This is a genomic window from Saprospiraceae bacterium, assembly GCA_026129545.1.
Classification (GTDB): domain Bacteria; phylum Bacteroidota; class Bacteroidia; order Chitinophagales; family Saprospiraceae; genus M3007.
In genome coordinates this window covers 2,207,127-2,322,469 of record JAHCHX010000001.1, presented here as the reverse complement: position 1 = coordinate 2,322,469, position 115,343 = coordinate 2,207,127, and the positions used below count along the sequence as shown (strand labels likewise).

The following is a 115,343-nucleotide window of genomic DNA, read 5'->3' as shown; positions in this document are numbered from 1 at the left end:
CGCCAGAGACCTACGAGGAGATGGTGGAAGCGGCGGGCGATGCGCCCGATGTGCCGCTTCCTGGCCGCTTCACTCAACCTACGCCTCGAGCTGGCTTGCTCACGGCTGGCGAATGGAACGACCTGCACAATTGGAACCGCCATTGGCTGGATTTGCTCGCCGACGGGGAAATAGAGCCATATCAGGCGATGTACGGCTTTTACCCCAAACATCGCTACACCGCGTTGTTGCTCAATGAGCAGGATTTTCCGATAGCCGATGCTGCCGTTGTTCTGAAAGATTCGCGTGGGGCAACCATTTGGGAGAGCCGCACCGACAACACGGGCAAGGCCGAGTTGTGGGCTGGTTTGTTTGACAAAAAAGAAATGCTCAACCTCGTCATGGAGGCGTGGGTGCAGGGCGAGAAACACGAGTTCGCGCAGCTCAAAACTGCCAGCGAGGGCATCAATTTTTTCAAGATAAAAGCCGAGTGCCGTGCTCCGAAAAACGTGGACATCGTGTGGGCGGTGGACGCGACGGGGAGCATGGGCGATGAAATTGAGTATTTGAAAACGGAGTTGCTGGATGTGATTGAGCGGGCGAAAAATCGGAACCCCGGCCTTGTCTTCCGCATGGGTACGGTGTTTTATCGCGACAAAGGCGACGAGTACATCACCAAGAGCAGCGCCCTCGCTTCCGATATTTCCAAGACGGTGGAGTTTATCAAAAAGCAAAGCGCCGACGGCGGGGGCGACTACCCGGAGGCGGTGCATAGTGCGCTCGAAGAGGTGGTTTTCGCTCAAAAATGGAGTGCCGATGCTATTGCCCGGATATGTTTTTTGGTGCTGGATGCCAGTCCCCACCAGTTGCCCGAAGTGAAGGAGAGCCTCCAAAAAAGCATCCGCGAGGCGGCGAGGCTTGGCATCCGCGTTGTGCCGGTGGTGGCTAGCGGGAGCCAAAAAGACACGGAGTTTTTGATGAAATTTTTCGGTCTTGCCACCAACGGCACTTATGTTTTTCTGACCGACCATTCGGGCATTGGCGGCAAACACTTGGAGCCTACTTCCGAAGAATACAAGGTGGAGCCATTCAACGAACTGCTTGTGCGTCTCATCGCCGAGTACACCACTATCAAGACCTGTGAAGGCAAATCGGAGATTCTTTTTGCCGACAATGGGCAGCAGCAAGGGCAGTGGTGGCAAGCCTTTTATTATCCCAATCCCGTCAGCACTCAATTCACCCTCGAGCTGCCTTTTGAGGTGCAGTCGGTCACGATTTTCAACTCCGAGGGGAAATCCGTTCGGAAGTTGGAGCAGCTGCGTGTTGGTCGCAACACGGTCGTCGTCAGTGATTTGTCAGCGGGATACTATACTATCCGCATTATGAAAGATGGCCGGGCGCAAACGGGGAAGTTGATGGTGGTGCGGGTGTGAGGCATTACTTCATCACCAGCCCGCCGTAGTTGAGTTTTGCCTTGACGAGTCCTTTGGCGTTGGCATCGCCGTAGGAGCCTTCCATTTTTTCAAGGTTGCCCGATTTGCTGTGGTGGCGGATGTTGGCGCCTGCGGGTGTTTTGATGTCGGTGTAGCGTCCTTCCAAGTCGAAGCGATAGGAGGTGCCGCGTTCGGTGAAGAGTTGTACGTCGGTGTATTTGCCCACCACGTTGATGTTCGAGACGTTTTTGCCGATATTTTCGATTTTGAGGCTTCCGTAGCTCAGGTCGGCATCAGCGGTTTCGCCCACGTTGGTGAAGCGGATGTCGGTGTATTGCGCGGTGAGGTATGCGGCCCGGGCGCTGCGCACGCGCAGGTTGGCGTATTTTGTCTGCAAGCGCAGTTCGTCCACTTCTCCCAGATTGAAATCATCGTATTTGGAGGTAAGGCGGAGGGTGCTGACGCGGTCGCCTTTCAGTTCGGAGTATTTGGTGTCGAGTTGCACCTCGCGGGCTTCGGTGATGGTTATTTGGCTGTAGCTAATCTGGCCATACAAGTTGTTGACGCGAGCGATGTAGCCTTTGCCGTAGCCGAGATTGAGGTCAGCATCGTTGTTCACGGCTTCGGTGCGAAGGTCGCCATACTTGATTTCGGCGATGAGCTTGCCATTGAGCGTGGCGACGTAAGAGTTGCCGTAACGGTTTTTGAGGTCGAGTTGGTTGCCAATGGGCATATAGACTTCGTAGTTGATTTTGAAGTCGTTGCAGTCGTTTGTCCAGTTGATTCCGCTTTTTTGCTCCAGCATGGTCTCGGCTTTCACATAGCCTGAGGCATTGGCAAAGTTGACTTTGATGCGGTCGAAAATTTTGTCGGCATCGCGTTGGCTTCCTGCGTTCACGACGATGGTGATGTCAATTTTGACGGTGTTGTTTTGCCACGTTTTCACATTGACCTTGCCGTACTTGTTGTAAAGGGCGGTCATGCCGTCGGTGGTGGTGTTGAACTCGCGGTTGATGGTGCGCGTGAATTCGAGCGTGGGTTTTTCATTGGCTTGCGCCACGCAGGTGCCAGCCACCCAGAAGGACAGCGCGAACAGGATGCGCAGGGTGGGCATGGTGACGGTATCAGATATTCTTGACTTCATTGTTTGAATCGCTGTTTAAAGTTTTCGTTTTGGTGGATTTTTCCAGCCGTTCGAGCACGCGCTCGAGGATGGCCGCTTTGGCCCGATAGTTTTCAATCATTGCCCGCACCACTTGCTCGCGGTTGCCCTCCGGCACGGTGGCGAGTTCGAGCTGCAATTCGGCCATGATGTTGTCCAATTGTTCCAAGTCTTGTTCTACTTCGGCGGACTGGCTGCCTGCAAATTTGGCTAATTGACGCTGTTTGCCTTCAATGTCGCGTTGAAAATACTGCTCTAACTCGGCGTATTCGTTTGAGACTTGGCTCATGGCCATGACGGGCGGCTCGCTCGAACGCGCATACCACACGCCCAAGCTCAGCCCTGTCACCAACAACGCTAAAGCTGCTGCTGCGCGAAGCAGGGAGCGATGCCAACCGACACGGATGATGCGTGCCTTGCCTGGCGTTTGTTTTTCGATATTGGCCCACACGCTCAGGTCTGGCACTGCTTGGTCGAATGTGTCGCGGTTTTCGCGGATAAAGTATTCGAGCGGGTCGGGCGCTTGGTTTTCGGTTTCGTTCAGATAAGACTCAAGGCTTGTCCACACCCGTTTGTCAGGCTCGGCGGTGTCGAATGCTGCACGGTTGAGGAGCAGAGCCGTTTCCAAAGCATCGGCCTCTTGGAGGCGAGCGAGACTTTGTTCCACTTTTGTCCAAACGTGCTGCTCTGGCGTGGCCGCGTCAAAGTCGGGGCGGCGCGAATGGATGAAGTGTTCTATCGAATCTGGTCTGTTCATTTTTTATGAAGGTTTTTGGCTTGGCGAATAATTTGGTCTCAGGAGCGCACCCTAGGGGTTGTTGCTGTCAATGTTTCGCGCAATTTGGCTTTTGCGCGGCTATACTGCGATTTGGAAGTCGCTTCCGTGATGCCAAGCACTTGGGCGATTTCCTCATGGTCGTAGCCCTCAAGGGCGTAGAGGCTGAACACGACGCGATAACCGTCGGGCAAATCGCTGATGGCCTGGTTGATGCGCTCCACGGAGTAGGGCGGCTCGGGTTCTGGCGCTTGTTCGTCGGCGCGGTCATTGTGCTGCGTCAGCTCCGTCAGGGCTAAGCGGCGGCTTTTAAGGAAGTTGATGCATTTGTTGACCGTGATGCGCTTTATCCAAGCGCCTACGCTGCTTTCGTGTCGGAAGGTGTCCAGTTTGCTAAAGACTTCCACAAAAATACTTTGCAGTAGGTCTTCGGCATCGTGAGCGTTTTGCACCATGCGCAGTGCGGTGTTGTACATGGCTTTTGAATACAAGCGATACAACTCGAACTGGGCATCACGGCGTCCTTCTTTGCAGCGTTCTATCAGGTCGCGGTGCGTTTGTGTGGCGTCCATTTCGCTATTTGATTGTAGTGACATCTTTTTGCCGGGAGGGTTGCACGGAGGCTTAGGAATTTATACCTTGATTCGTTAGGATTTGTCAGATTGACGTGCTCGCTCTTCTTGATTTTGAACAGATTGCGGTTGTAGCCATGCCCAAAATTTGACGACGCGAAGTATAGTGTTCCATTTGGCGAATGCTTCATAATCCTCCGTGAGGATTTAATGCCCACAAAGACAAAACTTCCTCGTTTTTTTGCCTCAAAATTTCGACCCATGCTAATACGCTCACGACTACTCCCCGCTTTGCCTACTGTCAAATGGTTGATAGTAGGCCTGTTTTCGACTTTTTTCTTCGCCCCTTTCTCGGTTTTTTCCCAAGTTGACGACCTCAAAGGCATCATGCGCGAGTTGCGCGCGCTGGACGGCACCTGGTTTATGCCTACCGACAGGGGCGACCGACTCGAGTATTGGCAAATTGAGGACGACAGCACGTTTGTCGGTCGCGGCATGCGCATCAAACCTGAAAACGGCGACACGGTGCTGCTCGAAACCATGCGCATCGAACGGCGCGACACGACCATCAGTTACATCGTCAACGTGCGCGGCCAAAATCAAAATCGCCCCATCGTTTTCAAACTTACGCAAGCTGACTACGATGGCTATTTGTTTGAAAATCCCGCACACGACGACCCCCAGAAAATCCGCTACTTGTTGCTTGGCAACCGTGAGCTGCAAGTCTTCACCGAAGGCAAGCGCAACAACCGAACGGTGACACAAGAATATGTGTTTGAGCGCGAATTCACGCCCGGCTCCGTTGAATTTCGGGTGCGGGGCGGCATCAACGCCAATACCTTGCGCGGTTCGGGCACTTTGATACCCTTGTCAGGCGCTACCGAGCCGAAGTTTGGCTGGCGGCCGGGCTGGGAATTGGGCACTCAAGCTGTCTTCAACGGACGCGGCGGATTTGTGTCCATCAACTGCGAGATAGGCTTGGCTGGCAGATATTCTTCCGCAAACTCGGCCTTCGACATTTTCGACGATTCGCTGATTGTCTATCGGCGCGACGGCACTTACAGTACCCTATGGCTCACGCTCGCCGTCGCTCCCGAAATCACCTTCAAGCGCGACGGGCGTTTGTCTCTGTTGGTCGGGCCTTACTATGGTATCCTGCTCACCAGCCGGCTCAACGGGGTGGTGGAGCCGCAGGGTGAAAATCAGCTGTTCGAGTCGAACAACGATTTCAAGAAAAACGACCTCGGCGTGCTCGCGGGTTTGCAATACAAGCTTAATTTCGGCAAAAAAGACATCGGGGGCAAAATCGGCATTCGTGCCAATCTCGGCCTGTCGGACCTCGACAATCTCTATGTGCGCACCACCAAAGGCACTCAGCAAACCAATGGACGGGTTTCGCTTATGGGCGTGGCTGTTTATTACAGCGTCAATTTGTTGCAACTTTGAGTTTTTGGGGATTTGTTGAGGCATCGAGGAGGAGATGATGGATGGGGAGAGTGTTCAGAAAACTGTGTCATCTTAATGGAGACGATAAGAAAACATAGAGGCACGAAGGGCACAGGGTTTTGGTTTTCAATAACTTACATTCCTTTAAGCGCGGCGTGTATTGCGTAAAAAGAAAACATCCGGTATGATTTGACACACTTTTCCGAGCACTCTCCCCATCTCGATGCCTCAACACCTCAACCTCTCAACAACTTCTCTTATGCCCAAGCAAAAATTCTACGTCGTCTGGGAAGGCCACACGCCCGGCATTTACACCACTTGGGAAGCGGCCAAGCGGCAAGTGGAAGGCTATGCCCAAGCCAAATACAAGAGTTTTGAGAGCCGAGCCGCGGCCGAAAAAGCATTGAAAGAAAGCTATTGGGCCTACGTCAAAAAATCGGATAGCAAGCCGCCAAGTGCTGAGAAGGTGCCGCGTTCGGCCATTGTCAAGGAGAGCGTGGCTGTGGATGCGGCTTGCAGTGGCAACCCCGGCGACATGGAGTATCAGGGGGTTTACACTGCCGACGGAAAGCGGCTTTTTCATGTAGGCCCTTTGGAGGATGGCACCAACAATGTAGGTGAGTTCCTCGCCCTCGTGCATGCGCTTGCTATGCTGAAACAACAAGGCAAACCCTCAATGCCGATTTATTCGGACTCCAAAATCGCGCAAGGCTGGGTGAAAAAAGGCAAGTGCAACACCAAGCTGGAGCGCACCGGGCGCAACGATACGCTCTTCGAACTCATCGAGCGGGCCGAACGCTGGCTGGCTGCCAACAATATCACCAACCCAATCCTGAAGTGGGAGACCGAGTCGTGGGGGGAAATTCCCGCTGATTTTGGCCGAAAATAAAAAAACCGACCTGACGCTGTTGCGTCGGTCGGTTGGCATAGCCTTAGACTCCCTTTCATCCCTTTTTATTTGTCAGCAACGAAGCTGCTTGTTTCTCCGAGCAGTGTGGAAGGGTGCAGCCCAATCAGGTTGTGGCTTTGATTTTCTATGGCGCCTCTGTTGGCCAGCACTTCCTTCGCGTTCATGCCTGTTGCTTGAAGGTTCAGTTTGCCTGTTGGCAGTATGAACAGCTTGGCACCACTCTCTACGCGCAGCGTGTGTATTTTCACCTCTTCATCAATCACCGGGTAAGAAGCCGTGGTGGTGGAGGTGTTGGGGATTACTACATCGTGAAACTCGTTGGGAACCCGTTGGAGCGACCAGTTGGCGGCCACGTTCCAGTCAATGGGGCGACCGGGCTTGCCGCCCACCCACACGTTTTTGATTTGGGCTTGAGTTCCTTGTATGGAAAAAATAAGTGCGAAAGCGACGGTGATGACTGCAAGAGTATTTTTCATGACGTTCGATTTTTGATTTTAAAATTTTTGGAAGGTTAGTCGTAGCGTTTTTCACGATTATCAACAGATGCTGATTTACAGGCTTCTGGCGAGGCTTTTTTTACCTGCTCTGAACTCGATGCGTACCGTTTTCCCACAAGCCACGGGTTTGCCGTCAAGGGTGGCTGGCTGCCACGGCGGCATGGCTTGCACAAGTCGGAGGGCCTCTTCGTCGCAGCCGTGTCCCAGACCATGACGGACTTTGGCTTGGCCAATCGTTCCGTCGGCGTTCACGGTGAAAGTGACCACTACTACCCCTTCGATGTGGCGCATGGCGGCGGCTTCCGGGTAGCGCAAGTGTTGGCTGAAATACTGGGAAAGCAGAGCAAAAGTGTCGGCGAATTGAGCATCCCGCACTTCCGGGCCTTCATAGTGGCGCTTTTGGGCATTGAGTTGGTTGAGGAGGGATATGGCGAAAAACAAGACAAGCGTTCTCATGACAGTAGGTTGATTTCTCATTTGTGATGACACAAACTTACCCTCGACCGTGCTCGACGTGCCAACGAACTGAAGCGAGCGAGCCAGTCGGCGCAGTGAAATGGGAAAAAAGGCGGGTGAAGGCAATGTGGCAAGGGGCGTCAAGGCGCATTTGCCGCAATTGGTGACGGATGGTGGATGGTTGGCACAATCGAATCCACAACTATTTGTCACTTCAAATGATTTGAGCGCTCCCCTCTTCACTACCTTTCGGGCATGGAAACCCATCACATCATATTATGTGTGGACGACGAAGAGGACAACCTTTTGGTTTTCAGGAGTTTTTTCAGAAAATACTACACCGTGCTGACCGCCCAAAGCGGCGAGGAAGCTTTGGAATTGCTCAAAAAACAGCCGGTTGACCTCATCGTAAGCGACCAACGGATGCCACGCATGACGGGCGTGGAACTCTTCGAGCGCATTCGCGACGAACACCCCGACGTGGTGCGCATCATCCTGACGGGCTACAGCGACATCCAAGCGGTGATAGATGCCATCAACAAGGGCAAAGTGTATCATTTTGCGACCAAGCCTTGGGACACCGACGAGCTGAAAAACATCCTCGACCGAGCCTTGGAAGCTTACACCCTCCGACAACTCAACCGCCGTTTGGTGGAGGAAAACATGGAACTGTCGCTCCGCACCGAGCGCCAAGAAAAGGCCAACATACTTTCCCAATTCGAGCTGCTCAAGAGCCAAATAAACCCTCATTTTTTGTTCAACAGCATGAACATCCTCGCGGCGCTCATCCCGCAAGACCCCGCGAAGGCAGTAGAGTTCACCCATCGCTTCTCGAAGGTCTATCGCAAATTGTTGGAGTTGCGCGAGCAGCCATTGGTGTCGTTGAGCCAAGAATTGGACTTTGCCGACTCCTACGTCTATTTGCAAAAAATGCGTTTTGCCGACAGTTTGAACGTGGAAATCGAAGTGCCTGCCGCCGCGTGGCGACACTGCTTGCCCCCGTTCACCCTCCAAATTTTATTGGAAAATGCGGTGAAACACAACATGGCATCGGCGGAGCATCCGTTGCGCATCCGTGTTGGCCTCACCCCCGATGGCAAGCTGGAAGTGTCGAACAACCTCCAACTGCGCGGCTCCCCGGCAGAATCCACGCACCTCGGCCTGCAAATCCTGAAAACGCGCTATCAGCTCATCACCCCCGAACCCGTCGAATTTGAAAAGACCGAACAAGCGTACGTCGTGCGGGTGCCGCTCATCGAGGAGGCTTAGCGTTGAGATGAAGCGCCTCACAAACGACAATGGAGATGAACTATTAAGACCACTGTCCGATGAGCAACATCCAACTTTTGGCTACCCCACAACTGCGCAATCTCCTGTTAACAGCCCAACCAACTGCTATGCGAGTCATCATTGTAGAAGACGAAAAACACGCGCGAGACAACTTGGAAAAACTGCTGCGCGAACTTGACCCTCACATCGAGATTCAGGCCAAACTCGATTCGGTGCGTGGCACGGTGGCGTGGCTGCAAGCCAACGAGACCGACCTGATTTTCCTCGATATTCACCTTGCCGACGATTTGAGCTTCAAAATTTTTGAGCAGACGGAAGTGAAGGCCCCCGTCATTTTCACCACTGCCTACGACCAATACGCATTGCGGGCCTTCAAGGTGAACAGCCTCGATTACTTGCTCAAACCCATTGACAAAGAGGAACTTGCTCAAAGCCTCGAAAAGTACCGCGCCACTCGTCAGCCCCAACCCGCTTTCGACGTGCATCAGTTGTTGCAGGCGCTCCAGCAGCCCCAGCGTTCTTACCAACAGCGTTTTTTGGTGTCGCGCCGCGAGAAAATCCTCAGCGTGAAAGCCGATGATGTTGCCTATTTTGAGGGCGAAGACCGCTACGTTTATCTGGTGAAAAAGGATGGCGCTCGCTTCATCGTGGAGTACAAATTGGCCGACCTCGAAGACTTGCTCGACCCGACGCATTTTTTTCGGCTCAACCGCAGCTACATCGCCCACTTCGACGCGATTGACAAAATCACGGTGCTTTCCAAAAGCCGCGTCAAAGTGGATTTGAAGCCCCAAGCCCCGCGAGAAGTGATTGTCAGCACCGAGACCGCGAGAGATTTTAAGTCGTGGCTGAATCAGTGAAGCAGAGGCAAACCCCCATGCACATTTTTGCCCACCATCTTGGTTTGCCAAAAAAAACTACTTTTGCCGCGCTTCCCGAATCGCCCATTCCGGCATTCTAAGCCGCAACGACATGACCGAACATCTCACGCCTGCACTCGTATTGTTCGTGCTTTTCCTCTACTTCGCCATGCTGATAGGGGTGGCTTGGCTGACGGGACGCAATGTGGGCAACGAGGGCTTTTTTCTTGCCAATCGGAAAGTGCCGTGGTATGTGGTGGCTTATGCGATGATAGGCACGAGCATCAGCGGGGTCACGTTCATATCCATTCCCGGCAAGGTGGGTGGCTCCGGGCTTAACATGGCTTTCTCTTACATGCAGGTCGTGTTGGGCTACTTGGCGGGCTACCTTTTCATCGCCACCGTGCTGATGCCGCTTTATTATCGCCTGCAACTCACCTCCATCTACGGTTACCTCGGTCAGCGATTCGGATTTTGGTCGCACAAGACAGGTTCGGCATTTTTTCTGTTGTCGCGCACCTTAGGCTCTGCGGCGCGTATGTTTTTGGCAGCCAGCGTGTTGCAGATGTTCGTGTTTGCGCCGCTGGGCGTTCCTTTCGTCCTGACAGTGACCCTGATGCTGGCCTTGATTTATGGATACACGTTCAAGGGCGGGTTGAAGACCATCATCTGGACGGACACCATCATGACCACTTTTTTTCTGGCCGCCTTGGTGTTCACGGTCATCACGGTCGGCAAAGCGTTGGATTTTCGATTTGGCGACATCATCCCGGCGGTGATGAGCAGCAAATACGGACAGGTTTTCTTCTTCGACAATTTCCTTTCCGACCCCAACCATTTTGTCAAACAATTCCTGAGCGGGGCACTTATCGCTGTGGCCATGACGGGTCTTGACCAAGACCTGATGCAAAAAAACTTGGCCTGCAAAAACATCCGCGAAGCGCAGAAGAATATGTTTGTCTTCTGCATTTACCTGCTCATCATCAATTTTCTCTTCCTCACGCTCGGTGCCCTGCTCTACCTCTACACCAGCACACTGGGGCTGGAGGTGCCGCCCCGAACCGACCACCTATACCCCAAAATCGCTTTCGACCACTTGGGTTTGGGGGCAGGCATTTTCTTTATTCTCGGCCTCATCGCCAGCACTTATGCCAGCTCGGATTCGGCACTCACAGCCCTCACCACTAGCTTCTGCGTCGACTTTTTGAATTTTGAACAAAACGCGCCAACGCCGCCCCACGAATACGCCGACGAATCCGAACATTTGGCCTATCAAAAAGCGGTGCAGCGCCAACGTCGTCAGCGCACATTGGTGCATCTTGGTTTTTCCATCCTGTTCATCATCATCATATTGGCGCTCAATGCTTGGAGCAGCGACGCGGTCATCAACCTGATTTTCAAAATAGCAGGCTACACCTACGGGCCGCTGCTTGGGTTGTTCATGTTTGGCCTGTTCACCAATCTGAAAATCCGCGACCGTTGGGTGATACTGATATGCGTGCTGGCCCCCGTGCTCACTTGGGTGGTGGAGGTGTCGTGCAAACGATGGCTCGACGTGGGCTTCCTTACCATTCTCATCAACGGACTTATCACCTTCTTCGGCCTGTGGGTGATTTCTTACCGTGAAAATGATTAGTTTTGCGACTAATCCGTTGATTCCCGCGATTTTACATGAAACAAAACAAGGTGGTCAAAATAGCAGCCCGATGGTTGGGGATTCCGTTGCTGTGCTTTTTGGTGGCGGTGTTGCTGCTGCTTTTCAGCCCACCCGTCCAGCAAAAAGCCGCTCATTGGGCGGCCCAATGGCTGCAAAAACGCTTGCAAAACACCGTTCGCATTGCTCGCTTTGAACTTGACTTCCCGCGTCGCGTCGTGTTGGGGAACGTGTTCGTCACGGATGCCGCAGGCGACACCTTGCTAAATGTGGGTTCGTTGGTCGTGGAAACCAACTTTTGGAAACTATTCCGCGACACCCTGCCGATATACGGCCTCGCGCTGCACGATGCGCACTTGCGACTTGCGCAAGCAGATGCCCGTTGGAATTACCAGTTCATCCTCGATGCCTTCGACGACGGCCAACCACCCTCCGGCCACCCTCCCAGCCTCTTCGTCGCCGCCCGGCGAGCGCCCGTCCTGCTGCAAAACGTGCGTTTTGAATGGGAAGACACCGCCAGCCATAGCCATTTCCGCTTTCAAGCCGATTCGCTGCACGGCACCCTGCAACAGGTGCGAATGGACACCCTTCAAATTGATTTTTCAAACATCACCGACAACAATGGCCGCATCGTGTGGCGCACGGACGAGGCACCGCCGCCCGAGCCGGGCACTTTTCGCCCCGACCATATTGATTTGCGCAACACCCGCTTGCAAGTGGGCCAGCTTCGGGTAAAGGCAGATAGTATCCTTGCATCTGTCGCGGCGATTCAGGCCAGCGACGCGGGTGGCCTGCAAATGTCGGTATCCACCGATGTCACTTTGGTGGGCGACCGACTGGCGCTAAAAAAGATGCGCCTGCAAGCCAACGAGAGTTGGCTCGCGGGTGGGATTTCGCTCCAAACGCGCGATGCCTTGCACTACCGATTCGAGCCATTGGAGGGGCAACTGCGGAGCGCCGACGTGACTTATTTTACCGACTACCCTTATTTTAAAAAACACCCCGACGAGGTTTTTGATTTTGTGGTGGAAGGCAGCGGCTCGCTCGATGATTTGCGACTTCAAAAACTCGACCTCCAAACAAAACACGGCACTACGGCACTTTCGCTTAGCGGCCACATACACCACCTGCGCCAAGCGACCCGACTTGGCGGCGACCTGACGGTGAGCCGATTCCGCACCAACGTCCGCACGGTTCAAACATTCGTGCCCGCCGGGACGCTGCCGGAAGGAATGGCTGCCGACGACGTGATTCAGATGCAGGGCCGCTTCCGCGGCGACATGCGCCAGTTGGAACTGAGCCTCACGCCGCTCTACCAGCCGACAGGTCAGGAGCGCAAGCGCCCCATGAAGGCGGATATCAGCGCGACCATTGCCAACGCCGGGCAGCCACGCCTCATTCAGTTCGACACACGGCTACATTCCTTGGATGCCCCGGGCGATTTGGTGGAAAAAATGCTGCCGCCGGGCACCCTGCCGCCGTCGTTCGAATTGCCCGAAATGACACATCTTTCGGGTAGCGCCAAAGGCGATATGCGTCGGGTGGACGGCCAGTTGAACCTGCGGACAGGAGAAAATGGGAGCGCCGCACGACTCGATTTTTCGCTGGCGGATTGGCAAGGCGCGAGCGCCCGTTACCAAGTGGAACTCGTAGAGGCCACACTTGACAGCACTTTGCTCGCGCCATTTTTCCGCGACACCGCACTGAGCCAATATCTCCATCTGCCACCACAGATACAGGCAAAAGGCACCTTGACTGGCGGTCGCGGTGGTTTGGGCAGCGAAATATCCTTGAACATCCCCAAGGGCGGCCGCGTAGAATTGGCCTATCGGGATAGCGTCGGTAATATGGACGTGACGCTGCGTTCCGAACAACTGCTCCCCGCCGCGTTGGTGCATCCGGCACTGCTCGCCGACTGGGGCTTCGACACCACCCAACGCCTCGATGTCAGCGCCAGCATCACAAGCGACTCCCTGCGCAACATTGGCTTGGAAGCACGACTTCAACAACTCGAATGGTCGGGTTGGCACTGGGGCAGCGTTCGGTTGGAAGGCAAAAAAATGGCGGCCAACGGCAACTTTCAAGACTTGCGCGTGGAGACTTGCTTTGAACAACGGGCGCTCCAATCGCCTGTCCCGTTTTTGAGCAGCGGCCATCTCCGCGCTCATCTCGACCATCTCTTTCTGCCCTTTTTGGACACACTCGACCAGCATCGCCCCTTGCTGGCGCGTGGAGGGCTTTTGCTGGATTCCTTGAAATGCTGGCGCGACACGGTGCAGGTTTTTCCAAGCCAACTGACCGCTCAAATTGGTTTTTCCGAAAGAGAAAATATTTTTGAGATAAACAGCGATTGGCTTGAAGGCAGCTTGGCTGGGCGCTTTGACAATCGCAAGCTGCCGGAGCTGCTGGTCTCGTGGCTCGACAAACATTTGCAGGGCGACTCTTCCTCCTTTTCCCGCGCTCATCAAGATTCGCTCGCATGGCAGATTGCCATGCGACAACCCGGCTTGTTTGCGAATGGCCTCATACCCGGCCTGACGGCGCTCGACACGGTGCGCCTGAGCGGCTTCTACCAACCCGGCCTGATGGGCGCCCGGCTGCAATGCGACCAAATCGCTTGGCAAGGGCATCGGGTGCGGCAGCTGGAGGGAATGGCTTCGTTGGACGAGTCGGCGGGAACAGTGATAATCCGCAGCCCTGCCTTCAAGATGAGTTACAAATCCGCTTTTGAAGGCTTGGATTTTGGGGCGCGTCTGGAAAAGGGCATAGTGACCACTCACCTTCAAGTGCTTGATTCGCTTGGGCGGCAGCGGGTTGCGTTGGGGGCCGCTCTGACGCAAGATAGCATCTGGTATGCGCGCCTTGAACCCGTGCAGACCATACAATATCAGCAATGGGCTGTGTCGGCAGGCAATCGCATCAACTTCCCGACCGCAACGGCTCCGCTGGCGGTACACGATTTCGAGATGCGCCTCGACTCTCAGATGCTGCGCCTCGAAGGCGATTTGGAAAACCGTCTTCGTGCCGAGTTTCAGTCCCTCGACCTGTCCTTGTTGCCCACCCTGCTTCAGCTCGACTCGGTCACGATGGGGGGGCTGTTGGAAGGAGTGGTGCGCATTGACTCGCTGCAATCCGACGACCCCACCATCCGAGCACGTCTGGGAATCGGCGGGTTGAAATACAACGAGGCCGATGTCGGCAATTTGAGTTTCGGTATTTTGCAAACAGGGCGAGATGCTTTCAAAGTGACAGCCTCCGTGCAAGGAGCCAACGAGGTGGAGTTGAGCGGCGATTTTGGCACGAAAACTCATCTCAATTTGAATGTATTCGTCAAAAAGCTTCGCTTGGAGACCGCCATGCCTTTTGTGAAAACGTATTTCCACGAATGTTCGGGCGAACTTGCCGGCCAAATGGAGGTGGGCGGCATTTTGGAAAAACCCGATGTCAGCGGGATTTTCCAACTGAACGACGCCGCGATTCGGCCCACCGTGAACAATGTGCGCTATCGGCTCAATGGGCAGACGTTGCGCATCGCGCACAATGCCATCGTGCTTGATAGTTTGCAAATGACCGACGAGCGCAACCGCCGCGCATGGCTAAACGGGCGAGTTGACCTCAACAACATGGACAGCGTGGAGCTCGATTTGCAATTCGCCATGCAGGAATTTTTGGTGCTAAAAACAATAGAGACCAGTGACGTGCCCTACTTCGGCACACTCATGACGGATGCCACAGGCACGGTGAAAGGCAAGGCATCGCTGCCAGTCGTCATGGTGAACGTGAAACCATCGGGCGACTCGGAGCTTTGGTATCGCTACGACGACGGGCAGCGAACGCTCAACGAAAGCGTCGGCATTGTTGTGTTTGTCAATCCCAACGAGCCGGCGACACCAGTGGAAGAAGTGGCAGCAAAGACGACGTTCCCATTCAGGCTTGAGATGAATTTGGAATTGAAAGACAACAACAACCTGAAACTAAAAGTGATTCTGAACCAAATGACCCGCGATGTGCTGGAAGCCAAGGGGCGGGGCAATCTTCACCTCGACGTGTTTCCGCATGGCGACATCGAGTTGAATGGTCGCGTGGAAATCGTGAGCGGCACCGCCGAATACTCTTACAACAACTTTTTCAAACGCACTTTCATGCTCGCCAAAGGAGGCAGCCTGATGTGGACAAAAGACCCCTACAATCCAGTAATGGACCTCGCGGCACATTATGTGGTGAAGACCTCCCCGCTGCCATTGCTTGCTGGCCAATCGAATCAACCCAATATCGGTGTGCAAACATTCTGGCTCACCGCGAGTATGCGCGGCTACATGGACGATGCCGAGTTGAAATTCGAACTGGCCTACCCCATTGACGCGGAACAGGGTACCGACTACAAAAACACAGGCAATCCCGACATCATTCAGGCGGTCAATCAGATAAACGAAAATCCGGCGGCCATTTCCCAGCAAGTGTTCAGTCTCATCGTTTTCAAGTCGCTCAGCGGCTCAGGTCTCGACCAAGCACGTGTGGTGGATTGGCAGGCGGGTCTGAACAACATGATTTCACAGCAACTCAACGCGCTTGCCAGCGACATCTCGTGGGTGGATATTGATTTCAAACTGAACGATGCTTCCGCGTCGGGGCAGGCCGACTTGGATTTCAGGGTGAAAAAATCGTTTTTCAACGACCGGGTCACCTTCCGAGCCAGCGGGGAGACGAGCTTCGACTACGCTGGCTCCAACGGCAACAGTAGCGGCGTGGGCAGCCAATTCGACAATATCTTGGTGGAATACAAAATCAATCGCAGTGGCACGCTCAAAGCCACGGCCTTTTCGGAACAGGCTTTCAACGGCCTTTTCCAACGCCGCATCAACCAGACGGGCGCGGGGTTGATTTTTGAAAAAGAATATCTGCGCCTGTCCGACATTTTCAACCGCTCCCCAAAAGCCGCTTCCGCACCCAAGCCCGCTCAATGAGAAACATCGTCCTTTTCGTCGTCCCGCTCCTATTGGCTTCCTGCATGGGCACGCGCCGCTTGCCCGAAGGCCAATTGCTCTATCGCGGGGCAAAAGTGGAGCTGAAAAAAGCGGACAAGGCATGGCCGACCGATGCCTTGAAAACTGCCGCACAATCGGTGGTGGCATTGCCAGTGCCCAACAAGGCGGTGTTGGGCATCTCGTTCGGGTTGTGGGTCAACACTCGGTTCAAACCGCAAACTTGGATGCACAAAAAGTTTGCAACAACGCCCGTTTTGTTCACCCCCGACATGGTGGAAACAACAGAAAAACTACTCGACAATCGGGCGCTCAATCACGGCTATTTCGATGCGGAGGTGACGCACATCGTGAAAATAAAAAGAAAAAAGCGCCAAGCAAAAGTCCGATACACGCTTCACCTGCCCGCACCGCCACACCGACTCCGCCACATCGAATACCAACTGCCAATCAATGACGAGTTTGGCCGCCGCGTGGCCAATTTGCTGCCCAGCGCCACCCTCAAACCCGGCCACGTTTACAATCTGGATGCCCTGCGGACGGAGCGCGAGCGCCTCGCCCAGCATCTTCGCAATGAAGGTTACTATGAGTTTCAAGCCGACTATTTCTTTTTTGAGGCGGATACGCTCATCGGCGAGCGGAACATTGACTTGAATTTGCGCGTGAAATCTTCCGCACCCACCAATGCTTTTGCCCGATACATGGTGGACACCATCGCAGTGTTCCCCAATATGCAGGGCATCAACGACACCACTACCCAAAAGCCGCCGCACGGCGAGGGCGATTGCGTGGCTTTTCGAGGCAGACCGGGTGGGCTGCCGCCCGATATGTTGCGAAAAACGTTGGCTTTCAACTGTGGCGATTACTATTCCGGGGCCGCGCACGAAACCACCTTGGCCTATCTTTTTCACCTCAGCTCCTTCAAATTCATCAATCTGCGCTTCGAGCCAAAGCCGGACTCCACGCTGGCCGCATCCCTCCAACTCATCCCGCACAAACGCCACAAGGTGAAGCTCAACGGGGCCGCCGTGTACTCTCCCCAGTTGTATTGGGGCGGGGTGTTCGGATTGGTGTACGACAATCGAAACACCTTTGGCGGCGCGGAAACGCTGCGATTGGAGGCCTCCGCGCAGCCCTTGCGCATTTCCGACAAGAGAAACGCGGGTTCCGATATCAACCTCCTGACATTGGATGCGAAGACCACGCTGACGATTCCGCGATTGCGCCCGCCAACGTTCAGGCCAGATGGCAGCATCCGTGCGCCATTGTTGCAAAACCGCTATGCGCTGGAGTATCAGCTGTCACGTTATGTGCTGCTGCAAGCGTCTGATTTTGGCAAATTTGGCGCGGCGCTGCACGAGTTCGACTTCGACGGGGGCTGGGTCATCAAAAACAGCAGCCGCCCCACGCTCACGCAAGAAATCAACCCGCTGAGCGCCGGTGGGCGCTTCACCGCCATTTTCCCAAAAACGTTTCGCACTATCTTTGAGGCAACAGTGAAGGGCGATTCGACCAGTAGCGTGAATTTGACCTACGCGCCACAGATTTATTTTGCGCCCAACTATGCCTTCGTTCACGACAATCGTTTCCTTACCAGCTTGCGTCGGCAAACATATTGGCGCGTGAAAACAACGCTGCGCGGGGGGCTTTTTTTCGATTCGCCGCTGGCCCCCGAATCACAGACCTCGCCGTTCAATCTGGTGACTTTTATTGAAAACGATATTCGCCAATTTTTCAATCTCGACAAGCGCACCACCCTTGCGGGAAGGTTCGTGTTCAACGCGGCGCTTCCGCTCACCGATGCCTCCGTGTCGTCTTTTTCCATCAACGACCTTTATATCATCGGTGGGGCCAATAGCCTACGGGCCTTTCCGCCCCGCACCATCGGCCCCGGCAGCTTGCCGCCGGAGGCTGGCGCGAGCGGCATTGCCATCATCTCCAATCATGTGGGCAATTTTTTGATGGAAATGTCTTGGGAGTACCGTCGGCGCTTCACTCCTCATTGGGAGTGGGCTGCCTTCTTGGATGCGGGCAACATCTGGACCTTTGCCCCGTTGCCCAACCAACCGGGCGCGGAGTTCAAACTCAATCGTTTTTACAAGGAATTGGCCGTGGGGACGGGGCTTGGGCTGCGCTACGGCATCAGCTTTTTGGTCATTCGTCTCGATGTGGCCACGCCTGTCGTGAAACCCTGGCTCACGGTGGGCGAGCGGTGGAGATTAGGGAAGTTTGCCCCCCACTCTCGTGCTTGGCGCAGGGAAAATTTGGTGCTCAATTTTTCGGTGGGGTACCCGTTCTGATGCGTTTCTGCCCCAATCTCTTATCCTCCTTTTGCGGAAAGACCCGACAAAAGCCCTCCCAACAGTTTTACCGCGTTTTCCACCACTGCCGCGCTTTCCACCGGAATCTTGAGGTAGGTCTGGCCGGTTTGCTCGTCTTTGGCGACGATGGACTGCACCAGTTCCTGTGTTTTTTCAGGGCTGCTTAGTGTTTGTGCCAAACCCGCAAAAAAAGAAACGCCCGTCTGCACCAGCTCCTGCGGGGAAGCAGGGGCGGGGGTTCCCATTGATGGGCGGGTGCCGGAGGGTGAGGATGGCTGTCTATGGGCGGTTTTTTCTTCTGCGCTGGTTCGGGTGGGCGATTGGGGGGCTGGTGTGGCGGGATGCTCTGTTGTGCCATGTTTGGAAGAGGTGCTTGGCTCGGTGGGCACGTCGTCGTCGCCCATAAAAGTTTCGGCAGGCTCGATGCGGTTTTTGGGTTGCTCGCTTTGAGGGGCAGAGGCAGAGGGCGGTGCTTCAAAGTCCTCGCTTTCAGCCATTTCCACAGCCGATTCGTCGGGGGTATGGGGCTGCTGCCAGCCTTCTCCTGTCAGAGATTCCACATTGTCCATGAACTTTTTGAATTTCGTCTCGGACATAAAGATGGTGTCGTCGCCGTCCGGGTCGAGCACTCCCTGCGCCATTCCTGCCTTGAATTCGAGCACGCCAAGCATTCGGTGTTCGATGCTTTCGGTGGCGACCATGTTGATGACGGTGACGTTGCTTTTTTGCCCCATGCGGTGGATGCGGGCGATGCGTTGTTCGAGCACGGCGGGGTTCCAAGGGATGTCGAGGTTGATGACCATGGAGGCGGATTGCAGGTTTAGCCCTACGCCGCCTGCATCGGTGGAAAGAAACACGCGGCAATCGGGGTCGTCGCGGAAGCGGTCGAGCAACGGGGCGCGGTCGGCGCTGGGGATGCCCCCGTGCAGGTTGGCGTAGCCTACGCCACGGCTGTCCAGCTCTTGCGCCACGAGTCGGGTCATGCGTTCCCATTGGCTGAAAATCACTATTTTTTGCTCTGGGTCGGCGAGTGCCTCTTCAAAAATGCAAAGCAGTTCGTCAATCTTGGTGTCGAATCGGGTTTGTTGGTCGAGGATGTAGGTGCTGTCGCACACCATGCGCATTTGGGACAGGGAAAGGATAAGTTGCAGTCGGTCTTTTTCGCTCAGGAAGTGCATCCGGCGCCATTTGGCCACCAGTCGCGCCACATTATCGGCTAGCTCGCGGTGGATTTCTTTTTGTTGCTGCGTCATGGGCACGAATAGCGTCTTGTCCATGCGTTTGGGGAGCTGCTTCAGCACTTCTTTCTTTTGGCGGCGAATGAGGCAATCCGAGAGGGCCGTGCCGATTTCTTTTAGGTTTTTGTAGCCGAGCACTTGCCCATTCTCGCCCACGATTTGGTAGCGGTCGAGAAAACGGTAGAGGGGTGGGAGTTTGTGTTGGTCAACGAATTGCGTGACGGCGTAGAGCTCTTCCAGTTTGTTTTCCAATGGGGTGCCTGTCAGGACGAAACAGTAAGGGGTTTGCACTTTTTTGAGTTGCATCGAGACTTTGGTGCGAAAGTTTTTGATGCGCTGCGCTTCGTCAATGATGAGCAGGTCGGCATCCATTTGGCGCAGATATTCGGCATCATTGGCGACGGTGTTGTAGCTGACGATTTGAAAAAAGGAATCGTCGGTCTCGTATTGTTGGATGCGTTTGGTTTGGGTGCCTTCCACCACGTTGACCGTGGCGCCGCTGAATTTTTCGACCTCTGTTTTCCATTGATACTTCAAAGAGGTCGGACACACCACGATGGCTTTTTGAATGCCCATTTCGCGGCGCAGCATTTCGGCGGCACCGATGGCTTGAATGGTTTTGCCAAGTCCCATTTCGTCGGCAATGAGGCATCGGCCCGCGTTGGCCGCGAAATGCACCCCCACTTTTTGATAGGGGAAAAGATTGACTTTCAAAAGATTGTCGAAGTATGGGGCACTGGCTCCGCCGGGTAGTTTTTTGCTTAAAAGCGCCCTTCGGCGAATGTTTTCACGGCGTTCGGCAATCAGTTGGTAGGCATCGGGGTAGCATTTGAACGGGGGGTGGATTTTGCGGGCTTTTTCGATGAATTTTTCAAAATAGGCAAACCCGTCGGGCAAAATGAACCCATCGCCGTCGAACCATTTGGAGGCCAACTGCAACATTTGTTCTGTGTGTTCCGTGCCTACATACAAGCGAATGCGTGGCTCGTGGCGGTAGTCCACATAAACCGCCGAGACGGGCGATTGGTATCCTTCTTTGAAAGCCTTCTTGGCTCCCCGCTGTTTGCCAATCTTATGCAGCACCGCGCTGATGTGCTTGCAAAGTCCCAAGCGATTGGTCTTGAAATCTTGGCAGGTGCAGAAATTGCCGACCGAGGTGAGCGTGTTCTCTGGCAGAAGACCTTTTGAAGGGATGTTTGTGCAAATCACGACGCGATAACTGTTGCGTGTGGTGGGGTTCCAAACACTGAACTCTGAAAAAATGGGGTGGTCGCCCATGTTGGTGATTTCAAAGGGATTGTCTTCTCCGAACTGTTTCCGCAGTTTTAGCTGCCACAAGTCAAGAGAGATATCGCCCGGGCGGCGGTGGTAGGATACTTTTACTGCTTTTTTGGGTTTGGCTTTTTTGGATGATTTTTTTGCCGCTGCTGCTTTTGCCATGATTTGTTGCCGATGGTATTGTTTTCGGGATGAGGCAAAAGTAGTGCAGCCGACTGTAGTGATTGGTGAGCGGAACGGAGAAAATTGCGGGATGTGCGGTAGCCTGCCTGCTGCTCAGCTTTTGACTTCTGCCGCCAATTTGTCCAAATCCCGAATCAGGAGGCGCGAGCGGTTGAAAGTCAGGAGCCTTTTGTAGCGCAGGTCGTTGAGCGTGGTTGTCACGGTTTGGCGGCTGGTGGCCGTCAGGTTGGCTATTTCTTGATGCGTGATGAAGTTGCGTACCACCCATTCGTAGCCCACGCGCTGCCCCTTTGTTTGGGCTAAATGCACCAGATACTCCACGATGCGGCTCCGGCTATCGCGGAACACGAGCGACTCCAGCCGCCGCTCCATTTCCAGCTGCCGTGTGCCAAACATCTTCATAAAGAACAAGTTGAGGTCAGAACGCTCGCGCATGAGGCCGCGCAGCTCGTCCAAGGTGACCACGCAAGCAGAGGTGTTTTCGAGGGCAGTGGCGATGTCGTGGCGATAGTTTTCACCGAGCAGCGCCAGCTCGCCGAATACCTCCCCCTTGCCGAGTATGGCTTTGGTGATTTCCTTGCCTTCCTCGTTCATCACGGAAATTTTGATGCGGCCTTCGTTTATGAAAAAAATGCGGTCCGAGCAATCGCTGGGCACATATACCTGCTCGCCCTTTTTGAAGGTGCGGTAGGTGTGCTGCGACATCAGGGCCTCGTTGCCGAGCTTGGTGGGACAAAGCAAGTGGGTGACATCAATGTTCTCTAAGTGCCAAAGTGCCTGAAGTGTTTGCATATTCGAGTAAGTCGAACGGAGAACACGCCGCGAGGGATGTGGTTGAGTGCTCATGATGTTTTTTGAGAGCAAAAGTCGCGGGGTGCTCGGAGCAGAAATGTTACCTGACGGACTTTTGGGAAAGAATTTGGTTCAACCCCTCATTTGCATTATTCCTCCAATTTCAAATCAAACCTGCGCAGCAAGTCCTCCACCAAGGGGTTCACCTCTTTCATTTTGTCCAATTTTTCTTTGGCGGTGAGCGGGCGTTGAGGCCGAGCGGCCAGCTGTTCCTGCAATTTGCTTTCGTCCAATTCGACTTGAATTTTCAGGGCCGGGTCATGCAGCCGGTGGCGGAGGGTGTCGAGCAAGCGCATCATTTCCGCTTGGACGTGGCTGCGGTTGGTGACGGAATGGACGGTGGCGGTGAGCACCTTGTCGTGCAGGCGCAATTCCGCGTTGAGGAGTGCCATGCGCACGAGGTTCGATTCGAGCGATTCGGCGTAGGCCTTCCATTCCGTGCGGGCATTTTCCAAATTGAGGCGGCTTTCTAGGGCTGCTTTTTCCGCTTCTTCCACCTCCACCGCTTGCTCGTAAGCATCGAGGCGCAGCGGGATGGCTTCTGCTTTTTTCAGGCCCTGCCGGAGGCCGGAGGCGAGTTCGAGCATTTCGGTGCGGCTCAGGGGCTGTGCGTTGCCTTTGGCGGGTGTCTCTGGCTCCGCTACGGCGGAGGGCGGCGCGTTGTGGGGCGCGGAGGGGGGGCGGTAGTTGTTGCCATTGGGGTTGGCGGTGCCGTCGGCCTTTGGGGCTTGGGTCAGGTCAGGAGTTTTTTTTTCCTGAAAAACACCTGTTTGGGCAGCTGCCGCGACCGCTCGCCCGATGTAGCATATTTTGAGCAATGCGAGCTCGACGTGGAGCCGCTTGTGGCGGGCCATTTTGAAATTCACGTCGCAGTCGTTGCAGATGTTCAGCGCGGTAAGCAGGAACGACGCGGGCGCAAGCGATGCTTGCTTGCGATAGCGTTCGCGGAGGCTTTCGCCAGCCTCGAGCAGGGCGAGGGTGGCTTCATCCTTGCAAACGAGGATGTTGCGCAGATGTTCGGCAAGGCCAATGATGAACACATCTGGCTCAAATCCTTTGCGGAGAATTTGGTCGAACAAGTTCAGCATGGCCGCGGCGTCCTCAGCCAGCAGGGAGTCCGTTATCTGAAAATAATAATCGTAGTCGAGGACGTTGAGGTTTTCGATGACATCCTCGTAGGTGATTTTTCGCCCGGTGGCCGAGCTGGTGATGCGGTCGAAAATGGAAAGTGCGTCGCGGAGCGCGCCGTCGGCTTTTTGAGCGATGATGTGCAGGGCGTCTTCCTCTGCTTCGATGCCTTCTTTTTGGCAGATATCTTTCAGGTGAAGCACCATGTCGGCCACCGTGATGCGCCGAAAATCGAAAATCTGGCAGCGCGATAGGATGGTCGGAATGATTTTGTGCTTCTCGGTGGTGGCGAGTATGAAAATGGCATAAGGCGGCGGCTCCTCCAAAGTTTTCAGGAAAGCATTGAAGGCAGCTTGCGAGAGCATGTGCACCTCGTCAATGATGAAGACCTTGTATCTGCCTTGTTGTGGCTGAAAACGCACCTGTTCGGTGAGGGCGCGAATGTGCTCGACGGAGTTGTTGGAAGCCGCGTCGAGTTCGATGATGTTGAAGGAAGCGTTGTCGTTGAAGGATTTGCATGACGAGCACTCGTTGCAGGCTTCAAAGTTTTTTGTGCGGTTTTCGCAGTTGAGCACTTTGGCGAGGATGCGGGCGCAGGTCGTTTTGCCCACACCGCGCGGGCCTGTGAACAGGAATGCGTGGGCCACATGGTCGGTAGCGAGCGCGTTTTTCAGCGTGCCAGCGACGTGTTGCTGCCCCACCACGTCCTCGAAACGCTGCGGGCGATATTTGCGGGCGGAAACGACGAAGTTGCTCATGCCTCACAAAAGTACGATTGTTCGGCGGAGAAAAAGCAGGCAAGTTTTCAACAAGTTAAGCCGGAGTGATAAACGCGAACGACCTTTGTCAAAAACGGATTGATTTTGACCCAAACACTTCTCATTTTTATCCGAAACCCACAGTTGGGCAAAGTAAAAACCCGGCTCGCCCGCACGGTTGGCGATACCGAAGCGCTGCGGGTTTACCAAATTTTGTTGGAAAAAACCCGCGTCGCCGCGCAAGGCGTTCGGGCCGAACGTTGGCTTTTCTACAGCGATTTTGTCGAAAAAAATGACGCATGGCCGGAAGCGGATTTTTTCAAAAAAAAACAAGCTGACGGCGACCTCGGCCAGCGGATGGAACAGGCCTTCCGAACGGCCTTTGAAGCCGGTGCCTCAAAGGCCGTCATCATCGGCAGCGACTGTCCCGAACTGACGGGCGAGATGCTGCAAAAGGCTTTCGACGCGCTCGACGAGACTGATTTTGTGCTCGGCCCAGTGCCCGATGGCGGCTATTATTTGCTGGGAATGAAGGGATTGGAGGCTGCCGTTTTTCGCGGCATCGAGTGGAGCACCGAGCGGGTGCGAACGCTGACGCTCGAAAAAATTCGGGCAGCAGGGAAGTCTTGCACCCTGCTGCCCGAACTATCGGACGTGGACACGGAAACGGACTGGCAGGCGTTTCAGCCTTTGTAAAACATCCACTTCCCGATTTCCTTGAAGGTCACTTTTTTGCCATAGAGCAAAATGCCCACCCGGTAAATGCGACCCGCCAACCACACAAAGAAGAACGCGGCAGCCACCACCAACGCCAGCGATAGAATGATTTGCCAAATAGGCGGGCTAAAGGCCATTCGGAACGGCATCACAATAGGCGAAAACAGCGGGAACATGGAGGCGAACACCATGAGGCCACTGTTGGGGTTGCGCATCCCGGCAAAGGCTGTGATGTAGAACGCCAGAATAATCGGAATCATCACAGGCAGCGTCAGCGATTGGCCCTCGCCCAAGTCGTCGCCGATGGCAGAGCCTATGGCCGCGAACAGCGACGAGTAGATGAAATAGCCGCCGAGGAAAAAGACGATGAACGAGAAGATGATGAGCGGCCAGTTTTGTTTGCCAATCTCGGTCATGAAACGGAAGGTCTCGCCCTCTATCTCTTCGGGGTCAATGGTCGGCATTTCGCCGGGAGCAGGCATGGCGCCTTGCATCTGTGATGGGTCAATGCCGCCCATGAACAACGGCACGAGCAGCATCACGCCGCCGCCCAACACCACCCAAATCAACACTTGCGTGAGCCCAACCGCCCCCGCGCCGATGATTTTGCCGAGCATCAGCTCGAAGGGGCGCACGCTCGACATCATGACTTCCACGATGCGGTTGGTCTTTTCCTCCATCACCGAGCGCATCACCATCGCGCCGTACATGGTGACCATGAAAAACATGATGAAGGCCATGATGCCCCCAATGACAAGTCCCACCCCGGCGGTGTATTTGCTGTCGTCGTCGCCCGAGCCAGTTATTTTTTCGGGGTCAATGGCGACTTTGGTTTCGAGCATATCGAGGGCTTGGGGGTCGAGTTTGAGGGAGTCTATTTTGAAGTCGCGGATTTTTTTGCCTACTTTCCGCTCGATGACGCTGCTTTTTTCGGGTGCCAGCCGGTCGTCGGAATGATAGAAGACCGTGTACTCCTTTTTGTTGAAGCTGCCCAACGGGGGTATTTGCAGCACCCCGTCGAATTGCTTGTTCTGCACTTCCGTCTTCAGTTGCTCCAGCGTTTTGCCACTGGTGGGGATGAATCGAATACCCTTGTCGTCGGGCATTTGCTTTATCACGCCCGCCTCGTCGAGCACCGCCACTTTGATTTCGCCGCCGCTCTCATATTTGGTGAGGCCGACGATGACGAGCATATAGACGAGCAAGCCCAAGGGGGCCAGCAAGGTGCCGATGATGAACGATTTTTTGGTGACGCGCGTGAGGTATTCGCGCTTGATGATGAGAGAAAGTTTGCTCATGGCCGATTCGTTGATGTGTGGTTTGGGTTATGATTTGACGGGTTGCTGCTCGCCTTCCACCGTTCGGATGAAAATCTCGTCGAACGTAGGCAGTATTTCCTCGAAGTGCGTGATGTGGACACCGCTTTGAATCAGGTAAATCAACAGGTCGTTGCTCTCTTTCTCGTCGTGCAGTTGCACGGTGACGGCGTGTTTCTCTCGCTTCACGATGGGGAAACGCTGCGCGAATTCTCCCGGCAAATCGCCTTGCCAATCCACGCGGTAGTGATTTTGCTTGTATTGGTTCTTGATGTGTTGCACTTCGCCGCAGAGCACGTTTTCGCCGCGATTGATGAGCACGATATGGTCGCACATTTCCTCCACTTGCTCCATGCGGTGGGTGCTGAAAATGATGCTGGTGCCCTCCTCGTTGAGCTGGCGAATCTCATCCTTGATAAGGCTGGTGTTGATGGGGTCGAGACCCGTGAAAGGCTCGTCGAGGATGAGCAGGGGCGGTTGATGCACCACCGTGGCGATAAACTGGATTTTTTGCTGCATCCCCTTTGAGAGGTCTTCGATTTTTTTGTTCCACCAATCCTTGATGTCAAATTTGGTGAGCCAATGATAGATTCGACTATGTGCTTCCGCTTTGGTCAGTCCTTTGAGTTGGGCGAGGTAGAGCAGTTGTTCGCCTACTTTCATTTTTTTGTAAAGGCCGCGTTCCTCGGGCATATACCCGATTTTTTCGGGTGTGCGTTCGTTGAGTTTTTCGCCGTTCAGCAGAATCGTGCCCGAGTCAGGCCCGGTAATCGTCGTAATCATGCGAATCAACGAAGTCTTGCCGGCGCCATTGGGCCCCAGCAAGCCGAATACGCTACCTTTCGGCACGTCGAAGCTCACATGATTGACGGCGGTATGGCTGCCGTAGGTTTTTACTACATCTTGGATGGAAAGAATCATAGGAGAGAAGTAAGTCTTTTTAATTGGCGGGGGAAAAGTCGGTAGGTTTGTGCGGACTTAAATGCTTTTTTCGGCAAAATGCTCACATTGCCGTTATTTCCCGGTTGCCTTACCCGACCAAACACCTCATTCGATTAGTGTCATGCAAGTCATTCAGAATTACATCGGCGGAAAATTTGTGCCGCCCGCCAACGGCCAATACCTCGACAATCACAACCCGGCCACAGGCGAGATTTTTGGGAAAATACCAGACTCCGACGCGACGGACGTGGAAGCTGCCACACAAGCCGCCACCACCGCTTTCCCTGCTTGGGCCGCTCTGCCGCTGGAACAACGCCACGACATACTCCGCGCCATCAGCGACGGCATCACGCGACATCTTCACCGCTTGGCAGAAGCCGAGACGCTCGACTCGGGCAAGACCATTTTCGCTTCCAGCACGGTGGACATCCCGCGCGCGGCGCTCAATTTTAAGTTTTTTGCCACCGCGCTCCTTCATTTTGCCTCTGAGAGCCACCAAATGCCCGGCGTGTTGAGCTACACCCTCCGCCAGCCGCTCGGCGTGGTGGGCTGCATTTCACCGTGGAACCTGCCGCTCTATCTGTTTACTTGGAAAATTGCGCCTGCCCTTGCAGCGGGCAATTGCGTGGTCGGCAAACCCTCTGAGGTGACGCCACTTACCGCTTTTTTGTTGGGCGAAATTTGCAACGAGGCCGGGCTGCCGCCAGGCGTGCTCAACATCGTGCATGGCCTCGGCCCCAAAGCAGGTGAAGCCATCGTGCGGCATCCGAACATAAAGGCCATTTCGTTCACGGGCAGCACGCGCGCTGGAGCGGAAATCGCGCGAATCGCCGCGCCCATGTTCAAAAAACTTTCCCTCGAACTCGGCGGCAAAAACCCCAACCTCATCTTTGCCGACTGCGACTACGACAAGATGCTGGATACCACTGTGCGCTCCTCGTTCAGCAATCAGGGGCAGATTTGCCTGTGCGGGTCAAGGATTTACGTCGAAAGCTCCATTTTTGAAAAATTTAAAAAAGACTTCGTGGCGCGGGTGAATGCCTTGAAAATCGGCGACCCTATGCACCCTGAAAGCCGTCACGGCGCGGTGGTCTCAAAAATGCACTTTGAAAAAATTCTCTCCTACATCGAGCTCGCCAAGCAAGAAGGCGGCAGCGTCATAGCCGGTGGCGAGGAGGTGCGCTTGCCGGGGAAATTGGCAGGCGGTTGGTTCATCGCCCCCACCGTGATAGAGGGATTGCCTTTGGCGTGCCGAACGAATCAGGAAGAGATATTTGGCCCGGTTGTCACCATTCAGCCGTTCGACGCTGACGACGAGGCGCTTGCGCTTGCCAACGGTGTCCCTTATGGTCTCAGCGCGACGGTGTGGACCAACAGCCTCTCGCGGGCGCAGCGTTTTGCTGCCGAGCTGCAAGCGGGCATCGTGTGGGTCAATTGCTGGCTGCTGCGCGATTTGCGCACCCCATTTGGCGGTGTGAAAAACTCAGGCGTGGGGCGCGAGGGCGGCTGGGACGCGATGCGTTTTTTCACCGAGACAAAGAATGTGACGATTGCAGGTTAGTGCGAGCGGGCATCGCCCAAATTCAAAAAATACCGACCTTCGCCACTCAAAAAGGGCGCATTTCAAATCCTGTCTTATGCTTAGCTGGCTCAGCAATATCATCCTGCGCTTGTGGGGCTGGAAAATTACCGGCCAATATCCCTACGACTTGGCGAAGGTCGTCGTAGCCGTCGCGCCGCACACGTCCAACTGGGATTTTCCTGTCGGCGTTTTGGTCAATAGCGCCTACCGATGCAAAGCCAATTATGTGGGCAAGCACACCATCTTCAAGTGGCCGTTTGGCGTGTTTTTTCGCTGGTTGGGGGGCATCCCGGTTGACCGCTCCAAGAGCAGTAATTTTGTGTCGGCGACAGTCGAGGCTTTCCAGCGAGAGCCGCGGCTGCACCTCGTTTTGGCACCAGAAGGCACGCGCAAAAAAGTGGACAAGTTCAAAACGGGTTTTTACCACATAGCGCGGCTCGCAGGGGTGCCGATATGTCTTTGCACCTTCAATTGGGCCACCAAAGAAGTGCATTTCGACCCTCAGCTCTTTTATCCTTCCGACGACGAAGCGGCTGACATGGAATATCTATGGAACTATTTCAAAGGCATACAGGGGGCCAATCCCGAACAAGGGGTTGGATAAGACCAACAACACATACCTCGCACCGCCAAGTTTGGGGCATGGCTAAAAGCGCAATCTGCCAAAAATCAAGAACATCGAGCATGTTCATCTAACAAATCCCACGAATCAAGTTATGTAGCCGGCGCAAATCAGCCCCGTCCGCTTCACTTGGCCAGGCAAGCCCCTGAATACAGGGTCTGACAAGGTGGTTTTGAACGAGCGGCGCTCGCAATCCTTTGAAAATCGTACAAATCAATCAAGGAAATCTTCAAACCCTCTTTAATCTGGGTATAAAATGGGCATCAAAGCATTCGCGCCGGCCACCGTCGGCAACATAGGGGTAGGGTTCGACATCATGGGGCTGGCGCTGGAGCGACCGGGCGACGAGGTGATTGCTCGAAAGAGCAACACGCCGGGCTTGCGCATCACAAAAATAACGGGGCATGGAGGCAAGCTGCCCTACGAAGTGGAACGGAACACCGCAGGCGTGGCAGCCCTGCGATTGATGCAACATCTGGGCGAGTCCAAGCGCGGCGTGGAGCTCGAAATCCATAAAAAAATGCCTTTCAGCAGTGGGCTTGGCAGCAGTGCCGCCAGCGCGGTAGCTGCTGCGTTGGCGGTGAGCGAGCTGCTTCGCACGGGACTGAGCAAGCGTGAGTTGTTGCCCTTCGCTTGCGCGGGCGAGCAAATGGCGACCGGCAGTTTCATCACCGACAATGTGGTGCCTTCCATGATAGGGGGCATCGTGCTCATCCGCGACGGGGCCACGCTCGATGTGCATCGGCTGCACACGCCGCGCGGCCTTTACGTCACGGTCGTCTATCCGCACATCGAAATCATGACCAAAAGCGCCCGCGCCATCTTGAAGCCCGAAGTGCCGATGGACAAATTTGTGCGCCAAAGTGCCAATGTGGGTGGGTTTATCGTTGGTCTTTTCAACGGGGACATCGGCCTCGTCGGGCGCAGTTTGAAGGACGAAATCGTGGAGCCTCAGCGGGCGGGCTTGATTCCGGGGTTCTACGAGGTGAAGGAGGCTGCGCTTGCCGAGGGCGTGCTGGGGTGCAGTATTTCGGGGGCCGGGCCTTCGGTGTTTGCGCTGAGCGCCAATAGCTTGGTCGCCGAAAACGCGGCTTTGGCCATGCGGCAGGCATTTGCCAAACACCAGGTGGAAAGCGAGGTGTTTGTCTCTCCGGTCAATCAGGAAGGTGCGGTGATTTGCTGAGTTGCTTCACGTTTTTGTACCGCTCTTCGCTCAGCAGTTTTTTCATTTTTTGCACGGTTTCTATCGGGCCGGTATCGTTGGCGAGGTTCACCGTCCAATCTGGCAATATGCCGCCCGGGTGGGTGCTCAGGTAGTATTCCCCCTCCATCGAGGTGCTGGTTTGGGCGGATAGTTTCCAAGTCACGTTGGCCTTTTTCACCCGCACGATGCCTTGTTTTTCAGGAATGAAATCTGGCACGGCATGCGACGAAAGCGTTATCGCATTGGTTTTGGCATCGGTCGTGATAGTGGTGCGCATCACCACGTCGCGGTCTTCCAAGGGCCAAGGGAACGAGAAGCGAGAGTAATAGTAGAACTCTGTGGCGCTCACCCGTTTCAACAATTCCGAATGTGCCACCCGATAGCCCCATTTCGGGTATTCGGCAACATTGTTGAACAGCGCCAACATGGCTGCCGGGGCGGCGTTGAACACTGCTACCAATTTGAGTTCATAGCCGTCGTCCACTTTGCGTTTATACACTTTAACGCCCTCTTTTTCTTTCTGAAAAACCCAGTTTTTTTGCGCATAAAGACCTGTAACCGAGAGAAGCAGCGCCAACAGCAGGTGGGCCAGCGATTTGTTTTTCATAGCGTGGAGAGTTGTTGAATGGTTGCTTCAAATTTATACCTTGAATTTGATGACTTTCAAGAACTTGGCAGCATTATTTTTCCTCCTAACACTATTTATCCATGAAATTGCGCCTGCTCTTTACGCTATTCTTGCTGGGCCTCCTCGCATTCAACCAGAGCTGCCAAAAAAAGCCTGCCCTGAACCTCGTCCCTCAGCCGCTGTCGGTGACGACTACTTCTGGTTATTTCACGCTGACCGCAGATACCCGCGTCTTTGTGCCGAATGGCATGGACGATTGGGCAATGGCTGCGCGTTACCTCGCTGCTTTGGTTGAGCAAGGGGCTGGTTTCCGATTGGTCAGTCAGTCCATTCAACAAGACATGCGGGAGCCGACGGAGAACGCCATTTATTTTTTGCCAGAATCGAGTATCGCATCCGCCGAGGGGTATCAACTCGAAATAACCCCAACCGCTATCTATATCCGTGCGCGTACCGCTGCCGGGGCTTTTTATGCCGTGCAAACCCTTCGGCAGATTTTTCCGCCGGGAATCAACGCGGCATCCGTCGCATGGAAGGCGCTCTGCTGCAAGATTGACGACGCGCCGCGTTTTTCCTATCGCGGGCTTCACCTCGATGTGGGGCGGCATTACTTCCCCGTTTCCTTTATCAAAAAATACATTGACCTGCTCGCGGCGCACAAGCTCAACACCTTTCACTGGCACCTCACCGAAGACCAAGGCTGGCGCATCGAAATAAAAAAGCACCCCCGGCTTCAGGAAGTCGCCGCTTGTCGCTCCGAGACGCTCGTGGGGCACTACTCTGACCAACCGCAACGATTCGACGGCAAGCCCTACTGCGGCTACTACACCCAAGAGGAGGTGAAAGAGGTGGTGGAATATGCGCGTCAGCGATTTGTCACCGTGATACCCGAAATCGAAATGCCCGGCCATGCACTGGCTGCCCTGTCGGCCTACCCCGAATTGGGCTGCACGGGCGGCCCCTATCAGGCCGCGACGAAATGGGGCGTGTTTGAAGATGTTTTTTGCGCGGGCAACGAAAAAACATTTGTGTTTCTGGACGAGGTGCTGGAAGAGGTATGCGCCTTGTTTCCAAGCACCTATATCCACATCGGTGGCGATGAGTGCCCCAAAACGCGCTGGCAAACCTGCCCCAAATGCCAAAAACGCATGAAGCAGGAAGGCTTGAAAGACGAGCATGAGTTGCAGAGCTATTTCATTCGCCGGGCAGAGGCCATGCTGGCGCGGCGCGGCAAAAAACTCATCGGTTGGGACGAGATATTGGAAGGGGGGCTTGCACCTTCTGCCACAGTGATGAGCTGGCGCGGCACGGAGGGCGGCATCGCGGCGGCCAAAGCGGGTCACGATGCCATCATGACACCCACCTCGCACGTCTATCTCGACTATTACCAAAGCGACCCCAACACCGAGCCTGTCGCTATCGGGGGGTATCTCACCTTGGAAAAAGTGTACGGCTACGAGCCGGTGCCGGCGGAGCTCAGCCCCGAAGAGGCGGTGCGCATACTCGGCGTGCAAGCCAACGTGTGGACGGAGTACATGAAAACGCCCGACTATGTGGAATATATGACCTACCCCCGCGCATGTGCCGTGGCCGAAATCGCTTGGTCGGCCACGGAAAAGAAGGACTGGCCTGATTTTGCGCGCCGCCTTCGGGCGCACTTTGCGCGGCTCGACGCGATGGGGGTGAATTACGCCAAAAGCTATTTTGACATATCCACTTCTTTTTCAGGCGGTAAGGTCGCGCTGTCGGCCATTGACCCCGTGCTCCAGATTCGCTACACCACCGATGGAAGCGAACCCACGCCGACTTCAAAGAGATACAAGGAGCCGTTTGCCATTGCTCAAAACACGACGGTGAAAGCAGCGGTCTTTGAAGGAGAAAAACAAATGGGCAAGGTGCGCACCGTGGCATATCTCGTGCACAAAGCAAGTGGGAAACCTTACGCTCTTGCGCGCATACCCGACAAATACGACGGGGGGGAGCAGTATGCCTTGACCAACGGGGTGACGGGCGACATCAAAACTTGGGGCAATTGGGTCGGTCTGGTGAACCGCGACATTGACCCCGTGATTGACTTGGGCAAGCCCACGAGCTTCAGCCGCGTGACCACCCATTTTGTCAATAGCAAAGTTTCGTGGATTTACCCCCCACGCGGAGTGGAAATACATGTGTCTGATGACGGCCAACAGTTCAGGCTGCTGGCCTCCAAGGAGATACCAGCTGAAACGATGGAGGGCATCACGGTGGAGACGGTGGTGCTGGACGCTCCTGGGGCACAAGGGCGCTACTTGAAATTCGTGGCCAAGACATTCGGCGTCATTCCTGAAAACGCCGCAGGTGCGGGCAATGGCGCTTGGTTGTTCATTGATGAAGTAATCGTGGAGTGAGGCAAGGGGCTGAGTGGCCTTATTTATCTATGGCTACTGGCATTTCATCCGTTTTTTCCAAAATGACCCCAACCCTCCTCACCTTTGGCCGTTTAGGGGGCTAAACGGGTACGGATTTCGGAAATGGACATAAAGGCGTCTCCTTCTACCCTCCGCCCTCTACTATAAAAAATGAGTTTTATTCTGAAAATGGCTTGGCGCGATAGCCGCCGCAACCGCGCCCGCCTCCTGCTCTTCATATCTGCCATCACGGTCGGCATTGCGGCGCTGACGGCGGTTCGTTCCTTCTCCGTCAACTTGACCGCCGACATTGACCGAGAGGCCAAAACTTTGCTCGGCGCTGACCTTTTGTTGGATGCGAGTCAGCCTGCTCCAGATTCCATTTTGTGGAAATTCAAGATGCCGGGTTCGGAGATGGCGCAGGTGACGAATTTCATGAGCATGGTGCGTTTTCCCAAAAATGGCGGTACTCGGCTTTCGCAAATTCGTGCGCTCGAAGGCGACTATCCTTTCTATGGGGAATGGAAGAGCAGCCCTGAAAACTCGTGGCAAACTTTCCGCGAGGGGAGGAGGGCCTTGGTCGAACACGCGCTCATGCTTCAGTTCGATATTCGGACCGGCGACAGCATTCAGGTGGGCAATGTGACTTTTGTCGTGGAGGGCGAGCTGCTTTCCTCGCCCGGTCGGGCGGGCATCGCCAGCAGCATTGCGCCGGTTGTTTTTATTCCTGCCGCTTGGCTCGATTCGACGGGGCTTATTCAGCGTGGCAGCCGGGTGGACTATCAGTATTTTTACAAAATGGCCGATGGCACGGACGTGGATGCTTTGATGCAACCTTTTGAAAAAGAGTTGGAAAAGGCGAACATGAATTGGGACACGGTGAACAGCCGCAAGCGCAGCATCGGCGCTGCCTTTGGCAATTTTGGCACTTTTCTCAATCTCGTGGGTTTCATTGCGCTCTTGTTGGGGTGCATCGGGGTGGCGGGCGCGGTGCATATTTACATCAAGGACAAATTGCCGACGGTGGCCATTCTGCGGTGTTTGGGCGCGAGTGGGCGCAAGGCGTTTTATGTGTACTTGGCGCAGGTGGCCGGCATCGGTCTGTTGGGGGCGGTGATGGGTGCTTTGGGAGGGTCGCTCATCCAAAAGTTGTTGCCTTGGGTGGCGCGTGATTTATTGCCGATTGAGCAGGTGAGCACCGATTTTTCTTGGGCTTCGGTGGCGCAGGGGATGGCTTTGGGTTTGTCGGTGGCGGTGATGTTTGCGCTCATTCCACTTTCTGGAATTTTGAGAACTTCTCCTTTGCGGACGTTGCGGGTTTCTTTTGGGGAGCAGGAGGACGACAATCGCTTGTTGCGGTGGGCGGTTTACTTGCTCATTTTGCTCGCCATTTTCGGGTTCACTTGGTGGCTTGTGAAGGATTGGAAGGAGACGCTTTTTTTCATGGGCGGCATCGCTGCGGCGTTTTTGATTTTGTGGGGCATTGCAAGGTTGCTGACGTTTTTGCTGCGCAGGTATTTTCCCAAAAAATGGAGTTACGTCGCTCGGCAGGGGATTGCGAATCTTTTCCGTCCTGAAAATCAGACCATTTTGCTGGTCGTCACCATTGGCTTGGGCACCATGTTGCTTTCCACGCTTTTCCTGATTCAGAGCATGTTGCTCAAGCAGGTCGAGTTCTCGGGCAGTGGCAATCAGCCGAACATGATTCTCTTCGACATCCAAACTGCTGACAAGGATAGCGTGGCGGCGTTGGTGCGCGCGAGTGGGATGCCGTTGATGCAGCAGGTGGCGGTGGTGACTACTCGTCTTGAGACGATTGATGGCCGCACCAAATCGCAGGACGAGGCGGATAGCACGAATGCGCTGCCGCGCTGGGTGTGGGACCGCGAATACCGGGTCACGTTCCGCGACACGCTGATTGACACGGAGCAGGTGGTGGAAGGCGCTTGGACGGGGACGCACACGCCCGGTCAGCCTGTCAAGGTCTCCATTTCCGACGGGCTTCAGCGCAGCATGAAGGCCAAAATCGGCACCAAACTCGTCTTCAACGTGCAGGGGGCGCGGCTTGAGACGGAGGTGGGCAGCATCCGCAAGGTGGATTTCAATCGGGTTCAAACCAACTTTCTCGTGGTGTTTCCGACGGGTGTGCTGGAGCGGGCGCCGCAGTTTCACGTCGTGGTGTCGCGGGTGGACAGCACGCAGCAATCGGCGCGGTTTCAGAGCGAGTTGGTGCGGCGTTATCCCGGCGTGTCGGCTATTGACCTGACGCAGATTTTGAAGTCGGTGGACGAGGTGTTGGGCAAGGTTTCGTTTGTGATTCGGTTCATGGCGCTGTTCAGCATATTGACGGGGCTGCTGGTGCTGGTGAGTTCGATTTATCAGGGGAAATTTGCCCGCATCCGCGAGAGCGTTTTGTTGCGCACACTTGGTGCGAGCCGCCGGCAGATACTGGCCATCAATGCTTTGGAGTATTTCCTGTTGGGTGCGTTGGCTTGTCTGGCGGGGGTTGGCCTTTCGGTGGCAGGGGCTTGGGCTTTGGCGAAATTTGCTTTTAAAATTCCCTTTGAGGCGAATTGGGTTCCGTTGGGCATCACCTTTTTGAGCATCACGCTCATCACGGTGGTTATCGGGCTGTTCAACAGTCGAGAGGTAGTGCGCAAGCCGCCGTTGGAGGTGCTGCGGCAGGAGGTTTGACGGCGTAGGCGTGGTATGCTGCGGCATAGAGTAGTTTGTTCCTTGGCAGCCAATCAAAGCTGAGTGCTACAACCAACCGCTTTTCTATCTTTGCCGCCCGACTGACCTTATCACTCAAACTCTCTCGACTGTATGAGCAACATCCTCGCAGGAAAAAAGGGCATCGTCTTCGGTGCGCTGGACAATCAAAGTATCGCATGGAAAGTGGCGGAGCGCTGTGTGGAAGAAGGCGCGCAAATCGTGCTGACCAACGCCCCCGTCGCCATGCGCATGGGGCAAATCAATGTGCTGGCTGAGCAATGCAAGGCACCCGTCGTCGCTGCGGACGCGACTTCTTTGGAAGACATGGAGCAGCTGTTCCAAAAAAGCATGGAGCATTTCGGCGGCAAGGTGGATTTCGTGCTGCATTCCATCGGAATGTCGGTCAATGTGCGCAAAGGCAAATCCTACACCGACCTCAACTACGAATGGATGCAAAAGACGTTCGACGTGAGCGCCATTTCGTTTCACAAAATGATGCAGACGATGTGGAAGCTCGATGCCATCAACGACTGGGGCAGCATCGTGGCGCTGTCTTACATCGCCGCGCAGCGCGTTTTCCCCGACTACTCCGAAATGGCCGAGTCTAAGGCGCTGCTCGAATCTTTTGCACGCTCCTTTGGCTACCATTTCGGCACGGCCAAAAAGGTGCGCGTGAACACCATTTCTCAATCGCCCACCATGACGACGGCCGGCCAAGGCGTGAAGGGCTTTCACGAGTTTTTCAACTATGCCGACAAAATGTCGCCGCTCGGCAACGCGCCTGCGGAGGATTGCGCGAGCTATTGCATCATGCTTTTCAGCGATTACACGCGCTATGTGACCATGCAGAACCTTTTCCACGACGGCGGTTTCAGCACGATGGGCATGAACCCGGCAGTGCTGGGTTGAGGCAACGGATAGCCGCCTGCCGCGTTATTGTTCGCAAACCTTCACATTGGGTTGGGAAATTTTGCACCGCCAAGTTTTGAGCATGGTCAAGTGCGCAATCTGTTCAAAAACAAGGACATTAATCATGGTCATCCGACAAATCCCGGCGAATCAAGGTATAAAAAACGATTCACATCGGGCAACAAAGGGATTTCCGGGGCAATGGCTGCCTCGGAAATCCTGCTTTTGGTCGTTTGCTATGTGCCTCTTGCCCTTGTGTTCGAGTGCGCAGGATGGGGCACCTGCACCTGCTCCTCCTCCGCCACCGGACACTTCGGCGCTGTTCTACACGTTTGCCCTCACGCCCGAACGCAACTACCCTGCCGACGATACCTTGCCCGACCGTGATTTTAGGATGTACGACCCGGCGCGGCGGCGGCAACTGATTGATTGGGGCACTTTGGGCAACCTCGGCTCATCGGCGCGGCCCCTGCTCTTTGAATTGCCAGCCCGACGCGGGTTCGACTTTGGCGAGCACGCTTTCGACCTCTATCGAGTGAAACCCGAGGACTTGCGTTTTTACCGCGATGCCCGCGCATTCAGCGACGTGTTTTTTTCGCAGGGAGCCAACCAGCAACAGGGAATGTTGAATGCCCGTTTTTCGCGCACCTTCGAGGGGGGGGCCAACTTTTCGCTCGACTACCGGAGCATCAATCACACAGGGCAATATCGCTACCAACGCAATCGGCACAACAGCCTCTCTTTCGGGGTGTGGCTGCCCAAAGGCTCGCGCTATGACGGGTTTGCCATTTTTTCCAAAAACGTGATGCGCCAGCAGGAAAATGGCGGCATCGTGAGCGACACGGTGTTTGGCGACGGCCAATTCGCTGGCCCCATCAATGCCGAAATTCGCCTGCCCGACCAGCGAGCAGCCAGCCGCTTGGCCGACCAAACTTTGCAACTGACCCAGCACCTGAAATTCACCGGCGACGACGAGGCGGGCCGCCGCGCCTTGCGGGCCACGCACACGCTGGCATGGAAGCAGGAGAGCTTCAAATTCAGCGATGCCAATCTGGCACAAGATTCTTTTTTCTTCGACACGTTTTTCGTGGACAGGCGCGGCATCCGGCATTTCGCCTCTATGCACCGTGTGGACAACACATTCGCAATCAGCACTTTCAAAACCAAAAGCCGAGGGCGACCTTCCGATGTGCTATCGGTGGGGGTGGCCCATACTTTTTTCAAAGTGAAGCAGGAGCCGCTCGACTCGTCTTTTTCCAACCTGTTTCTGACGGGCGATTTTTCCATCACGCCTTCCGATGGTTTTGCGCTCTATGCCAAGGGCAGTCTCGGAATGCTCGCCAACCTCGGGGAGTATCAGGTGAGTGGTGAGTTGGCGTTGGGTTTGGGCAAGGTGGGGCAGTTGCGAGCGGGTTTGTTGAGCCAGCGCCGCCCGCCGTCGCTGTTGCAATATCGTCTTTTTGTGAGTCAGCGGTTGTTTTGGCAAAATAATTTTGAAAAACCAGTGGAAAACACCCTCTACGCCACCTATTCCCTACCGCTCATCGGGCTGTCCATGACGGCGCGGGCGCATCTCGTCAGCAATTACCTCTACTACAACCAAGCGGGTGTGGCCACGCAAACAACGTCGCCCATGCAGGTGGTGCAGTTCATCGTGAGCGAGGACGTTCGCTTCGGCCCGCTCCACCTCGACAACACGGTGGCCTTGCAGCAAAGCACTCGCGCCGATTTGGTGCGCTTGCCGCGTTGGTTCTCCAAAAACAGTCTTTATTTTTCGGGAAAAATTTTCAAAAAACGGCTTCAATTCGATGCAGGTGCCGATTTCCGAATCAACAGCGATTTTCGTCCCGATGGCTATCAGCCACTCACTTGGCAATTCCACTTGCAAGACACGCTGACGCAAAAACCTTATCCGTGGCTCGACCTGTTCGTGGCTTTCAAAGTACAGTCGCTCAGGGGGTTTGTGCGGTATGAGAATTTTATGACCAACTTCAACAAGACATCTGTTTTTTATCAGACGGCCTACTATCCGCAGCCGTTCGGCGGGCTTCGCTTTGGGGTGTCGTGGCGCTTTCTGGACAGCACGCGCCCCGACCCCAATCAATCGCCCCCAACCGACGGGGTGCCGGGGGGCATCGGGCCGACAGGCAGTGGGCGAGGGTGATTACTTAATGCAAACTTAACATGGGCTTAACATTGGTGCAGTTCCTTTGCAGCAAATTTTTTAACAGCCCTTCATGTGATGAATTCACGTTTAATTTTTGCGTTAGTCCTTTCCTTCCTGACCTCTGTTTCCTTCATTCAAGCCCAAAACGGCACCCTTTCAGGCGTCATCATTGACGGCGAAACCAAAGAAACCCTTATCGGCGCCACCATTCGTTTGCAAGGCGCTGAATTATTGGGCGCTATTTCAGATTTTGATGGCTTCTACTCAGTGCGAAACGTGCCGCCCGGCACTTACAATGTCTCGATTTCGTACACTGGCTACGACGAGAAGACCATCACGGGTGTAGAAATCAAACCCGACGAAAAACAAACACTTGATGTCGTACTCTCCACCGCCGCTTTTGTTTTCAACGAAGTCACCATCGTGGAATACCGCAAAACCAACACGGTGGCGGCGGTATTGCTGGAGGTGAAGCAAGCCAAACAGGTGGTGAGCGGGGTATCGAGCCAGCAAATCGCCAAATCGCAGGACAACAATGCCGCACAAGTGTTGCAGCGCGTGCCGGGCATCACGATTGTTGACAACCGTTTCGTGATGATTCGCGGCCTGAGCGAGCGCTACAACAATGTGATGATTAACAACGTGACGGCGCCGAGCACCGAGGTGGACAAGCGCACGTTTTCGTTCGACCTCATTTCGAGCAGCGTGCTCGACCGGATGTTGATTTACAAATCGGGTTCAGCCGACTTGCCCGGCGATTTTGCGGGAGGTGTCATCAAATTGTTCACCATTGACGAGGTGGAGAAAAATTTCACCAAAATCAACGTGGGGCTTGGCTACCGCCAAGGCACCACAGGCAAGCCTTACTTCCAAAGCGAAGGCTCGCCGACCGACTTCTTGGGTTTCGACAGTGGTTTTCGGCAATTGCCGAACAATTTCCCCGATACGCGCACCTTGCAGTCGTCGGCCCGCAATGCGCAAATCCGCCAAGATGCGGCGCATACCTTGCCCAACAATTTCAACCCCACAGAGCGCACCGCATCGCCTGACTATTCGGTAGGTCTGAGCCTCGGTCGCAACATGACGCTCGGCACCAAGCGCCTTACCACGCTCACCACAGTCAACTATTCTACTAGCTTCCAATACTACTTGCGTGATTTCTACCGCTATTTTGAATGGGAAGACCGCACCAATCCGATTGACGTGCGCTTCCAGTTTGATGACCAAGTGTATGAGAAGCAGAATCGCATCAGCGTGCTATCCAATTGGAAATTGCGCCTAAATGAACGCAATAGCATCAGCTTCAAAAATCTCTTCAACCAAATCGGCGAAAACGAGACCATTCTCCGGCGGGGCTTTGACTTCATTCAGCGCCCCGGCGACAACCTGAGCAACTATCTGCTCGGCTATCGCAGCCGCTCTATCTACACCGGACAGTTTGAAGGCACACACGAACTGACCCCCAACAGAAATCTGCATTGGGTGGCAGGCGGCAGTTTCCTCCGCGAGTTGGAGCCGGATTTGCGCCGCTTCCGCACCTATCAGCCTGGCGGCCAAGCGGAGCGTCCTTTCATCATGCAGCTGCCCCCTTCGTCGAACCTCTTCGAGACAGGGCGCTACTATGGCAAAATGTTCGAGGTGTCGGCCAATCACGGTTTGGATTACACTTGGTCGTTCGCGGGCGTGGGTGGCAAAAAATCCAATCTCAAAGGCGGGTACTATGTTGACTATCGCTACCGCGATTTCGAGTCTCGTTACCTCTCTTATCTGTATCCCGGGTTCTTCGACCCGACCATTGGCCAACAACTTTCCGAGCTGCCGCTCGACAGGATTTTCAGCAAAGAAAATATCCGCACGCAGGATGGCTTCGTCATCGAGGAAGGCACCCGCCCCATTGACTCCTACGATGCCAACAGCTTGACCACCGCCGGATATGTCGGGACGGATTTGCCCTTGGGTCGTTTCGATGTTTCGTTGGGCGTTCGCGGCGAGTACAACGTTCAGCGCGTGAACAGCAACAATGACTTCGAGGAGATAAAAGTGAAAAATGAGGTGCTTTCGCCGTTGCCCTTCATCAATACTGGTTTCAATATCAATGAGAACTCGGTATTGCGCTTGGCTTACAGCCGCACGGTGAATCGCCCCGAATTCCGCGAATTGGCTCCCTTCCTTTTCTACGACTACAAGTTGGAGGCAGGTCGCGTAGGCAACCCCAATCTCACTCCCGCCACGATTGACAACCTTGATTTGCGCTTCGAGATTTACCCGCGTGTGGGCGAGACGTTCAGCATAGGGGCTTTTTACAAATACTTCAACGACCCCATCGAGAACAGAACCATCATCACGACCGAGCAACCCAATTTCACCTATATCAACGCCGATTATGCGCGGAACTATGGTGTGGAAATAGAGTTGCGCAAATCGCTGCGCGGCGTGACGAACAGCCCCTTCCTCGACAATTTCGCCATCAACGCCAACGCCTCCATCATCCGCTCCGAGGTGGATTTGGGCGCATCAGCAACGGCACAGCAGCGCGTGCGCCCCTTGCAAGGCCAGTCGCCTTACATCGTCAACTTTGCGCTCTACTACGACCAACAAAACATTGGCCTATCGGGCAGCCTTGTCTATAACATCTTTGGCGACCGCATCTTCTCGGTGGGCGATGTACTCTTCCCCACCATCTACGAATTGTCGCGCAACAGTCTTGACCTGACCATCACGAAGCGCATCGGCACGCGCACCTCTTACAAGCTGGGTATCCAAAACCTCCTGGATGCGCCCTTCCGTTTCTTCCAAGACTCTGACCGGAACGAGAAAATCACGGATGTTGACCACGCGATATTCACTTTTCGGCGTGGCCAACTCATCAATCTGTCATTTTCCTACGATTTGAACAAATAACAAACTCATTCACACACAAATTTTTATCACCTCGTTATGAAAAATTTTCTGAGCATTCTGGGTATCGCTACCCTTATGGTTATTGTCTCCTGCAAGGATAAGGATGACCCAATTGTAACCCCTCCTCCCACCGATGACGTGGTCAAATTGACGGGCAACCTCACAACTCGCACACTCACCGCTGACAAAAAATATCTGCTCGAAGGACAAGTGTTCGTCCGCGACGGTCAGACGCTCACCATCGAGCCGGGTACTATTATCTTCGGCGACAAGCGCACCCGCGCCACGTTGATTATTGACAAAGGCGGTCGCATCGTGGCCAACGGCACCGTTGACAAGCCCATCGTGTTCACCTCCAGCCAAGCAGAAGGTATCCGCGACCGCGGCGACTGGGGCGGCTTGGTCATTCTTGGCCGCGCCAACTGCAACCAGCCTGACCCCGCTATCGAAGGCATCACGCCTGCCGTGACTTTCGGCACCTTGAACTCCACGCAGTTCGACAATGAGAGCTCCGGCTCGCTCAAATATGTGCGTGTTGAGTTCGGTGGTATCGAACTTACGCCCAACAACGAGACCAACTCCATCACGTTGGGTGGTGTGGGCCGCGGCACCGAAATGGAATACTGCATGGTTTCCTTTGGTGGCGACGACGGCTTCGAATGGTTCGGCGGCACGGTCAACGCCAAATACCTCGTGTCGTTCTGCACTTGGGACGACGACTTCGACGTGGACTTCGGCTGGAGCGGCAACGTACAACACGGCCTCGCTGTGCGCTATCCCGGCTTTGCCGACCAATCGCAATCCAACGGCTTCGAGTGCGACAACGGCCCGAACGACAACGACGTGCAGCCTTACACCACTGGCGTTTTCTCCAACATCACCGTGCTTGGCCCCATCAAGACGGGCACTTCCACAGGTAATGCCAACTACGCTCACGCCATTGACTTGCGTCGTCGCACGGCTGTATCCATCTTCAACTCTGTGTTCGCTGGTTTCCCGCGCGGCCTTCGTTTCAATCAAGCTTCTGTGACGGCTCAGTATCAAGGCGGCACTGGCGTATTGGCCAACAACATCTTGGTAGGCACTGCCAACGCCACCACTTTCAACGCTGGCTCTGGCGTGACGGTGGCTGACGTGGAAGCATACTGGAAATCTGCCAACACCGTCATCGACGGCCCTGCTTCCGATGCCATCCACCAAGGCGTGGGCATCAATCCCGAATGGTTCTTTGGCACTCGCCTTGCCGACCAATATCCGAGCAACCCCAACTTCGTGGTTACTTCGGGCGATGCGGCAACAGGCGCTGCGTTCACCAACCCGAAATTCAGCGAGCCAAACCGCGCAGGCTTCTTCAATGCCGTGACGCACCGCGGCGCATTCGCTGGCAACGACTGGACGAACGGCTGGGCTGATTTCAACCCGGTCAACACGAAATACTAATCGCTCGGTGGCCCAGCCACTTCATCTGACATAGACAGGAGCCATCCCGTCCCGATTTGGGGAGGTGATGGCTCTTGTTTTTTGTTGCCCAACCGATTTTGAAAAATTGACTTTTTTTGCGAAAAACATCTCCGCAACATGAAATACGCACTCCTTATCCTGCTCCCATTTTTTTTTGCCGCTTGCCAACAAACCATAGGAAAAAAACCCGACGAGGCGCTGGAGCGCCAAACCCTCAAAAGCATCATTCGATATATTGGCAAACTTCCGCCCAAAGGCGCTACCCACGACAACAAATTCGCTCCCGCATTCGACGAATACTACGACCAACTCGCCACCCAACACCGCATTGACCTCTATCACCAAGATGCCAAGACGGGCGATATTTACCTGCTCGTGAGCCGCATAGCGCCCAGCCTGCAAGTCAAGCGCGTCGCCACGGGCATACACCTGCGCATGGCGGGCGACAGCATCACTTACTACAACGAAGTGTTTCGCACATGGAAAATGCCGGAAGCGGAGCTGTCCAAAAAAGGCTCCATGCTCTTCGCCAAAATGGTGAAAGGCGAAGACCTCACGCCCTACTATCCTCAAAACTCGGGCAAAGAAGAGTACATTGAGTTTCCTGACCCGAAGGTTCATTTCGACACGCAAAAGCGTCGCTGGGTGATGGAAGGCGAAGACCCGCTTGAGGAATACAGACCCACGACACAATAGGAATATGCCTCTTTTGGCCTTTCGTGACAAATGTCACATACCAGTCGCCCATGACTGTGCTACTTTTGTTCGCATTTCTACGAGCCATTCAAGAACAAAAATTCAGTCATGCAAAAACTTTTTTTCCTGCTGCTCCTGCTTGGAGGCATTTCTTGTAGCCATTTGGAGGCACAGTCCCTTGCTGTCAGCCCCGACGATTTTGAGAAAATGCTGCAAAGCGACAAGAGCGTCCAATTGGTGGACGTGCGCACCCCCGCCGAATTTGCCAAAGGCCACATCGAAGGGGCGGTGAATCACAATTTTTACGATGCCGATTTCGCCCAGAAAATGGGCCGTTTGGACAAAAAGCGCCCCGTGATGGTCTATTGCGCCGTCGGAGGGCGCAGCGCATCTGCTTCCGAGCAATTGAAAAAGTTAGGTTTTGAAAAAGTCTTCGACCTCGCGGGCGGCATGGGCGCGTGGAACAAGGCAGGAAAGAAAGTGGTGAAATAACTATGGGGACGAAGTATTGGGAAATTTTTGTCAGCAACTTTAAAGGCTACGCCAACTACCTCTGGAACACGGTGCTGAACCCGTCGTGGGGCAATTTTTTCTATTGGCTCATCGGTATTTCATTGGCCGTGTACGCGCTCGAACTACTGTTCCCGTGGCGCAAAAACCAGCCGCGCATCCGCGAGGACTTCTGGCTCGACACGTTTTATATGTTTTTCAACGTGTTCATCTTCTCGCTCGTGGGCTACGCGGCGCTTTCCAGCGTGGTGGCGGAAGCCTTCAACGATTTTTTGAAAAACGTTTTTGGCGTTCGCAACCTCGTGGCGCTCAATATCGCCTCATGGCCGGGCTGGTCGCAGCTGCTGCTGCTCTTCCTCTTGCGCGATTTCATCCATTGGAACGTCCACCGGCTGCTGCACCGCTCGCCGTGGTTGTGGCAATTCCACAAAGTGCATCACTCGGTGCAGCAAATGGGTTACGCCGCGCACCTGCGCTACCACTTCATGGAAAACATTGTTTATCGAACCATCGAATACCTTCCGCTGGCGATGCTCGGCTTCGGCATTCAGGACTTCATCATCGTCTATTTGTTCGCGCTCACCATCGGGCATCTCAACCATGCCAATATCTACCTGCCGCTCGGCCCGTTGAAATATATTTTCAACAACCCGCAGATGCACATCTGGCACCACTCAAAGGAACTCCCGAAAGGCAGCTACGGAGTCAACTATGGCATCTCGCTCAGCTTGTGGGACTACCTTTTCGGCACTGTCTGGATGCCTCACGACGGGCGCGACATCGAGTTGGGTTTCCCCGAAGTGGAAAAATACCCGCACGGATTTTTGGAACAGGTAGTGGAACCGTTCAAGAATAAGAGTTGATGAGTGGGTGGATGAAATCGAGGAGTTGAACGAGTGCATTTCAAATTGCCGCTTCTGTACGCCCAAACGCTGTTCCGGTACATATCGGAACAGCGTTTCGATTTATGCCCAACGGAAAACGGTTTGCGAAACAATGCCCGTTCAAATCCTTGAAAATCATTGTTATCAATCAAGACAATCTCACAAATCATTTTCTTCTGGGCACACTTGCGGCAATTTGAAATGCACCCGAATTTGAGGCAGTCAAGTTTGGACTTCACTTTTTGACCGTTTGGGGCGGCGATGTTTACTTTTTCCCAATACTTTTGGCGCTGTTTCGACCACGAAGCACTCGTTCATTTTTCTCAACCCCCGTCCGCTGCGCTTGGCCGGGCAAGCCTTCAACGAGCCAACAACTCAACGTCGCCATGAAGCATTCCTCCTCTCGACGCGATTTCCTCAAAAAAGCAAGCGGCGCGGCAGCAGCCCTCACGCTGGGCACTGACTTGCTGGCACACGAAACGCGCATCCTGCGCCCGGATATCCGCATATCTTCCAATGACAACATCCGGCTGGGGCTTATCGGCGCGGGCATCATCGGGCACTACGATATTGATACCGCCCTAAGGATACCCGGCACGGAACTCGCCGCCGCTTGCGACCTCTACGACGGGCGCCTCGAATATGCCCGCGAAAAATGGGGCAATGGCCTCTTCACCACCCGCGACTATCGAGAGGTGCTGGCTCGACCCGACATTGACGCGGTATTCGTCTGCACGCCCGACCACTGGCACGCACAAATCACCATAGACGCGCTCAAAGCAGGCAAGCACGTTTATCTCGAAAAGCCGATGGTGCAACGCATCGAGGACGGCCACAAAATCATCGCCGCGCAACAAAAAAGCGGCAAGGTGGTGCAAGTGGGCAGCCAGCGCGCCAGCAGTGTGGCCATGGTGGAGGCTCGAAAACAAATCGCTTCGGGTATCATCGGCGAACTTACATATGTGGAGGCGGCTTACGACCGCTGGACGTCGCGCGGTGCGTGGAACTATTCCATCCCGACCGATGCTTCCCCGACGACGGTGGATTGGGAACGTTTTCTGGGCGGCGCACCCAAGCGCCCGTTCGATGCGACGCGGTTTTTTCGCTGGCGCAATTACAAGGACTACGGCACGGGCGTGGCGGGTGACTTGTTCGTCCATCTGCTCACTGGCCTTCACACCATCACCAGCTCGCTGGGGCCGACGCGCATTTTTGCGCTCGGCGACTTGAATTATTGGAAAGACGGCCGCGACGCTTACGACTTGATGACGGGGCTGATGGATTACCCGAAAACGGCTCAACATCCTTCGTTCCAGTTTTTCCTGCGCTCCAACTTGGCCGATGGCATGGGCGGCAGCGGTGCTTTCCGGCTGGTCGGCACCGACGGCTACATCGAAATGGGCTGGAACGAGCTCACCGTCAAGCACTTCAAGCGCCCCCTGACCGATGGCTACGGAGGCTATGATTCGTACACCAGTTTTTCGGCCAAACAAAAAGAGGAATTCAAAAAATGGTATGATGCCAAATACGGCAAAGCCTCCACAGAGCGCCTCGTCGGCGAGCCAATCACTTTCAAGCCCGAACCGGGCTACGACGACCGCTATGCGCATCTAGTCAATTTCTTCGAATCGGTGCGTTCCGGCAAACCCAACATCGAGGATGCCTCATTCGGCCTGCGCGCTGCCGCGCCCTCGTTGCTGTGCAACACAAGCGCGGAAAAAGGGAAAGCCATTTACTGGGACCCTGTTCAGATGAAGGTGTTGAAAAAAGGATGAACGATTGAACCAAAGCCCAACTTTCCGAAAGCTTGAAACTTTCGGAAAGTTATTCAACCAACCATCCAAACCTTCCTCATGTCCCGTATCGCCTACTGGCTTTGTGCCGCCCTAATCGTTGCCGCCGCCGTTTTGTATTACCCGAAATGGAAGCAGCCGAACACCGAAGCGACCCTTAGTTGGGACGTGTCGGGCTACTACCTTTATTTGCCTGCGGCGCTGATTTACAAGGATATAAAGCAATTAAAATGGTGGGGCGCAGTCGAGGAAAAATACCATCCCGGCCCCGGCATGGGGCAGGCATATCAGCATCCGTCGGGCAATTGGGTGATGAAATATTCGCTCGGGCAGGCGCTGCAATTTCTCCCTTGGTTCACAGCGGCGCACTTGTTGGCCGAGCCGCTTGGATACCCAGCAGATGGTTTTTCGCTGCCCTATCAAGCGGCGATTAGTTGGGGGAGCTTGCTGGTGGCGCTTATCGGGTTGTGGTTTTTGCGAAGGGTGTTGAAAATGTATTTTTCCGACAATGTCGTGGCGGCAGTGTTGGTCTGCATCGTGTTTGGCACGAACTATCTGGAATACGCCAGCATAACGGGGGCGATGACGCACAACTGGCTCTTCACGCTCTATGCGCTTCTGCTGTTTGGCACCATTCGTTTTTACCAAAACCCCTCGTTCGGCTGGGCGGCGGCGATTGGGCTGCTCGTCGGGTGGGCGACGCTGACTCGCCCGACGGAGATTATTTCGGCGGTGATTCCCTTGCTGTGGGGAGTGGGTTCGTGGGCAGCACTGCGTGAGCGGTTTTTATTTTTCAAAAACCATTTTTCAAAAATTGCCCTCGCGGGACTCGTAGCGGGCGGCGTCATTTTCCTGCAACTCGCCTACTGGAAATATGCGACGGGCGAATGGCTCGTGTACAGTTATCAGGAGCAGGGATTCAGCTGGTTCAGGCCGCATTTTTCCGACGTTTTGTTCAGCGCGCGCGCAGGTTGGCTGGTCTATTCGCCGATGATGATTTTTGCCGTAGCGGGACTTTTCTTTTTTAAAAAAAATCTTCTTTCCGCGATTTTACTTTTCTGTTTTGCAGCACTTTACGTCACGGCGGCGTGGGACATTTGGTGGTACGGCGGCAGCCTCGGCCAGCGGGCGATGGTGCAGAGTTACCCCCTTTGGGCGTTCCCGTTGGCGGCGTTCATCACTTGGATTTCGCAACGAAATTGGCGAAAATGGATTTTCGTGCCATTTGCTGGTGTGTGCATTTACCTGAACCTGTGGTGGACGCATCAGGCGCACCGCGGCAAGGGCCTTTTTGTGGCGGAACAAATGACTAAAGCCTTCATGCTGAAAGTGTTGGGGCGCTACGAACTGGAGCGCGACTGGCTGAAATTGCTCGACACGAAGGAGGAATTTAAAGGCTCGGAACGACGCAATGTGCGAGAACTTTACACCAATAACTTTGAAAACGACACGACAGGCGTGACTTCCGAAGCACCGATTGCAGGCGCTAAGTCTTTGATTTTGAATAATGAAAAACAATTTTCGCCTGAATATGCTTTGCCGCTGAACGCCGATGAACAAGGCTGGCTGCGAGCTTCCGTCACGTTCCGCTGCGACCCGAAGGAGTGGAACTGGTGGCAGATGACGCAGTTCGTCGTGCGGTTTTACGACGGCGACAAAATCGTGAAGGAGCGCATGACTCGACTCCAGCGCCATGTGGACGGCAGCGAAGTGAAGACGATTTTTTTCGACACAAAAATTCCGGGAAAACCTTTTGACCGCGCCGTCGTGCTGTTCTGGAATTCGGGCAGCGACAAGACGGTGAGGTTGGACGATTTGAAAGTGGAGGTTTTTGAATAAATATTAACAAAAATAGTTTCTAAATTTGCAGGGAAAACCTGCATTCAAATTATAGTCAACGCAGAGTGGTTTTGAACGAACAATCCAACCTTTTCTAATCTTTCTGTTCAAAACCACTTTGCGCCGACTATAACAAAATTTTTGCGCCATGAAAAATTCCTTTGCTACCCATATTATGCAGTTGTCCCATTTTGTTACGATTCTCGCAACCCTATCATTTAGTACTGTTTTCGGTCAGTCAACATTATTGCCATTACCTACAATTATTGAGCCTTCTTCATGTACCACACAAATTTGCTCACCACAAACAGAAGGTTATCCGTCACCATATATTTATCCGTATGAATGTTCTATTGGAATTGAACGCTATTTGTCTAGATCAATTGAAATGGGTTTTTTAGCAGACCTAAATTTTGAAGGTTACACATCCAATTGCACTCCTCCACATAAGCAGGGTGAATACTGCCCAGCCCTATATTGTGAGATGATACAAAACTTACCGCTAATGGACGCCCAATTTATTAGAGGCGTATACCAAGCAGGAGCCTTTCATGAGTTTGAATTCTTCCGCGGCAATCCATGGTATAATCTTGGGTATCAGATAGTCAGAGATATTAACCATGCGTATGATTGTGCGGGCAAACCACGGCCAATCATTCAGGCATCAGCCATTGACAATGGCGACTTAGGCAATTTTATTATTTCTGAAAATGTACAGGATGGTATTGATAGACATATTCCACTCCCACTGATAGTAAAGTATTTTAGCGATGATTATTACCCTGAAGACAAAGATGATCTCGACCCAGATGCTCCATCGACCTATAGTTATTATTTCAACTCAAATGGAACGCCGAAGGCCGACCTCTATTTTAAAAAAGCACGTTTAAGTAGCGCGGATGGAGGATATAGTATTGACAAAGTTGAAATGCGTATGTGGTTTTTATATCAGTGCATGACTCTCATTGATTTTGGCTACTCTGCAATTCACATGGGCTTATACACTAATTATGCTAATCACGATGTAGATCCAGAATATCAACATCTATATAGATTGACCAATAAAATCAGGCAGTACGCCAATGAAAATAACAAATTTGTTTTGTTAAGTGGAGAATCTCCTTATTCAAATATAGACAATGGACAAAGTGCAAGACTATTTGGCACTGATTTTCTAATCTTTGATTTTGATAGTAGAGCCATGCGGCCAAGAGAAATCTCTTCACCACAAGTCAACGGTGATGGCGTCGGATGTGATGACCCCATTGCTTCAGATGCCCTTTTTTTGTTTAGCAACCCTAATTCTGAGTGTTATGACGAAGATTTTCCAGCTGTAGTAGACCCTTGCACTATTAATAGCGCAGGCGGGACCGTTGGCGGCTATCCCCCCAATTTAGATGGCAGCGGTCCAAATATGGGGTGCCAATACGAGCAAGTGCCCTATGTAGTTCACTATGATGGTTTCTCTCCACCTATGAACCCTTGGCAACCCTCACCTTTACCACCAGTTCCAAACAATGAAATTGTCAGTACGTTAACTTGGGGATGGAATGATCATCGTTGGTTTAGTGAATTGAGTTTAGATTGTCAAAAAAAGTGGTTTGAGTATTTCTATTGTGACAGAAGAAATTACCATGGTGGACATGGCTATGTGCCAATACCTGGAATAATCAGTGCGGGGTATTACGAACCAAATACCCCACCATATAGTGAGCTAGTCCTATATATTGACAATCCATTATTTGAAGAATACATCGCCGAAGCCCTTAAGCCGAAAGTGCCTGAAATATTGATTACAGAGATCTGTACATATCCAAACAAATGCAAACCAGTATGCAAAGGTAACCATGCTAATCCTGCGAAACTTTGGCAGGTATCTCCAGCTCATTATAAAATAGAAGTTGGCAGTAAAGATTGCTCTTCTGTTTATTCAATTCACATTAAAGATCCCAATGGAAATTGGCTTCCTCAACAAATCGGAGATACCTATATCTTATACCCATCTATCCCTGGCGATTATAGAATTGGAATTAGACAAGATAACTTAGCTTTGCCCGTAAATACATACGGAACTCAGACAATCGATACACTAGTCCATCTCTTTGCAGAATGTTGCATTGCACAAAAACCTATTTTAGAGTGCTATCCGTTAATTGAAATTCGACAAAATTGCATCAGTGAAGATGCCGAGAAATTTGTGTATGAATTTGAACTGGAAGCGGCTGATTTGACCTCAACTCTTCAAAATATTCGTCCTACTAGTAATAGATGCCAACTTAATTCTATCAATTACTCCATAGAAAATCATACTGCTGATGGAATTGCATATATTTACGATAAACAAAATCCCACTTTGGAATTTTTAGTCGATTATTTGGATACTGAAGGGCTTAAAGAAATATTGATTAGAGAGACTCTGGACTCTTGTACTGGCGGAACATCTTATCGAGAAAACCAAAATAAATTTACTAAGAAACATTCAATTCCTGCATTTATTCTCTTCCCAAACCCTGCATATGATAAGATACAAATAAAATGTGATTTCATAGAAGACGAAATAATTGAAATAAATTTTTATGATGCTTTAGGGCGATTAATCAACACCGACAAGCGCAGAATTACTGAAGTTGGGGACTTACTTGAGTACGATATTACACAATATCCCTCTGGTGTTTATACAATTGTCTTATCTGGGTCTGCAGGAACTCGCCTATTTAATAAGTTCACAAAGCTAAAAAACTGACCTTCTATGATTGACTAAACTTTCCGAAAGTTGTCAACTTTCGGAAAGTTTATCTACTGAAAACAACTCCTAACCCATGCAATTTCTCCGCCGCAACTACCTCTACTTGCTGTTCCTGCTGCTGCTCCCAGTCATGTTCAACCGCATTCGGGGCAATCCGCGCAGCGTCATTTGGTCGGACTCGGAGGGCTACTACCTGTACCTGCCGGGCGTGTTCATCATCGGCGATATGCACAAAATCCCCGAAGGCACGGTGTGGCCGCAGCGCAACGCGCAGGGCGAGATCCTCATCAAATACACCTGCGGCGTGGCCATATTCGAGGCGCCGTTTTTCCTCGTGACGAAGTGGTATTGCCAGTTGAAAAACTACGACTGGAAAGATTATTTCAATGTCCACTACTGCCGGGCGATGGCGATTTGCGGCTACGTTTTTGGTTTCGTCGGCTTGTTTTTCTTGCAAAAAACCTTGCGACGACGACATTCTGAAAAGGTCGTTTTCTGGACTTTGCTGGCGACGTTTTTTGGCACTAACCTCTTCCACTACACCACACGGGAGATGAGCATTTCGCACGTTTATTCGTTCTGCTTGTTTGCTTTCACAGCTTGGCACTTGCCGCGTTTTTATGAAAAACCTTCTTGGGCAAACGCCGCCGTGCTCGGCGGCGCGCTCGGCTGGACGATCTTGATTCGCCCGACGAACGCGCTGATTCTCCTCTTCGTCCTGCTCTATGATGTGTATTCATGGCGGACTTTGAAGGAGCGGGCGCGATTTTTCCTGAGGAATTTGCCCAAACTCGGCGCGGCAGCGCTCGCGGCTTTTGTCTTTTTGTTTCCCCAAATGCTCTACTGGCACGAGATGACGGGCAGTTGGGTGCGCTATTCGTACACCGACGAGAAGTTCATTTATTGGAACAAACCGAAAATACTCGACGTGTTGTTCGATGTACAAAACGGCCTTTTCCTCTACTCGCCGATGGTGTTGCTCATGGTCTTGGGCATTTTCATCGGGCTGCGCGAGCGCAAATATCACGCCCCTGCGCTCCTGCTGATTTTCTGCCTCGCCACCTACATTTTTGCCAGTTGGTGGGCGTGGTGGTTCGGTGGGGCCTTCGGCCACCGATGCTATGTGGAATATTATGCGCTGCTGGCGCTGCCGTTGGCAGGTGTTTTTGAAAAAATATTCGCCTTGCGCTCCAAACTGTTGCGCTGGCTCATTCTCGCTGTCGTGGTATTTTTGATGTATTACGGCACGAAAATGTCGTTCCTCTACACATGGCTGCCCGGCCCCTGGGACGGCGTTGACTGGCGCTGGAATTTTGAAAAAATCAAGTGGGTGTGGTCGTATTTGTTCAAATGGTGATTTCGTCATTGTCGTCATTAAGATAATTAGGTGGATTTTTCAAAATGGCGGAATGACGACAATGACGAATGACGTTCAATGACGGTAAATGACGAACAACGAAATCCCCCGCCGCTTCTTCCAATTCGACCGATGGCTCGGCGCTGCGCCTGTCGGCAGCGGCAATATCAATGATACTTTCCGCATTGATTTTGAGAGAAATGGCGTGCAAGAAACTTGGTTGCTCCAGCGCCTGAACCACCTCGTTTTCAGAGACCCGGATGCCGTGATGCGGAATACGGTAGCCGTGTGCGAGCACCTTTCCGAGCGAGATTTTCCCTATAAAATAGCTATGCCCCAAAAGGCTTTGGATGGGCAATACTTGCAGCATGACGAACAGGGAAATTGCTGGCGCGTGTTTCCTTTTTTTGAAAACACGTTCGCGCCCGAAGGCGTGGCGGATGCCCATGTCGCCTACGAAGGAGCGCGGGCCTACGGCGCGTTTGCGCGGGCACTGCGCGACTTTCCGCCAGAGCGACTGCGCGAGACCATTCCGGGTTTTCACGACACCGACCGACGCTGGCAGGTGTTCTTGGAGGTGTTGGAAAAAAATCCCGTGAATCGCGCCGAGGTTTCCACGCCCGAAATCGAGGCCATGTTGGCAGCCAAGCCTATTTTTGAAAAAATAAGCCGATTGAAACGCAGCGGCGCCCTGCCGCTCCGTGTCACCCACAACGACACCAAAGCAGGCAACGTGCTGCTCGACCTGACGCTCCGCAAGGCTGTGGCCGTGATTGATTTGGATACGGTGATGCCCGGCACGCTCCTCTCCGATTTTGGCGACATGGTGCGCACTTTTGTGCCCACTGGCCGGGAAGACGGGGCTGAACCTGTCTCGCTTCGCCTCGACATTCTCGACGCGCTGCAACACGGTTTTTTGGAGGAAACCTCCGATTTTTTGCTTCCCGCTGAAAAGGAAAATCTTCCGCTCGGCGCGGCGTGGATTGCTGGCGAGCAGGCGCTGCGTTTTCTCACCGATTGGCTGGCGGGAGACGTCTATTACAAAATCCGTTGGCCGGAACACAACCTCGTTCGAGCGAGGAATCAATTGGACCTGTTCAAAGAGTTGAGAAGGGTTGAGGTTTAGAGGTCTCAACTTGCCTCACCCCCCCTCAACCTTTCTCAACTTTTGCGCGAAGTCCAGTAATTTCCCTTCCTCCCACATTCCAGCCATGAGTTGCACCCCCACCGGGAGACTGTTTTCGGGATGTTTTCCCGCTGGAATGGCCAAGGCCGGAATACCTGCCAGATTGGCCAACACCGTGTAAATATCGGAGAGGTACATCGCCACCGGGTCGGCAGATTTTTCGCCGAAACGCCAAGCCGTCGTCGGTGCGACGGGCATTAGGATAAAATCAAAATCACTCAGGATGGCAAAGATGCGTTGGCGGATGAGCGCCCGCGCCTTTTGCGCCTTGCCGTAATACGCATCGTAGTAGCCGCTGCTCAGCACGAACGTGCCGAGCAAGATGCGCCGCTTCACCTCCTCGCTGAAACCCTCCGAGCGACTGAGCAAGTAAGTCTCCTCCAAGTTTTTTGCGGCTGGGCTTCGACGGCCATAGCGAATGCCATCGTAACGGGCCAGATTGGAACTTGCCTCTGCGGTGGTGAGCACATAGTAGGTGGGGATGATGAAATCCAGCAAGTCGAACGAAACGGGTTCCACCGCGTGTCCTGCTGCTCGAAGTTGCTCGATAAAGCCCAAAGTCGCGTTGCGAACGCCAGCCTCCATGCCTTCGCTATCGAGGGCTTCGGGGAAATAGGCAATTTTTAGAGTAGAGGGTGGAGGGCGGAGGGCGGAGGGTTTAGTCTCCGCCTCCCGCCCTTTGCCTTCTGTCGCAGTCGCATCGAAATCGTCGGGGCCTTCCATGACTTTCAACAGGGTGGCGATATCGGCTGGGTTGTGCGCCAACACCCCGATTTGGTCGAACGAGGAGCCATAAGCAATGAGGCCATGCCGCGAGATGCGCCCGTAAGTTGGCTTGAAACCCCAGATGCCGCAGAATCCCGCTGGCTGGCGCACCGAGCCACCCGTGTCGCTGCCCAAGGCGGCCAGACAAGTATCCGTCTGCACCGATACCGCGGCGCCACCCGAAGAGCCTCCGGGGACTCGCGAAGGGTCGGCGGCATTCAGGACGGGGCCGTAAATCGTGTTTTCGTTGGACGACCCCATGCCGAACTGGTCGCAGTTGGTGCGCCCTATGATGATGGCATCTTCGGCCAAAAGGCGCTCCACCGCCGTGGCTGAATAGAGCGAGGTGAACCCTTCGAGTATTTTCGAGGCTGCCGTCACTTGGTGGCCCGCATAGCAAATGTTGTCTTTGATGGAAATGACCGCGCCGCAGAGTCGTCCCATTTTGGTGGGCGCTTCACCCAGATGCGCGTCGAGCGCATCGGCCTTAGCCAGCGCCTCGTCGGCCCACACTTCTATGTAAGCGTTGAGGTGTCGCGTTTTTTCGATTTGAGCCAGATAATGCCCCACTATGGCGCGGCAGGTTGTTTCGCCTGCCCGCAGCGCAGCTTGAATATCGGAAAGCGAGGTGTATTTCGGCATAGACGGGGGCAAATATGGTGCTTCTCAGGCAGTTTTTTCGGCAGCCTCTACCGCACGGCGCAAAGCGTCTTTGGACAGCACACCCGCCTCCCGCCAAAGTTCCCGCCCGTTTTTGTAAACCACGAACATCGGCACGCCCATGACTTTTTGCTGCACGGCGAGAGCGGTGTTTTTGTCCACGTCAATTTTCACGATGCGCACCCGGTCGCCCATTTCGGCTTTCAAGGCATCCAACACAGGGTGCATGGCGCGGCATGGGCCACACCAGGGTGCCCAAAAATCAACGAGCACTGGAATGGGAGAGTTGATGAGTGATTCGTATGAGGATTTCATGTTTGACTTGTTTTTATCTGCCCAAATGCACCAGCAGCACACTCACATCCGCAGGGTTCACGCCGGAAATGCGGCTGGCTTGGCCGATGGTGCGCGGCTTCATGCGAGAGAGTTTTTGACGGGCCTCGTTGCTCAGGCCGCTCACACCCGCGTAGTCAAAATCGGGGTGCAAATGCAAGTCTTCAAGGCGGCTCATTTTGTCCACCATTTCCTGCTCCTTCTGGATGTAGCCTTCGTACTTGATGTTGATTTCGGCCAACTCGACAAATTCCCGCTCGTAGGGCGTGAGGAAGTTGGCGAGTTCCGGCAGCGATTTTGCCAAACTTGGAATGTCCACCTGCGGGCGCAAGAGGATGTTGTAGAGTTTCACCTTCTGAACAATCGGAGCAGAATCAACCGACTGCAAATAGCCATTCACCTCACCGGGGCTGACAGAGGCGTTGCGGAAGAAGGCTTCGATTTCGGCGGCAGCCTGCGTTTTTGCTCGCACCCTGTCCATTCGCACGTCGGTGCCGCGCACGCCGAGTCGGTGCGCGATGGGTGTGAGGCGAAGGTCGGCATTGTCTTGCCGGAGCAGGATGCGATATTCGGCGCGGCTGGTGAACATCCGGTATGGCTCCTGCGTGCCTTTGTTCACGAGGTCGTCAATCAAAACACCGATATAGGCTTCGGAGCGTTTGAGCACGAGCGGCGCTTCGCTTTTCACGCTCAAAGCAGCGTTCAACCCAGCCATCAACCCCTGACAGGCGGCTTCTTCGTAGCCCGTCGTGCCGTTGATTTGTCCAGCAAAAAAGAGGTTTTTCACCAAGTTGGTTTCCAACGTGGTTTGCAATTGCGTGGGTGGAAAATAGTCGTACTCGATGGCGTAGCCGGGGCGAAACATCTTGACGTTTTCCAACCCGGGTATTTCCTTTAAGGCTTTGAACTGCACGTCTTCGGGCAGCGATGAGGAGAAGCCGTTGATATAAATTTCCACCGTGTCCCAGCCTTCCGGTTCGATGAAAAGTTGGTGGCGGTCTTTGTCGCTGAACCGGTCTATTTTGTCCTCGATGCTTGGGCAATAGCGCGGCCCCACGCCTTGGATGCGCCCGTTGAACATAGGCGACTGGTCAAAACCCGTGCGCAATGTGTCGTGCACTTTTTGGTTGGTGTAGGTAATCCAGCAGCAGAGTTGTTTTTCCAAAAGCGGTGTGTCGGTGTAAGAAAACTTGCCGGGTGGGAAATCGCCGTCCTGTCGCTCCATTTTGGAATAGTCGAGCGAGCGCCCGTCAATGCGAGGCGGGGTGCCCGTCTTCATGCGGCCAGCCTCGAAGCCGAGTTCGACGAGCTGCTCGGTGATGCCTTTGGCTGCCGATTCGCCCGCACGCCCCCCGCCGAATTGTTTCTCGCCGATGTGAATAATGCCGTTCAGGAAAGTGCCGTTGGTGAGCACAACTGTCTCGCTTTCAATTTCCAAACCCATGCCTGTCACCACGCCGCGCACCCGTCCGTCCTTCACCACGAGGCCGCGCACCATTTCCTGCCAAAAATCTATGTTGGGGTGTTGTTCCAACATTTGCCGCCATTTCGCGGCGAAAAGCATCCGGTCGTTTTGGGCGCGAGGACTCCACATAGCGGGGCCTTTCGAGCGGTTGAGCATCCGAAACTGAACAGCCGTGTGGTCGGTCACAATGCCCGAATAGCCGCCCAAGGCATCCACCTCGCGCACGATTTGCCCCTTTGCCACGCCGCCCATCGCGGGGTTGCAGCTCATCTGCCCGATGGTCTGCATATTCATGGTGGCCAGCAGGACTTTGCAGCCCATGTTGGCGGCAGCGACAGCGGCCTCGCACCCCGCATGGCCTGCACCGACTACTATGACATCGTATTTTGGAAACATTTTTTAATGAAAGGTTTTGGAGTTGCTACAAAGGCGCAAAGACTCCAAGAAGTTGATTTTAAAATCTTTGTGTCTTCGTGGCAAAGTTTAAATCACGACGAACTAAAACCCTTTTTTTGAAAAAAAAGTTGGCAAAAGTACAACGGAAAGAGGGATAAAAAAGTCGCGTAGAGGTGTTGCGCGGTCATTTTGTATAGCGCTGCCCCTACTCAAGTAGGGGCAGCATCGCGAAATACGTTGAACAAGTGTGGCATGACCGCTCATGGTTACTTTATCAATGCTCTCAAAGCGGTCATGCCACACCTACGCAACGTTTTGCGAGGATGTCTCATAAGTGATGTTTGTTTGACAGGATTGACAATATTCGCGCCCTTTTTCGGGTAAAAAAAACTGTAAATCTTGTTAAGCAGTATGGCGGATTTGCAAATCCGCCATACTACTTATGAGATGAGTCATCCCGAATTTTGAAAAAACAGATTTTGGCTCACTATTTTGCTAAAAAACGCAAGTTCAGAGTTAAAACTTTTGAAAATCCAGGGACGGTGCCCTGAAACACATTCCAGGGCGCTGTCCCCGCCAGAGTGGTTGCAAAAATTCAAATGCCACAAACGTTTGATTTCCATAAAGTAGACTTGTTGCGGTAGATGCCTTCGGGTGAAGGGAAAGCCCTTTTTCCGACTGGCTTCGTTAAATTTTTCGCCGAATATGCCCGATTTCGACTGCAAAATTTGCCTTGCCAGTCGAAAAAATGACAATCCCCTTCACCCAAAGCCCTCCACCGCCACAAGCCTAGTCATTTTATACCGAAGGTCGCTTTCCTGAATCACGGGAGCAAAGACGTCCACCGCCACAAGCCTAGTCATTTTATACCTCGTGCCGCCAAGTTTTCAGCATGGTTGGAAGGATGAGATCACGTTTACTAAACTTCAAAAGTTTAGTAAACGTTACCTAGACGATGCTGAAAACTTGGCGGCGCGAGGTATAGCACCTCAAAGAGGTGAAAAGTTGATAAAAATCGGGAATCAGTCAGCGATGCTCGCTTTGTCGGGTTCTGAGGTGTCATCCCGTAAGCATGGAGGGGTGACATCTCAAAAATAGGCCGAGATGTCACCTTTTTCGTTCCTCAAAAGATGACACCTCATTGTGAACCGAGAGTGGCAGGGAATCAATTAGTCAAGCGCCATCTGTTAGGTCAAATATCTTCGAGCTCACGTTAAGTAGTATAACGGATTTACAAATCCGCCACACTACTTATGAGCGCAACGCTTATTTATTTAGCCTGAAACGTCTGGCGGCTTCTGAAGCCCAATATGTTGAGTTCAAAAACAAAACGGCTTTCGCTCAATTCGACGACCGTGCCAGTAAAAGTGCCACTCGATGGGTCGGACAAGGTGAGCGTTTTGCCATCGGCGCTCAGGCTCCAAGAAAAAGTGGTGCTCTGTGGGTCAGCAGGGTCGCATTTTGTGGCGCCCTCGTCAAAAACCACCGTATCATCGTCGCGGAAATTGATACAATCGTCCTTTTCGCAGTCTTCCAGTGGGTCATCTTGCCATTGGTTGGTGGCCACGTTGAAGGTTTCGTTTTTGATGTAAGACCAGCAAGATGGTCCCGTCAACAGTTCTTCTGGAGACTTGCTGTCCTTGTTGCAAGCGGTCAGCAAGAACGCGCCAACAGCAACCATCAAGAGCGATTTCAAAGTAATTTTCATAGTAATCAGTGTTAGGTTAGAGAATGTGTTGAGCCTGCAAAAGTAGGGGGAATTGCCCAGATACCCTACCGCACCACCGCCACATCCCCCGTTCTCTGAATGGTGAAGGCGCGCCCGCAGACGCTGAGCCGCGCCCGCAGATGCCACGCATAGACCCCCGTCCCCATTGTTTTTTGGCGGAAAGCGCCCGTCCACCCCTGCTCCGGGGCGTCGGCGACGAACAAGAGATTGCCCCAACGGTCGAAAATCGAGAGGCTGTATTCCAGCACCTCGACGTTGCGGGCGAAGAAGACGCGGAACGTGCGGTTGTCGTCGGAGGCTGATTCCGGCGCGAACACGTTGGGCGCGTAGAAAACGTCCTGCCCGTCGGGCAGCGATGCCCAAACCGCCGTCGCCTCGCGGCGAACGGTCTGGCAATGATTCGACGCCTCCACCCAGAGGGGGCCGGCCTCCGCGACGAGGGCGGCGGGGTGGCGCCCCGCTCGACCAAGCGAAGCGCAGCCCCGTGGTGTCGCCCGACACCGCCGGGGCGACGGTGACGGCGGTGCTGTCGCAGGATGGCGATGTTGGCGGGCAGCGACAGTTCGAGGCGCGGCGTGGCCTCGAGCGTGGTTTCTTGTTCAAAAACACAGCCGTTCGCGTCGCGCGCGAAGACGGTGTATGCGCCCGCCGCGAGCGCGTCGAACCGTGTGCCTGCCTGAAAAGTGGCGCCGTCCAGGGAAAACGTCGCGGGAGCGCCGCCGCCAACAGAGACCGCAAGCGAGCCGGTGGGCGAGGTCGGGCAGGAAGGCAGGGCCTCGACGTCAAAGTCCAGCACAGGCCAGGCCGTCACCGCAATCGTGACGAGGGAGTCGCAGCCCGCCGCGTTGAGCAGGGTGAACACTTGCGTCTGCCCGACGGCCAAGTCAACGCCCGCGAAATTGTAAGTTGTTCCGGGGCAGGTTTTTGCTTCCAAACTGAAAGCCGAGGTGGGCAACGCCCCGACGGTGACGGTGACGAGCGAGTCGCAGCCTGCCGCGTTGAGCAGGGTGAACACTTGCGTCTGCCCGACGGCCAAGTCCACGCCCGCGAAATTGTAGGTGGTTCCGGGGCAAGTCTCGACGGTGAGTGCGGAAGCCGAGGTCGGCAACGCTTCGACGGTGACGGTGACGAGCGAGTCGCAGCCCGCCGCGTTGAGCAGGGTGAACACTTGCGTCTGCCCGACGGCCAAGTCAACGCCCGCGAAGTGGTAAGTCGTGCCGGGGCAGGTCTCGACGGTGAGTGCGGAAGCCGAGGTCGGCAACGCTTCGACGGTGACGGTGACAAGGGAGTCGCAGCCCAAGTAATTTGTCAGGGTGAACACTTGCGTCTGCCCGACGGCCAAGTCAACGCCCGCGAATTGGTAAGTTGTTCCGGGGCAGGTCTCGACGGTGAGTGCGGAAGCCGAGGTCGGCAACGCTTCGACGGTGACGGTGACAAGGGAGTCACAGCCCAAGTAATTTGTCAGGGTGAACACTTGCGTCTGCCCTACGGCCAAGTCTACGCCCGCGAAATTGTAAGTTGTTCCGGGACAAGTTTTTACTTCCAAACTGGAAGCCGACGTGGGCAACGCTTCTACGGTGACGGTGACGAGGGAGTCACAGCCCAAGTAATTTGTCAGGGTGAACACTTGCGTCTGCCCTACGGCCAAGTCTACGCCCGCGAAGTGGTAAGTTGTTCCGGGGCAGGTCTCGACGGTGAGTGCGGAAGCCGAGGTCGGCAACGCTTCGACGGTGACGGTGACAAGGGAGTCACAGCCCAAGTAATTTGTCAGGGTGAACACTTGCGTCTGCCCTACGGCCAAGTCTACGCCCGCGAAATTGTAAGTTGTTCCGGGACAAGTTTTTACTTCCAAACTGGAAGCCGACGTGGGCAACGCTTCTACGGTGACGGTGACGAGGGAGTCGCAGCCCAAGTAATTTGTCAGGGTGAACACTTGCGTCTGCCCGACGGCCAAGTCCACGCCCGCGAAGTTGTAAATTGTTCCGGGACAGGTTTTTGCTTCCAAACTGGAAGCCGACGTGGGCAACGCCCCGACGGTGACGGTGACGAGCGAGTCGCAGCCCGCCGCGTTGAGCAGGGCGAACACTTGCGTCTGCCCTACGGCCAAGTCTACGCCCGCGAAGTGGTAAGTTGTTCCGGGGCAGGTCTCGACGGTGAGTGCGGAAGCCGAGGTGGGCAACGCCCCGACAGTGACGGTGACGAGCGAGTCGCAGCCCAAGTAATTTGTCAGGGTGAACACTTGCGTCTGCCCGACGGCCAAGTCCACGCCCGCGAAGTGGTAAGTCGTGCCGGGGCAAGTTTTTACTTCCAAATTGGAAGCCGAGGTGGGCAACGCCCCGACGGTGACGGTGACAAGGGAGTCACAGCCCAAGTAATTTGTCAGGGTGAACACTTGCGTCTGCCCGACGGCCAGGTCAACGCCCGCGAAGTTGTAAGTGGCGCCGGGGCAGGTCTCGACGGTGAGAGCGGAAGCCGAGGTCGGCAACGCTTCGACGGTGACGGTGACAAGGGAGTCGCAGCCTGCAGCGTTGAGCAGGGTGAACACTTGCGTCTGCCCGACGGCCAGGTCTACGCCCGCGAAGTGGTAAGTTGTTCCGGGGCAGGTTTTTGCTTCCAAACTGGAAGCCGAGGTGGGCAACGCCCCGACGGTGACAGTGACGAGCGAGTCGCAGCCCAAGTAATTTGTCAGGGTGAACACTTGCGTCTGCCCAATGGCCAAGTCAACGCCCGCATAGTTGTAAGTCGTTCCGGGGCAGGTCTCGACGGTGAGTGCGGAAGCCGAGGTCGGCAACGCTTCGACGGTGACGGTGACGAGCGAGTCGCAGCCCGCCGCGTTGAGCAGGGTGAACACTTGCGTCTGCCCGACGGCCAAGTCAACGCCCGCGAAGTTGTAAGTGGCGCCGGGGCAGGTCTCGACGGTGAGGGTCTCGGCAGAGGGGATGCAGGGCAGACAATCCCCCACCGCCACCCGCAGCGTGTCGCTGCGCTCGCCGCAGTCCCACACCTTGCGCACCGCCACCTGCTGCGTGCCCGCCTGCTTCCATCGCACCCAGACCGTGTCGTGCGCCTGCGACACGACCTCGCCGCCCGTGACCGTCCATTGGTATGAGGCGCCCGCGTCGCACTGCCCCGTCACGAAGTAGCGCCGGAGGCTGTCGGCGCACACGGGGGCGCACGCCTGCTCGCCGACGATGTAGGGCTTGCCGGGGGCAAAGTACGAGGCCGCGAAAGTGGGCAGCCCCAGCAGCGCGTCGCGGGGCAGTGGCACGGCCTCGGGTTCGTACTGACAGGCCGCGCCGGGCTCGTTCGGGTGGTGTATGATGCTCAGGTATTTCCGGAAGGTGCGGGTGATGTAGATTTTGCCGTCAGGGGCAAGGAGCATCTGCCCGGTGTTGCCCGCCGCCTGGCCGAGGTTTGTTTTCGATTGCACGATGGCGGCGGAGTCATAGACGCACAGGTCGTATTGATAGAGGCTGTCGAAAGGCGTCCAGGCGTTGAGGTAGAGCTTTCGGCTGTCGGGGGAAAACTCCCCGCCATAAAATGAGCGCGTATTTTCCCATATCAGAAGCGGCTCGGATACGATGCCCGTGGCATTGTCAAATTTCATTACCTCGAAATAGGCATCCCATGTGGCGTTGGTTAAGTTCCTTGTGGGAGAACCAATTTTTAGTAGCACAGAGCCGTTAGGACTAAATCTTAGTGTCCCCGCCTTTGCCCCCTGAAAAGGAGAACTGACCTTGCCAACTTTGCTGACAACAGGCGTTAGATGCAACCCATTTTCATCCACCAACCAGGTCATAAATCGGTTGCTGCCGGATTCAAGGGTCAGCACCCACCAGCCCCGTCCGTTGCAGTGCCGCGTGGCGGCCACTTTTTCGGTGGTCTTGATGAAAAGGATGTTGTCTTTCGACGCCACATCTCCCAAACCGCCCTCCGCGCTCACATCTATCACAGCGTAGTACATCTTGCGCAACGTGTCGCCCGACTGACCTGCCAGATTGTCAAGGGTTTCCATGTAAAACAAGTAGTACAAGCCTTGGTCGCCGGGATGGTGTAGGGTCAGTATGTGCGTAGCCGAACGACTGCCCTTCAACTTGCCGTTGGGCATGATTTGCTTGTTTCGGTTCCACACATACTCGCCGTTGGAATAAAAAAGCAGGTTGCCATCGGCATCGCTGGCGATGGCCCCGGCCTCGTAGGAGCTCATGCCGCTGTCGGTGAGCAGCGTCGGCGGCAGGGTGCTGAAGTCCAGACCGAGGCTGTCGCCGAAGTACCAGATGTTGCCTTCCTTGCCGCTGAGGCACTGCGGCGCGTTTTGGCCGTATGCGGCGGCGGGGAAAAAGCCCATACAGCAGTAAAAAAGGGCGGAAATGATGCGCATGGGAAGCACCAAAAAAAATAAAATGCACTTTTGTTAGCGGCACGAAAATAAGGAACGCTTGAAGGATGGCTTGTTAAATTTAGCGCGGGTTTGGAGATTAGTTCTTTGAAAACCAATTTTGTGGAGCGCGCGCGTCGCAAACCTTCCAATGTTTTCAAAACTTGGAAGGTTTCGCGGAACCGCGACCCAATCATTCAAATCCGTGCTTGTTGCCCTGTCGGCAGCCATCCACTCAAAGAGGCGCAAATCGGGAGGATGCCGCTCGTTGTTTTACCCTACCGCACCACCGCCACATCCCCCGTTCTCTGAATGGTAAAGGAGCGCCCGCAGACGCTGAGCCGCGCCCGCAGATGCCACGCATAGACCCCCGTCCCCATTGTTTTTTGGCGGAAAGCGCCCGTCCACCCCTGCTCCGGGGCGTCGGCGACGAACAAGAGATTGCCCCAACGGTCGAAAATCGAGAGGCTGTATTCCAGCACCTCGACGTTGCGGGCGAAGAAGACGCGGAACGTGCGGTTGTCGTCGGAGGCTGATTCCGGCGCGAACACGTTGGGCGCGTAGAAAACGTCCTGCCCGTCGGGCAGCGATGCCCAAACCGCCGTCGCCTCGCGGCGAACGGTCTGGCAATGATTCGACGCCTCCACCCAGAGGGGGCCGGCCTCCGCGACGAGGGCGGCGGGGGTGGCGGCCCCGCTCGACCAAGCGAAGCGCAGCCCCGTGGTGTCGCCCGACACCGCCGGGGCGACGGTGACGGCGGTGCTGTCGCAGGGGATGGCGATGTTGGCGGGCAGCGACAGTTCGAGGCGCGGCGTGGCCTCGAGCGTGGTTTCTTGTTCAAAAACACAGCCGTTCGCGTCGCGCGCGAAGACGGTGTATGCGCCCGCCGCGAGCGCGTCGAACCGTGTGCCTGCCTGAAAAGTGGCGCCGTCCAGGGAAAACGTCGCGGGAGCGCCGCCGCCAACAGAGACCGCAAGCGAGCCGGTGGGCGAGGTCGGGCAGGAAGGCAGGGCCTCGACGTCAAAGTCCAGCACAGGCCAGGCCGTCACCGCAATCGTGACGAGGGAGTCGCAGCCCGCCGCGTTGAGCAGGGTGAACACTTGCGTCTGCCCGACGGCCAAGTCAACGCCCGCGAAATTGTAAGTTGTTCCGGGGCAAGTTTTTACTTCCAAATTGGAAGCCGAGGTGGGCAACGCCCCGACGGTGACGGTGACGAGCGAGTCGCAGCCTGCCGCGTTGAGCAGGGTGAACACTTGCGTCTGCCCGACGGCCAAGTCCACGCCCGCGAAATTGTAGGTGGTTCCGGGGCAAGTCTCGACGGTGAGTGCGGAAGCCGAGGTCGGCAACGCTTCGACGGTGACGGTGACGAGCGAGTCGCAGCCCGCCGCGTTGAGCAGGGTGAACACTTGCGTCTGCCCGACGGCCAAGTCCACGCCCGCGAATTGGTAAGTCGTTCCGGGGCAGGTCTCGACGGTGAGTGCGGAAGCCGAGGTGGGCAACGCTTCGACGGTGACGGTGACGAGGGAGTCGCAGCCCGCCGCGTTGAGCAGGGTGAACACTTGCGTCTGTCCGACGGCCAAGTCTACGCCCGCGAAGTTGTAAGTGGCGCCGGGGCAGGTCTCGACGGTGAGGGCGGAAGCCGACGTGGGCAATGCCCCGACAGTGACGGTGACGAGGGAGTCGCAACCTGCCGCGTTGAGCAGGGTGAACACTTGCGTCTGCCCGACGGCCAAGTCAACGCCCGCGAATTGGTAAGTCGTGCCGGGGCAGGTCTCGACGGTGAGTGCGGAGGTTGAAGGCGTGCACTTCAATGCGCTCAGGAGCAAGTCCGCGAAGCCTTTTTGCGCACAACCCACCAACTCCACGATGTTTTCTCCAATGATGATATTCCAAATTGGGTCGAGCAGCAAGCTGTCAATCTGTACCACATACTCTGTGGAGAGGATGTGTAGAAAATCAAAATTGCCAGTAGCCCCTGACTGCGAATTGGCAACCGGCGCGTTGTTTTGGAGCAACAATATCGGGATGCCCGACACGAGGGTATCGCCTGCGTCAATAATACCGTTGTCGTTCACATCCGACCAGACTTTTCCCAAAATATCGCCGCTGCCTTGATACAAGGCCAAAGTAAGCGGTTCGCTTTGAGCCTTGCATCCGTTCACGTCCACAAGGTCAGCCCAATAAGTGCCACTCTGCGTGGCCACTAAATCGCTGCTCGTAGCGCCGGGTATAGGCGCACCATCGAGATACCATTGCCAACTCACAATGTCGGGCAATGAGGGGATGCACAACGTATCAGGGTTGCAACGCGCATGGCATCCGGCAGGCAGGGCGGCGATGTTGGGGCCGGGGAAAATGACCACGGTGTTGCTTTGCGCCACACAACCGTGTTCGTTCATCACGCGCACGAAGTACAATCCCGCTTGGTCGGTGGTCAGGGTGCTTTGCCCTGTCACGCCTGTGTTCCAGAAAATTTCCCATTGCGGCAACTGTGTGCCGAGGTAAGTGAGGGTACTGGGTGTGCCGGCGCACACATCGTCGGTGGTGAGGCTGAACCCCGATGGCAGGGGGTTGACCTTGACATCGAAAGGTGTCGTGATGGTGGTGCAGCCTGTGCTGGGGTTGGTGACGGTGACGGTGTAGGTGTAATTGCCGACGATGAGCGCATTGCCTCTGTCTTCGGAAAAAGTGATGATGGCGCTGTTGCCATTCCCGCCGTTCCACAAGTAGTTGAAGTTGCCATTGCTCTGTATTTCCAGATTGACTGGTTGGCCTGCACACACTTCCAGTGTGGAATATGTCACATCCACTACTTGCCCAAACTCATTGAGTTGCAATGCCTTGATGACTCCGACTGGTGCGGGATTCACTTCCACCGTTTTTTTCGGAGGCGAATAGGAGCAGCCGTTCGCATTGGTGAGGGTCACGCTATAAATGCCTTCAGCGCCGACGGTGATGCTGGGTGTGTTGGCGCCATTGGACCACGAATAGCTTGCGCCAGATGCGGCGGGTGCATTCAGCCCAATGTTTTTTCCTTCACAAATCGTGCTGACACCGCCCGGGGTGATGTTGCCGCTGAATGGGTTGGGGATGATGGTGATTGGCTGCGAGAAACTGGCTTTGCAACCATAGTTGTTGGTGGCAGTCAGGCCTACGCTGTAAATGCCAGCGGGGTTGTAGCTGTGATAAGCGAGGGCTGCTTTCGAGGTGTTGAGGTTGCCAGAGGGCGGGTCGCCAAAATCCCATTCCACCGACACGATGCTGTTGTCGGGCGCGGCCTTGAATTCGGCTGCGTTGCTTGCACAATTAGTGACTGGCGGCGCGAACGTGGGCGCGGGCAGGTTTGGCACAAACACATTTTCAGAATAGGTCGAGGTACACCCGGAAGTGGTGGTGATGGTGAGTGTGGCGGTATAGTTGCCTGCTTGGGAATATGCGTGGGTGGGTGTTGGGACGTTGCCGGTCGCTGCGCCGCTTTCGCCAAATTCCCAGTGCCAACTTTGCAAACTTGCTTCTGGCAAACGAGTGCTCTCGTCTTTGAAATAGGTGGAATCGCCGGGGCAAGCCATTGTCTGTGAAAATTGCGCGACAGCTTCCACGTTCACGGAATCGAGCACAATGCAGGTGGCGCCATTGGTCAATTGAGCATACAGCACCACGATATATTTGCCGCCGTTGGGAAAAATAAAGCTCGGGTTTTCGCCATAGGCAATGCCTAACTGGTTGCTGCCCGATTCGCCGAAATGCCACTTGGCCGAGCCGTTCAGGTACAATCCTGTTGCGTTGACGAGGCTAAATTGGAACGAATCGCAACGCGCCGAGGGGGCTATTTTGAAATTCACGTCTTCGGGGGCGCATTTGGGTCCGTGCGATGGGTTGTGACAAACGCCGCCACAGTACTCAAATACCCACACGGTACCATCGCTTGCCTTGCAACCGTATTCATTGGTCACGGTGGCGGAATAGTAGCCGTATTGGTTGGTGACATGGACGGGTGTGTTCCCCCCAACCGGGTTTCCGTCGCGGAACCACTCGTAGCTAAAAGTGCCGTTGTTGGTGGTGAGTGCCGTGATGGAGACGTACAGGCTATTGTCGCAAAAACCCGTTGGGTCGGCGGTCGTCACGGTCACATTGGGTTTGGGGTATTGGTTCACGGTGAATTCGCTGGTGCCTTTGCAGCCGTAGGCATCCGTCACGGCCAGTGTATAGGTGCCGGGCGATACTTGCACGGTGGGTGTGTTGCCGATGACGTTGTCCGCTTCGTTTTTCCAGACATAGCTTGAATAGCTCGCGCCCGCTGCTGCCGTGCCAAATTCATTGGGACACAGCCCCGGCGGGTAGGTCGGCGCAGGCACGGGGTCTGGATGGACGAGGACCATGAAATTGGCCGAGGCCCCACAGCGCGTTAAGCGCACGGTGTGCACGCCTTGCATTTGCCAAAAAATCTCTACGGTGTTTTTTCCCTGACCACTCTTAATGGTTCCTGCGTTGGCTGGCACGATTTCCCATTGGTAGTCCAAATTTTGATGAAAAAAAGTGGAATAGGAGCCAACGGTGCCTATGCACACTTCGGGAGTACCCGTGACGGTGGGGGCGGGCAGGGCTTGCACGTTCAGCATGAGCGTGTCGGATATGCAGCCCAGCCCATCGGTGGAGACTTGGGCGAGGGAGAGCCAACGGGGGTTGATGTTGCCCCAAGTGACATTCGCGTTGTTGCCCAATTGTTTGGTGGGGGCTGGCGTACCGTTTTTGATATTCCATTCGAGCGAATAAGGCGAATTTCCCAACAAGGTATAGGTGTAAGGGGTGCCGGGGCAAATCGAGGTTGGCCCAACGATGCTTGCGGGTTTGGGCGGGTTGGCCACGACTTTCACGCGCCATTCGGCGCTGGTTGAGCAGGTGTTGTTGAAGGTCGGGACAGCGAAAATTCGGTAGGTGCCGATGCCATGCGCGGGTGTGAAGTTGATATTGTTAGTTGCACCAGTCGAGGCCCACACGTTGGTGCCATCGGGTGCCACGATGCTCCAATTGCAAAGCACACTGCCAGAATAGGCCGTGAGCAGGGTGGAAAAATTCTTGGTAGCGCCGTCGCACATTTCCACGGGGCCAGTGATGACGAATGGCGAGAGGATGCGTACGGGAATGGTGTCAGCGCCCCCGCAGCCGAGGTAACAGTTATCGTATTTGACGCTGAGATGATGAGGCCCGTCGGGGTTGGGAGTCCCCGCCCACACTACGGTGACTTTGTTTGTGCCTTGCCCTCTGATGATGCTGCCGCCGCTTGCGAGCGTCCATTTGAAATCCGTGCCGTCGAAGGGTTCAATGCTGTATTCCTCCTCGTTGCCGGAGCAGACCACTTCGGGGCCTTTTATCTCGGCATCGTCGGAAATGATGGGGATGACAAACACACTGGCCTGTGGGCAACTGGCTCCCGCACAACTGGTGGCGCTCAATGAAATGCTGCCCTGTGCGCCAGCGTCCCACTGCACCGTGATGCTGTTGTCGCTAGCACCGCCGCCGCTTTGCACGGTGCCGTTGGGCGACACGCTCCATGTGTAAGAGGCGCATTGGTTGGATGTGTTGTAGGTGATGGATTCGCCGGGGCAAACCGAGCCGACACAATCGAGCAGGGGTGGCTCGGTGTCGAGCACTTCCACGAGGAGCGTGGTGGTGTCGGCGCAAAGGCAGTTGCTGCGAGCAATGAGTGTGACAGTGTAGGTGCCCGCATTAAGGAAGGTATGCTGCGGGTTCTCCTCTGTGCGGGTGGAAAGGTTGTCGCTGAAATGCCATTCCAGCGCGTCGTAGTGCAGGCTTTGATTTTTAAATTTTACAGTCTGGCCTTTGCAAATTTCCAACGGTGCGTTGGCTGCTGCGGGTGGGTCGCTGCTGAATTTTGCCTCTGGCTCTTCCACGATGGTGATGCAACGCGAGCTTTGAAAGCAAAGCCCTTGTTGTGCGTTGAAGGCTTCCATCTTCACCAAGCCTGCCCCTGAGGCCCCCCACACCACGGTGACTTCGGTCTTGTCGGGGCTGACGGTGTAGCTCTCAGCACCGCTAACTGTCCACACCGCACTTAGCAAAGACAAAGGTATGCCGCAGTCGGTGGGTGGCTTCACAAAATAGGTGGCGGTGGTGTTGGGGCAAACTTTTTCGCAAACGGGCAGACTGCCGTTGGGAGCGTAGTTGCAAAACGCCGCATTGGTGGATTGAATTTCGAGAAACTGGGACTGGCCTTGGCCGACGATGAAGCATTCGGTGGTCGTCATTCCGTTTGAAATGTCGAACACTGTCACGCAATAATTGCCGGGACATAGGTTGGTCAAGTTTTTAGTCGCACTTCCGGTACTCCAAGTGTACAGAAAGTTCGAACTGCCCGAACCACCGCTTGCGTCCACCGTGATAGTTCCGTTGCAGTTCTGGTTGCATCCTGCGTTGGTCACATAACCACTCACCGTGATAGGCGAAATGCCACCCCCGATGCTTTGCTCCACCACAGCGGTGTGGGTGACGGTGCAGCCTTTTGAATCGGTAATGGTGACACTGTATGTACCGGGAAAAAGCCCGCCAATAGAAGGGGTAATTGAGCCGCTCGACCAAAGGTGGGCGTAAGGGGGATTGCCTCCGGCCACGGTGAGTGCGATAGCGCCGTCGCTGCCCGCAGCATTGGCATTGGTGATGTTGGAAAGCACGACTATTTGAGACGGATTCGTCAGTGTGACCGTAGCGGTCTCGAGGCAACCAGTCGAGCTTTCGGTGACAATCACAGTGTAAGTGCCCGCAGGTACATTGTTTAGATTTTGGACTGTGGATGTAAAGCCTCCGGGGCCTGTCCAATGGTAAGTGTAAGGAGGGATTCCGCCTGCTACTGTCAAGGTAGCCGAGCCACTTGATTGGCCATAGCAACTTGGATTGTTGGCACACACGACGAGATTCATGTTGGAACCATAATAACTCGTGACCGTAGCGCAAGTAGTCGCCGTGGTTCCATTAGCATCTGTGACGGTGACGCAATAGTTGCCGGGACACAAATCGTAGATAGTCGGCGCATTGGAGACGTTTGACGACCATTGGTAGGTATAGGGAGCGGTGCCTCCACTTGTCGTGGTGAAAACACCACCATTGCAGCCGATGCAAGTGGCGGGCGATGTAGTGGCGCTTATCTGAATTTGGGCTTTCGCGCTTGTTGCATAAAGGAGAAGGGCGAACGTAGCGATGGGGATGAGGGCGGAGGGAGGTATTATTTTCATCATCAGGTGCAGACATATTGTTTGGATGGAACATTGAGTTTGCCAAGAGATGCTGCCCCTGCGACAAACGCTGCATTTTGCCAAAAAACTCAAAGCTGCCCACCCCCACTCACTGCTTTTTCTTCTCCAATCGCTCTCGTGCTTCACGGGCTTCCTCAAACGAAGGGAACATCTTGTTTGCCCGCTTGTAGTCTGCCAATGCCGCTTCTGGGTTTCCCTGCAATTCGGCGCTCAGCCCACGGTAGTAGTATGCTTTCACAAAAAGAGGGTCAGTTTTTACGGCGAGGTCGAAGTGGTCGTGGGCTTTTGAAAAAGAATCCAGTTCAAGGTAAATCATTCCCATGTCGAAATAGGCATTTGAGTAGTCGGGGTTGCGCTCTATGATGTCGCGGTATAGTTCAAAAGCTTTGTCGAACTCGCCCTGGCGTTTGAAAAACACGCCCTTATGCTCGCGCGCTTCCAGATTGGTGGAATCGAGGCGCAACACATTGTCAAAGTATTGCAGCGCGGCGGGGTTGTTGCGGTTGGTGTAAATGCGCCCGAGGAACAGCCAAGCATCTTCGTTGGTCGCGTCAATTTTTACCGATTTTTGCAAGGAGGCGATGGCGGCGGTGGTGTCGCCCTTGTCGAGCGCCACCCGACCAGCCATATAGAACGCTTCGGCGTTTTGTGGGTCGCGCCGCAGGATTTTGTCGAGGGTCGTCAGTGCGTCGCCGTGCTGTTTCACTATGAGTTGCAATTCGCTCAGTTTGAGCAACGTGGGGATGCGGTCGGGGAATCGTTCTGCGGCCAGCGTCATCACGTCAATGGCACGGCGCGAATCGTTGGGGCGGGCGTAATCGAGCAGCACGTCGGCGAGCAGGTGGTAGTAGGCTGGCCGCATGGAGTCTATCTGGAGGGCGCGGTTGAGGTCTCTGAGTGCTTCGTCGAAGCCGTCGAGTTTGGAATAGACCAAGGCGCGTTGGTAATACAGCGTGTCGTTGTTTGGATTTTTTTCAATGAGCGCATTTAGCGCCGCCAGTTCTGGGTCAATGTTTTGAGCGTCGGGCGCAGCGGCGGGTTTAGCGTCGTTTTTGCAGGAAAAAAGCAGGCAAAAAAGCAGCCCAAACAAGGGGAGTGTGCGGTGTGTCATGCGCGGTGTTTATTTGAAATGGTAGGCAAAAGTAGGGTATTTAGTTGAAACTCCCCTGTATAATCCCTCCACCCACCACGTCGTCGCCTTCGTAGAACACGGCACTTTGGCCGGGCGCGACGCCTTTCACATTGGCATGAAAAGACACTTCCACTTCTTTGCCGATTTGGCGAATGGTGCTTAAAGTGCCAGCATCGCGGTAGCGCACTTTGGTCACTGTTTCGAGGCCGTCGGCGGGCAATGCCTCATATTTCATCAGGTTGACTTTGCCGACGAGCATGCCGTTGCGAATGAGGTCGTCCTCTCGGCCCAGCACGACGGTGTTGGTGTCGGGGCGGATTTCCGTGACGAACATGGGTTCTCCCAGCGCGATGCCCAAGCCTTTGCGCTGTCCGACGGTGTAGAAGGGGTATCCTTCGTGTTGTCCCAAAATTTTGCCTGAAACATCCACGAAATGGCCGCCCGCCACTTGTTCGTCCAGCCCTTCCACGCGGCGGCGAAGGAAGCCTCGGTAATCATTGTCGGGCACAAAGCAGATTTCGTAGCTCTCGGCTTTTTTGCTGAGCTCGTCCCAACCGCGTTCGGCGGCCATGGCGCGCACTTCGGGCTTGGTGAAGGTGCCGAGCGGCATCCGGGTGCGGTGCAGGCATTCTTGGCTCAAGCCCCAAAGGACGTAGCTTTGGTCTTTTTGTCTGTCGCGGGCGCGGGTGATGTATTTGCGCCCATCAAGTTCGTTGATGATGCCGTAGTGACCCGTTGCGATAAATTCGCAATCAAGCATATCGGCGCGGCGAAGCAGGCTGTTCCACTTGATATGTGTGTTGCAGAGGACGCATGGGTTGGGGGTGCGGCCCGCCATGTATTCGTCCACAAAGTTGTCTATCACATAGTCGCCGAACTCTTCGCGGATGTCCACGATGAAGTGGTGAAAGCCGAGTTTGACGGCGACGGCGCGGGCATCGTTGATGCTGTCGAGCGAGCAGCAGCCGGTTTCTTTTTTGGCACCGCCGGCAGTGGCGTAGTCCCACGTTTTCATGGTGATGCCCACGACTTCCCAGCCTTCTTCGTGCAGAAGGACGGCGGTCATGGTGCTGTCAATGCCGCCTGACATGGCGACGAGTGCTTTGCCGAGTTTGGACATTTATTAAAAGGTTGGGTGGTTTGAGGGTTTGGCAAAACAGAAAAGTTGGAGGATAGGTTCGTTTTTAGCCAAAAATATCGTCCAAATCCACCTGCAATCCTTCGAGAAGCGTGGATTGAACCGTGCCTTTTTCAGTGGCAAAATCGGTCATCTTGTAGTCGCCCTCTCGCAGTGCGTACACTTCCACTGAGCGACTTTTGGGGTCAACTATCCAGTATTCTTGCACGCCTGTGCGGCGATACACTTTCATTTTGCGGTCGCGGTCGTGGCGATAAGTACCGGGAGAAAGGATTTCGACGACCAAATCCGGGGTGCCTTCGATGCCATCGGGGGTGATAATGGCAAGTTTTGCTTTCGAGATGAAAATGATATCCGGCTGGTAGTAGTCTATTTCGGTGAAATAGACATCGAGGGGGGCTGTAAGGTACTTCCCACCCAACTGTTTTTCACGGTTGAACTGATGTATGCGGGCGAAAAGGTTGCCGGAGGCATTTTGATGCTCGGGAGAGGGGGCTTGTTTTTTCACGATTTCACCGTCAATGAGTTCATGCAGGAATCCTTCCTCGAAGTCGTCGCGTTCGAGGAATTCCTGCACGGTTACTTTCTTTTCGGCAATGGCAAGCATATCGGTTGGCATAACAAAAATTGAACTCAAAAGTAGGGTTATCCGGTGGAATGTCAATGAACGCAACGGCTCATCCTTCCAGCGTTCGCAGGAAGTAGTCAATCTTCCCACCCATGTTATTCTCGTCTTTTTCGCCGATGGCTTTGCGGGCTTTTTCGGCGGTGGTTTTGGCCTTGGCTTTGTCGCCTTGACGCTTGTAGATTTCGGCGAGGGTGAGGTAGTATTCGGGCAGGCCACCATTGTCGGCAGCGCCTTTGGCCCATTTTTCGGCTTGATCGAGCGCCTTGGGGTCGTCGGGGAAGGCGCGGAGCAGGCTGATGACCAAGTCGTGCAGGCGGGCGGCGTTGTTTTTTACTTCGGTTTTCTGAAAGCTCTGAGCGGCTTTGAGGTAGTTTTTCACGTCCTTGGTGGCAGCGTAGTATCGCATATCGGCCTCAAGGCCAAAGGTCTCGGATTTGGCGGGCAGGGCGGATTTCATTTTGGCTTTGGCCTCGGCCAAGAGCGTCTCGCTCTTGAATTCGATGGCTTTTTTCACGGTCTTTTGACACGCTTTCTCCATGCGGGCGCTCACTTTTTCCTCGCCGAGCAAGGCGACGGCTTTCGACTGGTTTTTCACCAACAAGTCGAACACACGGCTATCGGCCTCCACAGCGCCTTCGTAAAGGAATTGGAGATTGAGGTCGGTGCTCAGGTCTTTCTGTGTGCTCAGATATTCGTTCGTGATTTTGAGCGAGGGCTTGCCGGCGGCATTGAGGGCGCGTATGTAGTCGAGCAGGAACTTTGGGTCGCGGTTGCCTTCTTCGTACAACTTTTCGTAGTCGCCCGATTTGTCGGCTCGCCCCACTATTTTCTGGGCAAATTCCAACAGCTGCTCGACGTTTTTCGCGCCGACGGCTTTTTGCACCACCTTGCCGGAAGCTTCAATGAAGAACAGGGTCGGGTAGGCGCTTACGGGGTATTTGCCTGCAAATTCCGCGTTTTCGGGCTTTTCCATGTCAATCTTCATGTTCACGAAGTTGGCGTTGAAATAGCTGCCCACCTGCTCCTGCGGAAACACTTTGGCGGCCATCATCTTGCAAGGCCCGCACCATGAGGCGTACGCATCCACAAAGATGAGTTTTTCCTCCGTTTGGGCTTTTTCCAATGCTTCGGCCCAGGAGCCTTGAAAAAACTCGATGCCTTGTGCGGTGAGCGAGATGGAGAGGGCAAGAAAAGTGAGTGCTGCGAGTATGTGTTTCATGGACTGTCAATGTGTTTAGTTTGAAAAAATCAGGCAAAATTACGGCTTAATCCCACCTCTTTGGGTGCGATTAGGTGGTCAATGTTTTGCAAATGCTCGGAAAACTTGGTGCAGGACATGGCTCGCCACTCCCGACCATTTTTAGGTTCTTTAATCGAATTCGTGCTTGTTACAAATATGCGATTTTTTCAACTTCCTCGTCGCTACAAGTCTCGTACGTCAAAGGTGGAGTGAAAAGAACAGTTCATTGACAAGAAAATCAGTAATTCGTGGAGCCGCTGGAAAGGGGAGGGGTATAGTCGCCCCAGAGTGGTTGTGAACAAAGCGGTTCATGCGACGACAGGCTTGCCGAGTCGCTGAAACTTAAAAGAGACAAGAGAGTCAAGCTCATCTTTGTAGAGGTGGAGTTTTTCGAAGAACTCCAAAATAGCCTTTTTGAACTCTTTGAAAGTGGGGTAAAACGTGGTGTTGATGACCTTTTTTCGCATGAATTTCCACAGGCGCTCGATGAGGTTCAGGTTCGGGGAATAGGAGGGCAAGAACAGGAGGACGACCCGGGGGTGCTTGTCGAGCCAGTCGCTGACGGTGGCGTTTTTGTAGTAACCGGCGTTGTCGGCGAAGGCGCAGATGCGCTCTTTGTCCGCGTGTCGGGTCTCGATTTTCTCCAAGAGAGCGACGGTGGCCTGGGCGTTGACCCACTCGCTGTGGTGCACGATGACCTCCTCTGGCCGGTGGGCGTTCATCGCGTCGCTCAGGTTGAGGCGCTCGCGGCCCGTGTTCGTCGGGATGACTTTTTCCTGCCCCTTTTTGACCCATGCGTAACTGCTCCGCGTGTTGTGGGTGGGATGCACCCCGTCGAGGGAAAAAACAGCCTCGTCCTCGGGCGTTTCCTCCAAAAAGGGGACAAACTGCTCCAAAAACGCCTCCTGCTCCGCCTCGCTGAACCTGCACGGAACCTCGCTCGTCTTTCTGTACACGAAGCCGAGTTTTTCCAAAATCCCCCGAACCGCGCTCAGCGAGTACCCCAAGCCGAACGCTTTTTCGATGAAATCCCGCACCTGCTGCGAACTGGTGAAAACCCCAGCCGAAACCTCAGAATCAACCCGGCCCAACTGCTCGTCGCTCATCTTCCCGCTGTAAGGCACGTAGTGCTTGTCCAGATACTTGTCCAAGCCGTCGGCACGGTATTTTTGAAGGCAATTGCTGATGGTGCCACGACCTATGCCCAGAATCGCCACCATCTCGTCGTAATCCTTGCCCATGTCCAACAATATCAAAACCGACAACTTCATGTACGAAAACTTGTCACGGGTGTTGCCGCGCAACTCCTCGACAAATTCCTTTTCCGATGTCGTCAGCAGTTTGCCTATCATGCCACAAAGTTATGTTTTCTCGATGCCCTGTTCAATTCCATTCCGGTTTGACTATAGCGGTTCGGGCTTTATTTCTCGTTAGCTTTTGATTGTTTCAAGTTTCATTCTCAGCAGAGGATAGTCCTTTCCTTGGTCATCTTTTTCTGTTCGTTCGTATGTTTTGAATCCGAGTTTTTCGTAAAACTTAACCGCATTTGTGTTTTGTTCGTTTACATCAACTTTGTCGGCTTTTAATTCTGAAAGAGCAAAGTCAGTCAGCTTTCTTCCAAGACCTTTTCCAATATATTCAGGTGAAAAGAAAAGCATTTCTATTTTTTGTTCAGCGAGACCAATAAATCCTGCTACTTCATCATTTTGCTTTAGACAATAAACTTCAAAATCATTAAAATTCAATGTCTGTACGAGTTGTTTGATTTCTTCAAAGTCAGTCGGATTTAGAAAGTCGTGAGTTGCTAATACAGATTTTTCCCAAATGTTGAGGATTTGTTCTCTGTCTGTATCTGTATATTTTGCTATTTTGAAACTTTGATTTGTCATAATTCCACTAATTTATAAGTCAATGTTTCGTGAAAAAATCAAGCGGCCAATTGGACATAACTTGTTGAGAATAAGAGTTCTTTGGTTTTAGGGTTGTTTTTTGTTTCGGTTGGGTTGAGGTTCAAGGCGGTCGAAAATCGTTCAAGCAGCGCCAGGTTATGGTAGTATGTTTTCAGTTCTACCATCGAGAAAGGGCCTCGCTCTTCTTTGTTGACGGGCAGCCAGTGGGCCGCCTTGGCCACCGATACCGCCCCGAGCGCGAGGTTGAAGTGGTTTTCCAGTTTGGTTTTGTCGGTGCTTTGGCCATGGGCGAGCCCGGCAAATTGCTTGTCATCGCGGAAGACGAACTCGATTTGGAAGCGCAGGGCGTACCGCTCCAATATCCAGCCCCAGTCTTTTTCGGTGTCGGTGCAAAAATAGAGTTTGTGACTTTGAACGGAGCCATCTGCCCGGAGGTACTCCACCGAGACAAGCATGACGATTCGTTTGAGGCACTTGACCCAGCCCTTGCCCGCCCGGACTTTCTTGTCTGAGTCTTGGCAAATCAGCGGCAAAAGTTGTTCGTCAAGAGCGGCCCAACGGATTTTGTCGCCTTTGACGCGCGGTCGCCCCTTCCCTTTTTTGCCTGTTGCCACCGGCGGTGGCGGGTAGTGCAGTGCGGTGTTCGATTTGAGGCAACCGATCACCTCGATGCCCAAGCCCGTCACTGGGTTGACAAAAGTGGAAACCCCAAAGTAGCCGTCCGCCGCCAGAAAACCGCCAAAATGCAAAATATCGGCCTTGCGCCCGGCGACCAGCGAGACGTAGTGCTCCATCAAGGTTCGGCCTTGTTCTTTCAACTCGGCTGACGAAGGGCTGAGCGCGGCCGACAAATGGAAAGCCGCATGGTGGTTCAAATCCCCCACTGCAAAAGCCCCGATTTCCAAATCGCGCTTGACGGCACCGGCTTGGCCCGACCAAAAATGGCCTAGACTCGGGCTATGCTTGCCGCTCTTGGAAATGTAACTCGGATCAAAAAACACGCAATAACTGCCACTGCCAAACTTATCAATCAATGAACGTTGAAAACCAACCAGTTCCAAATCCCTCCCGAACCAATTGTGAATCGTCCCCTCGTTGCGCCCAGACCAGCGGGCCATTTGTTTGAAGTTGATTCGCCAAGGCATGGTCAGCAACAAAGGAAAAAGTGTTTGCAAAATCCGACGACGGACGGCCGCAATTCCAGCCAATTCGCCTAGCATTGCACCCGGGGACTCTCGGGTTCCTGTCATAGCGTGTACGTGTTTAGGTGTGAGCAACCCAAACGTACGCGCTTTTTTGTTTTTCAACTATATCTACTCGCCTCAGTTATCCCGAAATTCTTCACGAACCATTGTCATCAGGATGCTTGAGTTGGTACCCAAGCACGCACGCGCGCCCGAGACGCTGTGCGAGGCGGCAGGCCCGAGGCTCGACAAAATGGCATCCGTGTCGGTGGATATCCTCGACCGCACATTCGAGATAGAGGTGATGCCTTGCGAAGACCAGTGGGTGTGGGTGATGGAAGCGGTGGAGACCCCGCAGATGTTTGAGGAAGACGAGTCGCCCCACCTCACATCGCAACCCGGCGAGGACAAAGAAAAAGCCGGCCTCTTTTTTTCGGAGACCGGCTTCTCTTCGGCAACTGCCGATAGGGTGAGGATTTGAGGCTTTGTGTTTTTTGCCACAAAGGCCCTAAGAAATAAACTTTGTGCTTTCGTGCTTTTGTAGCGGAATTTAAGCCACAGCACACTACTGTCGCACCACCAACTTTTTCACGCCCCGCCCTTTCTCATTTTCCACCGCAACGAGATAGAGGCCTTCTGGCAGCCCGCCTACTTGTAGCAGTAGCGTGGAGGTGCCAGTAGGTAGTGCCCAAGTCTTCAGCAATTGGCCAGTCGTGTTGAACAAAGCCACGCGAGTGTCCGAGCTGAGCGATTGCTCCACGGAGAGGCGCACGAGGTCTGAGGCAGGGTTGGGGGTCAGATGGAAGGAGATGTTGTCGAGCGCCTCTTTCGTGCTGACCGGGAAGGGCTGTATGCTGAACGTGCCAGCCACCAAGCCGCCCTCACCATCCGTCACGTCGAAGCGGAATTGGTCGCCGCCTGTGAAGGTGCCGTAGTCGTAGTAGCGCAACTTGCCTGCGTTGATATCGGCTTGAGTGAATCGGCTGCCGGGCAGCAATAGGCTGCCGCTCATGCGTAGTTCACCATGTTTGGGCGCTGTGATGAGTGTGAAGGTCAATTCGTTGGCAGTATTGTTCGGGTCGTCAGCTTTGAGCAGGTCATCGCCGATGAGTGCGTTGGCACCCGGTTGCACTTGCAGCAAGTTGTTGTTCACAATAAATGGCGCACTGAGCGACACTCCCGCACAGAGTTCGACCTCAAAGCCAGAAAGTGTGCCACCCGAGCTCACGAAATTATCTTTCACCTGCAAGGTCCAGACACCCGCAGAGCTCTCTCCGTTCATGGCGCTGAGGGCTTCGGAGGGCTTGGCCATGCTGCCGTTGTTGGGCGGGGGGCAGCCAAATGGCCCATTGGAGCTGTCGTCAAAACCGATGTTGAAGGGGCCATTGTAAGAAGCGCAACGCTCTTTGAACAACAGTACGTTGGTGCCGGCAGGGCTGATGAGCCGCACTTCCAAGTCGCGCATAAACTGGTGGTTGCCCTGCACTTTTTTCACGTTCACGTCGCTGAGCGCCACCCCGGTGCCCATCACGGTGATTTTCGACTCCACAGTGGGCGTGCCGTTGGCAGAGATGGACTTGGGCAAGTCATTGGCGCCAAACGTGGTGCAATTTTGCACTCTGGTCACAAAAACAAACGGTTCGGTCCAAGGGCCTGTGCCACAGTCGTTGATGGGTCGAACGCGCCAGTAACATATCTGACCTTCGCCGACGGGTTGCACCTTGAATGTGTCAACTTGCACATTCGAGCCTGAAAAAAGAATGGTGCCAGGCTCGAACGAAGGGCTGGTGCCTATCTGTACCTCATAGCTGTCCGCAAAAGAAGTGAGCTTCCAGCGGAGGGTGGGGCCGACATCCACGCTTTGGGCGCCATTGGCGGGTGCTTGGAGCGCCAAAGCAGAAAAGTCGTTTTGCACCACGCGGTAGGTTGAGGGAAATGATTTGGTCACGTTGTTGGCCGTTCCTTCGATGACCAAATCGTAAGTATCCTCCGCCACCGCATCTGGAAACTCGATGGTCAGCGTGGCGTTCGCACCCGGCAACACGGGGTTGGGGCTGAAAGTGGCCACGGCGCCGGCTGGCAGGTTGCTGACGGAGAGCGTGATAGGCTGGTCGAATCCAGCCAAGGCAGTCGTGTTGATTTCTGTGGAGAGCGTCGTGGGGGCGCAGATTAAGCCCGCCAAATTGCCGGAGCAGATGGAAAAATCCGGCTCGCTGGGTTGTTTTATGACAAACCCGACATCGGAGATGTCGAAGAAGATATTGTCAGCTGCTTGCACCCGCACCCGAGCAAGGTTGGTCACGTTGTTGGGCACCAATATGCAGGCGCTGCCGATGTTTGGCACGTTGGAGGCCAAAGTCACTTGATTGAGCAAACCGTTGTTCGTGCTGAGCAGGATGTTCACGGTCTTGCAATTGACCGGGGCCTTGTCGGTGTTGGCCACATCCCACGTCACGATTTGATATTCGCCCACATTCCACGCGACGGAGTTGGTGTTGGGGTGGGTGACGCGAAAAGGGCCGGCCTGCGTCGTGGAGTTGAATCTGATAGAGGCTATGTCCACGCCGCCTGCGCCGGGGTGGTTGTCGCGGACGGTGAATTTGAAATTGAACTCGCGGCTGTAAGTGGGCAACACCTCTACCGGAGTTTGTTGGTTGAACACAATTGAGTTGATACGCGGGAAAGTGCGCGAGGGGCTGTTGTTGGGAGGGAACGAACGAAACGAGGGTGATGTCAATTGAGGCTGTCCCAATTGGGAGGCAGGGCCTGTGTCGTATTGTTCCCAGCAATAAGTCAAATTGTCCCCATCAAGGTCGCTGGCTTCCCCTGTCAACTGGAAAGGCGTGCCTATCGGGATGAAAAGGTTGTTGGGGTGGGCGATGCTGGCCGTGGGGGCGTTGTTGTTCGTTTCGATGGTCTCGCCACAAGTGTTGCCAGTGCCCTCCCACATGAATTGCTGCACCTCGATGATGTTGCCCACATGGTAGTAAGGGTCGCTGTCGTTCTGGACGTTGTTGTTGTTGGCACACGCACCTGCGTACGACATGATGGTGCTACCGCTGCCCGGCTCAAAAGCAGTACCCGACGACAACTGGCCTTCATTGGGAGGGCAGTTGCTCCAAGTATGGCTACCCGACAGTTGGTGGCACATTTCGTGGGCTGCCACCAGATAAAAGTATTCGGAGGTCAGGTTGGTGGCAGAGGAAGCGCCTCGCGCTTTGTCGGGGTTTGAGCATACGCGCCCACTCACCACCCCTGCCGCGCTGCCAGCCACATAAGGCCCGAAGACGTGTCCCATGTCGTAGCTATTGATACCGATGATGGGGTTGATGGCGCCGGGATTTTGGGACATCCAATCGCCCACCGTGTTGCCTGTGTAGGGGTCAGTATCCGGGTCGAGAAAAACGATTTCATCGTTGTTGGGAATGAGCTCGAAGCGAACGCCCAAGTCGCGCTCCTGAATGCCGACGATAAAGTTGAGCGCGACGTTGATGGCTGCCAATGCTTGAGGCTTCGTGCCACCAAAAGCCTGTGTGTACTCGCCTTTGGCAGCAATGGCGGCGCGGTATTTTCTGATTCTGACTTTCTCGTTGCCACGAGCTGCCACGAACCCCCCTCCCGGTTTTTCAAATTCTTTCAGCAAGTCGAGGTTCTGCTCCACGCCACAAGCGATGCCGCCTCCCGGCATTTCATTGGGCAAATCCCTTAGCCTGTAGGCCGCGTAGAATTTATCCTGCTCGGTGGAATATGGACGAACCGACTGTATCTGACCATCCGCCTCAAACAGGAAAGCGTGGAACCCGTCGGGGCCAACGCCCAACCGGACAAAAGCGCCGGAGCCATCGGCAGCAGAGCCGGCGTAGTTGCGAATGGAAGGATATTTGGCCCCCAGCTCAGGTGCCATGATGGGCGATTCCCACACATAAAAAACGCGCAAAGCACCGTCGGCCATCGGCAAGGTGAGGCTAAGTGGCTGCGACTGCGCTGCGGAAGTGAACTCCATCGGCGCTTCCAGCAAGGCGGCTTTCATGGCAGCGAAATCCAACTGAAAAGTTTCGCTTTTCAGGGGCTTGATTTTCCGCTCCGCCTTCGCGGGCAAGGCGATGGACTCCGGTTTCACGGGTTTCCAAAAATTGTTTTGGGCAAAAACAGGAAGTGAAAGCCCAAAGACGAGTAACGAGGTGAAAAATTGGCGCATGGTCAATTTGTTTTAAAAAATGTCTTTGTCTGGTAAGTGTTCGGTCGCTGACCGGAAATTACAAAAGTCAGGAGTTTCATTTTTCGAGCGACCCTTTTTTGCCTTTTTGCTTAAAAATGACCTTTAACGGCTTCTTAATGCCCCTCAGCCAGCAGTACCCTCGCCACCAATACCGCCCCAAACACAATCAACAACAGCCCAATACCGCGTCGCACTTGCAACGTGTGCCGGGGTGTCAGGAAGCGACGTATCTGCTTGGCAGCGTATGCTTTCAGCGTATCCGTCGCTACGAGCGTGCCGAGCATGCCGCCAAAAAAGACGAGCGTTTGGGCGCGGCCCCAACCGTTCGGAATAAGCACCCCACCCGCGATGCCCAGCCAGAAAAAAACGGTGAAAGGATTGATGGTGTTCAGCAAAAAACCGCGCAGGAAATAGAGGAAGTATGATTTTATGTAAGGCGAGTTGTTTCCCACAGGTTGAAAACGAGCGGAAAGAGGCGCGTTCGAGGCGGTCGTGTTGCCCCATAGCAGATTGCCCAAACCAAAAGCAACCAACAACGCGCCGCCCGCCAGCCCCGCCCACAATTTGAAGCCAGGCAGGGCGATTAACGCGGCCAGCGCCTCCAAGCCCCACATCACCGCCACCACATACAGCACATCGCTCGTCCAGATGCCGCCCGCCACCGACAGCCCCGCGCGAAACCCGCGCTCGATGCCAGCCTGCAAAATGGCGAACAACAACGGCCCCACCATGAAAGTGAGCGACAGACCCAACAAGACTCCCTGAAGTAGCATATTTTTTTGGGCAAAAACTTAGTCAGCCTCCAAGCACAGAGGACTCAGCTGTCAGGCTTGTATACCTTGATTCGCTAGGATTTGTTAGATGAACATGCTCGATGTTCTTGATTTTTAGCAGATTGCGATTGCAGCCATGCCCAAAACCTAACGGCCCGAAGTATATGTTTTTGGCAGGATTGACAAGATTTGTAGGATAGACGAGGCGGCTTCGCCGCCAAAAATCCTGTAAATCCTGTCAAAATTCATTGTCCGATGTCCTACCTAAGTTTTTACTTTTTTTGAAAAAAGGCAGGCAAAGGTACAGTGAGAAATCGTTGGGAAAGACAGCAAGGACAGAAGCGCCGCAACACTTGGCTGGTTCTTGAAACCGCCCTCGTCTTGGAGGGCGGTTTGGCGAATTGACCGATTGTTGTACTTTCACCGCCGGATAATGGCCGATTCCGCCCTTTTTCTTTTTGAATGAACCCCGATTCCCCCAATTATTTCTCTATCGAGAAAGCGTTTTTTAAGGGCGGTGCATCTACTTCGCTCGAGTTCAATTTTACAGAAAAAATTGGCCTCTGTGCCAATTTGTTTAAATCCTGTTTCATGAATAAACAACTACTACTTTTTCCCGTACTCTTTCTTCTCTGCCAACACGTTCTTATTGCCCAAGTAGCCCCACCTTGCCCGACACCGCCACCTCCCGGCGCGGAAGCTTGCCCGACGGCTTGCGTCTATTGTGATTTTGACGGCTACATGGGCATCAATAACGGCACCCCCTCAGGTGGCAACACCGTGTGCGGCCAGATTTTTATCCACAACGACCAGTGGTTTGGGTTCGTGGCAGGCACACAATCCATCACCATCAATATCGCCACCAGCAACTGTCAGGCGGGCAACGGCTTGCAGGCAGCTTTTTTTAGCAACTGCCAAAGCGATGCCCTTACTTGCAACCCCGGTTCGGCAGGCGGCGGCGGGCAGCCCCTCATACTCACCTACAGCAACTTCGTGCCCGGGCAGACCTACTTCCTGATGGTGGATGGTTGGACAAACGACGTGTGCAACTATGAGATAGAAGTGCTGGACGGCTCGGTCTCGCCACCAGCGCCCGCCGCGCCGTCGGCCCCCGAAGGCCCCACTCAAGTATGCCCCGGCGCGGTAGTGGAATACACCATCCCGCAAGTGGAAGGCGCCGGCTACTACACATGGACAGGCCCTCCCGGCTCCAGAATCAACGGCACCAACTCAAACACGTTGACGCTGCCTGCACCCAATGGAAACACCGTCACAATCACCTTTGGCAACCTCGGCGGCACCGTCTGCGTCCGCGTAGGCAACGCTTGCTTCCCCCCGCAGCAGGCTTGCATCACCGTGACCAATCAGCCCATACCTCCCACCATCAAACCCAAACTGACACTCTGCTATCAAGACCTGCCCTTCTTCTGGGACGAGCAGCCCTACAACATCATCAACAACCCCGGCACTTACAACCTTCAAAGCACTCCTTACGATTCATATCTTGGCTGCGATAGTATCGTGCGGCAAACGGTCGAGATTAAGTTCCCGATTATCAGTAACATGGGAATACGGTATATCTGCGAAGGGCAGTGCTTCGAGTTCAATGGCAATAGTTACTGCAACGCAGGCGGCCCGTTTAGCGAAACCTTACAATCGGTGGACGGATGCGACAGCGTGGTGCAATTCACCATCGTGAAAGTGCCGGCCGTGGCGAATATCGGCGGAGCACAAACCATTGATTGCAATAGCCCCGCCTTGACACTGAACAGCACCGGCTCCACGACAGGGCCTACGGTGACGTACACTTGGACCAATGCTGCTTGGACAACCATTGGCAACCAATCCACTCAAAATGTAAACATGACTGGCACCTATCACCTCATCGTGACCAACAACTTTGCCGCCGCCGGCTGCAAGGATACGGCCACAGTCGTGGTGCCGGGCAATACCGTGCCGCCGGGCGCCACAGCATCAGGAGGCAACATCACTTGTTTGGCAAGCTCAACCACGCTGCAAGGAAGTTCACCCACCTCAGGGGTCAATTACCTCTGGGCAGGCCCCGGCATCACACCCGCCAACCAAAACCAGCAAAACCCCAGCGTCAATCAAACAGGCACCTACACCCTCACCGTCACCAATCCCGTGAACGGCTGTACCTCCACGGCTACTGCCACGGTGACGGGTGACGTGACGCCGCCAACGGCCAGCGCAACCGGCGACACCATCAACTGTCTCCAATCAACAGCCACCATCAATTCAAGCACCAATGCGCCAACGCCGAGTTACAACTGGGCCGGACCGGGTATCAATGCCGGCAATCAAAACGTAGCCAACCCCAACGTGACCCAGCCGGGCAACTACACCGTGACCATCACCAACACAGGCAATGGCTGCACCAGCACGGCATCGGCAACCGTCATTCAAGACACGGACATCCCAACCGCCAATGCGGGAAACGACCAGCTCATCACTTGCCTGCAAAGCAGCGTCACCCTCAACGGCTCAGGCAACGCTGGCGGCGCGCCCGCACAGTTCTTGTGGACAGGCGCAGGAATCAATGCCGGCAATCAAAACAACCCAACCCCGACGGTCAATGCGGCAGATACCTACATCCTCACCGTGACCAACTTGACCAATGGTTGTTTCAAAAAAGACACAGTCGTGGTGACCTCGAATATCGTGTTGCCCTCCGTGGACGCCGGCAATGACCAAACTCTTACCTGCGTCCTCACGACCGTCACTATTGGTGGCAACAACTCGTCGCAAGGCCCCGACTACTCGGCCACTTGGACAGGACCCGGCATCAATGCCGGCAACCAAAACCAATACAACCCGCAAGTAAGCACGCCGGGCACCTACACCCTCACCATATCCAATGCGGCCAATGGCTGCTCTGCCAGCGAAACAGTCGTCATATCGCAGGATATAGCGGCACCCTCTGCCAGCGCAGGACCTGACCAAATGCTTACCTGCTCGTCGCCCAATGGCATTGTGCTCAATGGCTCTGGCACCCCTGCGGGCATCACCTTCTTGTGGAGCGGACCAGGCATCGGTGCCAACAACCAAAACTTGCCCAACCCAACCGTCACCGTTCCCGGTGATTACACCTTGCAAGTGACCAATCCTGCCAACGGATGCACGGCAACCGACCAAGCGACGGTCACGCAGGATGCCGATGTGCCTTCGGCCAATGCTGGTCCTGATTTGGTGTTGAATTGCACCGTCAATTCGGTGAATATAAATGGCTCTGGCTCGTCTTCCGGTCCGGGCATCACCTACCAGTGGAGCGGGCCGGGCATATCCGGTGCCAACGCCACAGCCCAAAGCCCTTCCAACATCACGGTGCCGGGTACTTACAATCTGACCGTGACAAACACCACCAACAACTGTTTCAATACAGATGTCGTAGTCGTTTTGCAGGACATCACACCGCCTTCCGCTTCGTCGGGTGGCAATTTGGTTCTCAACTGCTTCAACAACGCGACGGACACCTTGGATGCCTCCGCATCCAGCACAGGGCCTAACTTCACTTATCTGTGGAGCGGCCCGGGTATCACACCTGCCAATCAAAACGAAGTAAAACCAGTCGTGACCGTGCCGGGAGTTTACACAGTTGTTGTCACTAACACGGACAACACTTGCACCGCATCGGCACAGGCGACCGTGACCGACGACCTCACACCCCCCAACGCCATTGCTGGCCCAAACCAAACCATTGACTGCGTGACGACCTCCGCCACGCTTGGCGGCAACTCTTCCTCCGGCCCCAACTTCTCTTACTTGTGGACAGGGCCGGGCATCACACCAGCCAACGCGACCTTGGCACAGCCCGTCGTCAGCGTGCCCGGCACCTACATCATCGTGGTGTCCAACTCAACCAACGGATGTACTTCCTCCAACTTTACCATTGTGAATACCAATGCAGTTTACCCTGCTGCAAGCGCGGGCGCCAATGGATTGCTCACATGCGCCCAGACAAGCTATGTGCTTGATGGCTCTGGCTCTTCCTCTGGTGCCAACTTTCAAACCCAATGGAGTGGGCCGGGCATCAATGCGGGCAATCAGAACCAACTCACGCCCAGCGTCACCCAACCGGGTATTTACATCCTGAGCATCACAAACACAACCAACTCCTGCGTCTCGACCGATACGGTCGAGGTCACGCAAGACATTGTGACACCTGCCGCCGCCGCAGGCCAAGATTGGATGCTCAACTGCCAAACGACCAATGTCACCCTTGATGGCAGCCAATCCGCGACAGGGACCGACATCGCGTACCTTTGGACAGGGCCGGGCATCAATGCAAGCAATCAAAACCAACAAAGCCCCAACGTGACTCAGCCGGGCAACTACGTCCTTGTGGTGACGAATACCAGCAACGGCTGCACAGCGCAAGATGCCGTCACCGTCAATCAAGACATCGCACAACCCACTGCTGACGCAGGAGCCAGCTTCACCCTGACGTGTGCCCAAAACAGCCGCGCCATTGATGCCTCCGCCTCCAGTGTGGGCAACAACTTTGAGTATCTCTGGCAAGGCCCCGGCATCAACACCGGCAACTTCAACGTGCAAAACCCAGTAGTGGCCGATTCTGGCACATACACCCTGCTCGTCACCAACATCGTGAATTTCTGCACTGCCACTGCCCAAGTGTATGTGGCGCTCGACGGGGATTTCCCGGTGGCGAATGCAGGTATTGACCGAACATTGACTTGCGCGATTGATACCTTGCTGCTCGATGGCTCACAATCACAGACAGGCCCCGGCATTACCTATTCTTGGACAGGCCCCGGCATTGTGGCAGGTCAACAGAACATGATGTCGCCGCTGATTCACGCAAGCGGTGCCTACACGTTGGTCGTGACGAACACCAACAACGGATGTTCAAAAATTGACGTGGTCAACGTGAATGAAGATTACGTTCCGCCCATTGCCAATGCGGGCCCCGACCAAATCATCACTTGTGCGAACAGCACAACCGGGGTCTCGCTCAATTCAAGCGCTTCCAGCAGCGGGCCTGATTACGCCATTCAATGGTCAGGGCCAGGCATCACCACCGCCAATCAAAACCAACCCAATCCCGTCGTGTTGGTGCCGGGCAGTTACACGCTGCTCATTACCAGCAACCTGAACGGCTGCACCAGTTCCGACCAAGTCACCGTCAATCAAGACCAAAACCTGCCAACCGCCAGTGCTGGCACAGACCAAACGCTCACCTGCGATGTGCAGAGCGTTACGCTGGATGGCAGTGGCTCGTCCGCTCCCGGCGGAGGCATCATCGTTTATGAATGGTCGGGGCCGGGCATTGCTGGCAACAGCAGCGAAGTAAAGCCCAACGTCACGGTGCCGGGAATTTATACCCTTACTATCTTCATCCCAACCACAGGTTGCCAAGCTACCGACAACGTGGAAGTATTCTTGGACAATGTCGCACCTGTTTTGACCGTCAGCACAGACACCATCACCTGCGACGCCCCCCAAGGCACCTTGAGCGTGACCAGTTCCCTTCCCAATACTCAATTCTTGTGGTCTGGAATCGGCATTAACCCCAGCAATCAGAACCTCGCCACCTTGCAGGTGGGCGACCCGGGGCTTTACACAGTTGTCGGCACAGCGCCCAACGGATGCACTGCCACTGCTACCACCACAATGGCTGTGGATGCCAATTTCCCCGAAGGGGCAGCGGAAGGCACCGAGCTCAACTGCTTTAACAACGGAGTGGCGCAAATCGGCGGCACCGTCGTCACCCCCGGTGCCACACACTTCTGGACAGGGCCGGGCGGCTTCCAGTCCAATGATTTGGTCGTCACGGTGACACAAGCAGGCGCCTACACCTTCAATATCGTGGCACCAAACGGCTGCGTGCGTCCCATTCCAGTGACGGTCACGCAAAACTTCACCAAACCACAGGTGAACGCCACAGTGCCGCAGTTGCTCAATTGCAGCATCACCTCCGTCACCATCAACACCGCAGGCACTTCCATTGGAGGCAATTTCACCTATCAGTGGACCACCTCGGATGGCAACATCGTTTCGGGGGCCAATGGCCTCAATCCAGTGGCTGACAAAGCAGGCACCTACAAATTCGTCGTCAGCAACAACCTCAACGGCTGCAAAGACAGCGTCACCGTGCAAGTAATCAATGACCCAGAGGTGCCAACGGCGTTTGACCTGTCTGTTCAGAACATTCTTTGCTTTGGCGAAGACAATGGCGCCGTTCGCGTCAACAACGTGGTCGGCGGCACCCCGCCATTCATTTTCACCTTCGACGGCGGCGCTACGGGCAACCAATACACCAACCTGACCGCTGGCAATTACACCATTGCCTTGGTGGATGCCAACGGCTGCAAACTGGATACCCTCGTCACCATCACCGAACCCGGCGAATTGGTCGTGGAACTCGGCGACGACATTGAGGTGCAACTCGGCGAATCCGCTACCGTGTTGGCACAGATAGCCAACGAAACCCCCATCGAGTCCATCACTTGGAATTATGCGCCCGGTTGTGACTCGCTCGGCACGGTACCGTGTCTCGAATTCACCTACGCTCCGCTCGAATCGTATCGCCACGTCATCACCGTGCGCGATGTCAACGGCTGCGTCGTGCGCGACCAAGTCATCGTGAAGGTGCGCAAAGACCGCCTCATCTACGTTCCCAACATCTTCAAACCCAATAGCAACGACCCGCTCAACTCACTCTTGATGATACACGGTGGGACAGGCGTGGTGAAAGTGCACAAATGGCAAATCTTCGACCGTTGGGGCAGCTCCGTGTTCGCGGTGGCCGATTTCCCCACCGACGACCCAACGTTTGCTTGGGATGGTCGAGTGAGAGGTACGGAAGCCCATACGGGGGTATATGTCTGGTGGGCCGAAATAGAATTCCTCGACGGCGAGGTGGAATTGTTCAAAGGAGATGTGACAATCATCCGATAAGAGACGCTTGCGCCGACGATTACGACTCACAGCCTCTCCATGTATACCTTGCGCAGCCAAGTTTTGGGCATACCTGCAATCGCAATCTGCTCAAAATCAAGGGTATCTATCAAGAGCACCTGATAAATGCGAATCAAGGTATATTTTGGAGGGGCTGTGGGTTTTACAGACCATGTTGCTTGGCGCTGCTGTGTCAAATTTTTTGACAACTATACCCAGATTAAAGAGAATTTGAACCTGCCCATTGGCAAGGCAGGGATCCCCTTGATTGATTTGTATGATTTTCAAAGGATTGCGAGCGCCGTTCGTTCAAAAACACCTTGTCAGACCCTGTACCCAGGGCTTGCACGGCCAAGTGAAGCGGATGGGGCTGATTTGCGTTGACTATCAATGAGAATTTTGCTTTGCGTCTTTGCGACTTCGTGGCAAATTTGAAAATGCCCAGCAGTGTGGCCACGGTGGTGTGATAATCGTGCCATCAGCATACATTTGCCGGGTCAAAAGCCCGACGATATCATGCCCTATCGCAACATCCGACTGCATCCCTTGCTCCGCCTCATTTACTTTTTGTTGCGGGTGTTGGGGTGGTTCGGTATCACCGTTTTTTTTCGACGTCGCTTGGTGCTCGGCGCGGAAAACTACCGATTCGACGGCCCGGCCATCGTGGTGCCCAATCATCCCAGCACCCTCATGGACGTGTTCAATCCCGGCATGCCAGTTCGTCAGGAAATGTTTTTTTTGGCCAACTATGGCCTCTTCAAACACCCCGTGAGCAATTGGTTGCTCACGCGACTTTTTTGCATCCCCGTGAAGCGCCGCGAAGACGTGGAAGCAGGCGAGGAACGCAACAACGCCGCCGCTTTCAAACAGTCTTTTCAGCATTTGGAAAAAAACGGCGTGTTGTTCATCGCCGCCGAAGGCACCAGCTGGATGCACCGATGGGTTCGTGATTTCAAAACGGGCACCGCGCGCATCGCCTTCGGGGCAGAAAGTCGGAACAACTGGAATTTGGGGGTGAAAATCATTCCCATTGGTCTCACCTACGATGCCCCGCATCTGTTCAGAAGCCAAGTAGTGGTCCATTGCGGCCAGCCCATCTGGCCCCGCGATTGGGCGGAGGCTTGGCAACAGAACCCGGAGCGGGCCGTGCAGGATTTTACCAACGAGCTGCAACGCCGCGTCGCCGCGCTGACCGTCCACACCCGCGATGAAAAAGGCGAAAAATTCATTGGCCGGCTAGAGGAAATATTGAAAAACGAGCATCCCAACGCTTTGAAGGCCAATTTTTTCAAACTAAAACATCTGGCAGAAACACGCCTTGACGACACAGCCCTCAACGCACAAGTCAAACACTATTTCCGCAGGCTCTCCGCCACTCGGCTGAGCGACTTAGGCGTGCGAGCATGGGTGTCGCCCAATCGAGGATGGCTCACGTTCGCAGACACTTTCTTGCTGGTGGCTGGGTGGGTGCCATATATGGTGGGCTATGCGTTCTGGTTCCTGCCCTGCTATTTGCCTTGGCTGCTCAACAAAAAACTCGACCTATACATAGGTTATAGCTCCACCGTGAAAATGCTCGCCGGACTCATCACCTTCCCCCTCGCGCTTTGGGCGGCATATCGGTTTGTGCCGACTTGGCTGGGCTGGGCGAGTGGACAGTGGGCGCTCCCCTTACTTCTCGTTGCCCTTGGGTTCTTTGTCGAGCGATACACGGATGTCGCGCGTCGCGCTTGGGAACGTTTCAAGGCGGGGCGCTACGCGACGGCCAAACCCGAAAAGTTTGAGACCCTGACTGTGTTGCGTCGAGACATTCTGACGACGGTGACAGAGGCGTAGTGCTCGCCCGCCTCATTCCTTCCCTTTGCTTCTGCCCTCCCCGCGAGGGTCTTACGACCCCATGCTGTACCTCGCGCCGCCAAGTTTTGGGCATGGCTGCAATCGCAATCTGCTCAAAATCAGGTGCATCAATCATGCTCATCCGACAAATCCTAGCGAATCAAGGTATGATTTCTGCCTCACCTTTGCGGCTTTTTTGGTGCCGCTGTTGGCGTCCCCGCCAACAGCAAGCGGCGGAGTGAGATGTCAGGCTCAGCAGCCATTTCGCCGCTCCATGCTGACTAGGATGCGAACAAGGGCAGAAGCTGTGCTAACCTTTGCCCCACCTTTGGCGGCTTTGCCAACCCTTTTTTCACGCACAATGTCGATTCTAAGAAAATTTGGTGCCGCTGTTGGCGTCCCCGCCATAGGTGTACGGAATGTTGGAAAAGATGCTTTTTGTGTACTCTACGTTTGTCATTTTGTAAAAATCTGTCCATGTTACGAAGGGAAAATCCCTGCGTTTTGCTCGTTTTAGAGCGGGCAGATGTTTACAACATGACAAAAAAGCAGAGCGCCCATACATTCCGTACAGTAGTGGCGTCCCCGCCAACAGCAAGCGGCGGAGTGAGATGTCAGGCTCAGCAGCCATTTCGCCGCTCCATGCTGACTAGGATGCGAACAAGGGCAGAACTTGCGCTAACCTTTGCCCCACCTTTGGCGGCTTTGCCAACTCTTTTTTCACGCACAATGTCGGTTCTACGAAAATTTTCGTAGAAAAATTTGCAACTACGAAATACTTCGTAGAATCTTTGCGTTCGTATCGCGCAATTGCCAACGGACACAAACGCTTTTCAACCATGCCAATCAACAAACCAACCGATTCCGAACTCGAAATCCTCCACATCCTTTGGGAGAAAGGGCCGAGCACTGTGCGCACAGTGAACGACCTCCTGAACGAACGGCGCAAGAGCAACGCCATGGCTGCTCGCAACGTCGCCAAACCCAAAGAATCCGCTGGCTACACCACTACGCTGAAACTGATGCAAATCATGTTTGAGAAAGGGCTGGTGAGTCGTGAGGAAGATGGGCGCACACACGTCTATGCGGCTGCGGTGCGAGAAGAAGACACTCAATCGCTTCTATTGCAGCAGTTTGTGGACAACACTTTCCGGGGCAGCGCTGCCCGGCTGGTGATGCAAGCCCTCGGCAGTCACGAAGCCAGCTCGGAGGAGCTAGACGAAATCAAGTCGCTCATTGCCCAACTCGAACAACAACAGCCTAAATCATGACCATGAACCTCTTCGCATCAGACGCGATTGTCCGCGCCCTTGGCTGGACGCTTGTCCACTCCCTTTGGCAAGGCGCTCTGGCGGCCCTTGCGTTGCTCCTTGTTTTGTCCCGTCTGAAAAAGGCAAGGCACCGCTATTGGGCATCTTATGGAGCGATGTTGATGGTTTTTGCTTCGGGGCTGGCCACCTTCGCATGGACTTGCCAGCCTCAAACGCGAGGTGCCGTCAGCGAGGTTTTTTCAGAAAGTCGCCCACCGCTGGGTCCCTATTTCGTCTCGGAGGCACTGTTAGCGGAGCCAGTTTTCTGGCAAGCAATCACCCAGTGGCTGGAGTCGAACCATCCGTTCGTCGTGGCGGTATGGCTGCTCGGCTTTGGGTTTTTCTTGCTGCGCTTGGCAGTCGGGCTTTGGCAAGTGGGTTATTTGCGAAAGAGCGGCATTCCGCTTTCGGATATTTGGGAAGAAAAAATGGCTGTGCTCGGCACGCAGCTCGGCATTTCGAGGCCTGTCCGCCTGCTCGAATCGGCGCTCGTGCACGCACCGATAGCCATAGGTTGGCTCAAGCCAGTCGTTTTGTTGCCCATCGGGTTGGTCAATCGTCTCAGCCCAGCCGAGGTGGAAGCTGTGTTGGCGCATGAGCTGGCACACATCGCCCGTCGCGATTGGCTTTTCAATCTTGTTCAAGCATTCATCGAAACCCTCTTTTACTATCACCCCGCAGTCTGGTGGATGTCGCAAATCATTCGCCACGAACGCGAAAATTGTTGCGACGATGCGGCTCTGGCCGCCACAGGCGACCGATTTGCTTTCGCCAAGGCGCTGGTGCAAGTGCAGGAAATGGCCAAACCAGCACCGGCATTGTCCCTAAGCATGAATGGAAAAAGCCGACCACTCCTCTTGGAACGTGTGCGGCGCATCCTGAACCAACCACAACAAAAGTCACAAGTCATGGAAAAATTCACAGCCACCCTCATACTGCTCGCGCTGCTGACGTTGGTCGGCATCAGAGCCAATCACGCCCCTTCGCTCTCCTCAGCCTTTGCTCAAATTTCAACATTCCCAGCCACGTTTTTCAACGGACTGGTTGCGGAAAGCCCCGTTGCCAACGACACAGTGCCCAAGCCCCAAAGTGTCCGCAAAATTGTGCGAGAAGACGACAACCAGCGCGTGGAAGCCGAATTCCAAGATGGCCGCCTGACTCGCCTCAACATTGACGGCAAGGAAATCCCGGCCACCGAATTTGACCAACACCGCGCCCTCACGCACGAACTGCAACGCGAAGCCCCCATGCCACCAGCCCCGCCCATGCCACCCGGTGTGTTCTTCTACCCCCCCGCCCCCGATATAAAAGGCTGGGTACCCGCCCCTCCCGCGCCCCCCGCCCCTCCTGTCCCGCCGCGTGTGTCCGCTAGCAAAGACGAGGCAGGCAACACGATAATCATGCTGGAGCGCAACGGCCACCCGACGGAAATCAAAGTCGTGGATGGTCAGGTGCTGGTGAACGGCACCCCGCTAAAAGATGGCGAGTCGCTCGACCTGCCCAATAGCTCCAACGGTTTTTTCTATTGGAACGGCGACGACGGCGACAGCTTCCATTTTGCGCCGGGAGCGGGTTTCAGTTTGAGAGGGCTGGAAGGATTGAATGGTCTGAGCGGGTTGGAAGAGCTTAGATATTTGGAAAACCTCGACGATTTTCCGCATTTTAAAATTTCCGACGAAGACCGTGCGCTCTTGTTGGAAGAGCTGGCACAATCGCGTGCGGAATTGGAGCGCGCCCGCGCATCGCTGCGCGAATCCATGAAAGAACAGAAGCGCCAGCAAATGGAGGAAATGAGAATGATGCGCAAGGAGTGGCAACAACAGCAGGAGGGCTGGAAAAAGGAACAAAAAGAATGGGAAAAGGCGCAGAAGGAGTGGGCAAAAGACATGGAAAAATTAGCGCGTGAGGAAAGACAGGAAGCTAAAGCGTTGGCTGCCCACTCCAAACAGATGGGCCAAGAACTCAAAGCCGAGCTCCTGCGAGATGGCCTTATCTCTGACCCCGCGAATTTTCAGCTCCAACTGTCGAACACCGAGCTGCGCGTGAACGGCAAAAAACAGTCCGATGCGTTGCATCGCAAATATCTTGAGTTTTACCGCGCCAAAACGGGTAGAGATTTCGGGAAAAATGGCAATTTCCACTGGAACGAGAGCAATTGAAGGTGCGTCGAAGGCGATTAAGAGGAGGCCGTCTCACAAGTTTAAATTTCGACAGGATTGACAAGATTTACAGGTTTTTTTTACCCGAAAAAGGGCGCGAATCTTGTCAACCCTGTCAAACAAACATCACTTATGAGACGGCCTCTTGTTTCCGACGCGCTGAGAGGAGTGTTATTCGCGCCTAAGTTTTGTTTTTTCGATGTACAGGCCCACCGCCCGCACACCGGGTAGCGAATCGCTGCGCATGAACTGCTCCAAGGTGATGACGTATTCGCCGGCCATGTTGAAGTAGGCATTGTCCTGCAAAAGGCTGCGCACCCGGCAGCGTTGACCGGAGCATTTCCCTTTCGACTCGCCCTTTTCGTCGAACAGGTCGAACGAGCGCACCTTGCTGAGCCGTTGGCCGTCGGGGAAGCGCGTGTGGAGGCGCAGGTAGATGTTCTGGTTGGGGAAAGTGTCGGCATGCTCAAAATCCGCGTACATATTGTAGAGCTGCGAAGTGTCGCTCACCGTGAAAGAAAAATTGAGCGTGTCGCGGTAGGTCCACACGCCGTTGGGTATTTCTTTTTTTTCCTCGAAAAAGAGATGCTGTTCGCAGGCGGTTTGCAGTAGGGCGACAGCGGCAAGGATGGCTAAGCGGACTGACATAAAATAGACTTGTGGCGGTTTACTCCTTTTTTTCACACGAAATAATAATGGCGGGCGGGATATTCAGTGGTACCAATTCAACATCCACATTGCCAAATACCCGGCGGTAAAAATGAATCAGCAAGGGCGAATAATGGAATTGGATGAAACGCCCCTCGGTTCTCAACCACCGCCGACATTCAAGGGTGATGCGTCGGGTAAGCGGCTCTGGCAGCACTACAAAGGGAATGCCGGACACGATGTAGTCCACCTTTTCCACATTCAGTGCCTTGAAATGGCGCCCCATGTGTTCTGCCGAATCATGGATGACCAGCAAACGCGGGTCGTCGAAGGTGGCGCGGATTTTTTCCACAAAAATTTCATTGATTTCAAAAATCACCAGCCGCGAATCGGGGCGCAGGCGTTCCAAAATGTAGCGTGTTATCACCCCGTCGCCGGGGCCGAGCTCCACCACCACGGATGCCTTTTCGGGATTTATCTTGGCCACGATGGCTCTGCACAAAAACCGAGAGCTCGGTGCCACGCTTCCCGTCAAGCGCAGGTTGCGAATGCTTTCTCGGAGAAAATCGAGCCGTTGGTAGAGCGGTGTTTGTTGCAAAAGATTCTATCCTCTAATGTACGCCGCAAGGTCAGGATACTTTTTCAACAAACCCACAGCTTCGGCTTTTGAAATCCGCATCCCGTCAATGAAGGCCACCACGGATGCTTCTTCGAAGCCTTGTTTTTCAAGCTCGCCTTTTAGTTGCGCAGCTTTGGTGTGTTGCTTGAACAATCCCGCAGAGTAGCGATAAATGCCCGTGCCGGGCTGGCTTTCTATCATCACATCATCGAACATCGAAAGCGCGTCGGTTGTCAGTATTTGGCGCGTGGAGGCCACGTCCACTTTATAGAACAAGCCTTTGGTGTTTTCGTCAAAAATCTTTGCTGCCGGGGCTGCCATGAGCTCGGAAACCTCCGGGCGCTCCGTTTGCACCTCTATCGGCAATTTGTCGTTCAAAATGGCAAAGGAAATCTCGATGCGGCGATTCATGGCAGCGGCAGCCGGGTTGGGTGTGGCTCCCACGACCGTTCGGACGAAGGGGTATTGGGAGCCGCAGCTGCGCAGCAGCACGCGCCCTGCCGGGATGCCGCGCTCGGTGAACGCCTTGCCCACCATTTCGGCGCGTTTGATGCCGTAGTACAAGTCGAATTTTAGGGCGCTCGTCTCGTCTGTATGCACCGTGACAAATACCGTTGCTTGTGGCATGAGGCGGGCAAGCGCCACTGCGTCCTCCACGATTTTCATGTTCGCGGGTGTCAGCACATCTTTGTCGGTATTGTAAAAAAAAGCGGGAATGACGGCGGCGGTGGTGGTCGCAGGCTCGGTTTTTTTGGCGGCAACGGTCTTACTCTCCACCTCCCAAAAGGAGGCTGGCTGGCGTTCGCTGGTTTGTGTCGCCAACGGTTCTTTGAAATAGGCCACATAGATGTCGCGCTCGCCGTAGCTATCCAAGCGGTCGGAAGAAAAGTAGGCGATGTTTCCGTCGGGCGAGAGGCTGAAATGGGCATCGTCGCCGGGTGAGTTGATGGGTGGGCCGAGGTTTTCGGGTGCTTGCCATGCCAGCTGCTCGTCGTTGTAAACCGCTTTGAATATATCCAACCCACCGATACTTTCCGTTCGATTGCTGCTGAAATAGAGCGTGCGGCCATCGGGGGCGAGGAAGGGATTGGTCTCGTCGTAGGGAGAGTTGATGGTTGGCCCAAGGTTCTGCGGCTCCGTCCATGCGCTATCGAGCAGAATCGTGACGAAGAGGTCGAGGCCGCCTTGCCCGCCCGCCCGTCGGCTGGCGAAAATCAGGGTGGTGTCGTTGAAAAAAAACGGAGCGCAGTCGCCTTCCTCCGGTCGCATAGGGCTGGCAAAAACAGATGGTTCGACGGCATATTCGTCCTTCACCCCTGCCGTATCGGCCAAAATATCGCCGCTGTATAGGGTAAACCCTCGAAAATAGTAGAGCACTTGGCCCTTGCTGCCAAAACTCAGCGCCACCTCGTAGCGGGGCGTATTGAGCAGGCTGCCAAGTGGCTTTGCCTCGCTCCAGCCTTTGTTGGTTCGGTTGGAAAAGAACATATCGCTGCACCAACGCCCCGTCGCCGAATCAGCCAAGCCGGCATCGTTGCGCTGTCCGCCGTTGCAGCCTTGGCGGGCGGCGGAGAAGTAGAGGCGGTTGGCGTGGTTGGGCGAAAGCAAGGGGGCGAATTCGTCACCTGAGGTATTCACCCGGTCGCCCAAGTTCTCCACTAATGCCACCTCGTCGTTGGGTTGGATGGCCATGCCTGTCACGCATCGGCGGATGTGGTCGGCTATACCCGCTCGCAGCGGATGTTTGTCGCCACAGACGCGCAGGAAGGCTTTGTAGGCGGGGACAGCTCTTTCAAACTCGGACTGCCCATGCAGGGTGCGGGCGAGATAGAGGAAGAGGTCGGCATCGCGGCTGTTGGGGTTTTGCTTGGCCACATATTCGAGGAACTGCAAAGCCTTGTCGGGCTGGTGCAAATGATAGTGCGCGATGCCAAGTTTGGTGAGCACGGTGGGGTCGCCGGGTTTTTCTTGCTGGTATTGGGCGAGCAGCGCCTGCGCATCGGCCCAGCGTCCGTTGGCGAAGGCTTTTTCGCCGTTTTTTTTCAGTTCGGCTGCTTTTTGAGCCAATAATGCAGGCAGCACCAAGACGAGAAGGAGAAAACAAAAAACGCTGCGCGACCAAATCATGTGCTTTTTTTGCGGCAAAAATAGCGTTTCTGACGGGAATGACGGCGGAACGCCCACGGAGCAAAGAAGACCCTGTTAAAACAGCGTTAAAAATGACACGCCGATTTGCGATGCGGTTGGCCGAGCGCCTAATTTTACATGGCTTTTTTCTTGCTGAACCCACCCAGTATTCACCATCAAATTTGATAGACTATGAAGCCTCGTTTCGGTCTTTTCCTGCTGGTTGCCGCTCTGTTTTTCTCCGCCTGCAACCGACGAATGATATATCGGCCAGCCCCCGTCCAGCCCGACCCTTCCGACTTGATTTACACGCATGGCATTCCTGCTTTGCGCACTTCTATTCAGGGGTGCGAGGTGGTGGCGGAACTCAGTTCGAGGGGCGAACGCGACATGAATCTCAACCTCTACATTCGAAATCACAGTGACTCGATTTTTACCTTCCGGCCCGACCAGGTTTTGGTGCACGGATACAATTCGGCACGTCAGCGCGTTCCCTTTCGCGTGTTTGGCGCGGAAGAGTATATCCGATGGAAGAACACGCGCGATGCGCTCATTGCTGCTGGCGTGTTGGTGGCTGCGGTGGCTACGGTGATTATCGTGCACGAAACGACTGGCGGCAGCAGCGCAGGAGGGGGCGAAGGTTATCGCTATGCGTATAGTGGCGCGGATTTCGCCTATGACCTCACTTGGTGGCTGGCTTGGACGATTCCGAGCGTGGCTGCCGAGCCGCTGCCACCGCCTGCTTACTCGCCCGATTTGCTGCTGCGCGACCACACGCTCTATCCCGGAGAGGCGGTGCAAGGCATCGTGAAGGTGCGGGCCAATCCCGAATACAAGCGCAAAATTTTGGTGGAAGTGCCCGTAAACGGGGCTTATGCCCAATTTGTTTTCGACCGCCAGCAGCCTTATCGGCGTTGATGGGTACACCGTGTGCGAATTTGAGGATGTGCCACGCGAGGTCTCTACGACCCCACGCCAACGAGCGTCTTTAATCTGTGTATAATGTGATAATTTCCACAAAAGTTGTTCGTCGGTATGTCGTCAGCCTTGCGCTTGCAGGGCTGACGGTGTTTTTGGGATATTTTGCCCGGAGGGCTGACTTTGGGGTTTTCATGGCTGCTTTTGGAGCCATGTTTGGCCTTTATCTGTGGGTTGTTTTTGTCCCACGAAACGCTTCGCCCGATGGGGAGCGCTGGTATGTCGGGCTGGGCATCGCCTTGCGGGTGTTGTTGTTGTTCAACATTCCGAATCTTTCCGACGACTTCTATCGCTTTTTGTGGGACGGCTACTTGACGTTGGCGGGCATTCACCCGTTTTCCCATCCGCCGATTTATTTTTTTGAAAATCGGATTTTCCCGTTGGGCATCACGCCTGAGTTGTATGCCCGGCTGAACTCGCCGGAGTATTTCACCGTCTATCCGCCTGTGTGTCAGGCGGTATTTGGGCTGGCGGCATGGGGAAGTCTTGGCAATTTGTGGGGTGGGCTGGTGTTGATGAAAGTGTTTTTGCTGGCTTGCGAAATTGGGACGATTGGGCTGCTTGGGTCTGCGTTCGGGAAGTCGCCCGGGCCCCGGGCATGGTCGCCCGCGCTGCTTTACGCGCTCAACCCGCTTGTCATCCTCGAAATTGTGGGCAATTGTCATTTCGAGGGGGCAATGATTTTTTTCTTGCTCGCTGGCCTGCGGGCGCTGAGGCAAGACGAGGTGAAACGAGCGGCCGTATGGTGGGGATTGGCTACTGCTGCCAAGTTGTTGCCGCTCATGTTTTTGCCCATTGTGTGGCGATGGCTCGGCTGGCGGCGGGGTTGGGTTTTCGTGGTTGTTTTTGTGGGGAGCGTGGTCGTGTTGTTTGCGCCGTTGTGGAGTGTGTTGCCGAATATCCTGTCGAGCCTTGATTTGTATTTTCGCCAGTTTCAGTTCAACGCGAGTTTTTATCACGTTTTCAGGGCGGCGGGAAACTGGTGGAAGGGCTACGAAACGGGCCGATGGGTGGGGCCGATGTTGGGGTTGGCGACGGTGGCGGGGGTGTTGGCGACGGCATGGCTCACCCCGCGTTTCAGGTCGTCGAAAGGGCCCTCGGTGGAGGGCTTGTGTCAGGCCCTGCTCGTTGCCCTGGTGCTCCACCTCTTTTTTTCCGCCATTGTGCACCCGTGGTATGTCGTCGTGCCTTTTGCGATGGGTTTGCTGACTCGCTGGCGATTCCCTCTTTTGTGGTCGGGTTTGGTGGCGTTGTCATATAGCCACTACGCGGGTGGTTTTTTCCGAGAAAATTATTGGCTTATCGCGTTGGAATACCTCGCGCTGTGGCTTTTTTTGTTTTGGGAAATTAAGCACCGTGACAAGCATGATAGTGGTCATTCCTTGCCGCTCTCTCCCACAAAGTAGTCCTCCCGATTTTTGAAAAGCAGGTTGAAGCTCGTCATGCTGCCGTAGCATCGGGTGATATATTGCTGAAGGTTGATTTTGTCTTCCTCGTCGAGTTTTTTGTGCGCGTTGATTTGCTGTTCCAGCACGCGAAGGCGGTCGCGCATCATCACGATTTTGTGGAAAAAGGTGTCAATGGGGATTTCTTTGGGCTGAATGCCCTCGGCTTGGAGTATCATTTTCCCATTCTTCCAGCGGTCGCCAAGCGGCACTTTTTCGAGGCTAATGGCTGACCAAGCGCGGAGGATACGAATCAGGGATTCTTCTGCTTCGGTGAACGTGACGGATTCCTCTGTGGGAATGTGCTCCACGATTTGCCAGCCAGCGTAGTCTTTTCCGACCATTTTGAGGCCGAACTGGGTGAAGCAAACTTCATAAGCAGCGACGTGCAAGCGCACGACCACGCCGTCGCCGAAAGCCGGGTGTTTGACCCTTGAACCGATGCCGAGTAGTTCCATGTGTGAGTTTGTAGATTTGTTGATTATGCGATGTATCCCCCTATTCAGGCGGTGATTTGAAATCACCGCCTGAATAGGGGTCTGCTTCTTTTGTCTGTCTGATGAGGCGCATCACCACTATCACCATGAAAAGCGAAACGAGCGCAAAAAACCATGGCACTTGGATGTCTTTTTCCCAATCTATGGTGGAGACTTCTTTGCTGTAAAGGTATTGGCCGACGACCTGAAGGCCATTGTTGAAAAAATGCGCGATGGCGGGCACCCAGAAATTTTGTGTTTCCCAATACAGCCAGCCGAGCAGAAAGCCCAATAACAGTCGCGGCAAAAAACCATCGAACTGGAAGTGGAAAAAGCTAAACACGGCCGCCGATATGGTCAGCGCGCTCCACGGGTTGGCGATGCGACGCATGAGCTGTTGCTGCACCACGCCGCGAAAGACGATTTCCTCGCCCAGAGCGGGCAAGAGCGCGATGATGAAAAGGTTGGCCCACAGTTCGGTGGGGCTGTCCATTCGGAGCAATCCTTTGAGCATGGTCTCGGTTTGTTGTTGGGCTGTTTCAAAACCATCGGGGAAGGGTACCAATTGGTTGAGGTTGAGCAAAAACAACACAAGGGGGATGGAGGAGGCCATGAGCAGAACGGTCAAGCCGACCGTGAGCGGATTGGGCGAACGGCGCACCCGCAAATAGTCGCGCCAGTCGGGGCGGATGCCTGTGATGCTGCGGTAGAACAACCAGGCGGTCAGAAAGCCTGCTGCCAAAAAGACTAAGAAATGCCCCAGCCCTATTTCCCATCGGGCCTGCCAGCGCATGGCTATCGGCGATTCGGGCGTGAGGGTGGTTGCGGTGTCCCATCCTGCGGCTCCGGCGATGAGCGCAAATGTGCCCGCGCCTAGCAGACACAATAGTGCCTGCACGACGAGTACTGTCCGCACATTGGGCTGTGGCGGGCGGTAGGCGGCAGGCTCGCGTTCGAGGGGAGCGTCTGTTGGGTTTATTTCCATGCGCGACGATTTTGCGCCAAAGGTAAGGAGAGGGGTGGTTAATGCGAGTGTGGGAGGAGCATTGGTTCTGTCAAATGCCAGCGGGGGCCACTTGTGGTTGCCCCCGCTGGTATTGAGTGACTTTCCGTGTGCTCGTCCTATCTTATTTTGCCCCTTTCAGATATTCTTCCACCAGTTGTTTGTAGTAAGGCTTGAGGGCCGGGCTTACGGTGCGGAACTGCTCGATTTCGGCGCGGCGTTTTTTCAGGTATTCCTCCAAGGCGGGCGGCATTTTGGCAGGCTGTTGCTTGGCGGTCTCGGCTTGGCGCTGCTCGTCCTGCTCGCGTTCGCGCTCGGCTTTTTCGTGTTCGAGCAGGCGCGTCAGGATGTCTTGCTGGCGCTTGAGGGTCTCATTGTTGAGCCGCTTGTTCACCAAGTCAATCTCTGTTTTGTTCATTTCCTCCATGAGTTCTTCGAGCATTTTGTCGCCTTTGCCTTGCTCCATTTTTTGCTTCTGTAGCTCGCGGAGGGCATTGCGCAGGGCTGCTTGCTTGGCGGCCATTTTGGCGAATTCCTCACTGCTGGGCTGGCCGCCTTGGTTGGGTTGGCCGCCTTGGCCGGGCTGGCCGTTGCCCTTGTTTTTTTCTAGGCGCTCTTTCAGTTCCTGCATGATTTTGTTGAGGTCTTCTTGGCCCTTGCTGATTTTGTCTTTGGGTGCTCGGCCTTTGCCTTCCCCTGATTTGTTGCCGGGTTTTTGGCAGGCTTGGCTACCCGGCATCATGGCGCTCATTTGTTGTTGCATCTGCTCCATGACTTCGGAGAGCATGAGGGCGAGGTCGTTCAGTCCTTTCATGCTGCGTTGTTGATGCTCGGTGGCGATGTTGACGCGGCGTTCCTCGAGCTCGTCGAGGCTGTTTTTGATGGCGCCTTTTATCTCGGTGACTTTTTCGTTGATGATGCTTTCCATTTGGAAGTTGCGGCTGGCAAGTGCTTGCAAGCTGTCTTCCACGAGTCTGAAATCATCTTTGATTTTGAACTGCTGTTGTGCCAGTTCTACGAAGCGCGGTGTGTTGACGGTGGTGGCGGTGACGTCCTTCATGGTTTGTTCTTGATTGAAGGATAGGCCCACGAGGTTTTCGAGCAGCTGGCGGAGGGCTTTGAGGTCTTCTTCCATTTGCTCCATCTCGCCCGATTGACTGTTTTGCTTCATCTTGTTCGCCATGTTCTTCATTTTATCGGCAGCGGACTTTTGCTTTTTGCTTGCGTTCTTTTTCTGCTGCTGGCCGATTTGCTGTTTGGCGTCTTGCATGTCCTTCTTCGTGTCCTTCATCTCCTGTTTGTTGTCCTCTATTTTCTCTGGGCGCTTGAGTTCCTGGTTTTTCTTTAGGAGCTCCTCCATTTTCTTCTGCAACTCATCGAATTTTTCGTTCAGCCCCTGTTGTTCTTTTTGGAGTTGCTCATCGCTTTTTTCGCCCTTGTCGGTTTCTTCGGAGAGTTTTTCCTGCTCTTTGGCGAGTTCTTCCAGTTGCTGTATTTGTTGTTCGAGCAGGTGTTCCACTTCGAGTTGCTTGTAGAGCTCTTGGAGGCGCTCGAGGTCTTTCGACACGTCTTCGCTATTGAGTTGCATTTGCTCCATTTGCTCGAGCATTTGCTCTTTGTTCATTTCTTGGAGGAGTTTTTGGATGTCCTCCATGAGTTGCTTCATTTCTTCGGAGATGGTTTCTTCGAAGAGTTTGTCCAATTGCTCTTGTTTTTGCTGTTGTTCTTCGCTGAGTTGGTTGAAGTCTTTTTGTTGTTCCTTGTTTTGGTCAAAATTTCGCTTGGCATCTTCCAGCTGTTTTTGCAGCTCTTGTTGGCGGTTGAGGAGTTTTTCCATTTCCTTGCGGGTCTGCCAGTCCATTTCTTTCTTTTGCAGCACTTTGTCGCGCAGTTTCTTCAATTCTTCCTGAATTTTCAGGCTTTCTTTAAGCGCCTTGTTGAGGTCTTTCTTTATTTCCTCCGAATTGGCCGCTTGCTGTTCGCGGAACTCGTTGAGGGTGGGCATACGGTATTGCATGAGGTTGGTGCGGGCGCTCTTGGAGCCGTTCACGCCGTCGTTGTCGAACACCTCAAAGTAGTAAGTGACTTCGTCGCCGGGTTCGAGGTTTAGGTTGCGCACGTCCCATGTGTATTCGTACTGGACTTGCTTGCCGGTGGGCTTTTCTATTTTTACGGTGTTCATGGGCAACTGACCGCCGCGTCCTTTTTTGATTTGATAGTTGAAGGTCAAATTCAGCAGGCCGTAGTCGTCGGAAGCGTCGCCGGCGAAGAAGGACATTTTTAGGTTGGCGCTGTCCTTGAACTCTTCCACTGAAATTTGCGGGTGCAAATCGGGGATGACCGCGATGGTGTAAGCCACCGAATCTGCGCCGTTGAGCAGGGCGTTGCTCAGATAGACTTTGTAGGTCTCGTCTTTCATGGCGCGGCGGCTGAACTGGAAGAGTTGGTCGCTAAAACGTTTGGCTTCCGTGTCGGGGGCATTGCCGAAGCGCAGGGCCAGTTGGTCGGTGTGTTGCGCATTGAACACCCAACCGATGTTGGTGCCTTGCGGCACTACCAAGTCGCCCACGTTGGACAGTTCTTCCGTTGCGCGACCGATATAGTCGGGGAAATTGAGTTTGGTGCTGAATGACAGGATATTTGGCTTTTTCAGTACTTCCAGTGTGTAGTCGCGGCTTTCGATGCCGCTGGAAAACAGCCTGAAGTCCGTGTCTTTTTGCACGTTCGCAAACTTGTAGGAAAATTCGTTGGCGGCTTCTTTGGTCAAGCGGTATTGCACGTTGCCGAGGTTGATAAACACTTCGTTGGGCAATGCGGAGCCTTCCACTTTCACCTTTAGCAGAAAGTCGGAAAACTGCACGGCCTTGAGGCTATCGGTCTGCACCAAGAACTTGAAGGGGGCTGGTTTTTCAAACTTGGTGGTGCTGTTCCACAGGCGCATGGAGCCTTCGCGGATGATGTTGGGGGCGCCCAGAAAGAGGAAGAGCAACAACAACACGGGCGGCAGGGCATAGCGCAGGTATTTGCGGTTTTTGCCCAAATCAATGGCAGCGGTGAAGGGGACGAGTTTGATTTCCTCGCTTTTCTGGTTGATGCTGGCATTGATGAGGTCGGCGTAGATGGCGTTGTTGCTTTGATGCTTTAGCTGGAGGATGTTCAGCAGCTTGTCCTTCACGTCGGTGAAATGCGCTCCGATGATTTGTGCGGCTTGTTCGTGACTGATGACTTTGCCCAAATGAAAATAGTGCATGAGCGGGAGGGCCACCCAACGATATAGCGCCGCGCCGCTCAGCAGCGCGAATCCCCAGAAAAGGAATGTGCGAACGCCGGTGCTGAAGTATAGGTAGTACTCTGCGACATTGAGCAGGATGAACAATCCCAGCACCGAGCCAACGGTGTAGAGCGCCCCGCGTAGCAGCTGATTGATGTAGAACTTGCGGATGAAAGCATCCAGCTTTTCGATGAGAAGGGAATAATTGTCTTTCAGCATATTATTGTGTCGTTAGCAGGCATTGGAGGTCATTGGCGGGGGGCTATTAAAGTCATTTGTTGCTGGAAAGGCTGCGATGACTTTAAATTGCCCCACAATGACTTTTATTATCCTTCAAAGGTTGTTTCGAGCGGGCAAAATAAACGGGTTTTTGGACGAAAAGTTGGGCGTTCTCGGTTTTTAACCCGGAAATGACAGTTTACGCTTGATGGTGCCCACACTACTGGACGAACTGTTTTCAAATTTGCCACGAAGTCGCAAAGACGCAAAGCAAAATACGCATTGGTTTGCCGCACTTTGTGCCTTTGCGTCTTTGCATCGCAAAAATAATGTCCAGCCGTGTGGATAACGCATCCGCTCACTGTCTGTATTTTTCCTCAAATCGCCGCTGTAGTCGCTTTTGTTTGTTGTCCAGATTGATTTCGCGCCCCTGTATAAATGCTGCTGTCACCTTGCAGGTGCGCATATCCAAGGCATCGCCCTCGCTGATGAACAGTGTGGCATCCTTGCCTGTCTCGAGCGAGCCGCAGGTTTTGTCAATCTGCAAAATTTTGGCTGTGTGGAGTGTCAGGGCGCTTAGCGCCGCTTCTTTCGGCAATCCATATCCGGCGGCTTGGCCCGCCTGAAAGGCCAAATTGCGCTGTTGCCATGCGCCGTCCATCGAAAAGGCAAACAACACCCCTTTCTCATGCAGCAAGGCGGGTGTTTTGAATGGTTGGTCCACGTCTTCATCTTCACGGGAAGGCAACCTTTGAGTGCGTCCCAATATCACGGGCACCTCGCGGGCTTTCAAAAAATCGGCCACGAGCCATGCGTCGCTGGCGCCCACCAAGACCGTGTGCAAGCCATAGCTTTCCGCAAAGAGCACCGCCTCTTGAATCGTTTTGGCGTTGTCGGTATGCACGAAAAGACTTTGTTTTTTGTCCCAAAGGCCGCGCATGGCCTCAAAACGAGGGTTTTTCGCCGCGACGACGGGCGCTTGGGCGTATGCTCGGGCCTCGTCGAAGAATTGCCGAAGCGCCAGCACGTCTTTGTCGTACTGCTCGTTTCTTCTCATTTCGGGGCTGCCTGTCTGCCAACCCGACCAGCTGCGCAACGCAGGCCAGTTGAGGTGGATGCCGTCGTCGGCGCGGTAAGATGCGTCTTCCCAGTTCCAAGCGTCGAGCTGCACGATGGAGGAGGTGCCCGACACGGTGCCGCCCGTGGGAGACACTTGTGCGAGCAATACGCCATTGGAACGCACGGTGGGGGTCACTTCCGAATCGGTGTTGTAGGCGATGATGCTGCGCACGTTGGGGTTCAAGGCGCCCGTTTCAGAGAAATCCTGCGTCGGGCGGGCGGCATCTATTTCCACAAGGCCAAGGCGGGTGTTGGGGGCGATGAAGCCGGGATAGACGTGCTTGCCTGCCGCGTCGTAGATTTTCCCATATTTCGTCCGGTCAATGCGGATGGTGGTTGCGTCGGCCACCAAGGTCAATTTGCCGTTTTCAAAGCCGATGGCGCTGTTTTCGATGACTTGCCCATTGCCGAGATGCGCAGTGGCTCCCATGATAAGGATGGCCTCTTTTTGTGCCGGGGCTGGTGTGGGGACTTGGGCGAAAAGGGTGGCTCCCGCGAAAAAGGATAGGCTCAAAAGCAAATAAAGGGGCGATTTTTTCATCCGAATCAGATTTTTCATAAAAACAATTGAAAGGAGGCAACAAGCGTCGTTGCGAAGCGTGAAGAAACGGGAAATGTGGGAAATGGAAACACGGTGCCCCCAAAAAATCGGTACTCCTGTCTGCGAGGAGCGCCGTAAACAGTTTTTGCCACCATTGCTTTGGCCTTTCGGCAAGGCAGATTCAGGCTTGACTTGACCATTTCCCAATTCAAAAAAGGCAAAAACTTAGGCAAAAGGCTGATTTCATCTCCATTTAAACAGTATGCAACCCTAAATCAGGTCTCACCGCCCTATACCTTCCGCTTTCTACCCTCTACCTAAGTTTTTACCTTTTTCCCGCCTTAATACTGGAACTTTGCCCCATGCTCCCTCCTGAATTGGCACCACTTCTTTATCGGGAACTCGAAAAAATCGCTGCCCGCACAGCGTGGCGGGAGCAGGTGCTGGCGTTGGCCAATTTGTTGGAGCGCATTTTTTTCGAGGCTACCCAACAGGAGCAAATCGCGTTCAGCACCCTGTTTGCTCGCATCAGCTACGCTGGGCACAAGTTTCATTTTCAGGAAAACACGTTGCGCGGTATCCATCATTTCCGCTTGGCAGCCAAGCGCGTGCGCAATGGCGGAGCGGCAAACGAGATGAGTGTCCGGTTGGGTTTGCACGCCGTGGCGGAATCCGTGTTGGTGCTGACGGGCGCAGCCATTCCCTCGGGTTTGGCGGAGCGATTGGGCGAAGCACCCCCGTCTTTTCAGGCAAGCGAAGCAGGAGGCGAACTGGCTTTTGCTGCGGTGCTTCGCGTCGTCGCGCTGGAAGACGATGCCAAACAAAGCTGCCTCATCGCCACCGACGAGGAGCGACCGGGGCAGTTCGTGCGCGTCCTGTACGGCTTGCCGGAACGCAACGAGCATTTCATGCCTACCATCCAAGTTGTCCGCAAGGTGTTCGGGTTCCCGGTGACGCTGAACCTGCTGGAAGTGGACATAGATGCGCAAGGCAATTATCGTCCGCGTGCTTTCGTGGTGGAGCCGGATTATCTCATGGACGTGTCGGCTATTGCCGAATGTTTCAAGGATACTGGCGCGGAACCGTACGCCTATCTGGCAAAAAAATTCCTGCCGATGGAGCCGAACGAGCCGAAACTGCTTGGCAACATCGCCAACTTTTTCCTCGACCGACTGCTGAACGAACCCTCCGCCGAATGGGTAGCCACTTTCCGCGAGACCTTCCAACTCTACCCCTTTGTGTATGCGCCCATGAGCGATGCGGAGGTAAAATCCATATCGGGCAAAGCGCAAAAACATTTTTTAAACCTAAAAAACATGGCAGCCCAAGGCTTTGCCAAAGAGGGCATCGAGCCGGAGCACTGTTTTCTCGAACCTGCCTTTTTCAGCGAGCAGTACGGCATTCAAGGCCGCCTTGACTTGTTTTACCGAACGGACGAAAAATCGGCCATCGTCGAATTGAAGAGCGGTACCCCCTTCAAACCCAACAGTTACGGCATACAGCGCAGTCATTTTACCCAAACCCTGCTTTATGATTTATTGGTGCGTTCGGTGTATGGCCGCTCCACCGACCCAGCCAAATACATCCTCTACTCCGGCGCGGATTTGAATCACTTGCGCTTTGCGCCCACCGTGCCGCCGGAACAGTGGGAGGCGCTGCAAGTGCGCAACCAACTAGTGGCCATCGAGCGGCTTTTGACCAAGATAACCCCCGGCGATGAACAGGTGGCTGTGTTTGGCCGGCTGAGAGCCGCTCATGGCAAGGGGTTCACCGAGCGCGATTTTGCCCGTTTTGAGGTGGCCTACGCGGGGTTGTCTTTGTTGGAAAAAAAGTATTTCAATGCCTTTGCGGGTTTCATCGCGCGCGAGCATTGGTTGGCCAAAGTCGGCGAAGAGGGGGTGGACGGCTCCAATGGCCACGCCGCCCTTTGGCGCAGCAGTTTTGAGGAAAAACAACTGGCTTTCAGCATTTTGAGCCATCTAGAAATGCTCGAAAACCGCGCCGCCGAACCCGAACCTTGCATCGTTTTTCGGAAAACGCCGCTCACCAATCCGCTGGCCAATTTCCGCGTTGGCGACATCGCGCTCCTCTATCCAGCCGTGGACTCGACGGATACCGTATTGCATCACCAAGTCATCAAATGTACCATCATGGAGCTGGGCAAAGACCGCGTGACCGTGCAGCTGCGCTTCCGGCAGCACAACCTCAAACCCTTCGAAACGGAGGGCTATTGGTGTCTGGAACCCGACATGATGGACACTGGCTTTGCCGCCATGTATAGGGGGTTGCTAGAATGGGCAGAGGCTGGCGCGGAGAAGCGGGGGCTGGTGCTGGGCATCCACCCCTCCCCCAACTACTTCCTCCTCTGGGGGCCGCCCGGAACGGGCAAAACCTCCGTGATGCTGCGCAACCTCGCGGCACAAGTGCTGAACGAGACCTCCGACAGCCTGCTCCTGTTGGCCTACACCAATCGCGCAGTGGACGAAATCTGCGAGGCGCTCGACAGCATCGGTGGCGACATTCGGCAGCAGTATCTGCGCATCGGGAACAAACACTCGACCGAAGAGCGGTTTCGAGAGCAACTTTTGAGCGTGAAAATCGCGGAAGCAAAAAACCGCGCCGAACTCCGCGCCGTGCTCGATAGCCATCGGGTATTCGTCAGCACGGTGGCCTCTTTTGGCTCGAACGAGGGCTTCCTGAAACTCAAAAAATTTCAGCGGCTTATCGTGGACGAGGCATCACAAATCTTGGAGCCTCAACTGATAGGCTTGCTGACCCGCTTCGAACATTTTACCCTCATCGGCGACCACCGCCAATTGCCAGCCGTCACCACTCAACGGTCGGCGACCACCGTCGTGAAGGATACGGACTTGAACAGTATTGGCCTTGCCGATTTGCGCGATTCTTATTTTGAAAGGCTCTATCGGCGTTGTCAGGAGCAGGGCTGGCACTGGGCTTACGGCCAACTCGACCGTCAGGGACGTATGCACTCTGACATCATGGATTTCCCGAATCGGTATTTTTACGGGGGCCATTTGCACACGCTCGACCAAGCTCCCGAACATCGCCAGCACAAGCCGCTCCGTTACGATTGGCCCGCCGCAGACCCCGTTCTTATAAAAATTTTATTTGAAAAAAGGGTCGTTTTCCTGCCAGCCCAACCAGCGGAAAACTTGTCGAATCCCAAAACGAGCACCGTGGAAGCACAGTGGGTGGCGCAGCTGGTCGCCATGTTCAAAAACGTGTGGGCCGCCAACAGCAAGCCGTGGCATCCCGCAAAGTCCCTCGGCATCATCACTCCGTGGCGGGCGCAAATCGCTCAAATTCGCGAAAGCCTGTCCGCCGCCAACCTCGACCCCGACGAAATCACGATTGACACGGTGGAGCGTTATCAAGGCGGCGCTCGCGACATCATCATCGTTTCCACTTGTGTCCACTCCGAATTTCAGCTGGCAAGCCTCGTCAACCTCAGCGGAGAGGGCGTTGACCGCAAACTGAACGTTGCCCTCACGCGTGCCCGCGAGCACCTTATTTTGATTGGAAACGAGGAGATTTTGAGAAAAGACCCGCGTTACAGGGCTTTTATCGAACAATACAAAGTCGCTCTTCCATATCCCAACCCGACATAACTTCGCCGCTTCAAACACATGAACTCGTTTCCTCGCAACTTTTTCTTTCGATTGCTTTGCAGCCCTGTGTTGCTTAGCCTGCTCTTTGCCTGCGCGAGGCAAGGCTCGCCCACCGGAGGCCCCAAAGACACAGACCCGCCGGAGGTGGTCGCGGAAGCCAGCACGCGCAATTTCAGCACCCGCTTTTCCGAACGCCGCATCGAACTTGCTTTCAACGAGTGGGTGGTGCTGTCTGATGTAGGCACGCAAGTCGTCATTTCGCCGCCTTTGAAAAAACGCCCCGACATCACTTTGAAAGGCAAAAAGGTAATCGTGGAATTCTCGAAGGAAGACACCCTGCGCCCCAACACGACCTACACCATCAATTTCGGCACGGCGGTCAAGGATTTTCATGAAAACAACCCGGCGAAGGATTTGCGGTTCGTGTTCTCCACAGGCGACTTTTTGGACAGCCTCTCCGCCAACGGTATCGTGGTGGATGCCTTCACGAGCGAGCCGCTCGAAAACATTTCGGTGATGCTCTACGATGATTTTACGGACAGCGTGGTGCGCAAGGAGAAACCCTACTATTTCGCCCGCACCGACAAGAGCGGCCAATTTTCCATTCAAAACGTGAGGGAAGGCGTGTATAAAGTAGCGGCTATTGACGATAGTTCCGGGGATTTGAAATGGGATGGCCAGAACGAGCGCATCGGATTTGCTGATAGCCTGCTGACGCTGACGGACTCTGCCAACGCATCGCTGAGCATCAAACTTTTCAAAAATCAGCCGACGTTTCGCCTTTTCGACAGCAAAACCCTCCGCTTTGGCTTGGTGCAACTAACCTACACCGATTTGCCAGACTCGGTCGCCATTCGGCCCGAAACGCCCGATGTGCGCTACACCGTCGAGAAAGTGAAAGACACCCTTTTTGTTTGGTACGACATGAGCGCCCCCGCAGCATGGCAATTGATGGCCAACGACGACACGGTGCGAGTGCGCAACCTGTCGCGCGAAGATTTTTTTAAAAACCATGCCCTCGCCGAAGCGGGCGCACCTGCCGCCGCAAGCGCCAGCCGACGACAAACCGCCCCGCTCGCTCCCGCGCCAAGCGTCACAAAAACCGTCAGTCAGCACCCCACCAAACAGGCGACCATTTCCTTCAATTCAATCTTGGCCAGCGTGGACACCGCGCAATGGCTGATGCTGATTGACAGCACGCCCTTCTTCGATTTTTCCGCCCAACTCGACTCGACGCTGCCGCGAAATATCAATGTCCAAGTCGCTTGGGCGTTCGGCAAAACCTACACGCTCACCCTTTTGCCCGGTGCCGTCACGGATTTCTATGGGGTGTCCAATGCCGACACACTCGTTCGCATATTGAATGTTTACACCGAAAAACAACTCGGCGGGCTGAACCTGACGGTGGAAAATTTGATTCCGGGCACCCAATATGTGCTGCAATTGCTGAACGGCACCGTGGTGGAGGAAGAGCGCGTTTTTGACACCGAGGGCACAGAGAAAAAACTGATATTCACCAACTTGGTGGCAGCCGCCTACACCGCCCGCCTCATCGAAGACCGCAACGGCAATGGCCGTTGGGACACGGGCGATTATTTTGCCCGCCGCCAGCCGGAGCCGATTTTTACCAAAAAACTCGACCCGCTCCGCGCCAATTGGGAAGTGGAGGCCTCCATGCAAGCAGGGGAGGAGACCAGGAGAAACAAGACCGAGTGAGGATGGCTCGCGTTTGCCTTGCGCAAGTCTTTCCTTTGCCGCAGCAAGCCTATTTTTTCAACCCAATCTCCCGCAGCCGCTCGTCCAGATACTCGCCGGCGGTGATGGGCGCGTAGTGTAGCGGGTTGTCGGCGGTGACACAGGAGGGGAGGCAGGTCAAATCCATCGAGCTGACCGGATGCAGGAAGAACGGGATACTCAGGCGCGGCAAATGCCATTCGGAGCGCGGCGGGTTCACCACGCGGTGGGTGGTGCTTTTCAGGTAGTCGTTGGTGAGCCGCTGAAGCATATCGCCCACGTTGATGACGATTTCGTCGGCCTCGGGGAGGATGGGCACCCATTCATTTTCAGAGTTCAATAGTTCCAAGCCGCCAGCACTCGCGCCCACGAGCAGCGTGATGAGGTTGATGTCCTCGTGTTGTTCGGCGCGAATGGCGCTGGCAGGCTCGTGCGTGATAGGTGGGTAGTGGATGCTGCGAAGGATGGAGTTGCCGTGCGTGATTTGACGGGTGAAATAATCCTTGTCGAGGCCGAGGTGGGCAGCGATGGCTTCGAGCAGCAAGCCGCCTGCTTTTTCAAAAGCCTGATAGAGTTCGCGGCCCAGCTTGGCGAATTCGGGCGCTTCGGCCACCTGCACGTTGTCGGGGTATTCCGATTTGAGCGGATGGTCAGCGGGCACTTCTTGGCCGATTTGGAAAAACTCTTTCAGGTCGGCCACCTGCGACTGCTTGGCGTGTTCTTTTCCGAAAGAAGTGTAGCCGCGTTGGCCAGCCATGCCGGGTATCTCGTATTTTTTCTTGACGGCCTCCGGCAGGGCAAAAAAGGCTTTTGAGGCCTCGTAGAAGCGGTCAATCAAATTTTTGGGAACGCCGTGGTTCACCACCGCCACAAAGCCTACTTCGTGAAAAGCCTTGCCGAGCGCGCGCACGAAGGCTTCTTTTTCGGCAGGGTTGCCGGAGGCAAATTTGGAGAGGTCAACAGTTGGGATGCCTTTTTCTTTCATGGCAAAAAAATGTGTTGATGTGGTCAATAGAGCAACGGCAAAAACGCATTACTGGCTCAATCGGTTGATTTTAAGTTGGATTTCTTTTTTGGTGATTTCACCGCCGAGTCAACTCCATGACCGCACCGACCTTGTTGGGGCGGGAAAGTTGGTAGGTCTGGCAGGTGTAATTCAGCCCCTTCTCTTTTTTGCCGAATTCTTTGGAGTAGCGTTCAGCCATTTTGGATAGTGTTAAACTTTGTCTTGTACTTGTGTTCCACCGAATCATCCACCGAAACCAACCCCGACCGCACCAGATGCGCGTTCACAAAAGTCTTGTTCTGCAAGTACAAATAAGCCATCAGCCGGTTCTGGGAATCGTGTTTGACCGCATCATATTTCAGGAAAACTTTTTGGCCTTTCGTTTTTTCGCGCAGCCAGTCGCTGGCCTTGCCGTTTTGCGCAGGATTTTCGCGGATGCCAATGAGGCGCACTTCGAGGCCGTTGTTCAGCCGCACGAGTTCCGGGCTGATGACTTCTTTCACGGTGAAAAACTCCTCGCGCTTGGTTGAGCCGTTTTGGTCAATTTTGGAGCCGAACTGGAGTTTTTTCACGTCTATTTTTTTGTCCAAGCGCAGCGGGTCTTTGAAAATGTAGGGCAGTTTTTGAACCTCTTTTTCAAAATCAACAAGCAACTCGTCTTGTTCTTCAAAGATAAATTGCGCCTTGTCGAACAGGTTTTTTTCATCGGCGCCAATTTTTTTGCGAATGA

Annotated in this window: 71 protein-coding genes (2 of these 71 cut by a window edge); 36 read left to right on the top strand and 35 right to left on the bottom strand. The window is 54.4% G+C overall.

Features of this window, described 5'->3' with window-relative positions:
• A protein-coding gene (locus KIS77_08820) for a carboxypeptidase regulatory-like domain-containing protein (GenBank protein MCW5922433.1) crosses the window boundary here: on the top strand, positions 1-1,412 show its 3' portion. Its footprint begins 565 nt before the window's first position; only the last 1,412 of its 1,977 coding nucleotides appear in the window; the start codon falls outside the window, past its left edge; its stop codon occupies positions 1,410-1,412.
• Positions 1,413-1,416: 4 nt separating this feature from the next.
• Here KIS77_08820 and KIS77_08815 read toward each other — a convergent pair whose 3' ends face one another.
• The 3 genes from KIS77_08815 to KIS77_08805 are packed head-to-tail and all read right to left on the bottom strand — an operon-like array spanning position 1,417 to position 3,945.
• Positions 1,417-2,556 (bottom strand): DUF4097 family beta strand repeat protein, encoded by a 1,140-nt coding sequence (locus KIS77_08815; GenBank protein MCW5922432.1) that lies wholly within the window; start codon positions 2,554-2,556, stop codon positions 1,417-1,419.
• Positions 2,537-3,331 (bottom strand): hypothetical protein, encoded by a 795-nt coding sequence (locus tag KIS77_08810; protein ID MCW5922431.1) that lies wholly within the window; start codon positions 3,329-3,331, stop codon positions 2,537-2,539. Before KIS77_08810 ends, KIS77_08815 begins: the two co-directional genes overlap by 20 nt.
• 38 nt (positions 3,332-3,369) lie before the next feature.
• Positions 3,370-3,945, bottom strand: coding sequence for an RNA polymerase sigma factor (locus KIS77_08805; GenBank protein ID MCW5922430.1), 576 nt, complete (start codon positions 3,943-3,945; stop codon positions 3,370-3,372).
• A gap of 237 nt (positions 3,946-4,182) precedes the next feature.
• Between KIS77_08805 and KIS77_08800 the strand changes: the two genes are divergently transcribed.
• Both KIS77_08800 and KIS77_08795 read left to right on the top strand, forming a co-directional pair.
• A complete protein-coding gene (locus tag KIS77_08800) occupies positions 4,183-5,367 on the top strand; it encodes a PorT family protein (protein MCW5922429.1) in 1,185 nt (394 codons plus the stop codon).
• 259 nt (positions 5,368-5,626) lie between these two features.
• Entirely contained in the window at positions 5,627-6,256 is a 630-nt protein-coding gene (locus KIS77_08795; protein ID MCW5922428.1) for a ribonuclease H family protein, read from the top strand.
• Positions 6,257-6,321: 65 nt separating this feature from the next.
• Here KIS77_08795 and KIS77_08790 read toward each other — a convergent pair whose 3' ends face one another.
• On the bottom strand, positions 6,322-6,753 hold the full coding sequence (locus tag KIS77_08790) for a hypothetical protein (GenBank protein MCW5922427.1): 432 nt from the start codon (positions 6,751-6,753) through the stop codon (positions 6,322-6,324).
• A 75-nt stretch (positions 6,754-6,828) separates the two neighbouring features.
• Positions 6,829-7,230: an energy transducer TonB gene (locus tag KIS77_08785; GenBank protein ID MCW5922426.1), complete on the bottom strand. Its 402-nt coding sequence runs from the start codon at positions 7,228-7,230 to the stop codon at positions 6,829-6,831.
• Between the two features lie 255 nt (positions 7,231-7,485).
• Here KIS77_08785 and KIS77_08780 point away from each other — a divergent pair, with 255 nt between their 5' ends.
• From KIS77_08780 to KIS77_08760, 5 genes are all read left to right on the top strand, one after another.
• Positions 7,486-8,499, top strand: a complete 1,014-nt coding sequence (locus KIS77_08780; protein MCW5922425.1) for a response regulator — start codon at positions 7,486-7,488, stop codon at positions 8,497-8,499.
• Between the two features lie 128 nt (positions 8,500-8,627).
• The gene (locus tag KIS77_08775) at positions 8,628-9,380 is read left to right on the top strand and encodes a response regulator transcription factor (GenBank protein ID MCW5922424.1); all 753 of its coding nucleotides are present in this window, start codon (positions 8,628-8,630) and stop codon (positions 9,378-9,380) included.
• Between the two features lie 112 nt (positions 9,381-9,492).
• On the top strand, positions 9,493-11,016 hold the full coding sequence (locus tag KIS77_08770) for a sodium:solute symporter (GenBank protein MCW5922423.1): 1,524 nt from the start codon (positions 9,493-9,495) through the stop codon (positions 11,014-11,016).
• Positions 11,017-11,051: 35 nt separating this feature from the next.
• Complete coding sequence (locus KIS77_08765) at positions 11,052-15,998, top strand: translocation/assembly module TamB domain-containing protein (protein MCW5922422.1); 4,947 nt, start codon at positions 11,052-11,054, stop codon at positions 15,996-15,998.
• Positions 15,995-18,316: a BamA/TamA family outer membrane protein gene (locus KIS77_08760; protein ID MCW5922421.1), complete on the top strand. Its 2,322-nt coding sequence runs from the start codon at positions 15,995-15,997 to the stop codon at positions 18,314-18,316. Before KIS77_08765 ends, KIS77_08760 begins: the two co-directional genes overlap by 4 nt.
• A gap of 20 nt (positions 18,317-18,336) precedes the next feature.
• Here the strand turns inward: KIS77_08760 and KIS77_08755 are convergent, their stop codons facing one another.
• The 3 genes from KIS77_08755 to KIS77_08745 form a co-directional block, all read right to left on the bottom strand.
• The gene (locus KIS77_08755) at positions 18,337-21,015 is read right to left on the bottom strand and encodes a DEAD/DEAH box helicase family protein (protein ID MCW5922420.1); all 2,679 of its coding nucleotides are present in this window, start codon (positions 21,013-21,015) and stop codon (positions 18,337-18,339) included.
• 114 nt (positions 21,016-21,129) lie between these two features.
• On the bottom strand, positions 21,130-21,828 hold the full coding sequence (locus KIS77_08750) for a Crp/Fnr family transcriptional regulator (GenBank protein MCW5922419.1): 699 nt from the start codon (positions 21,826-21,828) through the stop codon (positions 21,130-21,132).
• A gap of 149 nt (positions 21,829-21,977) precedes the next feature.
• On the bottom strand, positions 21,978-23,774 hold the full coding sequence (locus KIS77_08745) for a DNA polymerase III subunit gamma/tau (GenBank protein MCW5922418.1): 1,797 nt from the start codon (positions 23,772-23,774) through the stop codon (positions 21,978-21,980).
• Positions 23,775-23,873: 99 nt separating this feature from the next.
• Between KIS77_08745 and KIS77_08740 the strand changes: the two genes are divergently transcribed.
• Complete coding sequence (locus KIS77_08740; protein MCW5922417.1) at positions 23,874-24,470, top strand: TIGR04282 family arsenosugar biosynthesis glycosyltransferase; 597 nt, start codon at positions 23,874-23,876, stop codon at positions 24,468-24,470.
• On the opposite strand, the gene KIS77_08735 is transcribed toward KIS77_08740, so the two are convergent.
• Positions 24,458-25,789: an ABC transporter permease gene (locus tag KIS77_08735; protein ID MCW5922416.1), complete on the bottom strand. Its 1,332-nt coding sequence runs from the start codon at positions 25,787-25,789 to the stop codon at positions 24,458-24,460. The genes KIS77_08740 and KIS77_08735 overlap by 13 nt on opposite strands.
• A gap of 27 nt (positions 25,790-25,816) precedes the next feature.
• Positions 25,817-26,728 (bottom strand): ATP-binding cassette domain-containing protein, encoded by a 912-nt coding sequence (locus tag KIS77_08730; protein MCW5922415.1) that lies wholly within the window; start codon positions 26,726-26,728, stop codon positions 25,817-25,819.
• A gap of 142 nt (positions 26,729-26,870) precedes the next feature.
• Here KIS77_08730 and KIS77_08725 point away from each other — a divergent pair, with 142 nt between their 5' ends.
• The 3 genes from KIS77_08725 to KIS77_08715 all read left to right on the top strand — a co-directional run bounded on the left by KIS77_08725 (position 26,871) and on the right by KIS77_08715 (position 30,136).
• Complete coding sequence (locus KIS77_08725; GenBank protein MCW5922414.1) at positions 26,871-28,310, top strand: aldehyde dehydrogenase; 1,440 nt, start codon at positions 26,871-26,873, stop codon at positions 28,308-28,310.
• A 76-nt stretch (positions 28,311-28,386) separates the two neighbouring features.
• Positions 28,387-28,935, top strand: coding sequence for a lysophospholipid acyltransferase family protein (locus tag KIS77_08720; protein ID MCW5922413.1), 549 nt, complete (start codon positions 28,387-28,389; stop codon positions 28,933-28,935).
• A 274-nt stretch (positions 28,936-29,209) separates the two neighbouring features.
• Positions 29,210-30,136, top strand: coding sequence for a homoserine kinase (locus tag KIS77_08715; protein ID MCW5922412.1), 927 nt, complete (start codon positions 29,210-29,212; stop codon positions 30,134-30,136).
• On the opposite strand, the gene KIS77_08710 is transcribed toward KIS77_08715, so the two are convergent.
• Positions 30,108-30,764, bottom strand: a complete 657-nt coding sequence (locus KIS77_08710; protein MCW5922411.1) for a hypothetical protein — start codon at positions 30,762-30,764, stop codon at positions 30,108-30,110. The genes KIS77_08715 and KIS77_08710 overlap by 29 nt on opposite strands.
• Positions 30,765-30,865: 101 nt before the next feature.
• Here KIS77_08710 and KIS77_08705 point away from each other — a divergent pair, with 101 nt between their 5' ends.
• From KIS77_08705 to KIS77_08640, 14 genes are all read left to right on the top strand, one after another.
• Positions 30,866-33,172 (top strand): family 20 glycosylhydrolase, encoded by a 2,307-nt coding sequence (locus KIS77_08705; protein ID MCW5922410.1) that lies wholly within the window; start codon positions 30,866-30,868, stop codon positions 33,170-33,172.
• A gap of 171 nt (positions 33,173-33,343) precedes the next feature.
• Positions 33,344-35,866, top strand: a complete 2,523-nt coding sequence (locus tag KIS77_08700) for an FtsX-like permease family protein (GenBank protein ID MCW5922409.1) — start codon at positions 33,344-33,346, stop codon at positions 35,864-35,866.
• 132 nt (positions 35,867-35,998) lie between these two features.
• Complete coding sequence (locus tag KIS77_08695; GenBank protein MCW5922408.1) at positions 35,999-36,796, top strand: SDR family oxidoreductase; 798 nt, start codon at positions 35,999-36,001, stop codon at positions 36,794-36,796.
• Positions 36,797-36,920: 124 nt separating this feature from the next.
• Complete coding sequence (locus tag KIS77_08690; GenBank protein ID MCW5922407.1) at positions 36,921-38,960, top strand: hypothetical protein; 2,040 nt, start codon at positions 36,921-36,923, stop codon at positions 38,958-38,960.
• A gap of 78 nt (positions 38,961-39,038) precedes the next feature.
• Positions 39,039-41,864: an outer membrane beta-barrel protein gene (locus tag KIS77_08685; GenBank protein MCW5922406.1), complete on the top strand. Its 2,826-nt coding sequence runs from the start codon at positions 39,039-39,041 to the stop codon at positions 41,862-41,864.
• 36 nt (positions 41,865-41,900) lie between these two features.
• A complete protein-coding gene (locus KIS77_08680; protein MCW5922405.1) occupies positions 41,901-43,304 on the top strand; it encodes a hypothetical protein in 1,404 nt (467 codons plus the stop codon).
• A gap of 138 nt (positions 43,305-43,442) precedes the next feature.
• Positions 43,443-44,021, top strand: a complete 579-nt coding sequence (locus tag KIS77_08675; protein MCW5922404.1) for a hypothetical protein — start codon at positions 43,443-43,445, stop codon at positions 44,019-44,021.
• A gap of 108 nt (positions 44,022-44,129) precedes the next feature.
• Positions 44,130-44,513, top strand: coding sequence for a rhodanese-like domain-containing protein (locus KIS77_08670; protein MCW5922403.1), 384 nt, complete (start codon positions 44,130-44,132; stop codon positions 44,511-44,513).
• 2 nt (positions 44,514-44,515) lie between these two features.
• A complete protein-coding gene (locus KIS77_08665; GenBank protein MCW5922402.1) occupies positions 44,516-45,394 on the top strand; it encodes a sterol desaturase family protein in 879 nt (292 codons plus the stop codon).
• A gap of 407 nt (positions 45,395-45,801) precedes the next feature.
• The gene (locus tag KIS77_08660) at positions 45,802-47,190 is read left to right on the top strand and encodes a Gfo/Idh/MocA family oxidoreductase (protein ID MCW5922401.1); all 1,389 of its coding nucleotides are present in this window, start codon (positions 45,802-45,804) and stop codon (positions 47,188-47,190) included.
• A 78-nt stretch (positions 47,191-47,268) separates the two neighbouring features.
• A complete protein-coding gene (locus tag KIS77_08655) occupies positions 47,269-49,047 on the top strand; it encodes a hypothetical protein (protein MCW5922400.1) in 1,779 nt (592 codons plus the stop codon).
• Between the two features lie 148 nt (positions 49,048-49,195).
• Positions 49,196-51,790 (top strand): T9SS type A sorting domain-containing protein, encoded by a 2,595-nt coding sequence (locus KIS77_08650; protein MCW5922399.1) that lies wholly within the window; start codon positions 49,196-49,198, stop codon positions 51,788-51,790.
• Between the two features lie 76 nt (positions 51,791-51,866).
• On the top strand, positions 51,867-53,150 hold the full coding sequence (locus KIS77_08645; protein MCW5922398.1) for a glycosyltransferase family 39 protein: 1,284 nt from the start codon (positions 51,867-51,869) through the stop codon (positions 53,148-53,150).
• A gap of 88 nt (positions 53,151-53,238) precedes the next feature.
• The gene (locus tag KIS77_08640; GenBank protein MCW5922397.1) at positions 53,239-54,276 is read left to right on the top strand and encodes an aminoglycoside phosphotransferase family protein; all 1,038 of its coding nucleotides are present in this window, start codon (positions 53,239-53,241) and stop codon (positions 54,274-54,276) included.
• A 15-nt stretch (positions 54,277-54,291) separates the two neighbouring features.
• Here KIS77_08640 and gatA read toward each other — a convergent pair whose 3' ends face one another.
• The 13 genes from gatA to KIS77_08575 form a co-directional block, all read right to left on the bottom strand.
• The gene (gene gatA / locus KIS77_08635; protein MCW5922396.1) at positions 54,292-55,743 is read right to left on the bottom strand and encodes an Asp-tRNA(Asn)/Glu-tRNA(Gln) amidotransferase subunit GatA; all 1,452 of its coding nucleotides are present in this window, start codon (positions 55,741-55,743) and stop codon (positions 54,292-54,294) included.
• A gap of 24 nt (positions 55,744-55,767) precedes the next feature.
• A complete protein-coding gene (trxA, locus tag KIS77_08630) occupies positions 55,768-56,076 on the bottom strand; it encodes a thioredoxin (GenBank protein MCW5922395.1) in 309 nt (102 codons plus the stop codon).
• A 13-nt stretch (positions 56,077-56,089) separates the two neighbouring features.
• Positions 56,090-57,955, bottom strand: a complete 1,866-nt coding sequence (gene mnmG / locus KIS77_08625; GenBank protein ID MCW5922394.1) for a tRNA uridine-5-carboxymethylaminomethyl(34) synthesis enzyme MnmG — start codon at positions 57,953-57,955, stop codon at positions 56,090-56,092.
• Between the two features lie 1,270 nt (positions 57,956-59,225).
• Entirely contained in the window at positions 59,226-59,663 is a 438-nt protein-coding gene (locus KIS77_08620) for a lipocalin family protein (protein MCW5922393.1), read from the bottom strand.
• A gap of 65 nt (positions 59,664-59,728) precedes the next feature.
• A complete protein-coding gene (locus tag KIS77_08615; GenBank protein MCW5922392.1) occupies positions 59,729-60,097 on the bottom strand; it encodes a gliding motility-associated C-terminal domain-containing protein in 369 nt (122 codons plus the stop codon).
• Between the two features lie 4,243 nt (positions 60,098-64,340).
• A complete protein-coding gene (locus KIS77_08610) occupies positions 64,341-71,312 on the bottom strand; it encodes a PKD domain-containing protein (GenBank protein MCW5922391.1) in 6,972 nt (2,323 codons plus the stop codon).
• A gap of 106 nt (positions 71,313-71,418) precedes the next feature.
• Positions 71,419-72,441, bottom strand: coding sequence for a tetratricopeptide repeat protein (locus KIS77_08605; protein MCW5922390.1), 1,023 nt, complete (start codon positions 72,439-72,441; stop codon positions 71,419-71,421).
• A gap of 40 nt (positions 72,442-72,481) precedes the next feature.
• Positions 72,482-73,582, bottom strand: coding sequence for a tRNA 2-thiouridine(34) synthase MnmA (gene mnmA / locus KIS77_08600; GenBank protein ID MCW5922389.1), 1,101 nt, complete (start codon positions 73,580-73,582; stop codon positions 72,482-72,484).
• A gap of 64 nt (positions 73,583-73,646) precedes the next feature.
• Positions 73,647-74,207 carry a Uma2 family endonuclease gene (locus tag KIS77_08595; GenBank protein ID MCW5922388.1) on the bottom strand — a complete coding sequence of 187 codons (561 nt, stop codon included), beginning with the start codon at positions 74,205-74,207 and terminating at the stop codon, positions 73,647-73,649.
• Positions 74,208-74,277: 70 nt separating this feature from the next.
• A complete protein-coding gene (locus KIS77_08590) occupies positions 74,278-75,447 on the bottom strand; it encodes a thioredoxin family protein (protein MCW5922387.1) in 1,170 nt (389 codons plus the stop codon).
• Between the two features lie 329 nt (positions 75,448-75,776).
• Positions 75,777-76,820 (bottom strand): IS630 family transposase, encoded by a 1,044-nt coding sequence (locus tag KIS77_08585; GenBank protein MCW5922386.1) that lies wholly within the window; start codon positions 76,818-76,820, stop codon positions 75,777-75,779.
• A 78-nt stretch (positions 76,821-76,898) separates the two neighbouring features.
• Positions 76,899-77,357, bottom strand: coding sequence for a GNAT family N-acetyltransferase (locus KIS77_08580; protein ID MCW5922385.1), 459 nt, complete (start codon positions 77,355-77,357; stop codon positions 76,899-76,901).
• A 38-nt stretch (positions 77,358-77,395) separates the two neighbouring features.
• Complete coding sequence (locus KIS77_08575) at positions 77,396-78,532, bottom strand: transposase (GenBank protein ID MCW5922384.1); 1,137 nt, start codon at positions 78,530-78,532, stop codon at positions 77,396-77,398.
• A gap of 208 nt (positions 78,533-78,740) precedes the next feature.
• Here KIS77_08575 and KIS77_08570 point away from each other — a divergent pair, with 208 nt between their 5' ends.
• Complete coding sequence (locus KIS77_08570) at positions 78,741-79,043, top strand: hypothetical protein (GenBank protein ID MCW5922383.1); 303 nt, start codon at positions 78,741-78,743, stop codon at positions 79,041-79,043.
• Between the two features lie 84 nt (positions 79,044-79,127).
• On the opposite strand, the gene KIS77_08565 is transcribed toward KIS77_08570, so the two are convergent.
• Together KIS77_08565 and KIS77_08560 are read right to left on the bottom strand one after the other, a co-directional pair.
• Entirely contained in the window at positions 79,128-82,760 is a 3,633-nt protein-coding gene (locus KIS77_08565) for a proprotein convertase P-domain-containing protein (GenBank protein MCW5922382.1), read from the bottom strand.
• A gap of 134 nt (positions 82,761-82,894) precedes the next feature.
• On the bottom strand, positions 82,895-83,554 hold the full coding sequence (locus KIS77_08560; protein MCW5922381.1) for a LysE family transporter: 660 nt from the start codon (positions 83,552-83,554) through the stop codon (positions 82,895-82,897).
• 591 nt (positions 83,555-84,145) lie between these two features.
• Here KIS77_08560 and KIS77_08555 point away from each other — a divergent pair.
• The 5 genes from KIS77_08555 (at position 84,146) to KIS77_08535 (ending at position 95,798) form a co-directional block, all read left to right on the top strand.
• Positions 84,146-90,493: a gliding motility-associated C-terminal domain-containing protein gene (locus KIS77_08555; GenBank protein MCW5922380.1), complete on the top strand. Its 6,348-nt coding sequence runs from the start codon at positions 84,146-84,148 to the stop codon at positions 90,491-90,493.
• A gap of 126 nt (positions 90,494-90,619) precedes the next feature.
• Positions 90,620-90,877: a hypothetical protein gene (locus tag KIS77_08550; GenBank protein MCW5922379.1), complete on the top strand. Its 258-nt coding sequence runs from the start codon at positions 90,620-90,622 to the stop codon at positions 90,875-90,877.
• A gap of 132 nt (positions 90,878-91,009) precedes the next feature.
• The gene (locus KIS77_08545; GenBank protein MCW5922378.1) at positions 91,010-92,329 is read left to right on the top strand and encodes a 1-acyl-sn-glycerol-3-phosphate acyltransferase; all 1,320 of its coding nucleotides are present in this window, start codon (positions 91,010-91,012) and stop codon (positions 92,327-92,329) included.
• A gap of 839 nt (positions 92,330-93,168) precedes the next feature.
• The gene (locus KIS77_08540; GenBank protein ID MCW5922377.1) at positions 93,169-93,600 is read left to right on the top strand and encodes a BlaI/MecI/CopY family transcriptional regulator; all 432 of its coding nucleotides are present in this window, start codon (positions 93,169-93,171) and stop codon (positions 93,598-93,600) included.
• Positions 93,597-95,798 (top strand): M48 family metalloprotease, encoded by a 2,202-nt coding sequence (locus KIS77_08535; protein ID MCW5922376.1) that lies wholly within the window; start codon positions 93,597-93,599, stop codon positions 95,796-95,798. The genes KIS77_08540 and KIS77_08535 overlap by 4 nt, the downstream gene beginning before the upstream one ends.
• A gap of 171 nt (positions 95,799-95,969) precedes the next feature.
• Here KIS77_08535 and KIS77_08530 read toward each other — a convergent pair whose 3' ends face one another.
• Genes KIS77_08530 through KIS77_08520 form a run of 3 tightly spaced genes read right to left on the bottom strand, consistent with a single transcriptional unit; the run spans position 95,970 to position 99,192 of the window.
• Positions 95,970-96,446, bottom strand: coding sequence for a gliding motility lipoprotein GldH (locus KIS77_08530; GenBank protein MCW5922375.1), 477 nt, complete (start codon positions 96,444-96,446; stop codon positions 95,970-95,972).
• A gap of 19 nt (positions 96,447-96,465) precedes the next feature.
• Positions 96,466-97,044, bottom strand: coding sequence for a methyltransferase domain-containing protein (locus KIS77_08525; GenBank protein ID MCW5922374.1), 579 nt, complete (start codon positions 97,042-97,044; stop codon positions 96,466-96,468).
• Between the two features lie 6 nt (positions 97,045-97,050).
• Positions 97,051-99,192, bottom strand: coding sequence for a PD40 domain-containing protein (locus KIS77_08520; protein MCW5922373.1), 2,142 nt, complete (start codon positions 99,190-99,192; stop codon positions 97,051-97,053).
• 192 nt (positions 99,193-99,384) lie between these two features.
• Between KIS77_08520 and KIS77_08515 the strand changes: the two genes are divergently transcribed.
• Positions 99,385-100,110 (top strand): hypothetical protein, encoded by a 726-nt coding sequence (locus tag KIS77_08515; protein ID MCW5922372.1) that lies wholly within the window; start codon positions 99,385-99,387, stop codon positions 100,108-100,110.
• Positions 100,111-100,196: 86 nt separating this feature from the next.
• Complete coding sequence (locus KIS77_08510) at positions 100,197-101,576, top strand: DUF2029 domain-containing protein (GenBank protein MCW5922371.1); 1,380 nt, start codon at positions 100,197-100,199, stop codon at positions 101,574-101,576.
• Here the strand turns inward: KIS77_08510 and KIS77_08505 are convergent.
• The 4 genes from KIS77_08505 to KIS77_08490 all read right to left on the bottom strand — a co-directional run bounded on the left by KIS77_08505 (position 101,546) and on the right by KIS77_08490 (position 108,244).
• Entirely contained in the window at positions 101,546-102,073 is a 528-nt protein-coding gene (locus KIS77_08505; protein ID MCW5922370.1) for a hypothetical protein, read from the bottom strand. The two genes, KIS77_08510 and KIS77_08505, sit on opposite strands and share 31 nt — an antisense overlap.
• A gap of 40 nt (positions 102,074-102,113) precedes the next feature.
• On the bottom strand, positions 102,114-103,076 hold the full coding sequence (locus KIS77_08500) for a CPBP family intramembrane metalloprotease (GenBank protein MCW5922369.1): 963 nt from the start codon (positions 103,074-103,076) through the stop codon (positions 102,114-102,116).
• Between the two features lie 142 nt (positions 103,077-103,218).
• Positions 103,219-106,584 carry a DUF4175 domain-containing protein gene (locus KIS77_08495; protein ID MCW5922368.1) on the bottom strand — a complete coding sequence of 1,122 codons (3,366 nt, stop codon included), beginning with the start codon at positions 106,582-106,584 and terminating at the stop codon, positions 103,219-103,221.
• Between the two features lie 358 nt (positions 106,585-106,942).
• Complete coding sequence (locus KIS77_08490; protein ID MCW5922367.1) at positions 106,943-108,244, bottom strand: amidohydrolase family protein; 1,302 nt, start codon at positions 108,242-108,244, stop codon at positions 106,943-106,945.
• Between the two features lie 362 nt (positions 108,245-108,606).
• Between KIS77_08490 and KIS77_08485 the strand changes: the two genes are divergently transcribed.
• Positions 108,607-111,873, top strand: coding sequence for an AAA family ATPase (locus KIS77_08485; GenBank protein MCW5922366.1), 3,267 nt, complete (start codon positions 108,607-108,609; stop codon positions 111,871-111,873).
• An 18-nt stretch (positions 111,874-111,891) separates the two neighbouring features.
• Entirely contained in the window at positions 111,892-113,589 is a 1,698-nt protein-coding gene (locus KIS77_08480) for an Ig-like domain-containing protein (protein MCW5922365.1), read from the top strand.
• Between the two features lie 49 nt (positions 113,590-113,638).
• On the opposite strand, the gene KIS77_08475 is transcribed toward KIS77_08480, so the two are convergent.
• Both KIS77_08475 and KIS77_08470 read right to left on the bottom strand, forming a co-directional pair.
• Positions 113,639-114,592 (bottom strand): isopenicillin N synthase family oxygenase, encoded by a 954-nt coding sequence (locus KIS77_08475; protein ID MCW5922364.1) that lies wholly within the window; start codon positions 114,590-114,592, stop codon positions 113,639-113,641.
• A 212-nt stretch (positions 114,593-114,804) separates the two neighbouring features.
• On the bottom strand, positions 114,805-115,343 hold the 3' end of the coding sequence (locus KIS77_08470; GenBank protein MCW5922363.1) for a thermonuclease family protein. Its footprint extends 754 nt past the window's final position; 539 of the gene's 1,293 nt are visible here — the last part of the coding sequence; its start codon lies off the right edge, out of view; it ends in the stop codon at positions 114,805-114,807.

What these genes read in the sequence shown, in the direction of transcription:
- KIS77_08695 (MCW5922408.1), top strand. Translation starts at nt 35,999, where the DNA reads ATGAGCAACATCCTCGCAGGAAAAAAGGGCATCGTCTTCGGTGCGCTG.
- KIS77_08475 (MCW5922364.1), bottom strand. Translation starts at nt 114,592, where the DNA reads ATGAAAGAAAAAGGCATCCCAACTGTTGACCTCTCCAAATTTGCCTCC.
- KIS77_08550 (MCW5922379.1), top strand. Translation starts at nt 90,620, where the DNA reads ATGCGAATCAAGGTATATTTTGGAGGGGCTGTGGGTTTTACAGACCAT.
- KIS77_08610 (MCW5922391.1), bottom strand. Translation starts at nt 71,312, where the DNA reads ATGATGAAAATAATACCTCCCTCCGCCCTCATCCCCATCGCTACGTTC.
- mnmA (MCW5922389.1), bottom strand. Translation starts at nt 73,582, where the DNA reads ATGTCCAAACTCGGCAAAGCACTCGTCGCCATGTCAGGCGGCATTGAC.
- KIS77_08535 (MCW5922376.1), top strand. Translation starts at nt 93,597, where the DNA reads ATGACCATGAACCTCTTCGCATCAGACGCGATTGTCCGCGCCCTTGGC.
- KIS77_08675 (MCW5922404.1), top strand. Translation starts at nt 43,443, where the DNA reads ATGAAATACGCACTCCTTATCCTGCTCCCATTTTTTTTTGCCGCTTGC.
- KIS77_08520 (MCW5922373.1), bottom strand. Translation starts at nt 99,192, where the DNA reads ATGATTTGGTCGCGCAGCGTTTTTTGTTTTCTCCTTCTCGTCTTGGTG.
- KIS77_08530 (MCW5922375.1), bottom strand. Translation starts at nt 96,446, where the DNA reads ATGTCAGTCCGCTTAGCCATCCTTGCCGCTGTCGCCCTACTGCAAACC.
- KIS77_08730 (MCW5922415.1), bottom strand. Translation starts at nt 26,728, where the DNA reads ATGATTCTTTCCATCCAAGATGTAGTAAAAACCTACGGCAGCCATACC.
- KIS77_08725 (MCW5922414.1), top strand. Translation starts at nt 26,871, where the DNA reads ATGCAAGTCATTCAGAATTACATCGGCGGAAAATTTGTGCCGCCCGCC.
- KIS77_08645 (MCW5922398.1), top strand. Translation starts at nt 51,867, where the DNA reads ATGCAATTTCTCCGCCGCAACTACCTCTACTTGCTGTTCCTGCTGCTG.
- KIS77_08755 (MCW5922420.1), bottom strand. Translation starts at nt 21,015, where the DNA reads ATGGCAAAAGCAGCAGCGGCAAAAAAATCATCCAAAAAAGCCAAACCC.
- KIS77_08715 (MCW5922412.1), top strand. Translation starts at nt 29,210, where the DNA reads ATGGGCATCAAAGCATTCGCGCCGGCCACCGTCGGCAACATAGGGGTA.
- KIS77_08640 (MCW5922397.1), top strand. Translation starts at nt 53,239, where the DNA reads ATGACGAACAACGAAATCCCCCGCCGCTTCTTCCAATTCGACCGATGG.
- KIS77_08620 (MCW5922393.1), bottom strand. Translation starts at nt 59,663, where the DNA reads ATGAAAATTACTTTGAAATCGCTCTTGATGGTTGCTGTTGGCGCGTTC.
- KIS77_08650 (MCW5922399.1), top strand. Translation starts at nt 49,196, where the DNA reads ATGAAAAATTCCTTTGCTACCCATATTATGCAGTTGTCCCATTTTGTT.
- KIS77_08515 (MCW5922372.1), top strand. Translation starts at nt 99,385, where the DNA reads ATGAAGCCTCGTTTCGGTCTTTTCCTGCTGGTTGCCGCTCTGTTTTTC.
- KIS77_08555 (MCW5922380.1), top strand. Translation starts at nt 84,146, where the DNA reads ATGAATAAACAACTACTACTTTTTCCCGTACTCTTTCTTCTCTGCCAA.
- gatA (MCW5922396.1), bottom strand. Translation starts at nt 55,743, where the DNA reads ATGCCGAAATACACCTCGCTTTCCGATATTCAAGCTGCGCTGCGGGCA.
- KIS77_08605 (MCW5922390.1), bottom strand. Translation starts at nt 72,441, where the DNA reads ATGACACACCGCACACTCCCCTTGTTTGGGCTGCTTTTTTGCCTGCTT.
- KIS77_08655 (MCW5922400.1), top strand. Translation starts at nt 47,269, where the DNA reads ATGTCCCGTATCGCCTACTGGCTTTGTGCCGCCCTAATCGTTGCCGCC.
- KIS77_08800 (MCW5922429.1), top strand. Translation starts at nt 4,183, where the DNA reads ATGCTAATACGCTCACGACTACTCCCCGCTTTGCCTACTGTCAAATGG.
- KIS77_08790 (MCW5922427.1), bottom strand. Translation starts at nt 6,753, where the DNA reads ATGAAAAATACTCTTGCAGTCATCACCGTCGCTTTCGCACTTATTTTT.
- KIS77_08815 (MCW5922432.1), bottom strand. Translation starts at nt 2,556, where the DNA reads ATGAAGTCAAGAATATCTGATACCGTCACCATGCCCACCCTGCGCATC.
- KIS77_08485 (MCW5922366.1), top strand. Translation starts at nt 108,607, where the DNA reads ATGCTCCCTCCTGAATTGGCACCACTTCTTTATCGGGAACTCGAAAAA.
- KIS77_08540 (MCW5922377.1), top strand. Translation starts at nt 93,169, where the DNA reads ATGCCAATCAACAAACCAACCGATTCCGAACTCGAAATCCTCCACATC.
- KIS77_08495 (MCW5922368.1), bottom strand. Translation starts at nt 106,584, where the DNA reads ATGCTGAAAGACAATTATTCCCTTCTCATCGAAAAGCTGGATGCTTTC.
- KIS77_08565 (MCW5922382.1), bottom strand. Translation starts at nt 82,760, where the DNA reads ATGCGCCAATTTTTCACCTCGTTACTCGTCTTTGGGCTTTCACTTCCT.
- KIS77_08580 (MCW5922385.1), bottom strand. Translation starts at nt 77,357, where the DNA reads ATGACAAATCAAAGTTTCAAAATAGCAAAATATACAGATACAGACAGA.
- KIS77_08585 (MCW5922386.1), bottom strand. Translation starts at nt 76,820, where the DNA reads ATGATAGGCAAACTGCTGACGACATCGGAAAAGGAATTTGTCGAGGAG.
- KIS77_08750 (MCW5922419.1), bottom strand. Translation starts at nt 21,828, where the DNA reads ATGCAAACACTTCAGGCACTTTGGCACTTAGAGAACATTGATGTCACC.
- KIS77_08735 (MCW5922416.1), bottom strand. Translation starts at nt 25,789, where the DNA reads ATGAGCAAACTTTCTCTCATCATCAAGCGCGAATACCTCACGCGCGTC.
- KIS77_08775 (MCW5922424.1), top strand. Translation starts at nt 8,628, where the DNA reads ATGCGAGTCATCATTGTAGAAGACGAAAAACACGCGCGAGACAACTTG.
- KIS77_08680 (MCW5922405.1), top strand. Translation starts at nt 41,901, where the DNA reads ATGAAAAATTTTCTGAGCATTCTGGGTATCGCTACCCTTATGGTTATT.
- trxA (MCW5922395.1), bottom strand. Translation starts at nt 56,076, where the DNA reads ATGAAATCCTCATACGAATCACTCATCAACTCTCCCATTCCAGTGCTC.
- KIS77_08660 (MCW5922401.1), top strand. Translation starts at nt 45,802, where the DNA reads ATGAAGCATTCCTCCTCTCGACGCGATTTCCTCAAAAAAGCAAGCGGC.
- KIS77_08770 (MCW5922423.1), top strand. Translation starts at nt 9,493, where the DNA reads ATGACCGAACATCTCACGCCTGCACTCGTATTGTTCGTGCTTTTCCTC.
- KIS77_08590 (MCW5922387.1), bottom strand. Translation starts at nt 75,447, where the DNA reads ATGAAACACATACTCGCAGCACTCACTTTTCTTGCCCTCTCCATCTCG.
- KIS77_08490 (MCW5922367.1), bottom strand. Translation starts at nt 108,244, where the DNA reads ATGAAAAAATCGCCCCTTTATTTGCTTTTGAGCCTATCCTTTTTCGCG.
- KIS77_08765 (MCW5922422.1), top strand. Translation starts at nt 11,052, where the DNA reads ATGAAACAAAACAAGGTGGTCAAAATAGCAGCCCGATGGTTGGGGATT.
- KIS77_08480 (MCW5922365.1), top strand. Translation starts at nt 111,892, where the DNA reads ATGAACTCGTTTCCTCGCAACTTTTTCTTTCGATTGCTTTGCAGCCCT.
- KIS77_08665 (MCW5922402.1), top strand. Translation starts at nt 44,516, where the DNA reads ATGGGGACGAAGTATTGGGAAATTTTTGTCAGCAACTTTAAAGGCTAC.
- KIS77_08785 (MCW5922426.1), bottom strand. Translation starts at nt 7,230, where the DNA reads ATGAGAACGCTTGTCTTGTTTTTCGCCATATCCCTCCTCAACCAACTC.
- KIS77_08685 (MCW5922406.1), top strand. Translation starts at nt 39,039, where the DNA reads ATGAATTCACGTTTAATTTTTGCGTTAGTCCTTTCCTTCCTGACCTCT.
- KIS77_08745 (MCW5922418.1), bottom strand. Translation starts at nt 23,774, where the DNA reads ATGAGCAACTTCGTCGTTTCCGCCCGCAAATATCGCCCGCAGCGTTTC.
- KIS77_08500 (MCW5922369.1), bottom strand. Translation starts at nt 103,076, where the DNA reads ATGGAAATAAACCCAACAGACGCTCCCCTCGAACGCGAGCCTGCCGCC.
- KIS77_08795 (MCW5922428.1), top strand. Translation starts at nt 5,627, where the DNA reads ATGCCCAAGCAAAAATTCTACGTCGTCTGGGAAGGCCACACGCCCGGC.
- KIS77_08700 (MCW5922409.1), top strand. Translation starts at nt 33,344, where the DNA reads ATGAGTTTTATTCTGAAAATGGCTTGGCGCGATAGCCGCCGCAACCGC.
- KIS77_08705 (MCW5922410.1), top strand. Translation starts at nt 30,866, where the DNA reads ATGAAATTGCGCCTGCTCTTTACGCTATTCTTGCTGGGCCTCCTCGCA.
- KIS77_08720 (MCW5922413.1), top strand. Translation starts at nt 28,387, where the DNA reads ATGCTTAGCTGGCTCAGCAATATCATCCTGCGCTTGTGGGGCTGGAAA.
- KIS77_08670 (MCW5922403.1), top strand. Translation starts at nt 44,130, where the DNA reads ATGCAAAAACTTTTTTTCCTGCTGCTCCTGCTTGGAGGCATTTCTTGT.
- KIS77_08780 (MCW5922425.1), top strand. Translation starts at nt 7,486, where the DNA reads ATGGAAACCCATCACATCATATTATGTGTGGACGACGAAGAGGACAAC.
- KIS77_08570 (MCW5922383.1), top strand. Translation starts at nt 78,741, where the DNA reads ATGCTTGAGTTGGTACCCAAGCACGCACGCGCGCCCGAGACGCTGTGC.
- mnmG (MCW5922394.1), bottom strand. Translation starts at nt 57,955, where the DNA reads ATGTTTCCAAAATACGATGTCATAGTAGTCGGTGCAGGCCATGCGGGG.
- KIS77_08690 (MCW5922407.1), top strand. Translation starts at nt 36,921, where the DNA reads ATGGTCATCCGACAAATCCCGGCGAATCAAGGTATAAAAAACGATTCA.
- KIS77_08760 (MCW5922421.1), top strand. Translation starts at nt 15,995, where the DNA reads ATGAGAAACATCGTCCTTTTCGTCGTCCCGCTCCTATTGGCTTCCTGC.
- KIS77_08560 (MCW5922381.1), bottom strand. Translation starts at nt 83,554, where the DNA reads ATGCTACTTCAGGGAGTCTTGTTGGGTCTGTCGCTCACTTTCATGGTG.
- KIS77_08810 (MCW5922431.1), bottom strand. Translation starts at nt 3,331, where the DNA reads ATGAACAGACCAGATTCGATAGAACACTTCATCCATTCGCGCCGCCCC.
- KIS77_08710 (MCW5922411.1), bottom strand. Translation starts at nt 30,764, where the DNA reads ATGAAAAACAAATCGCTGGCCCACCTGCTGTTGGCGCTGCTTCTCTCG.
- KIS77_08805 (MCW5922430.1), bottom strand. Translation starts at nt 3,945, where the DNA reads ATGTCACTACAATCAAATAGCGAAATGGACGCCACACAAACGCACCGC.
- KIS77_08595 (MCW5922388.1), bottom strand. Translation starts at nt 74,207, where the DNA reads ATGCTTGCCATTGCCGAAAAGAAAGTAACCGTGCAGGAATTCCTCGAA.
- KIS77_08545 (MCW5922378.1), top strand. Translation starts at nt 91,010, where the DNA reads ATGCCCTATCGCAACATCCGACTGCATCCCTTGCTCCGCCTCATTTAC.
- KIS77_08505 (MCW5922370.1), bottom strand. Translation starts at nt 102,073, where the DNA reads ATGGAACTACTCGGCATCGGTTCAAGGGTCAAACACCCGGCTTTCGGC.